The organism is Mesorhizobium sp. P2_F8 (genome assembly GCF_056403655.1).
In genome coordinates this window covers 337,002-449,057 of the sequence record NZ_JBFUFB010000006.1, presented here as the reverse complement: position 1 = coordinate 449,057, position 112,056 = coordinate 337,002, and the positions used below count along the sequence as shown (strand labels likewise).

Annotated in this window: 109 protein-coding genes, 2 tRNA genes and 2 pseudogenes (2 of these 113 running past the window's edge); 48 read left to right on the top strand and 65 right to left on the bottom strand. The window is 61.8% G+C overall.

All coding sequences use genetic code 11. The features are described from left to right. The 3 genes in view from lpxA to lpxB are tightly spaced (each overlapping or abutting the next) and all read left to right on the top strand, a layout consistent with a single transcriptional unit that may run on beyond the window. Positions 1–498: the 3' portion of an acyl-ACP--UDP-N-acetylglucosamine O-acyltransferase gene (gene lpxA / locus AC1DZP_RS17785; protein ID WP_457152564.1), read on the top strand. The gene continues 336 nt to the left of window position 1, outside the view; the window shows 498 of its 834 coding nt (coding positions 337–834); its start codon lies beyond the left edge, outside the window; it ends in the stop codon at positions 496–498. Further along, on the top strand, positions 485–1,387 hold the full coding sequence (locus AC1DZP_RS17780) for an LpxI family protein (RefSeq protein WP_477304143.1): 903 nt from the start codon (positions 485–487) through the stop codon (positions 1,385–1,387). The genes lpxA and AC1DZP_RS17780 overlap by 14 nt, the downstream gene beginning before the upstream one ends. Beyond that, complete coding sequence (gene lpxB / locus AC1DZP_RS17775) at positions 1,380–2,555, top strand: lipid-A-disaccharide synthase (protein WP_457152566.1); 1,176 nt, start codon at positions 1,380–1,382, stop codon at positions 2,553–2,555. Before AC1DZP_RS17780 ends, lpxB begins: the two co-directional genes overlap by 8 nt. A gap of 31 nt (positions 2,556–2,586) precedes the next feature. Here the strand turns inward: lpxB and gltA are convergent, their stop codons facing one another. Then, complete coding sequence (gltA, locus tag AC1DZP_RS17770) at positions 2,587–3,915, bottom strand: citrate synthase (RefSeq protein ID WP_095081430.1); 1,329 nt, start codon at positions 3,913–3,915, stop codon at positions 2,587–2,589. Between the two features lie 184 nt (positions 3,916–4,099). After that, entirely contained in the window at positions 4,100–5,524 is a 1,425-nt protein-coding gene (gltX, locus tag AC1DZP_RS17765; protein ID WP_477304141.1) for a glutamate--tRNA ligase, read from the bottom strand. A gap of 102 nt (positions 5,525–5,626) precedes the next feature. Here gltX and AC1DZP_RS17760 point away from each other — a divergent pair, with 102 nt between their 5' ends. After that, the gene (locus tag AC1DZP_RS17760; RefSeq protein WP_477304139.1) at positions 5,627–8,089 is read left to right on the top strand and encodes a ComEC/Rec2 family competence protein; all 2,463 of its coding nucleotides are present in this window, start codon (positions 5,627–5,629) and stop codon (positions 8,087–8,089) included. Here AC1DZP_RS17760 and lexA read toward each other — a convergent pair. Together lexA and AC1DZP_RS17750 are read right to left on the bottom strand one after the other, a co-directional pair. Next, a complete protein-coding gene (gene lexA / locus AC1DZP_RS17755; protein ID WP_095081425.1) occupies positions 8,083–8,820 on the bottom strand; it encodes a transcriptional repressor LexA in 738 nt (245 codons plus the stop codon). The genes AC1DZP_RS17760 and lexA overlap by 7 nt on opposite strands. Positions 8,821–9,179: 359 nt before the next feature. After that, a complete protein-coding gene (locus AC1DZP_RS17750; RefSeq protein ID WP_477304137.1) occupies positions 9,180–9,917 on the bottom strand; it encodes a GntR family transcriptional regulator in 738 nt (245 codons plus the stop codon). Positions 9,918–10,075: 158 nt separating this feature from the next. On the opposite strand from AC1DZP_RS17750, the gene kynU reads away from it, so the two are divergent. Continuing rightward, complete coding sequence (kynU, locus tag AC1DZP_RS17745) at positions 10,076–11,323, top strand: kynureninase (protein WP_477304135.1); 1,248 nt, start codon at positions 10,076–10,078, stop codon at positions 11,321–11,323. A gap of 64 nt (positions 11,324–11,387) precedes the next feature. Here the strand turns inward: kynU and kynA are convergent, their stop codons facing one another. Both kynA and AC1DZP_RS17735 read right to left on the bottom strand, forming a co-directional pair. Continuing rightward, positions 11,388–12,224, bottom strand: a complete 837-nt coding sequence (gene kynA / locus AC1DZP_RS17740) for a tryptophan 2,3-dioxygenase (protein ID WP_477304133.1) — start codon at positions 12,222–12,224, stop codon at positions 11,388–11,390. Beyond that, positions 12,221–13,846, bottom strand: a complete 1,626-nt coding sequence (locus tag AC1DZP_RS17735; protein ID WP_477304131.1) for an AMP-binding protein — start codon at positions 13,844–13,846, stop codon at positions 12,221–12,223. Before AC1DZP_RS17735 ends, kynA begins: the two co-directional genes overlap by 4 nt. 311 nt (positions 13,847–14,157) lie before the next feature. Here AC1DZP_RS17735 and AC1DZP_RS17730 point away from each other — a divergent pair, with 311 nt between their 5' ends. Then, positions 14,158–14,988, top strand: coding sequence for an alpha/beta hydrolase (locus AC1DZP_RS17730; protein WP_477304129.1), 831 nt, complete (start codon positions 14,158–14,160; stop codon positions 14,986–14,988). A gap of 48 nt (positions 14,989–15,036) precedes the next feature. On the opposite strand, the gene AC1DZP_RS17725 is transcribed toward AC1DZP_RS17730, so the two are convergent. Genes AC1DZP_RS17725 through AC1DZP_RS17705 form a run of 5 tightly spaced genes read right to left on the bottom strand, consistent with a single transcriptional unit; the run spans position 15,037 to position 20,442 of the window. Continuing rightward, complete coding sequence (locus AC1DZP_RS17725; RefSeq protein WP_477304127.1) at positions 15,037–16,242, bottom strand: molybdopterin molybdotransferase MoeA; 1,206 nt, start codon at positions 16,240–16,242, stop codon at positions 15,037–15,039. After that, complete coding sequence (gene moaC / locus AC1DZP_RS17720) at positions 16,242–16,724, bottom strand: cyclic pyranopterin monophosphate synthase MoaC (protein ID WP_477227255.1); 483 nt, start codon at positions 16,722–16,724, stop codon at positions 16,242–16,244. The genes AC1DZP_RS17725 and moaC overlap by 1 nt, the downstream gene beginning before the upstream one ends. 2 nt (positions 16,725–16,726) lie before the next feature. Continuing rightward, positions 16,727–17,539, bottom strand: coding sequence for an indole-3-glycerol phosphate synthase TrpC (gene trpC, locus AC1DZP_RS17715; RefSeq protein WP_477304125.1), 813 nt, complete (start codon positions 17,537–17,539; stop codon positions 16,727–16,729). Positions 17,540–17,542: 3 nt separating this feature from the next. Then, positions 17,543–18,553 carry an anthranilate phosphoribosyltransferase gene (gene trpD, locus AC1DZP_RS17710; protein WP_477304123.1) on the bottom strand — a complete coding sequence of 337 codons (1,011 nt, stop codon included), beginning with the start codon at positions 18,551–18,553 and terminating at the stop codon, positions 17,543–17,545. After that, positions 18,550–20,442 carry a SurA N-terminal domain-containing protein gene (locus AC1DZP_RS17705; protein WP_477304121.1) on the bottom strand — a complete coding sequence of 631 codons (1,893 nt, stop codon included), beginning with the start codon at positions 20,440–20,442 and terminating at the stop codon, positions 18,550–18,552. Before AC1DZP_RS17705 ends, trpD begins: the two co-directional genes overlap by 4 nt. Before the next feature lie 143 nt (positions 20,443–20,585). Here AC1DZP_RS17705 and tpiA point away from each other — a divergent pair, with 143 nt between their 5' ends. The 5 genes from tpiA (at position 20,586) to AC1DZP_RS17680 (ending at position 25,862) form a co-directional block, all read left to right on the top strand. Next, positions 20,586–21,353, top strand: a complete 768-nt coding sequence (gene tpiA / locus AC1DZP_RS17700; RefSeq protein ID WP_477304119.1) for a triose-phosphate isomerase — start codon at positions 20,586–20,588, stop codon at positions 21,351–21,353. Positions 21,354–21,501: 148 nt separating this feature from the next. Beyond that, positions 21,502–21,978, top strand: coding sequence for a preprotein translocase subunit SecG (gene secG / locus AC1DZP_RS17695; RefSeq protein ID WP_477304117.1), 477 nt, complete (start codon positions 21,502–21,504; stop codon positions 21,976–21,978). A gap of 211 nt (positions 21,979–22,189) precedes the next feature. Further along, positions 22,190–23,308, top strand: coding sequence for a L,D-transpeptidase (locus AC1DZP_RS17690; RefSeq protein WP_477304115.1), 1,119 nt, complete (start codon positions 22,190–22,192; stop codon positions 23,306–23,308). A gap of 242 nt (positions 23,309–23,550) precedes the next feature. Then, positions 23,551–25,188, top strand: coding sequence for a CTP synthase (locus AC1DZP_RS17685; protein WP_477304113.1), 1,638 nt, complete (start codon positions 23,551–23,553; stop codon positions 25,186–25,188). 134 nt (positions 25,189–25,322) lie between these two features. Beyond that, on the top strand, positions 25,323–25,862 hold the full coding sequence (locus tag AC1DZP_RS17680) for a DUF1697 domain-containing protein (protein ID WP_477304112.1): 540 nt from the start codon (positions 25,323–25,325) through the stop codon (positions 25,860–25,862). 38 nt (positions 25,863–25,900) lie between these two features. Here the strand turns inward: AC1DZP_RS17680 and AC1DZP_RS17675 are convergent, their stop codons facing one another. Continuing rightward, complete coding sequence (locus AC1DZP_RS17675) at positions 25,901–27,358, bottom strand: NCS1 family nucleobase:cation symporter-1 (RefSeq protein ID WP_477304110.1); 1,458 nt, start codon at positions 27,356–27,358, stop codon at positions 25,901–25,903. 297 nt (positions 27,359–27,655) lie between these two features. On the opposite strand from AC1DZP_RS17675, the pseudogene AC1DZP_RS17670 reads away from it, so the two are divergent. Next, positions 27,656–27,820: pseudogene (locus tag AC1DZP_RS17670) on the top strand (DUF982 domain-containing protein); the annotation flags it as partial. 8 nt (positions 27,821–27,828) lie between these two features. Here the strand turns inward: AC1DZP_RS17670 and AC1DZP_RS17665 are convergent. Then, complete coding sequence (locus tag AC1DZP_RS17665; RefSeq protein WP_477304197.1) at positions 27,829–27,981, bottom strand: hypothetical protein; 153 nt, start codon at positions 27,979–27,981, stop codon at positions 27,829–27,831. A 100-nt stretch (positions 27,982–28,081) separates the two neighbouring features. Then, positions 28,082–28,441, bottom strand: a complete 360-nt coding sequence (locus AC1DZP_RS17660; RefSeq protein WP_477304108.1) for a YybH family protein — start codon at positions 28,439–28,441, stop codon at positions 28,082–28,084. 82 nt (positions 28,442–28,523) lie between these two features. Between AC1DZP_RS17660 and AC1DZP_RS17655 the strand changes: the two genes are divergently transcribed. Next, positions 28,524–28,600 (top strand) — tRNA-Ala (locus tag AC1DZP_RS17655). A gap of 91 nt (positions 28,601–28,691) precedes the next feature. On the opposite strand, the gene AC1DZP_RS17650 is transcribed toward AC1DZP_RS17655, so the two are convergent. Both AC1DZP_RS17650 and AC1DZP_RS17645 read right to left on the bottom strand, forming a co-directional pair. Then, positions 28,692–29,471, bottom strand: a complete 780-nt coding sequence (locus AC1DZP_RS17650) for an MBL fold metallo-hydrolase (protein WP_477304193.1) — start codon at positions 29,469–29,471, stop codon at positions 28,692–28,694. An 85-nt stretch (positions 29,472–29,556) separates the two neighbouring features. Next, complete coding sequence (locus tag AC1DZP_RS17645) at positions 29,557–29,925, bottom strand: nuclear transport factor 2 family protein (protein WP_477304106.1); 369 nt, start codon at positions 29,923–29,925, stop codon at positions 29,557–29,559. Positions 29,926–30,088: 163 nt separating this feature from the next. Here AC1DZP_RS17645 and AC1DZP_RS17640 point away from each other — a divergent pair, with 163 nt between their 5' ends. After that, a complete protein-coding gene (locus AC1DZP_RS17640) occupies positions 30,089–30,973 on the top strand; it encodes a LysR substrate-binding domain-containing protein (RefSeq protein WP_477304104.1) in 885 nt (294 codons plus the stop codon). A gap of 202 nt (positions 30,974–31,175) precedes the next feature. After that, positions 31,176–32,174, top strand: a complete 999-nt coding sequence (dusA, locus tag AC1DZP_RS17635; protein WP_477304102.1) for a tRNA dihydrouridine(20/20a) synthase DusA — start codon at positions 31,176–31,178, stop codon at positions 32,172–32,174. A 15-nt stretch (positions 32,175–32,189) separates the two neighbouring features. Here dusA and AC1DZP_RS17630 read toward each other — a convergent pair whose 3' ends face one another. Both AC1DZP_RS17630 and AC1DZP_RS17625 read right to left on the bottom strand, forming a co-directional pair. After that, positions 32,190–32,894, bottom strand: coding sequence for a TIGR02281 family clan AA aspartic protease (locus tag AC1DZP_RS17630; protein WP_477304100.1), 705 nt, complete (start codon positions 32,892–32,894; stop codon positions 32,190–32,192). Between the two features lie 13 nt (positions 32,895–32,907). After that, a complete protein-coding gene (locus AC1DZP_RS17625; RefSeq protein WP_095091520.1) occupies positions 32,908–33,141 on the bottom strand; it encodes a DUF1289 domain-containing protein in 234 nt (77 codons plus the stop codon). 198 nt (positions 33,142–33,339) lie between these two features. On the opposite strand from AC1DZP_RS17625, the gene AC1DZP_RS17620 reads away from it, so the two are divergent. After that, the gene (locus AC1DZP_RS17620; RefSeq protein WP_477304191.1) at positions 33,340–34,338 is read left to right on the top strand and encodes a nicotinate-nucleotide--dimethylbenzimidazole phosphoribosyltransferase; all 999 of its coding nucleotides are present in this window, start codon (positions 33,340–33,342) and stop codon (positions 34,336–34,338) included. Between the two features lie 25 nt (positions 34,339–34,363). Here AC1DZP_RS17620 and AC1DZP_RS17615 read toward each other — a convergent pair whose 3' ends face one another. Beyond that, positions 34,364–35,884 (bottom strand): sensor histidine kinase, encoded by a 1,521-nt coding sequence (locus AC1DZP_RS17615; protein WP_477304098.1) that lies wholly within the window; start codon positions 35,882–35,884, stop codon positions 34,364–34,366. A gap of 74 nt (positions 35,885–35,958) precedes the next feature. On the opposite strand from AC1DZP_RS17615, the gene AC1DZP_RS17610 reads away from it, so the two are divergent. The 4 genes from AC1DZP_RS17610 (at position 35,959) to AC1DZP_RS17595 (ending at position 38,508) form a co-directional block, all read left to right on the top strand. Next, entirely contained in the window at positions 35,959–36,579 is a 621-nt protein-coding gene (locus tag AC1DZP_RS17610; RefSeq protein ID WP_095091522.1) for a thermonuclease family protein, read from the top strand. A gap of 51 nt (positions 36,580–36,630) precedes the next feature. Then, positions 36,631–37,242: a glutathione S-transferase gene (locus AC1DZP_RS17605; protein WP_477304096.1), complete on the top strand. Its 612-nt coding sequence runs from the start codon at positions 36,631–36,633 to the stop codon at positions 37,240–37,242. Beyond that, entirely contained in the window at positions 37,182–37,907 is a 726-nt protein-coding gene (locus tag AC1DZP_RS17600) for a uracil-DNA glycosylase family protein (RefSeq protein WP_477304094.1), read from the top strand. The genes AC1DZP_RS17605 and AC1DZP_RS17600 overlap by 61 nt, the downstream gene beginning before the upstream one ends. A 109-nt stretch (positions 37,908–38,016) precedes the next feature. Continuing rightward, a complete protein-coding gene (locus tag AC1DZP_RS17595) occupies positions 38,017–38,508 on the top strand; it encodes an Lrp/AsnC family transcriptional regulator (protein ID WP_006205209.1) in 492 nt (163 codons plus the stop codon). A 14-nt stretch (positions 38,509–38,522) separates the two neighbouring features. On the opposite strand, the gene AC1DZP_RS17590 is transcribed toward AC1DZP_RS17595, so the two are convergent. From AC1DZP_RS17590 to moaA, 13 genes are all read right to left on the bottom strand, one after another. Further along, positions 38,523–39,092, bottom strand: coding sequence for a DUF3299 domain-containing protein (locus AC1DZP_RS17590; protein ID WP_477304092.1), 570 nt, complete (start codon positions 39,090–39,092; stop codon positions 38,523–38,525). Between the two features lie 63 nt (positions 39,093–39,155). Beyond that, on the bottom strand, positions 39,156–39,719 hold the full coding sequence (locus AC1DZP_RS17585; RefSeq protein ID WP_477304090.1) for a GNAT family N-acetyltransferase: 564 nt from the start codon (positions 39,717–39,719) through the stop codon (positions 39,156–39,158). Further along, the gene (locus AC1DZP_RS17580) at positions 39,679–40,383 is read right to left on the bottom strand and encodes a DNA alkylation repair protein (RefSeq protein ID WP_477304088.1); all 705 of its coding nucleotides are present in this window, start codon (positions 40,381–40,383) and stop codon (positions 39,679–39,681) included. The genes AC1DZP_RS17585 and AC1DZP_RS17580 overlap by 41 nt, the downstream gene beginning before the upstream one ends. Positions 40,384–40,391: 8 nt before the next feature. Beyond that, positions 40,392–41,261 (bottom strand): NAD(P)-dependent oxidoreductase, encoded by an 870-nt coding sequence (locus AC1DZP_RS17575; protein WP_477304087.1) that lies wholly within the window; start codon positions 41,259–41,261, stop codon positions 40,392–40,394. A gap of 104 nt (positions 41,262–41,365) precedes the next feature. Continuing rightward, a complete protein-coding gene (locus tag AC1DZP_RS17570) occupies positions 41,366–42,235 on the bottom strand; it encodes an ABC transporter permease (RefSeq protein ID WP_477304085.1) in 870 nt (289 codons plus the stop codon). Then, positions 42,232–42,951 (bottom strand): ABC transporter permease, encoded by a 720-nt coding sequence (locus AC1DZP_RS17565; protein ID WP_095091530.1) that lies wholly within the window; start codon positions 42,949–42,951, stop codon positions 42,232–42,234. Before AC1DZP_RS17565 ends, AC1DZP_RS17570 begins: the two co-directional genes overlap by 4 nt. Before the next feature lie 75 nt (positions 42,952–43,026). Beyond that, entirely contained in the window at positions 43,027–43,812 is a 786-nt protein-coding gene (locus AC1DZP_RS17560) for an ABC transporter substrate-binding protein (protein ID WP_095091531.1), read from the bottom strand. A gap of 157 nt (positions 43,813–43,969) precedes the next feature. Next, complete coding sequence (gene mobB, locus AC1DZP_RS17555) at positions 43,970–44,479, bottom strand: molybdopterin-guanine dinucleotide biosynthesis protein B (protein WP_477304083.1); 510 nt, start codon at positions 44,477–44,479, stop codon at positions 43,970–43,972. Continuing rightward, positions 44,476–45,108 carry a molybdenum cofactor guanylyltransferase MobA gene (gene mobA, locus AC1DZP_RS17550; protein ID WP_477304081.1) on the bottom strand — a complete coding sequence of 211 codons (633 nt, stop codon included), beginning with the start codon at positions 45,106–45,108 and terminating at the stop codon, positions 44,476–44,478. Before mobA ends, mobB begins: the two co-directional genes overlap by 4 nt. Before the next feature lie 44 nt (positions 45,109–45,152). Continuing rightward, a complete protein-coding gene (locus AC1DZP_RS17545) occupies positions 45,153–46,073 on the bottom strand; it encodes a DMT family transporter (protein WP_477304079.1) in 921 nt (306 codons plus the stop codon). Between the two features lie 121 nt (positions 46,074–46,194). After that, positions 46,195–46,554, bottom strand: a complete 360-nt coding sequence (locus AC1DZP_RS17540) for a hypothetical protein (protein WP_477304077.1) — start codon at positions 46,552–46,554, stop codon at positions 46,195–46,197. Positions 46,555–46,672: 118 nt separating this feature from the next. After that, complete coding sequence (locus AC1DZP_RS17535; RefSeq protein ID WP_477304075.1) at positions 46,673–47,146, bottom strand: hypothetical protein; 474 nt, start codon at positions 47,144–47,146, stop codon at positions 46,673–46,675. A 56-nt stretch (positions 47,147–47,202) separates the two neighbouring features. After that, on the bottom strand, positions 47,203–48,198 hold the full coding sequence (moaA, locus tag AC1DZP_RS17530; RefSeq protein WP_477304073.1) for a GTP 3',8-cyclase MoaA: 996 nt from the start codon (positions 48,196–48,198) through the stop codon (positions 47,203–47,205). A 199-nt stretch (positions 48,199–48,397) separates the two neighbouring features. On the opposite strand from moaA, the gene AC1DZP_RS17525 reads away from it, so the two are divergent. Further along, the gene (locus AC1DZP_RS17525; protein WP_095091538.1) at positions 48,398–48,751 is read left to right on the top strand and encodes a gamma-butyrobetaine hydroxylase family protein; all 354 of its coding nucleotides are present in this window, start codon (positions 48,398–48,400) and stop codon (positions 48,749–48,751) included. A gap of 66 nt (positions 48,752–48,817) precedes the next feature. Beyond that, the gene (locus AC1DZP_RS17520; RefSeq protein ID WP_477304071.1) at positions 48,818–49,429 is read left to right on the top strand and encodes a pyridoxamine 5'-phosphate oxidase family protein; all 612 of its coding nucleotides are present in this window, start codon (positions 48,818–48,820) and stop codon (positions 49,427–49,429) included. Positions 49,430–49,561: 132 nt separating this feature from the next. On the opposite strand, the gene AC1DZP_RS17515 is transcribed toward AC1DZP_RS17520, so the two are convergent. After that, entirely contained in the window at positions 49,562–50,014 is a 453-nt protein-coding gene (locus tag AC1DZP_RS17515; RefSeq protein ID WP_378916515.1) for a MarR family winged helix-turn-helix transcriptional regulator, read from the bottom strand. A 47-nt stretch (positions 50,015–50,061) separates the two neighbouring features. On the opposite strand from AC1DZP_RS17515, the gene AC1DZP_RS17510 reads away from it, so the two are divergent. Beyond that, the gene (locus AC1DZP_RS17510; RefSeq protein WP_477304069.1) at positions 50,062–50,973 is read left to right on the top strand and encodes an alpha/beta hydrolase; all 912 of its coding nucleotides are present in this window, start codon (positions 50,062–50,064) and stop codon (positions 50,971–50,973) included. Between the two features lie 13 nt (positions 50,974–50,986). On the opposite strand, the gene AC1DZP_RS17505 is transcribed toward AC1DZP_RS17510, so the two are convergent. Both AC1DZP_RS17505 and AC1DZP_RS17500 read right to left on the bottom strand, forming a co-directional pair. Beyond that, on the bottom strand, positions 50,987–51,382 hold the full coding sequence (locus tag AC1DZP_RS17505) for a rhodanese-like domain-containing protein (protein WP_477304067.1): 396 nt from the start codon (positions 51,380–51,382) through the stop codon (positions 50,987–50,989). Positions 51,383–51,440: 58 nt separating this feature from the next. Further along, positions 51,441–52,055, bottom strand: a complete 615-nt coding sequence (locus AC1DZP_RS17500) for a TetR/AcrR family transcriptional regulator (RefSeq protein WP_477304065.1) — start codon at positions 52,053–52,055, stop codon at positions 51,441–51,443. A 99-nt stretch (positions 52,056–52,154) separates the two neighbouring features. Between AC1DZP_RS17500 and AC1DZP_RS17495 the strand changes: the two genes are divergently transcribed. Further along, complete coding sequence (locus AC1DZP_RS17495; RefSeq protein ID WP_477304063.1) at positions 52,155–52,901, top strand: 3-oxoacyl-ACP reductase family protein; 747 nt, start codon at positions 52,155–52,157, stop codon at positions 52,899–52,901. Between the two features lie 212 nt (positions 52,902–53,113). Continuing rightward, positions 53,114–54,991 carry a L,D-transpeptidase family protein gene (locus AC1DZP_RS17490; RefSeq protein WP_477304061.1) on the top strand — a complete coding sequence of 626 codons (1,878 nt, stop codon included), beginning with the start codon at positions 53,114–53,116 and terminating at the stop codon, positions 54,989–54,991. A gap of 45 nt (positions 54,992–55,036) precedes the next feature. On the opposite strand, the gene AC1DZP_RS17485 is transcribed toward AC1DZP_RS17490, so the two are convergent. The 4 genes from AC1DZP_RS17485 to AC1DZP_RS17470 form a co-directional block, all read right to left on the bottom strand. Continuing rightward, positions 55,037–55,522 (bottom strand): hypothetical protein, encoded by a 486-nt coding sequence (locus tag AC1DZP_RS17485; RefSeq protein ID WP_167392387.1) that lies wholly within the window; start codon positions 55,520–55,522, stop codon positions 55,037–55,039. A gap of 367 nt (positions 55,523–55,889) precedes the next feature. Continuing rightward, the gene (locus tag AC1DZP_RS17480) at positions 55,890–56,630 is read right to left on the bottom strand and encodes a lysozyme inhibitor LprI family protein (protein ID WP_477304058.1); all 741 of its coding nucleotides are present in this window, start codon (positions 56,628–56,630) and stop codon (positions 55,890–55,892) included. Between the two features lie 437 nt (positions 56,631–57,067). Next, positions 57,068–57,325: a PepSY domain-containing protein gene (locus AC1DZP_RS17475; RefSeq protein ID WP_477304056.1), complete on the bottom strand. Its 258-nt coding sequence runs from the start codon at positions 57,323–57,325 to the stop codon at positions 57,068–57,070. 497 nt (positions 57,326–57,822) lie between these two features. Further along, positions 57,823–59,343, bottom strand: coding sequence for a winged helix-turn-helix domain-containing tetratricopeptide repeat protein (locus AC1DZP_RS17470; protein ID WP_477304054.1), 1,521 nt, complete (start codon positions 59,341–59,343; stop codon positions 57,823–57,825). Between AC1DZP_RS17470 and AC1DZP_RS17465 the strand changes: the two genes are divergently transcribed. After that, positions 59,343–59,624: a hypothetical protein gene (locus tag AC1DZP_RS17465; protein WP_095091550.1), complete on the top strand. Its 282-nt coding sequence runs from the start codon at positions 59,343–59,345 to the stop codon at positions 59,622–59,624. The genes AC1DZP_RS17470 and AC1DZP_RS17465 overlap by 1 nt on opposite strands. Before the next feature lie 102 nt (positions 59,625–59,726). On the opposite strand, the pseudogene AC1DZP_RS17460 reads toward AC1DZP_RS17465, so the two are convergent. Further along, positions 59,727–59,978: pseudogene (locus AC1DZP_RS17460) on the bottom strand (GcrA family cell cycle regulator); the annotation flags it as partial. 433 nt (positions 59,979–60,411) lie between these two features. Here AC1DZP_RS17460 and AC1DZP_RS17455 point away from each other — a divergent pair. After that, the gene (locus tag AC1DZP_RS17455) at positions 60,412–60,765 is read left to right on the top strand and encodes a hypothetical protein (RefSeq protein ID WP_095091552.1); all 354 of its coding nucleotides are present in this window, start codon (positions 60,412–60,414) and stop codon (positions 60,763–60,765) included. A 176-nt stretch (positions 60,766–60,941) separates the two neighbouring features. Here the strand turns inward: AC1DZP_RS17455 and AC1DZP_RS17450 are convergent, their stop codons facing one another. From AC1DZP_RS17450 to AC1DZP_RS17440, 3 genes are all read right to left on the bottom strand, one after another. Next, positions 60,942–61,619, bottom strand: coding sequence for a peroxiredoxin-like family protein (locus AC1DZP_RS17450; RefSeq protein ID WP_477304052.1), 678 nt, complete (start codon positions 61,617–61,619; stop codon positions 60,942–60,944). A 414-nt stretch (positions 61,620–62,033) separates the two neighbouring features. Then, positions 62,034–62,108: transfer RNA gene (locus AC1DZP_RS17445), tRNA-Val, on the bottom strand. Positions 62,109–62,246: 138 nt separating this feature from the next. Next, positions 62,247–62,930: a phosphoglycolate phosphatase gene (locus AC1DZP_RS17440; protein WP_095091554.1), complete on the bottom strand. Its 684-nt coding sequence runs from the start codon at positions 62,928–62,930 to the stop codon at positions 62,247–62,249. 389 nt (positions 62,931–63,319) lie between these two features. On the opposite strand from AC1DZP_RS17440, the gene rpiA reads away from it, so the two are divergent. From rpiA to gor, 3 genes are all read left to right on the top strand, one after another. Then, positions 63,320–64,051 carry a ribose-5-phosphate isomerase RpiA gene (rpiA, locus tag AC1DZP_RS17435; protein WP_477304049.1) on the top strand — a complete coding sequence of 244 codons (732 nt, stop codon included), beginning with the start codon at positions 63,320–63,322 and terminating at the stop codon, positions 64,049–64,051. Further along, on the top strand, positions 64,038–64,646 hold the full coding sequence (locus tag AC1DZP_RS17430) for a DUF2059 domain-containing protein (RefSeq protein ID WP_457154959.1): 609 nt from the start codon (positions 64,038–64,040) through the stop codon (positions 64,644–64,646). The genes rpiA and AC1DZP_RS17430 overlap by 14 nt, the downstream gene beginning before the upstream one ends. 116 nt (positions 64,647–64,762) lie before the next feature. Further along, positions 64,763–66,154, top strand: coding sequence for a glutathione-disulfide reductase (gor, locus tag AC1DZP_RS17425; RefSeq protein WP_477304047.1), 1,392 nt, complete (start codon positions 64,763–64,765; stop codon positions 66,152–66,154). 69 nt (positions 66,155–66,223) lie between these two features. Here gor and mgtE read toward each other — a convergent pair whose 3' ends face one another. Together mgtE and AC1DZP_RS17415 are read right to left on the bottom strand one after the other, a co-directional pair. Further along, positions 66,224–67,588, bottom strand: a complete 1,365-nt coding sequence (gene mgtE / locus AC1DZP_RS17420) for a magnesium transporter (RefSeq protein ID WP_477304046.1) — start codon at positions 67,586–67,588, stop codon at positions 66,224–66,226. Positions 67,589–67,859: 271 nt separating this feature from the next. Next, positions 67,860–69,752 carry an ABC transporter ATP-binding protein/permease gene (locus AC1DZP_RS17415; protein ID WP_477304044.1) on the bottom strand — a complete coding sequence of 631 codons (1,893 nt, stop codon included), beginning with the start codon at positions 69,750–69,752 and terminating at the stop codon, positions 67,860–67,862. Positions 69,753–70,349: 597 nt separating this feature from the next. Between AC1DZP_RS17415 and AC1DZP_RS17410 the strand changes: the two genes are divergently transcribed. Then, positions 70,350–70,778 (top strand): hypothetical protein, encoded by a 429-nt coding sequence (locus AC1DZP_RS17410; protein WP_477304042.1) that lies wholly within the window; start codon positions 70,350–70,352, stop codon positions 70,776–70,778. 38 nt (positions 70,779–70,816) lie between these two features. Here AC1DZP_RS17410 and AC1DZP_RS17405 read toward each other — a convergent pair whose 3' ends face one another. Both AC1DZP_RS17405 and AC1DZP_RS17400 read right to left on the bottom strand, forming a co-directional pair. Continuing rightward, entirely contained in the window at positions 70,817–71,497 is a 681-nt protein-coding gene (locus AC1DZP_RS17405; protein WP_477304040.1) for a DsbA family oxidoreductase, read from the bottom strand. Between the two features lie 18 nt (positions 71,498–71,515). Beyond that, on the bottom strand, positions 71,516–73,336 hold the full coding sequence (locus AC1DZP_RS17400) for an extracellular solute-binding protein (protein WP_477304038.1): 1,821 nt from the start codon (positions 73,334–73,336) through the stop codon (positions 71,516–71,518). Positions 73,337–73,568: 232 nt separating this feature from the next. Between AC1DZP_RS17400 and AC1DZP_RS17395 the strand changes: the two genes are divergently transcribed. Then, a complete protein-coding gene (locus AC1DZP_RS17395; protein ID WP_095091562.1) occupies positions 73,569–74,198 on the top strand; it encodes an invasion associated locus B family protein in 630 nt (209 codons plus the stop codon). 73 nt (positions 74,199–74,271) lie between these two features. Here the strand turns inward: AC1DZP_RS17395 and hspQ are convergent, their stop codons facing one another. Then, positions 74,272–74,595: a heat shock protein HspQ gene (gene hspQ / locus AC1DZP_RS17390; protein WP_167392389.1), complete on the bottom strand. Its 324-nt coding sequence runs from the start codon at positions 74,593–74,595 to the stop codon at positions 74,272–74,274. Between the two features lie 178 nt (positions 74,596–74,773). Further along, entirely contained in the window at positions 74,774–75,982 is a 1,209-nt protein-coding gene (locus tag AC1DZP_RS17385) for a UbiH/UbiF family hydroxylase (protein WP_477304036.1), read from the bottom strand. 71 nt (positions 75,983–76,053) lie between these two features. Between AC1DZP_RS17385 and AC1DZP_RS17380 the strand changes: the two genes are divergently transcribed. The 8 genes from AC1DZP_RS17380 (at position 76,054) to AC1DZP_RS17345 (ending at position 84,303) form a co-directional block, all read left to right on the top strand. Then, positions 76,054–76,992, top strand: a complete 939-nt coding sequence (locus AC1DZP_RS17380; protein ID WP_477304034.1) for a DUF2182 domain-containing protein — start codon at positions 76,054–76,056, stop codon at positions 76,990–76,992. A 14-nt stretch (positions 76,993–77,006) separates the two neighbouring features. Next, entirely contained in the window at positions 77,007–77,621 is a 615-nt protein-coding gene (locus AC1DZP_RS17375; RefSeq protein WP_095091806.1) for a DUF1326 domain-containing protein, read from the top strand. Then, entirely contained in the window at positions 77,618–78,424 is an 807-nt protein-coding gene (pcsA, locus tag AC1DZP_RS17370) for a phosphatidylcholine synthase (protein WP_477304032.1), read from the top strand. The genes AC1DZP_RS17375 and pcsA overlap by 4 nt, the downstream gene beginning before the upstream one ends. Before the next feature lie 22 nt (positions 78,425–78,446). Beyond that, positions 78,447–79,427 carry a quinone oxidoreductase family protein gene (locus AC1DZP_RS17365; RefSeq protein WP_477304030.1) on the top strand — a complete coding sequence of 327 codons (981 nt, stop codon included), beginning with the start codon at positions 78,447–78,449 and terminating at the stop codon, positions 79,425–79,427. A gap of 133 nt (positions 79,428–79,560) precedes the next feature. Next, positions 79,561–81,138 carry an ABC transporter ATP-binding protein gene (locus AC1DZP_RS17360; RefSeq protein ID WP_477304028.1) on the top strand — a complete coding sequence of 526 codons (1,578 nt, stop codon included), beginning with the start codon at positions 79,561–79,563 and terminating at the stop codon, positions 81,136–81,138. Further along, entirely contained in the window at positions 81,135–82,265 is a 1,131-nt protein-coding gene (locus AC1DZP_RS17355; RefSeq protein WP_477304026.1) for an ABC transporter permease, read from the top strand. The genes AC1DZP_RS17360 and AC1DZP_RS17355 overlap by 4 nt, the downstream gene beginning before the upstream one ends. Continuing rightward, positions 82,265–83,185 carry an ABC transporter permease gene (locus tag AC1DZP_RS17350; RefSeq protein WP_095091569.1) on the top strand — a complete coding sequence of 307 codons (921 nt, stop codon included), beginning with the start codon at positions 82,265–82,267 and terminating at the stop codon, positions 83,183–83,185. The genes AC1DZP_RS17355 and AC1DZP_RS17350 overlap by 1 nt, the downstream gene beginning before the upstream one ends. A 50-nt stretch (positions 83,186–83,235) precedes the next feature. Further along, positions 83,236–84,303: a BMP family ABC transporter substrate-binding protein gene (locus tag AC1DZP_RS17345; protein ID WP_457153392.1), complete on the top strand. Its 1,068-nt coding sequence runs from the start codon at positions 83,236–83,238 to the stop codon at positions 84,301–84,303. Between the two features lie 48 nt (positions 84,304–84,351). Here the strand turns inward: AC1DZP_RS17345 and AC1DZP_RS17340 are convergent, their stop codons facing one another. The 8 genes from AC1DZP_RS17340 to AC1DZP_RS17305 all read right to left on the bottom strand — a co-directional run bounded on the left by AC1DZP_RS17340 (position 84,352) and on the right by AC1DZP_RS17305 (position 91,198). Further along, positions 84,352–84,636, bottom strand: a complete 285-nt coding sequence (locus tag AC1DZP_RS17340; RefSeq protein ID WP_477304024.1) for a hypothetical protein — start codon at positions 84,634–84,636, stop codon at positions 84,352–84,354. Continuing rightward, entirely contained in the window at positions 84,597–85,457 is an 861-nt protein-coding gene (locus AC1DZP_RS17335; protein ID WP_477304022.1) for an acyltransferase family protein, read from the bottom strand. The genes AC1DZP_RS17340 and AC1DZP_RS17335 overlap by 40 nt, the downstream gene beginning before the upstream one ends. A gap of 99 nt (positions 85,458–85,556) precedes the next feature. Next, positions 85,557–86,870: a 30S ribosomal protein S12 methylthiotransferase RimO gene (gene rimO / locus AC1DZP_RS17330; RefSeq protein ID WP_477227203.1), complete on the bottom strand. Its 1,314-nt coding sequence runs from the start codon at positions 86,868–86,870 to the stop codon at positions 85,557–85,559. Positions 86,871–87,017: 147 nt separating this feature from the next. Then, positions 87,018–87,677, bottom strand: coding sequence for a TerC family protein (locus AC1DZP_RS17325; protein ID WP_095091573.1), 660 nt, complete (start codon positions 87,675–87,677; stop codon positions 87,018–87,020). A 189-nt stretch (positions 87,678–87,866) separates the two neighbouring features. After that, positions 87,867–88,295 (bottom strand): DUF930 domain-containing protein, encoded by a 429-nt coding sequence (locus AC1DZP_RS17320; protein WP_477304020.1) that lies wholly within the window; start codon positions 88,293–88,295, stop codon positions 87,867–87,869. Between the two features lie 56 nt (positions 88,296–88,351). Next, positions 88,352–89,050: a DUF2161 domain-containing phosphodiesterase gene (locus AC1DZP_RS17315; RefSeq protein WP_477304189.1), complete on the bottom strand. Its 699-nt coding sequence runs from the start codon at positions 89,048–89,050 to the stop codon at positions 88,352–88,354. A 361-nt stretch (positions 89,051–89,411) separates the two neighbouring features. Further along, positions 89,412–90,215, bottom strand: a complete 804-nt coding sequence (locus AC1DZP_RS17310; protein WP_477304018.1) for a sterol desaturase family protein — start codon at positions 90,213–90,215, stop codon at positions 89,412–89,414. A 59-nt stretch (positions 90,216–90,274) separates the two neighbouring features. Then, on the bottom strand, positions 90,275–91,198 hold the full coding sequence (locus AC1DZP_RS17305; protein ID WP_477304016.1) for a class I SAM-dependent methyltransferase: 924 nt from the start codon (positions 91,196–91,198) through the stop codon (positions 90,275–90,277). Positions 91,199–91,341: 143 nt separating this feature from the next. Between AC1DZP_RS17305 and AC1DZP_RS17300 the strand changes: the two genes are divergently transcribed. Genes AC1DZP_RS17300 through AC1DZP_RS17290 form a run of 3 tightly spaced genes read left to right on the top strand, consistent with a single transcriptional unit; the run spans position 91,342 to position 94,792 of the window. Continuing rightward, positions 91,342–92,100, top strand: coding sequence for a TylF/MycF/NovP-related O-methyltransferase (locus AC1DZP_RS17300; RefSeq protein WP_457154689.1), 759 nt, complete (start codon positions 91,342–91,344; stop codon positions 92,098–92,100). 14 nt (positions 92,101–92,114) lie between these two features. Further along, positions 92,115–94,142, top strand: coding sequence for a glycosyltransferase (locus AC1DZP_RS17295; protein ID WP_477304014.1), 2,028 nt, complete (start codon positions 92,115–92,117; stop codon positions 94,140–94,142). Then, a complete protein-coding gene (locus AC1DZP_RS17290; RefSeq protein WP_206073843.1) occupies positions 94,142–94,792 on the top strand; it encodes a class I SAM-dependent methyltransferase in 651 nt (216 codons plus the stop codon). The genes AC1DZP_RS17295 and AC1DZP_RS17290 overlap by 1 nt, the downstream gene beginning before the upstream one ends. 96 nt (positions 94,793–94,888) lie before the next feature. On the opposite strand, the gene AC1DZP_RS17285 is transcribed toward AC1DZP_RS17290, so the two are convergent. From AC1DZP_RS17285 to AC1DZP_RS17250, 8 genes are all read right to left on the bottom strand, one after another. Beyond that, positions 94,889–96,223, bottom strand: a complete 1,335-nt coding sequence (locus AC1DZP_RS17285) for an HlyD family type I secretion periplasmic adaptor subunit (protein WP_477304012.1) — start codon at positions 96,221–96,223, stop codon at positions 94,889–94,891. Positions 96,224–96,252: 29 nt separating this feature from the next. Further along, the gene (locus AC1DZP_RS17280) at positions 96,253–97,995 is read right to left on the bottom strand and encodes a type I secretion system permease/ATPase (RefSeq protein WP_477304187.1); all 1,743 of its coding nucleotides are present in this window, start codon (positions 97,993–97,995) and stop codon (positions 96,253–96,255) included. 68 nt (positions 97,996–98,063) lie between these two features. After that, positions 98,064–99,554, bottom strand: a complete 1,491-nt coding sequence (locus AC1DZP_RS17275) for a beta strand repeat-containing protein (RefSeq protein WP_477304010.1) — start codon at positions 99,552–99,554, stop codon at positions 98,064–98,066. Positions 99,555–99,727: 173 nt separating this feature from the next. Further along, complete coding sequence (locus tag AC1DZP_RS17270) at positions 99,728–101,821, bottom strand: CAP domain-containing protein (RefSeq protein ID WP_477304008.1); 2,094 nt, start codon at positions 101,819–101,821, stop codon at positions 99,728–99,730. A 197-nt stretch (positions 101,822–102,018) separates the two neighbouring features. Beyond that, positions 102,019–104,652, bottom strand: coding sequence for a hypothetical protein (locus tag AC1DZP_RS17265; protein ID WP_477304006.1), 2,634 nt, complete (start codon positions 104,650–104,652; stop codon positions 102,019–102,021). 181 nt (positions 104,653–104,833) lie between these two features. Then, positions 104,834–107,527 (bottom strand): M10 family metallopeptidase C-terminal domain-containing protein, encoded by a 2,694-nt coding sequence (locus tag AC1DZP_RS17260; RefSeq protein WP_477227192.1) that lies wholly within the window; start codon positions 107,525–107,527, stop codon positions 104,834–104,836. Between the two features lie 85 nt (positions 107,528–107,612). Further along, the gene (locus AC1DZP_RS17255; RefSeq protein ID WP_167392394.1) at positions 107,613–107,771 is read right to left on the bottom strand and encodes a hypothetical protein; all 159 of its coding nucleotides are present in this window, start codon (positions 107,769–107,771) and stop codon (positions 107,613–107,615) included. A 589-nt stretch (positions 107,772–108,360) separates the two neighbouring features. Then, positions 108,361–108,930 carry a hypothetical protein gene (locus tag AC1DZP_RS17250; protein WP_477304004.1) on the bottom strand — a complete coding sequence of 190 codons (570 nt, stop codon included), beginning with the start codon at positions 108,928–108,930 and terminating at the stop codon, positions 108,361–108,363. Between the two features lie 434 nt (positions 108,931–109,364). Between AC1DZP_RS17250 and AC1DZP_RS17245 the strand changes: the two genes are divergently transcribed. The 5 genes from AC1DZP_RS17245 to AC1DZP_RS17225 all read left to right on the top strand — a co-directional run. Further along, positions 109,365–110,555, top strand: coding sequence for a tyrosine-type recombinase/integrase (locus tag AC1DZP_RS17245; RefSeq protein WP_477304002.1), 1,191 nt, complete (start codon positions 109,365–109,367; stop codon positions 110,553–110,555). Beyond that, positions 110,552–111,004: a hypothetical protein gene (locus AC1DZP_RS17240; protein WP_477304000.1), complete on the top strand. Its 453-nt coding sequence runs from the start codon at positions 110,552–110,554 to the stop codon at positions 111,002–111,004. The genes AC1DZP_RS17245 and AC1DZP_RS17240 overlap by 4 nt, the downstream gene beginning before the upstream one ends. Before the next feature lie 146 nt (positions 111,005–111,150). Further along, complete coding sequence (locus AC1DZP_RS17235) at positions 111,151–111,348, top strand: helix-turn-helix transcriptional regulator (RefSeq protein WP_477303998.1); 198 nt, start codon at positions 111,151–111,153, stop codon at positions 111,346–111,348. Then, on the top strand, positions 111,345–111,536 hold the full coding sequence (locus AC1DZP_RS17230) for a hypothetical protein (protein ID WP_477303996.1): 192 nt from the start codon (positions 111,345–111,347) through the stop codon (positions 111,534–111,536). The genes AC1DZP_RS17235 and AC1DZP_RS17230 overlap by 4 nt, the downstream gene beginning before the upstream one ends. Positions 111,537–111,713: 177 nt before the next feature. Continuing rightward, a protein-coding gene (locus AC1DZP_RS17225; protein WP_477303994.1) for a hypothetical protein crosses the window boundary here: on the top strand, positions 111,714–112,056 show its 5' portion. Its footprint extends 242 nt past the window's final position; the window shows 343 of its 585 coding nt (coding positions 1–343); its start codon is at positions 111,714–111,716; the stop codon falls past the right edge of the window.

Below are 112,056 nucleotides of genomic sequence, written 5' to 3'. Positions count from 1 at the left end.
AATGGAAATTTCCTTGCCTACGCCCACATCGCCCATGATTGCGTCGTCGGCGACAATGCGACGTTCGCCAACGGAGCGACGCTGGGCGGCCACTGCGAGGTCGGCAACAACGTCTATATTGGCGGACTGACGGCGGTTCATCAGTTTGTCCGTGTCGGCGACAATGCCTTTCTGGGCGGCTGCTCAGCGATCGTGGGCGATGTCATTCCCTATGCCATCGCGGTTGGCAATCGCGCCAGTCTGCGCGGCCTCAACATCATTGGCCTGAAGCGTTCTGGCCTGCCGAGGTCCGAAATCCATGTGCTGCGCAAGGCTTACAAGATGATCTTCGATCGCTCTCGCACTGTTGGCGAGAACATCGAATTCGCCAAGGCCGAATTCGCGTCGTCGCCGACCGCCATGAAGATCGTCGATTTCATCACCAGTCGCGGCAAGCGGCATTATGCGGTGCCGTCGCTCAAGGGCGGCGATGGCGACGATGTCGATGACGAAGGCTGAGACCGCGGCAGCCGGTCGTGATCTCCCATCGGGCGCCAGGGTCGGCATCATCGCCGGCGGCGGCAGCCTGCCGGTCGAAGTCGCGGCCGGTGCGGCGCTACGAGGCCATCCTCCCTTTGTCATCCTGATGGAAGGCGAGGTGGACCGCATGGCGGAGCTCTCCCGGTATGAGCATGAAAGCCTCGCTCTGGAAGGTATCGGCTCGCTGATACCCTTGTTGAGGCGGCACCGGATTACCCACCTGGTGCTTGCGGGCGAGATCAAGCGCAGGCCACGATTGCTTGCGCTGCGGCCCAGTCTCAGCCTGCTCGCGGTGATTCCCCTGGTGGTCATGGCACTGGCGCGTGGCGACGATGGCTTGCTGAAGGTGGTGGCACGAGGTCTCGAAGCACGAGGCATAAAGATCGTCGGCGCCCACGAGATCGTGCCAGACCTCGTCGCCGCCGAGGGTGTCCTGACCAAGGCCTCGCCACGCAAATCGGACTGGCTCGACATCGAGGCAGGCCTTGCAGCGGCAAAGGCGATTGGGGCGCTGGATATTGGCCAGGCGGCGATCGCAGTCGGTGGCCGCACCATTGCGCTCGAAGGCATCGAGGGAACAGCCGGACTGCTTGATCGCGCGAAGCTGTTGCGTGGCCACGGCCGTATCGCGGGCAAGACCCGCGGCGTGCTGGTCAAATGCGCCAAGCCTGGCCAGGAACTGCGTGCGGATCTTCCTTCCATCGGTCCGCAGACGATCGAGGCGGTACATGCGGCCGGGCTTGCCGGCATTGCCGTCGAGGCGGGACGTTCGCTGGTTCTCGAAGGCCCTGAAACCGTCGCGCGCGCCAACGCCCTCGGCCTGTTCGTCATCGGTCTGCCTGCCGCTACGGAGCCGCATCATGCCTGACAGGGCATTGAAGATTGCGATTGTTGCCGGCGAAGAGTCGGGCGATCTGCTTGGCGCCGACATCGTGCGTTCGCTCAAGCAGGCTACCAGGCGCGAGGTGGAGCTCGTCGGCCTCGGCGGCCGCCATTTGCAGGCGCTGGGACTGACGTCGCCATTCGATGCCGGCGAGATCGCCCTGATGGGTTTCAGCGCCATCCTACGCGACCTGCCACGCCTGATGCGGCGGATCAACCAGCTGGCCAAAACCGTTGCGGACGAGAAGCCCGATTGCCTCGTCACCATCGACAGTCCTGACTTCTCGTTGCGCGTCGCCAGGAAGGTGCGTGGGGCCAATCCGTCGATCCCGATCATCCACTATGTCTGCCCAAGCGTGTGGGCATGGCGGCCGGGCAGGGCGGTGGCCATGAAGCCCTATGTCGACCATGTACTCTGCATCCTGCCGTTCGAGGTGAAGGAACTCGAACGACTGGGCGGCCCGCCCGGAACCTATGTCGGGCATCGCCTCACCCATGATGCAGGCGTGCTCGGTGCTGCCAAGGCGCAGGATCTGCCGCGCGATCTTGCGTCTCCGGATCGCGTCAAGACACTGCTCGTCCTGCCTGGTTCGAGGCGCGGCGAGGTGCGACGGCTGCTCGAGCCGTTCGGCGAGACGGTGTCGATGCTGCATGCGCGCGGGCATCGCCTGCGGCTGCTGCTGCCGACCGTCCCGCATGTCGCCGACCTCGTCAGGGCCTCGGTCACACGGTGGGATGAGAAACCCGAGATTATCCTTGATACCCAACGCAAATGGCAGGCCTTCGGCAAGGCCGATGCGGCGCTGATCGCGTCGGGGACGGTATCGCTGGAGCTGGCGCTGGCCGGTGTGCCGATGGTCTCCTGCTACAGACTCGATCCCGTCGCGCGCGTCGTGGCGCCTTACCTGTTGTCCGTCTGGTCGGCGCTGTTGCCCAACCTGATCGCGGATCGGGCGCTGGTCCCGGAATTCTATAATGAGTACGTCAAGCCGAACAATCTGACCCGGCAACTGGAAGCGCTGTTCGCCGACAGCGGGATGCGCGCCTGGCAGAAGCAAGGTTTTGCCGAGATTACCCGGCGCATGGCGACCGACAAGCCGTCCGGCGAGATCGCGGCGGGCGTCGTGCTTCGTCACATAAAAAAAGCGCCCTGACGGGCGCCTTTCTCAATCCGGAAAGCCTCGATCACCGCTTGGCGATCGGCACGTAGTCACGCTCCGGCGCACCGGTATAGAGCTGGCGCGGGCGGCCGATCTTCTGGCGCGGGTCCTCGATCATCTCCTTCCACTGCGCGATCCAGCCGACGGTGCGGGCGACCGCGAACAAGACGGTGAACATCGTGGTGGGGAAGCCCAGCGCCTTAAGCGTGATGCCGGAATAGAAGTCGACATTCGGGTAGAGTTTCTTCTCAATGAAATAGGGATCGGTCAGCGCGATCTTTTCCAGCTCCATGGCGATATCGAGCAGCGGATCGTCCTTGATGCCGAGCTCGCCCAGCACCTCATGCGCCGTCTTCTGCATGATCTTGGCGCGCGGATCGTAGTTCTTGTAGACGCGGTGGCCAAAGCCCATCAGCCGGAACGGGTCGTTCTTGTCCTTGGCGCGAGCGATGAATTCCGGGATGTGGTCGACATGGCCGATTTCGCCCAGCATGTTGAGCGCCGCTTCATTGGCGCCGCCATGGGCCGGGCCCCACAGGCAAGCGATGCCGGCGGCGATGCAGGCGAACGGGTTGGCACCCGATGAGCCGGCAAGACGCACGGTCGAGGTCGAGGCGTTCTGCTCGTGATCGGCATGCAGGATGAAGATGCGCTCCATGGCGCGCGCCAGCACCGGATTGATCTTGTACTCCTCGCACGGCACGGCGAAGCACATATGCAGGAAGTTGGCGGCGAAGTTCAGCTCGTTCTTCGGGTAAATGAAGGGCTGGCCGATATGGTATTTGTAGGCCATCGCCGCGATCGTCGGCATCTTGGCGATCAGCCGCATGGAGGCAACCATGCGTTGGTAGGGGTCGGAGATGTCGGTGGAGTCGTGGTAGAAGGCCGACAGCGCGCCAACCACGCCACACATCACCGCCATCGGGTGCGCGTCGCGGCGGAAGCCGGTGAAGAAGCGCGACATCTGCTCATGCACCATGGTGTGGCGCGTCACGCGGTAATCGAAATCGTCCTTCTGTGCCTTGGTCGGCAATTCGCCATAGAGCAGGAGATAGCAGACCTCGAGGAAGTCGCCGTGTTCGGCCAACTGGTCGATCGGATAGCCGCGGTGCAAGAGGATGCCGGCGTCGCCATCGATGAAGGTGATCTCCGACTCGCAGCTTGCCGTCGAAGTGAAGCCGGGATCGTAGGTGAAGGCGCCGGTGGTGCTGTAGAGCGAGGCGATGTCGATGACATCAGGCCCGACCGAGCCGCTTCGCACCTTGAACTCGTGCGTCTTGCCGGCGAATTCAAGCGTTGCCGTGGCCTCGTGGGTGTTGCCGCCCAAATCCAGTTTTTTCGCAGCTTCGGTCATTGCAAACTCCTTCTTGTTTCCTCATGCCGGCAAAGGCAAAATTCCGCAGAGCGACACGTCGAAATCACCGCAATGCGCGTATTCGCCACCGCATTCTAGGAGGTGCGTGCCAGATTGGGCCAGGGCCTAATGTTGCACTGCGAAACGCGCCTTTCAATGCCAATCTTCTTGGGCCAGTTCGCTCCTAATCGATTTGATCCGCTATGCGCGCCAGGCTTTCCTCGCGGCCGAGCACGGCAAGCACGTCGAACACACCCGGCGAGGTGCTTTTGCCAGTCAGGGCGGCGCGCAAAGGCTGGGCCACGGCGCCAAGCTTGTGGCCGCCGGCCTGAGCATAGGCGCGCACCGCGGCTTCAGCCGCAGTGGCCGTCCAGTCACCTGACAGGGTCGTCAAAGCTTCGTGAGCGCCGCGCAGGATCTTGCGCGCGTCTTCATTGAGCAGCAGTGCCGCCTTGTCGTCGACCGGGAGCGGCCGGGTGGCAAACAGGAAGGCGGCGCCGTCGACAAGTTCGACCAGTGTCTTGGCGCGCTCCTTCAGGCCGGGCAGCGCGGCCAGCAGCTGCGCCTTGTTCCTGTCGTCGAGGCGCGCGGCCATCGCCGGCCCCCCCTCGAGATAGGGCAGGGTGGCGATGAAGATGTCGAACAACTCAGCATCGCTCATGCGGCGCATATGGACGCCGTTCAGCGCCTCCAGCTTGGCGAAGTCGAAGCGGGCGGCGCCCTTGTTGACATCGCCGATGTCGAACCAGGAGATCATGTCCTTGATCGACATGATCTCGTCGTCACCGTGGCTCCAGCCGAGGCGCGCCAGGTAGTTCAGCAACGCCACCGGCAGGTAGCCCATGGCGCGATAGGCCTCGACGCCGAGCGCGCCGTGCCGCTTCGACAGCTTGGCGCCATCGGCGCCGTGGATCAGCGGGATATGCGACATGGACGGCACGTCCCAGCCCATTGCGTCGTAGATCACCGTCTGGCGGGCGGCATTGGTCAAATGGTCGTCGCCACGGATGATGTGGGTGACGCCCATGTCGTGGTCGTCGACGACGACGGCATGCATATAGGTCGGGTTGCCGTCCGAACGCAGGATAATGAAGTCGTCGAGATCCTTGTTGGGGAAGCGCACCTCGCCCTGGACACGGTCGTGCACCACCGTCTCGCCCGCGGTCGGCGCCTTGATGCGGATGGCGCCCTTGGCGCCTGCGGGCGCCTCGGAGGGGTCCCGGTCACGCCAGTGGCCGTCATAGCGGGGCGGCAGGCCCTTGGCGCGTGCTGCCTCGCGCATCGCCTCGAGCTCAGCAGGCGTCTCGTAGCTGTAATAGGCCTTGCCCATGCGCACGAGCTCCTCGGCCACCTCGCGATGACGCGGCGCGCGCTCGAACTGCGAGACGGCCTCGCCATCCCAGGAGAGGCCGAGCCAGGAAAGCCCGTCGAGAATGGCTGCGGTCGCGGCATCGTTGGAGCGCTCGCGATCGGTGTCTTCGATGCGCAGCAGCATCGTGCCGTCAGTGTGCTTTGCGTACAGCCAGTTGAACAGCGCCGTGCGCGCGCCGCCTATGTGCAGGTAACCGGTGGGCGAGGGGGCAAAACGGGTGACGACCTTGTCGGACATGAAACTCTCGGAAACCATCTGAAGCGGGGTGTGGTTGCGCGGACTTTCGCGCGTTGCGCGTTCATGTAGCATAGGGTGTCGAGGGCGCAAGGGGCAGACCCGATGGCTGGACGGGGCCGGGGCTCGGATCAGGGCGAGGACGCCGCTATTGGCGTCAGCGAACGGTCCCTGTTTGCGACGCCGCTGCCGGCTGCGTTACCGCTGCCATCACCTCTCGTGCCGGCCCCCGGCAACCCGCCGTTGCAAGCGGATGTCTCCGCCCCCGCTCCTGTTGCCGAAGTTGGCAGGATCGTGCGCGTGCGCCGGCAAATCGGCCGGATATCGCTGCCTCGGCTGCGCCACAGCGTGGCCACGGCAGCGGGCCTGGAGCTTGATCGAGGCGTAGCCTTCCTGCTGGTGCCGGTCTGTCTGGCGATCGGAGCGATCGGCTATTTTTCGCTGACGGTGGAACCTGATTTTGCGAAGCCTGTCGCGGTCGTCGTTCTGACGGGGCTCTGCGCGTTCGTCTCGCGTTCCAGGCCGAAAGCCCATCTTTGTTTCATGGCTGCGGTGCTGTGCACGCTCGGCCTGCTCGCCGGCAAGGTCGAGACATGGCGGGCGGGAACGCAGTTGCTCGGTTCGGAAATCTCGACTCAAGTGACCGGCCGCGTCGTCTCGCTTGACCGAATGGAGTCCGGCCGCATCCGGCTGACCATCGACGTGACGTCGACAGCCAGGCCGAAATTGCGCTATGCGCCGGAGCGGGTTCGGCTTTCGGCACGAAAGATCCCGGCAGAGATAACCCCAGGCTCGCTGGTCACCGGCTACGCCAAGCTGTTGCCGCCCACCGGCCCGGTGCGGCCGGACAGCTACGACTTCTCCTTCGACAGCTATTTCGCCGGCATTGGCGGCAGCGGGTTTTTCCTCGGCAATCCAAAGCTTGTCGCCGGCAATGACGACGACATTCCGCTGTCAGCCCGCCTTGCCTCGGGGATAGAAAATGCCCGTGAAGCCATCGCCGACCATATCAGGGGCAGTATCGGTGGCGCCGAAGGCGAGATCGCCGCGGCGCTGATCGTCGGCGTGCGCGCCGKCATTCCCGATGAGATCAACGAAGCGATGCGGCGCACCGGCATCTACCACGTCATCTCCATTTCAGGGCTGCACATGGCGCTGGTGGCCGGCACAATCATGATGCTGATGCGCAGCGCCTTCGCCCTGTTTCCGGACTTTTCCGCGCGCCGGCCAGTCAAGAAATAYGCCGCGGCCGCCGCGCTTTTCTCGATCGCCGCCTATCTTGTCATCTCAGGCGTCGTCGTTGCCGCAGAGCGCAGCTTCATCATGCTGGCGGTGATGCTGATTGCCGTGCTGTTCGATCGGGCGGCGCTGACCATGCGCAACCTGGCGATCTCGGCGATCGCGGTCATTGCGGTGTCGCCGCATGAAGTGGTCGGCCCAAGTTTCCAGATGTCGTTCGCGGCGACCGCGGCGCTGGTCGGTGCCTATGCCGGCTGGTCTGATCATCGTTCGGCGAAAACGAAACCGCCGCCGCCACGGCGATCTCTGCCTGGCTTTCTCACGCGAAAATTCTTGTTGGCGATGGGGGGCCTTGCCATGACCTCCATCATCGCCGGCAGCGCTACGGCGCTGTTTGCCATCTGGCATTTTCAGCGGGTGTCGCCGCTCAGCCTGTTCGCCAATCTCGCCATCATGCCAATCGTCTCGCTGGTTGTGATGCCTTTCGCCGTCCTCAGTGCGCTGGCGATGCCCTTTGGCGCCGATGGCCCCTTTCTTTACGTGATGGGCAAAGGCCTGACGGTGATGATCGCCATGTCCGGATGGATTTCCGAGCGCTCGCCGGTCGACGCGGTCGGGTTGATTTCGCAGCAGTCCGTCCTGCTGGTGGCGATTGCCTTGGTCATTGCGACGGTGGCGACGACATGGCTGCGGCTCGCAGCCCTTCCGTTCGCGCTTGCGGGCCTGTTGACCGTCTCGGACACGCCCGCACCGGACGTGCTGATCTCTGAGGACGCCAGGCTGGTTGCGCTGCCGATCGGGGCTGGCGAACTCGCCGTCAGCCGGGCACGCCCGAACGAATTCACGGTCGACAACTGGAAACGCGCGCTGACATCCGAGACCATCGTCATGCCGGAGGTGTTCAGCAAAGAAGACGGGCAATTCGAGATAGCCGATGCCGCCGAGCTGCCGTCGGGCGCGCCTTTCTATTGCACATCGGGCGTTTGCCTCGCCAAGCATCCGTCCGGTGCGATCATCGCGCATGTCGAAGACCGAAAGGACGCCTGGATGGCCTGCGGCTTCGCCGACCTGATCGTCATCAATGACGCCACGGCCTATGACCCCTGTCACAATCCACTTGTGCTCGTCATCACCAAGCGACAACTGGCCCGCAAGGGTAGTGCGGCCGTCTTCTTCGATCGCCAATCGGCGACCACGCCTGCGACGATCAGCTTCGCGGTGGACGGGTCATACCGGCCCTGGCACACGCAGCGCAAGTTTTCGCGCGAGGCGAGGGGCCTGCCACCCTACCGCAAACCCGAAAAGCCGGTCGCAAGCCCTGCTCAGTAGCGCCTGATCAGCCCGACGAGCTTGCCTTGCACCTTGACCCTGTCCGGTCCGAAAATGCGGGTTTCATAGGCCGGGTTGGCGGCTTCGAGAGCAATCGAGGCACCCTTGCGGCGGAACCGCTTCAGCGTCGCTTCCTCTTCATCCACCAGCGCCACGATGATCTCACCCGGGCTGGCTGTATCGGCATTGCGGATGATGACAGTATCGCCGTCGAAGATGCCGGCCTCGATCATCGAGTCGCCCTTGACCTCCAGGGCATAGTGTTCGCCGCCCATGATCATGTCCGGCGGCACCGAGATCGAATGCGTCTGGTGCTGGATGGCGTCGATCGGCACACCGGCCGCGATGCGTCCCATGACCGGGATCGACACGGCGGAGACCACGTCGTCGTCATTGCCGGCCGAAGGCATCCGCGAAGACGCAGGCTTGAGTTGCCGGCCAAGGCCGCCTTGACCGAGGCTGCCCTGGATGACGCTTGGCGAGAACTTCTTTGCCGCGTTGAGGCCTGGCGCGATCGAATCCGGCAGCCGCAGCACTTCCAACGCGCGCGCCCGATTGGGCAGGCGGCGAATGAAGCCGCGCTCCTCCAGCGCCGTGATCAGCCGGTGTATGCCGGATTTGGAGGCAAGGTCGAGCGCTTCCTTCATCTCGTCGAAGGATGGCGGAATGCCGCTTTCCTTGAGCCGTTCATGGATGAACATCAGCAGTTCATGTTGTTTGCGCGTCAGCATGGCAGCCCCCAGGTTACCCAAAACCAGAATCGGAAAAACAAACCCAGAACAAACACTATCTGTTCCAGTTGTGTTCCGCAACCGTTTAAAGTTTAATGAACTTGTTAAGGCGGCTGAAATTATTTGGCGCCCCGGCAGTCGTCGCGATCGACGCATGCCTGCCACCGCCGAGCGCTTGGTTGGATTGAAATTGCTATGGTTAATGGCCTGCGGCCCACCCTGTGTCGGGCTTGGCCTCGGCTAACGCTGGAGCTCGACAAGGGGGCTCGGTTCACTTCACCGGTCGTGGCTCCCGTGAACGAAAGGGAGCCAAAATGCCAACTTTGGCGGAGGAATTGCCCATATCGTTCCTCGTCGCATTACCGCTTTTTTGTGTTGCCGTCGCCCGCATGGACATAGACATGCAGCGTGTAGCCGATGTGGGCAACCATCAGGGTTTTCGCGCGCTCGATGTCACGATCCAGCGCCGCTTCCATGAGCGCGGTGTGATGTTCGATCGCGATGGCCTGGCGCAACGCCTCCATGGCCTCTTCGTAGCCATGCTGGAGACCGGCGGCCGCCCGCAAGGTTGGCGCCAGGCCAAGAAAGCGGTGATGGCGACGCAACTGATCCGCGATCGTGGAGTGGAAGGTCAGCAGCCAGGGGGATGTTGCCGCGCTGAGCAATGCCGCGTGGAAAGCCTCGTGCTTTTCATCCCATTCGTCGACCACTTCGTCGGACGGGTCGTCGACCGCGGTCCTGCTACGCGACAGCCTGTAATGGGCGGCAACGACGGCGTCCTCCCATTCACGGCCGCCTTTCTCGATCGATTCCTGGAGCAGAGGCAGTTCAACCACCAATCTGGCGCGTGACAGATCTTCCAACTCGTTGCGCGAGACCGCGGCGACGGCAAAGCCGCGATTGCTGATGGCGGTCACCAGGCGTTCTGCCTCCAACCGCGAGAGCGCCTCGCGCAGCGGTGTCCAGCCGATGCCGTAGCTGTTGCGCAACGCGCTGAGCTTGAGCGGCGCGCCGGGCTTCAGACGGGTGGTGAGGATATCGCGGCGCAGCAGCCTGTAGGCTGCTTCTGTCTTCGAGAATTGCTCGTCGTCCAGCATTGCCGACCATCCGTACCAATTGGTCGAGTGATTATATATGAAATCCTTCCATTGCGTAAATTATATATAATGTTTGACAACACCCAAGGGACTGCCCATGATCGCCAACGGTTTCACCTGATATGTTCATCTGAGCCCATGCGCGGGGATAGTCGACCATGAATGCAACTCTCGATCTCGCTGCAATCGAGGCGATGGACGCCGCGGATCCGCTGCGTTCCATGCGCGATCGTTTCGTCTTGCCGCAAGGGGTGATCTACCTCGACGGCAATTCGCTTGGCGCGGCTTCTCCCGCCGTCTTCGACGAACTGAACAAGGCCGCCACACAGGAATGGGCGCAGGATCTCATCCGTGCCTGGAACACCGCCGGCTGGTTCGACATGCCGGTCGAACTCGGCGACCAGCTCGGACGCCTGATCGGCGCCGCGGCCGGCCAGACTGTGGTCTGCGATACGACGTCGATCAATATCTACAAGGTGCTGCATGCGGCGCTCGCGATGCGTCCGGACCGGTCGGTCATCGTCGCAGAGGGTGACAGCTTCCCGACCGATCTCTATATGGCCGAGGGCGTTGCTTCGACCCGGCCGGGTACGGTCCTGCGGCTCGAGGGCGTCGACGCGCCTGATATCGAGGACCTGATCGACGAGCGCGTCGCCGTTATCCTGGTCAACCACGTCAACTATAAATCCGGCCAGTTGCGCGACATGGCGGCGCTGACGCGCAGGGCCCATCAGGCCGGTGCGCTGATCGTCTGGGATCTCTGTCACACCGCCGGAGCGCTGCCGGTCGAACTCGACGGCGCCAATGCCGATTTCGCCATCGGCTGCACCTACAAGTACCTTAATGGCGGCCCGGGTTCGCCAGCCTTCATCTATGCCGCACAGCGGCACCATGGTGATGTCTATCAGCCGCTCAGCGGCTGGTGGGGGCATGCGCGACCGTTCGCCTTCGAACAGGGCTATGCCGCCGGAATCGGCATCCGCCGGTTCTTGTGCGGCACGCAGCCGGTGTTGTCGATGCGGGCGCTCAAGGGCGCGCTTGACCTGTGGAACGACGTCGATATGACCGCGGTGCGCCAAAAGAGCATCGCGCTGACCGATCTGTTCATCCAGCTGGTCGAAGCAAGGTGCGGCGCCTACGGGCTCGAGCTTGAAAGTCCGCGCAACGGCAAGGAGCGCGGCAGTCAGGTGTCATTCATCCACCCCAGCGGCTACCAGGTGATGCGGGCCTTGATTGAGCGCGGCGTGATCGGCGATTTCCGCGCGCCTTCGACCATCCGCTTCGGCTTCACGCCGCTCTATGTCGGCTACAAGGATGTCTGGCAGGCGGTCGAGGTGCTGGAGGACATTCTGCGCACGGGTGCCTGGCAGGATGCGCGCTTTGCGGTCAAGACTGCGGTCACGTGAGAGTACGTCGCCCAAAAAGTATGCAGCGGTTCTGGGACAACGACATACGCAAAGCAGAGACAGATCAGAGCCRGGTGCGAACTGTCCAGAGTTCCGGAAACAGGACGACCTCGAGCATCTTCTTCAGGTAGGACGCACCCGACGTGCCACCGGTGCCTCGCTTCAGGCCGATGATGCGTTCGACCGTGGTCACGTGGTTGAAGCGCCAGCGGCGGAAATAATCCTCGAAGTCGACCAGTTTTTCAGCCAGCTCGTAGAACATCCAGTAGCGCTGCGGGTCGCGGTAGACCGTCTGCCAGGCGACCAGGACCGCTTCATTCTCGGTGCGCGTCTCACGCCAGTCGGTACGGTTGGCGTCAGCACCGATATCGAATCCGTTGCGGGCGAGCAGCAGCAGCGCTTCGTCGTAGAGCGACGGTTCAGCCAGGATCGCCTCAAGCTTCCCGCTGAGGTCCGGCCGGTGCTTGTGCGGGCCGAGCATGGCGAGGTTGCGGTTGCCGGCCATGAACTCGATGGCGCGATACTGCCAGGACTGGAAACCCGAGGACTGGCCGAGCGCGTCGCGGAACTCGGTGTATTCGCTGGGTGTCATCGTCCGCAGCACGTCCCAGGCGTTGTTCAACTGCTCGAAGATGCGGGCGACGCGCGACAGCATCTTGAAGCTCGGCTCGAGGCGGTCGGCGCGGATCGAGCGGATCGCGGCACCGATCTCGTGCAGGGCAAGCTTCATCCAGAGCTCGGAGGTCTGATGCTGGATGATGAACAGCATCTCGTCATGCGCCGACGACAGCGGCGTCTGCGCCTCAAGGACTTTCTCCAGGTGCAGATAGTCGCTGTAGGACATGCGCTCCTTGAACGACATCTGTGCGCCTTCGGAGGCCGGATCGTATGGCTCGCTCAACTGATTTTCTCCGTGCGCAGCCGGAAGCGCTGGATTTTGCCGGTCTGCGTCTTGGGCAACGCAGCAATGAACTTCACAGATCGCGGATATTTGTAGGGCGCGATCGTCGCTTTGACATGGTCCTGCAGGCGCTTGGTGGTTAACGCGTCAGGTGCCACTCCCTGCACCAACACAACATGCGCCTCGACGATCTGGCCGCGTTCGGCATCCTCAGCGCCGATGACAGCGCATTCGGCGACGTCCGGGTGCGCCAGCAGCGCTGCCTCGACCTCGGGGCCGGCGATATTATAGCCGGCGCTGACGATCATGTCGTCGGAGCGCGCGGCGAAATGGAAGAAACCGTTTTCGTCCTGGGTGAAGGTGTCACCGGTGAGGTTCCAGCCGTCGCGGACGTATTCCTTCTGCCTGTCGTCAGCCATGTAGCGGCAGCCGGTCGGGCCGCGCACCGCCAGCCTGCCGGTTGCGCCGCGCGGCACCTCGTGCATCTCGTCATCGACAATGCGAGCCTCGTAGCCTCCCACCGGCTTGCCGGTAGACGCAGGCTTCATATCGTCGAAGCGGTTGGAGATGAAGATGTGCAGCATTTCGGTGGCGCCGATGCCGTCGAGGATCGGCTTGCCGGTCTTTTGCGTCCACTCCTCGAAGACCGGAGCGGGCAAGGTCTCGCCGGCCGAAACGGCGACGCGCAGCGATGACAGGTCGGCACCCTCATCCATGGCCTTCAGCATGGCACGATAGGCGGTCGGCGCGGTGAAGGAGATGGTCGCTTTGTAGGTCTCGATGATGTGGATCATGTTGGGTGGCGTCGCCTGTTCGAGCAGCGTCGCCGCCGCACCGAAGCGCAGGGGAAAGATGGCGAGGCCGCCAAGGCCAAAGGTGAAAGCCAATGGCGGCGAGCCGACAAAAATATCGTCCGGCGTCACCTGGAGGATTTCGCGGGCATAGGCGTCGGCGATGATCAGGAGGTCGCGGTGGAAATGCATCGTTGCCTTCGGCACGCCTGTCGTGCCCGAGGTGAAGCCAAGCAGCGCGACGTCGTCGCGGCCAGTGTTGACGGCGCTGAAAACGACCGACTTGTCGAGGGCGGCGCGATCAAGTTCGGCATCATGGTTGGCGGTGCCGTCGAAGCCGATGACCTGCTTGAGGAACGCGCTGTCCTTGGCGCAAGCGGTCATCTCGTCCATCAGCCTGGTGTCGCAAAGCGCAATCGTGATTTCTGCCTTTTCGACGATCTTGGCGAGCTCGCCGGCGCGCAGCATCGGCATGGTGTTGACGACCACGGCGCCGACCTTGGTGGCGGCCAGCCAGCAGGCAACCATGGCGGGGTTGTTGGCCGAGCGGATCAGCACCCGGTTGCCCGGCTTGACGCCGTAGTTTTCGACCAGCGCGTGGGCCAGCCTGTTCGTCCAGTCGGATAGTTCCTTGTAGGTGCGGCGGCGGCCATTGCCGATCAGTGCGGTGTGATCACCCAGGCCCTTCTCGACCAGCCTGTCGGTGAGTTCGACGCCGGCGTTGAGATGTTCGGGATAATCGAAACCGTCGAGCAGGAAGTCCGGCCATTGCTCCGGCGGCGGCAGGTGATCGCGCGTGAACGTGTCGATATGCGCTGAAGGCCCAAGCATGTCGCCGCTATCCTGTCTGCTGCCTGGCCAGCGCGCGAGGCGCCTGGCCTGATGGGGTGGATCTGAAGGTCCTGCTTTTGAGGAGGTTTTCGTGCTGACAGTCGCACCTTGCTCGACACGACCCGAAAGGGCGGGCATTGCAGGTTTGGGCAGCACAGCGGACCTCCCATTGTCGGCTGTTCTTGATGGCAGGATCGCACCAGTCGAAATTTGTTTCAAGCCTAAAATGTTTTTACCCTGGAGCATTGACGCATGGCGTGGCGGTGGCCATTGCTAGCGCAGAAACGATGCCGTTTTGGGGGAGGATGCCGATGCCTAGACATCGCATTGCCGATTGGGACAATGCTTATGCCAACAGCGCGAACATCGCCGGCAGCGACCGCTGGCCGACCGCGTGGGTGGAGCCGGCGCAAGCGTTTCGTGACGCGCTTTCGTCAGAGGGCCGGGCACGGCTCGACATCACCTATGGCGGCGGACGGCGCAATCGGCTTGATCTTTTCCTACCCAGTGCCACGCCCAAGGGATTGGTGGTGTTCATCCATGGCGGTTACTGGATGGCGTTCGACAAGAGTTTCTGGTCGCATCTCGCCAACGGTGCCGTCAGCAGCGGCTTTGCCGTGGCGATGCCCTCCTACACGCTCTGCCCCGAAATCCGCATCGCCGGCATCGTCCAGGAGATCGGCGAGGCGATCGGCAAGGCGGCAGGACTGGTCGACGGGCCGCTGATGTTGACCGGCCATTCGGCCGGCGGACATCTCGCCAGCCGCATGGTCACGGCGACAACGCCGCTGGCGGCCGATGTGGCGCGGCGCATACGCCATGTCGTTTCGATTTCAGGCCTCCACGACCTGCGCCCGATCATGCGCACCGGGATGAACGCGACACTGGCAATCGACGAGCAGGAGGCGCTGGCCGAAAGCCCGGCGCTGTTGCGTCCCATGGATGGTGCCCGCATCACCTGTTGGGCCGGCGGTGGTGAACGCGCGGAGTTCCTGCGCCAGAACGCCTTGCTTGCCAATATCTGGACCGGCCTTGATGCCACGACCTCTACCGTGGTCGAGCCCGACCGGCACCATTACAGTATCGTCGACGGCCTCGCCGATCCGGCGCATCCACTGACCCGGACCTTGATCTCGGAATAGAGACGAGTCCATTTTCGGCCTGTCGTCAATGGCTTGTTTGGCGAATCTTCAGCGCAACATCAGCACGCTGCAGGCTTCGCCAGCGTCCGCTGCGGGGGCAAACGGTGCCCGCACGATCAGCCCGTTGGCATCAGCCAGCATTCTTAGCATCGAAGAATCCTGTATGCCGAACGGCGTCGCCACCGGCCCGCCGTCATCGTCCCGGACCACCGCCCGCACATAGTCCTGACGCAAATCATTGGCCGGCATTGCAGCGCCCAGTCGCGCCGGACGAATGTCCTGGCGGTGTTCGCGGCCGCCAAGTCGCGCCAGCAGTGGCTTCAGGAACAGCTGCGAGCAGACCAGGCTTGCCACCGGATTGCCGGGCAGGCCGATGCATCTGATGTCGCCGAGGCGGCCGAACATCAGCGGCTTGCCGGGGCGCATGGCGATCTTCCAGAAGCCGAGCGTCATGCCTTCGCCGGTCAGCACGTCGTGGATCAGATCATGGTCGCCGACCGAGGCGCCACCCAGCGTGACGATGACGTCCGCGCCGGCCGCGACCGCTTTCCGCACCAGCGCGGCGATGGCCTCCTTACGGTCGGCGGCAATGCCGAGATCGAGCGCACGAGCGCCGACCGACTGCGCCGCCGCGGCGACACCATAGGCATTGGACGAGATGATCTGGTCCTGCCCGAGTTCGCTGCCGGGCGGCAACAATTCGTCGCCGGTGGCGATGATGGCGACCAGCGGCCGTTTCACCACGTTGACCCGTGGATGGTTGGCCGACGCCGCCAGCGACAATGCCGCCGGATCGAGCACGCGGCCTTTTTCCAGCAGGACGTCGCCTTTCGAGAAGTCGAGGCCGACGCGGCGGATGTTGCGCCACTCCGCCGTCCGTTCGATGACTTCGACGTCACCACCACCGAGGTCGCGGACATTCTCCTGGATAACGATGGTGTCGGCGCCTTCGGGCAGCGGCGCACCGGTGAAGATACGCACAGCCTGTGCCTTGCCGACCGTGCCGTCAAATCCGCGCCCGGCAGGTGCCATGCCGATCACGGAAAGTCTCGACGGCACCGATGCCACGTCGACGGCACGCGCCGCGTAGCCGTCCATGGCGGAAGCGTTGAATGGCGGCTGGGTGCGCAGCGCTGCGACCGGTTCGGCCAGCACGCGATCAACAGCCTCGAACAACGGAACGCTTTCGCCCGCCAAAGGTGCTGCACCCTGAAGCAGGCGTTCGAGCGCCTCGTCGACCGGAACCAGCGCCATCAGGCGTCCACTTTGTAGTCGCCCGACTTGCCGCCGGTCTTTTCGACCAATCGGATGCCGGAGATGACCATGGCGCGATCCACCGCCTTGGCCATGTCGTAGATTGTGAGGCAGGCTACCGAAGCGGCGGTCAACGCTTCCATCTCGACGCCCGTCTTGCCGGTGACACGCGCGAGTGCGGTGACCTTCAGGCCGGGCAAAGCATGGTCGGGCTCGATGTCGACGGAAACCTTCGTCAGGAGCAGCGGATGGCAGAGCGGGATCAGCTCATGCGCTTTCTTCGCCGCCATGATGCCGGCGATGCGCGCAGTGCCAAGCACATCGCCCTTCTTGGCGTTGCCTTCGAGAATCATGGTCAGCGTCTCGGGCTGCATCGCGACAAAACCCTCGGCGATTGCGGTGCGCGTCGTCTCTGCCTTGTCGCCGACATCGACCATGTTGGCCTCGCCCTGCGCGCCGAGATGGGTGAGGGCGGCCGCCATCGTCAGACGGCCTCGGCCGGCGCCTTGCCCGTCAGAAGCAGGCGCGTCGCCGTGGTGACGTCCTGTTGCCGCATCAGGCTTTCGCCGACAAGGAAGGTGCCGATGCCGCTCTTTTGCATTCTGAGGCAATCGTCATGCGAGAAAATGCCGCTTTCGCTGACCAGCAGGCGGTCGGCCGGTACCATCGACGCCAGCCGCTCGGAGGTTTCGAGACTGGTCTCGAATGTCCTGAGATTGCGGTTGTTGATGCCGATCAGCCGCGACGACAGTTTTAGCGCGCGCTGCGTCTCGGCTTCGTCGTGCACTTCGATCAGCGCATCCATGCCGAGTTCTAACGCCGTCGATTCGAGGTCGCGGGCCAAAGCATCGTCGACGCTGGCCATGATGATCAGGATGGCGTCCGCGCCCCAGGCGCGGGCTTCGTAGACCTGGTATGGGTCGAACAGAAAATCCTTGCGCAAAGCGGGCAGGGCGACGGCGGCTCGCGCCCTGGTGAGAAATTCAGGCGCGCCCTGGAATGACGGCGCGTCGGTCAGCACCGAAAGACAGGCGGCGTCGCCTTTCGCATAGGCCTGCGCCAATGCCGGCGGGTCAAAATCGGCGCGGATCAGGCCCTTGGAGGGGCTTGCCTTCTTGATCTCGGCGATCAGCGCGAAGGCGCCGGATTTGCGCTTGGTCTCGAGCGCGGCAAGAAAGCCGCGCGGCGCCTCGGCATCTTTAGCCCGCGCCTTGATCTCGGCCAGCGGTATGCGTGCCTTTGCCGCCGCGATCTCGTCGCGCTTGTAGGCCTCGATCTTGCGAAGAATGTCAGACACGCTCTACCCGTTCGAAATCTCGATCAGCCGGTCAAGCACTTGCAGCGCGCGGCCACTGTCGATGGCTTGCGCGGCGAGCGCGATGCCGTCGCCAAGTGTCGTCGCCTTGCCGGCAACCACAAGCCCGGCGCCGGCATTCATCAGCACGGTGTCGCGATAGGCGCCGGCAGCGCCGCTCAGCATATCGCGCAGTGCGTCGGCGTTGTAGGCTGCGTCGCCGCCACGCAATTCGTCCTTGCTGTGGCGCGCCAGTCCAACCGCTTCCGGGGTCAGCGTAAAGCTGCGGATCTCGCCGCCGATCAGCTCGGCAACATGGGTCTCGCCGGTGGTGGTGATCTCGTCATAGCCATCGCCATGGGCAACCCAGGCATGCTCGGCACCCAGCGCTTTCAGCGTCTCGGCCACCGGCAGGATCCATTCCGGCAGGAACACACCGACCATCTGCCGCTTGACGCCAGCCGGGTTGGAGAGGGGCCCAAGCAGGTTGAAGATGGTGCGGGTGCCGAGTTCGACGCGGGTCGGGCCGACATGCTTCATCGCCGGATGGTGTGCGGGCGCAAACATGAAGCCGACGCCCGCCTCGTGGATGCAGCGGCCGATGAATTCGGGCGAGATATCGATCTTGACCCCGAGCGCGACCAGCACGTCGGCGGCCCCTGTCAGCGACGACAGCCCGCGATTGCCGTGCTTGGCAACCGGCACGCCGCTGCCGGCGATAACAAACGCCGATCCCGTCGAGATGTTCACGCTGTGGGAATTGTCACCGCCGGTGCCGACGATATCGATGGCGCCGGCGGGCGCCTCGACGCGCAGCATCTTGGCGCGCATGGTGGCGACGGCGCCGGAAATCTCGCTCACTGTCTCGCCGCGCACGCGCAGCGCCATCAGGAAGCCACCGATCTGGCCGGGCGTTGCGTCGCCCGACATGATGATCTCGAAGGCCTCGCGCGCTTCCTCGAAGGAAAGCGCGCTTCCGGTCGCGACCTTGGCGATATGGGTTTTCAGCGCGCTCATCTTGTCGAGGCTTGGGCGACGGCGGCCTGGTCGATGCGAACGTCGAATTGCGTCTGCAACTGCGCCACCAACTGGTCGAGCAGATCGTCAGACATGCCGGAGGTGAAGGATTTCTGTGCGTCTTCCGGCACGGAGCTGGCGTCAGCTCCGGCGGGCTCGAACACTTCGGCGACCTTGTACAGGATCTGTCCGTCGCCGGTGGGCGAGGGGATCAGCCCGGTGCCGCCTTCGCCAACGCCGAACATCGCTGCCGCGCCCTCCTTGCCGAAGTCGACATCATCGGCTTCCCGCTTGACACCGCGTTTGGTCTGCTTTTCCAGCTTCAGTTCGCCGGCGATGACGTCGAGCGTGGCGCCGGCTTTGAGCCGTTTTTCGAGCTCGTCTGCCTTGGCGGTGAGCCGCTTGGTTGTTTCGGCGGCGGTCCAGTCGGCGACGACTTTCTGGCGAGCCTCGTCCAGTGTGCGGTCGCGAGCCGGTGTGATGGAAGCCACTTCGTAGAAAACGAAACCGTTGTCCGCCGTGGTCAAGGCGTCGTTTTCCGTGTTGGGTTCAGCGTCGAAGACAGCCTTGATCAATTCCGGCGACTGCGGCAGGTCCTTGACGATGCTTGCGTCAGGTCTCAGGCCACTGCGATCGATGGCGTCGATGGTGACGATCTTCAGCTTCAACTTGGTGGCGGCGTCGGCCAGCGAGCCGCCAGCGGCGCGGGTGTCTTCGTAATTGTCACGCACGTCCAGAAGGATGCGACTTGCCTCGCCCAGCGCCAGATCCTTGCGGATCTGGTCGGACACTTCGGCCAGCGGCTTCACCACCTGGGGCTTGATTTCGGTGACGCGCAGCAGCACCGGACCGAAGGTGCCCTGCACGACCGGACTGACTTCATTCGCATTGAGTGCGAAGGCCGCGTCGGCGACCGCCTTGTCGGCGATCTTGTCCTTGGCCAGCGTGCCGAGCAACGTATCGGCCGGGGTCTTGCCTTCCGCCGTGACGAGCTTGTCGAAGGTGGCGCCGGCCTTGAGCGAATCGAGCGCGGCCTTGGCCGCGTCAGGCGTCTTGAACACGAGCTGCTCGATGGTGCGCAGCTCCGGCGTCGTGTAGCGCGCCTTGTTCTTGTTGTAGTCGTCGCTGACCTGTTGGTCGGTGACGGCGGTCGTATCCATGATGTCGACCGGCTCGAGGCGGACATAGGAGAATTTGCGGTATTCGGGTGCCGCGTATGTCTTCTTGTTGGCGTCGAAATAGGCCGAGAGCACGCTGTCGGACGGCGCCCCGATCGGCTCGACCAGTGCCTTGGGCAGCGTCAAATAATCGATAGTGCGGTCTTCGCCGCGATAGAGCGCGACCGCCTTGAAGAAAGTATCCGGCGCCTTGAGGCCATCCGAGACCGCCTCGACGATCTGCTGGCGCACCGCCACCTGGGCACGGTTCTTCAGATAATCGGCAGGCCGCATGCCAATCTGCTGCAACATGTATTCGAAGGTTCGCCTGTCGAACTGGCCGCCAGGACCCTTGAAGGCCGGATCTTCGCGCGTCAGCTCGGCCAGCCGGTCCTTGGAGAGGCCGAGGCCCAGCTTGCGGGCCTGTTCGTCGAGAACGGCTCCCGAGACGAGCTGCGCCAGCACCTGGTTGTCGATGCCGAGCGCCTTTGCCTGTTCGTGGGTGAGGCGCTGGCCGAATTGCTGCGACATGACGGCGAGCTGGCGGTCATAGGCGAGACGGTATTCGTTGATCGACACCTTGGTGCCGCCGGCGAAAATAACCGAATCGTGGCCGGCGAAACCGCCCATCAGCCGTCCGGAAATGCCCCAGACTAAAAAGCTGAGCACCAGCAACACTAGTAGACCCTTCGCGACCCAGGTACCCGCCGCGCTTCTCAATACACCAAGCATCGTTACTTCCGATTTATGCGCATTTTCGCATGCGCCGAGTCTGAAACAAGCGCAATAGCGCCCTTCCGGTCCACTGTCGATTGCTTTGTGGCCTGATTTTGGTAGTGAGGGCCAGAGCCTGATATCGCCCGGAGAAGCAACCCATGACGCCAGGAATTCGCCCGCTCGTCGCCGGCAACTGGAAAATGAACGGCACCAGTGCCTCGCTCAACGAGCTCAGGATGATCGGCAACGGTTTCATGAGTGGGCTCGATGCGGAGACCGAAGCGCTGGTTTGCGTTCCCGCAACCCTGCTTGCCCATGCAGCCGAGATTCTGTCACGCACGCCGGTCCACGCCGGCGGCGAGGATTGCCACACCAAGGAAAGCGGCGCCTACACCGGCTGCATCTCGGCGGAAATGCTGAAGGATGCCGGCGCGAGCCATGTCATCGTCGGCCATTCCGAGTGCCGCGAGCAACGCGGTGAGGATGACGCGACGGTCCAGGCCAAGGCTTCAGCCGCCTGGCGCGCCGGGCTCGTGGCCATCATTTGCATTGGCGAGACGCAGCAGCAGCGTGAAGCGGGCGCCACGCTCGACGTGCTGTCGCGGCAGGTCGCCGGCTCGGTGCCGCCAAGCGCCACCCCGTCCAACACGATCATTGCCTATGAGCCGGTGTGGGCGATCGGCACCGGCCTGACGCCGACCGCGACCGATGTGGCCGAAGCACATGCACATATCCGCGAAAAGCTGTCGGAAAAACTCGACGGCGTTGCAGCCAAGATGCGCATTCTCTATGGCGGCTCGGTCAAGCCCTCCAACGCGGTCGAACTGCTCGGCGTCAGGAATGTCGACGGCGCGCTGGTCGGTGGCGCCAGCCTGAAAGCGGCGGACTTCCTTGCCATCGCCGAGGCTTATCGCAGCATCGCCTAGGGGTGGACGGCGCCGGAAATCGTTGCAAAGGGAGCGTTGCTTCCCATATTCCGGCCACGGGCTTGGAAATGCCATCAAAGCATTGTATTGAGCCGCCTCCAATTCACCGGTCGGTCCGCGACCGGGCAAGGCCTTGCCRGGATAAACTATGGAAACCGTACTGATCGTCATCCATCTCATGGTCGTGCTCGCCCTTGTCGGCGTGGTGCTGCTGCAGCGCTCCGAAGGCGGCGGCCTCGGCATTGGCGGCGGATCCGGCTTCATGACCGCGCGCGGTGCGGCCAACGCGCTGACGCGTGCGACGGCGATCCTGGCGGCCGCCTTCTTCGCCACGTCGCTGACACTGTCGATCGTCGCCCGCTACGGCGAGAAGCCGATCGACATCCTCGACCGCGTGCCCGCGACATCTGACGGCGCCGGCAAGGGTGTGCTCAACCAATTGCCCGGCACGACCACTCCGGCGCCCGCCGGCAACACCGCGCCGAAGCCGCCGTCCGGCAACGATGCCGCGGTAACGCCTCCTGCAACTGCCCCGGCCACGGCGCCTGCCGCCGGCTCGACTCAGCCGGCGACCAACGGCACCACGCCCGCTGCACCGGCGACCCCGCAGGTCCCGAACCAGTAGTCTCCAGCGCCTGAAGCCGCGATCTGTTGTCGTTTGAACACAGTCGCGGCAAATGCAGCACGATCACGAAGAATCGAGTGCCTGCAATGTGGCGTTACCCTTGAGGCGTCCGCGCTTATTCGACTATAGATTGCGCGCGGCATTTCCGGCGCCCTTGGGGGGCGCTGAGCGACGCCGTGGGCAACAAGCATAGAACGATCGGATCTTCGCCATGCAGCTTCGCAGCTTCATTTTCATGGGACTCTGCGCCGTACTCGGCATGAGTTCACCGGCTTTCGCCGGCATGCCGGCCAATATGGCCGCAAATCAATCGGCTGACACAACCAGTGCCATCAACGTCGCCGTCAAGAGTGATGCGGCGCAATTGAAGCTTCTCAAGAAGAAGAAAAGCCCGACACCGGACGATCTCGCCCAGATCAAGAAGATCGAGGCCAAGATCGTTGCCGACAAGGAAGCAGCCAAGGCCAAAGCACTCGAAGCCAGGAAGCTGGCGATGCGCGAAGCGGCAAAGGCCAAGGCCGAGGCGGAACGGCAGGCGTTCCTCGCCAAAAGGGGCAAGACCGCTTCGACAACCGAAGTGGCCGACGCCAAGCCTGCCAAGAAGACCGTCAACATCATCGAGGCGATTGCGCCGATCGAACCGATCCAGTCGGCTGAGCCACTCCCCGCCGAAGCGATGAATGTCGCTTTGACCGGAAACAATGGCGAGCTGCGCAGCGAAGTCATCGGCAAGAAGCAGTCGAGCGGTGGCCTGTTCGCCGGCCTCTTCGGCGGCAGCTCCTCGTCTTCGATCTCATATCTCCCCGAGACACGTGCGCTGGACCAGGCTCTCGCCAAGAAGGACGCCAAGAAGCAGTTCAAGGTGAAGCCGGAGTTCGTGCCGCAGGACGTGGAATTCACCGGCTACGATGCAGGCACCATCGTCATCGACACCAGCGCCCGCCGCCTTTACCTCGTCGAATCGTCTTCCACCGCTCGCCGCTACGCCATTGCGGTCGGCCGCGAAGGCTTGCAGTTCAAGGGCACGGTCGCGGTCGGCGACAAGCAGGAATGGCCGCGTTGGATCCCGACGCTGGACATGCAGAAGCGCGAGCCGAAGCACTACGGTCAGTACAAGGACGGCATGCCCGGCGGCGGCCAAAACCCGCTCGGCGCCCGCGCCATCTATCTGTATGACGGCAAGAAGGACACGCATCTGCGCATCCATGGCACCATCGCGCCGCAGTCGATCGGAACCAGCGCCTCCAACGGCTGCTTCCGCATGATCAACGAGCACGTCATGGACCTTTACAGCCGCGTCAGGGTAGGCACCAAGGTCGTCATCATCTGACGCCCGCATCCATCATGCCGAAGGGCCGGCATTTGCCGGCCCTTTTGTTTTGACTTGCCCCTAAGCGCGTTGCGTTGAAACGGATTCAATCGACGCGCTTTAGTTCTTTGTTTTGTGCATGTCGTTGTCCCAAAAACTGCTTCGCGCTTTGGGCGACCATGCATAGGGGTATCGCGCCTTCTTGGGAAAAAACCTTTGCGGCGGTTTTTTCTCTGGCGGAATCAATCCGGCCGCGTTAAGCGATGACTCCCATGGCGCGATATGTATTCATCACAGGCGGCGTGGTTTCCTCACTTGGAAAAGGCATTGCCGCAGCGGCCCTTGGGGCTCTCTTGCAGGCGCGAGGCTATCGCGCACGCATCAAAAAACTCGACCCCTACCTCAATGTCGATCCAGGCACGATGTCGCCGTACCAGCATGGCGAGGTTTTCGTCACCGATGACGGTGCGGAGACCGATCTCGATCTTGGCCACTATGAGCGCTTCACCGGCCGCTCGGCCAACCAGCAGGACAACATAACAACCGGCCGCATCTACAAGAACATCATCGAGCGCGAACGGCGCGGCGACTATCTCGGTGCCACCGTGCAGGTCATTCCGCACGTTACCGACGAGATCAAGAATTTCGTCCTCAACGGCAATGACGACTATGATTTCGTGCTGTGCGAGATCGGTGGCACGGTCGGCGACATCGAGGCGATGCCGTTCCTCGAGGCGATCCGTCAGCTTGGCAACGACCTGCCGCGCAACAACGCCGTCTACGTGCATCTGACGCTGATGCCCTACATCCCGACGGCGGGTGAGCTGAAAACCAAACCGACCCAGCATTCGGTCAAGGAACTGCGCGGCATCGGTATCGCGCCCGACATTCTGCTGGTTCGCGCCGACCGCGCCATTCCGAAGGAAGAGCGCAGAAAACTGTCGCTGTTCTGCAATGTGCGCGAAAGTGCTGTTATCCAGGCGCTCGACGTGCCGCATATCTACGACGTGCCGATGGCCTATCACAAGGAAGGGCTTGATTCGGAAGTGCTGGCCGCGTTCGGCATCGATCCGGCACCGAAGCCGCGCATGGAACCCTGGCAGGCGGTGTCCAACCGCATCCACAATCCGGAAGGCGAGGTCACCATCGCCGTGGTCGGCAAATACACTGGCCTCAAGGATGCCTACAAATCGTTGATCGAGGCGCTTTCGCATGGCGGCCTGGCCAACCACGTCAAGGTCAAGCTCGACTGGATCGAATCGGAGATCTTCGAAAAGGAAGATCCGACGCCCTGGCTGGAAAAGGTGCATGGCATCCTGGTTCCCGGCGGCTTTGGCGAGCGCGGCTCCGAAGGCAAGATCCTGGCGGCGAAGTTCGCGCGTGAACGCAAGGTGCCGTATTTCGGCATCTGCTTCGGCATGCAGATGGCCTGCATCGAGGCCGCGCGGTCGCTGGCCGGCGTCGAGCATGCCTCATCGACCGAATTCGGCCCAACCGAGGAACCGGTGGTCGGCCTGATGACCGAATGGCTGAAAGGCAACATGCTGGAGAAGCGCCGGGAAACCGGTGATCTCGGCGGCACGATGCGGCTCGGCGCCTATCAGGCCGATCTCGCCAAGGGTTCCAAGATCGCCGAGATCTATGGCGATACGCAGATTTCCGAGCGCCATCGCCACCGCTACGAGGTCAATATCGATTACAAGGAGCGGCTCGAGGATTGCGGCCTGGTGTTTGCCGGCATGTCGCCCGATGGCGTGTTGCCAGAGACGGTCGAATACCCCGACCATCCCTGGTTCATCGGCGTTCAGTATCATCCGGAACTGAAAAGCCGGCCGCTCGACCCGCATCCGCTGTTCGCCAGCTTCATCGAGGCGGCAGTGGAACAGAGCCGGCTGGTGTAACGACTTCTGGCTGGCTAGAGCATGATGCCGAAAAGTGTGAAGCGGTTTTCGGACGAAATCATGCCCGATCTCTTTGATTTGGATGCGGATTCAAATTTCAGGTCGATTCGACCTGAAATCATCCGGGTCTAGCGATGCAGACCTATGTCGCGCTCCTCTACAGCATCATCCTGGGCGAGGGACGGCGGCTCGTCATGACCGACCTGAAGGCGATGGCGGAAGAGCTCGGCCTGAAGAAAGTTCGCACCTTGGTTGCGACCGGCAACCTGGTCTTCGAGACGTCGGCAACGGCCGTCGCTGATCTGGAGCAACGGCTGGAAGCAGCCTTCGAAAAAACCTTCGGCCGGCATGTCGATATCATCGTGCGCGGTGCCGAGGACTGGCGGACGCTTGCCGCCGGCAATCCGTTCCCGGGCGAGTCGGCCGAAGCCGGCGACCAGGTGGCGGTGCGCGTGATGCGCAAACCCGCGCCCGTGGATGCTGTAGCGGCGCTCCAGGCCTATGCCGCCGCGGACGAGAAGGTGATGTCGGTCGGTGGCGACATCTGGGTTGTTTTTTCGCGTGAGAGGCCCAGTTCGCGGCTTCTGGCGGCAACGAGCCACAAACGTCTGGGCGTCGGCACGTCGCGCAATTGGAACACGGTGCGCAAACTGGCCGAAATGGTCGGCGCATAGGATCCGGGGCGGCTTTGCGCCGCCCCGGACGATGCCTGTCAGGCCTTCGCGGTCTTGGCGCCAGCGCCCAAAGCCGCAGTGCGCAGTACGTAGTAGATGGTGCCGGCGATGCCAACGCCGAAGAACCAGCCATAGACACCCCACCAGGACGGCAGCCAGTTGGTGAAGTTGGGCAGGATCGACGAGAAGATGGCGCCTATGCCGGCGGCAATGAAGGCATTGACGTGCCAGCCGCCCTGGAAGCGGAACTCGCCGTCCTCGCGGTAAAGTGCTTCGACGTCGACCTCACTTTTGCGGATCAGATAGTAGTCGACCATCATCACCCCGAAGATCGGTCCCATCGTCGCGCCGATGATGTTGACGAAGGAGGCGGCACTGCCTTCCCACGGCGCGAAGGGGTAGAGCACCAGCGCGATCAGCGCCGCGATATAGCCGCCCTTCTTGAAGTCGATTTGCCTGGGAAAGACGTTCGAGAAGTCGAAGGCCGGCGACACGAAGTTGGCGACGACGTTGATGCCAAGCGTCGCCACGGCGAAGGTCAGAGCCGCAAGGGCTGCCAGGAACCAGCTGTCGAATTTCGCCGAAATCTGGTCGGGGTGCAGCAGCACCTCGTGATAGACGTCGTAGGCGGCAATGGTGGTGACGCCGGCGACCAGTGAGAACAGGATGAGGTTGACCGGCAGGCCCCAGATGTTGCCCTTGCGTAGCGACGCCTGATCAGGCGCATAGCGGGCGAAATCGCAGAAGTTGAGATAGAGCGCCGAAAAATAGGTCACCCAGATCGCGGCCACCGCAAACAGCGCGGTCCACGAGCCCGGCGTGCCCGGCACGCCCGCATCCTTGGTCTTCTCCAACAGCACGTCCATCGGGATGTCGCTGGTGAAGGCGAAGGTTCCGGATTTGAGGCACAGGTAAATCGCCAGCATCAGCATCATCACCCAGACCGCCGGACCCGCCCAATCCTGGAAGCGGCGAACCGTCTCCATGCCGCGCTGGATGATCAGAAGCTGCAGCGCCCAGATGACGACGAAGCAGATCACTTCGAGGCCGGAATGACCGAGGAAATGCGAGTTGGCGTTGAGATCGGCGAACCATTGCGAGCGGATCAAGAGTGCCACGATGGCGCCGGAGGCTGCCGACGTCTGCGCGCCGTACCAGAAGCAGGCGACGATGGCGCGCACCAGCGCCGGTATGTTGGCGCCCCAGATGCCGAATGAGGCGCGGGCGAGCACGGGATAGGGCACGCCAGTCTTCACGCCGGCATAACCGACCATGTTCATCAGCGCGTAGATGATCAGCGAGCCGATGCCGATGGCGATTATGAAGTTGACGAAGCCGCCACAGAACAGGAACAGGCTGGCAGCCAGGTAGTAGCCCCAGAGGCTGTGAACGTCCGACGTCCAGACGTTGAAGATCGAGAATGGTCCCCAGTTTCGAATTTTGGCCGGAGCCAGATCCTCGTTGTACAGATCAGGTGAAGCACCCTGTATTGTCATTGCAATGTTCCCCTTTTGCAGCACGCGCCCTCACGCGTTGGCCGCACGCAGGGTAAGCCTGACGTCGGGGAACGGACAAGCAACCTATTTGCCGGCTTTGGCCTTAAAGATATTCAATGAGAACTGCGATTATCGACGGGGCGCAATGGTGGGCCGTTTTGCGTTTGCCGGTCGAATGATTCGAAATTCGGCATATGGCGAGTTTTTATGATTCCGCTTCTTTACACGGAACCAAACCGTGGATGGTACGTTTCGTAAGGTTCGATCGCGTGCATCGCGGTCAACCGGGAGGAAATAATGGATTATCTGCACTTCTTTTCGCCTGTGCGGATTTCGCGCGGGCAGGGGTATCCTGCTGAAGAAATCGATAGTGTTGCCGAGGCCATGGTGTTCTTGAGGAAATGGCCGACAGGACGGCGCGGTCCAGTCTATCAGTGCGCGCTCAATTGCTGCTCGGCCGCAATGTCGGGTCAGATGTCGCCAGAGGAAGCAAGGAAAGCGTTCACAGGCTTTGCCCGCATCACGCGCCTTCTCGACGATGACATGGCGTTGCCGGCAGCCAGCGAAAGCATGGCAAAGGTGTACGCGCTGCGGCGGTAAGGGCCTGTTGTCTTGACGGTCATGCGAGGGTCTCGCGCCGTGACGGCGCGGGTCCTGGTTTGAGGTGTGCTCCGTCAATCACTGTCGAAAGCTCCTCCGGATCAGATGCTTGCCTCTGGTGGCTCAGGTGACGGAATAACGGTCGATCACCCATAACCAGGTGCCGTCGCGTTGCCGACGGGCAACCTCGCTGGTCACGTCGCCATCGGGAAGTCGGGTCGATGTGAGGGCAAGGTCGCCGCAAACGAGCGCCGGCCGCTGCTCGCCCACGGCAAACTTCCGTCCGGACGCGACGATCTCCGCATAGTAGCTGCGAATGGCCTCCTTGCCGCGCAGCAAATTTCCGCCGCCGCAGTCGATCACCGCATCGGGTTCGAATAAGGCCGTCATGCCGTCGACATCGCCCGCATGCTGCCGCGAAACCAACAGGGGCTCCAGTTGCTGGGGATCGTAGACAGGTTTTCTGTCGGCTGTGTCGTCCACGCTGGCCTCCGCACGTCATCCAGTCGGAACCTTATCGCAAAAGCTCTAGGCGTGTCGGACCAGGGACTAGAGTAAGCAGGATGCACCCGTAGCTCAGTTGGACAAAGCGCTGCCCTTGCAAGGTGGAGGCCAAACGTTCGAATCGTGTCGGGTGCGCCACTTCGGTATAAAACTGGGAACCTCGACGCGTTGCGCGAGCGCATGCAAATGGTCTCGCCAGTACTTTCCATCTTCGTTCTGCAACTGGCGGCTACACGGCCGAAACAAATGCATATCCGTGCCCCTCTTTGACTATTCTGCCGATGCCTGGTCGTCCTAGGTGGGCGCCGGCTAGCCAAGTATTTGCCCCCGCTGCGTCTTGGAGCAGCTCGATCCGGCTAGCCCTCGCCATGGACTCGTCAGCGTCATAGGCCCAAGTAAGCTCGGGACGAGCAAACTGTGCAGCAGGAACGTGGATCAGGTCGCCGCAGAATAAAATATCGTCCTCGCCAGTGCTGAGGAGATAGCCCATATGGCCCGGAGCATGCCCGGGTATCGCCACCGCCAGCAAATGTTCGTCCAGCCGGTCTCCTCCACTGATTGGGGCCAGGAGTGGCCGAAAATCCGCTAGTCGTGGCTCGGCGAGGAAATCCTCAACGGCGTCCTCCCCAATCACGATCTTGCTCAAGTTTCTGAATGCTCGCCGCCCGTCAGGCGCAAGAAGACCGTTGATGTGGTCGCCATGGGCATGGGTGAGGGCGACCATCGTGATGGATGATGTGTCGATGCCTGCCTCGAACATGGCCTCCTCGAGGTGGCCCATGGACGGCTCCCAACTTCCCCCCGCCCCACAATCTATCAAGATGCGGTCGATGCCGGAGCGATCGAGCAAGAAGCAGTTGACCGAAAGTCGAACGAGCCCCTCTTCCCGTTGAGGCGATGCTGTCTGCGTATATATCTTGTCGTTCGGATCTCTGAGCAATTGGGCCGGCAGGTCGACATATCCGTCGGAGAGCGACCAAACCTTCGATGATCCCGAAGCACAGGCCATGGTGTTGGCGCTTTGAGACAGCAATTTCGCGGGGCAACCTGTCATGCGGGGGGAATTTAATCTTCTAGTACGGGACTTGAAGCCGTTACGTTTTCGAGGTCACCACCTTCTGAACGATCTTCCAGGTTCCGTTGACCTTCAAGCATGACAGGAGGTCCGTGAAGTGGTGTGGCGGTACCCGCAATCTTACCTTCAGAAGCGCGAGGTCTCTCTCGACGTCAATTGATAGGATCTCGTCGTCACGCTCCACGCCTTGTTGTTTTGGAGCTTTTGTGTTGCGGACAACTGCAAGCCATATCGCAACCGGCGTCACGCCCACGTCGCCGTCGTCGGCGACCTTCGTCACGGAGCTCGAGGGATGAAATACGGATGCAAATTTCCCAGCATCCATTTCATAGGCGGCGTCAAAATAGGTCTGTGCCAGGGTGCGCAAAGCGCGAACATCGGTATCCATGGGTCACCTCGTTGTTACGTCCAACCATTCCATACACGCGGCAATCGCGTGACGAGCACCAGGCAAGCCGGAGTCGACTTTCTGTCGGTCAAACCTAGGACAAGGGCACTTATGAGACTAGATATGCTGCACAGGATGGTGTCATGAGTGAGATTCATAAATCATGGGAAATGAACTGAATGAACTCGCCGCGTTTGCAATCGTCGCCAGCGAGCGAAGCTTTACACATGCTGCCGCGAAGCTGGGCGTCTCCCAGTCCGCCCTGAGCCACACCATCCGGAGACTTGAGCAGCGGCTGGAGCTCCAGCTTCTTGCTCGGACCACCAAGAGTGTAGCGCCAACCGCTGCGGGCGCAGCTCTTTTGAAGGAGCTGTCTCCGGCGCTTGAGCAAATTACTCGTGCGCTAGACAAAGCCCGAAGCGTTCGCCACCGACCTGCGGGACGTCTTAGAATTGTGATGTCACGGTCGGCTGCGACGATGGTGTTGTTGCCGAGGCTCACAGCATTCGCCGAGGCTTACCCTGACGTCGTTCTTGACGTTGTCACTGTCACTGGTCCCGTCGACATCGTCGCGGGCGAGTTCGATGCCGGTATTCAACTCGGCGAGTATATTCAAAAGGACATGATCGCGGTGCGCGTCTCGCAGGAGTTGCGTTTGGCGGTAGTGGGATCGCCCGGCTATTTTGCGTCACGAAGCATTCCTCGGAAGCCCAAGGATCTAAATGATCATCGATGTCTAAACCTGCGTCTTCCGAACGGTCCGTATCGGTGGCAGTTCGAGCAGGGACGCAAGGCGATCACAATCGGTGTGAACGGCCCGCTCGTAATCGACGATACCAACCTGGTGATTCAGGCGGCGCTCACCGGAGCCGGCCTTGGGCTCGCTTATGAAGAGCAGGTTGCGGGGCATGTTGCTGAGCACCGCCTCATTCGAGTGCTTGAGAACTGGACGCCCCCCATTCCTGGCTTCTTCATGTACTACCCCAGTCGCCAGCATCAGCCTGCTGCACTAACTGCGCTGGTAAACACGCTGCGATGCACTAAATAGCCGTCGCGCGGAGGCATCAAGCAGTCAGGATCCGGCCGGGGAGGTTCTAAATATGGCATCGATGATTACCTGGAGCTGAAATCCTCGTGTATTGGTGGCCCCCCTCGACGGAAGGCGGTGCCGACTGCCTATGATTGAATGGGAAAATTCGATAATTTCGTGTGCACTTGGCAGGGTCTAGCGATTTAATGTTAAAGGAAAAATGCTGAAAAATCAGGAATTTAGAATAGCCATTGCGCCCATGATGGATTGGACGGATCGGCATTGCCGGTTCTTCCATCGCCAGCTGACCAGCCGTGCGCTGCTTTACACCGAGATGGTGGTGGCCGACGCGGTTATCCATGGCGCGCGCGAGCGGCTGCTTGGCTTCGATGCGGCGGAGCATCCCGTCGCCTTGCAGGTCGGTGGCTCAGATCCCGGAAAACTCGCCGAGGCGGCGCGCATCGGCGAAGCCTTTGGCTATGACGAGATAAACCTCAATGTCGGCTGCCCGTCCGACCGCGTCCAGTCGGGCGCTTTCGGCGCCTGCCTGATGAAAGTGCCTGACCTCGTCGCCGACTGCGTCGCCGCGATGAAAGCGGCGGTGGCGATTCCCGTCACCGTCAAATGCCGCATCGGCGTCGACGAGCAGGACCCCGAGCCGGCGCTCGATACGCTGGCGGACGGTGTTTTCGAAGCCGGCGCCGACGCGCTGTGGGTGCATGCCCGCAAGGCGTGGCTGGAAGGGCTTAGCCCCAAGGAAAACCGCGACATCCCGCCGCTGGACTATGGCCGCGTCTATCGGCTGAAGGCCAGAAAACGAAACGAATTCATTGGCATCAACGGAGGCATCCAGTCGATCGAAGAGGCGCGGGCGCATCTCGACCATGTCGACGGCGCCATGCTTGGCCGCGCCGCCTACCATACGCCCGGCATCCTGGCCGACGTCGACGCCGCCTTCTACGGCGTCAAGTCCGATGCGTTCGATTTCGCCGCGCTGATCGATGCCATGGCAGAGTACGCGGCCCACCATATCGAACAGGGCGGGCGGCTTGGCCATGTCACCCGCCATATGGTCGGACTGTTCCATGGCTTGCCCGGCGCGCGCCGCTACCGCCAGATCCTGTCCACCGATGCGACCCGGCCCGGTGCCGGACCGGACGTGCTGAAAACGGCCTTCGCAGCCGTCGAGTTCGGTGGAGCGGCGGCCGAAGCGGCCTGACGCGTTAGGTTGGGGTCAATCCCTGAGGATCATGCGGTCGCCGCGCACATCGAACCCCGACAACGAACCGATGAAGTTCATGCCAAGCAGGCTCTGGCTGAGCATGCCGGGTGCTGCAATCATCACCGGCATGTCCTTGCGCACGATGCCGCCGATCGCCAGTTGATCGGTCTTGACGGCCGCGGCGCGCGCCATGCCGTTGGCGGTTGAGACCGGTATGGTGTAGTTGAGCGCCGCTGGATTGAATCCGGATGCCTGGGCGTCCTCGGACGTCAACACGGTGCTGGTCGCGCCGGTATCGACCACGGCCCGCACTGGATTGCCGTTGACCAGGATGCGGGCTTCGAAATGGCCGTTGTCCGCCTTGTCGAGTGTCACCGTGGCGTGGCCGTCCTCGACGCCCAGAGCCAGCGGGCTGCCGGGAACAAGGCCTGCGGTGACGCGGCTGGCAACGTCCTGCAGTTCGTATCGATACTGGTAGCCGGCGATCAGCGCGAGCGCGATGGCCGCCCAGGCGCCGAGGTTGCGGGCCATGGCGCCCAGGGGCCTGCCTGAGCGAAGCAGGCCGGCGCCGACCAGCGCGCCAAAGGCGCCAAGCCAGATCAGCCGACCAAAATCGTAATTCTCGACGCCGAGCGTGCTGCCGGCGGAATCGTTGAGCATGAGCAGGACTGCTCCCACCCCGATTGCGGCAATCAGTATCCAGAACAGGCGGTTCATCTGTGTGGTCGCCTCACGAAAGCGCGTCGCGTTCGCGCGTCATGCGAGCGCGGCGCGTTTCCCGTCGCGGCCGACGCTCGACCGTTTCCAGACGGGCAGGCAATTCAGCCATGACGGAGCGACGCGTTTCGGGCGTCATGCCGATCCAGGCGCCGATTTCCTCGCGCGTGCGTCCGCAACCGAAACAGAAGCCGGTTTTCATGTCGATCGAACAGACGAGGATGCACGGGGATTCGATGACCGTCATGTCTTTCTCTTGAGGGTTCCGTCCGGAATCCCTTGTTCCATCTCCACATGGTGCAACCGCAAAGCCAATGCAAGCCCTCGCAATTGCGCCCTTCGCGGCGACCTTTGCGGCAAATGCATGAGCATGATCCAGGAAGGTTGTGCCAACCACGCAAGGCGGCTATGCCGCTCACCAACTCAGGGAATGAATGCCGACGACATGACCAGCGCGCTGCCTTTCGATGATTTTCGCAACCTGCTGGCCAATTTGCCGGCGGCCGACACGACAGCCGAGGTCCGTGTTCGAACGCTGTTTGCCAAGGCCGACAAGCCCGTCAATTCGCTTGGTCGCATCGAGGACATTGCCGCCTGGCTCGCGGCCTGGAGCGGGCGGGCTCCACCCGCCGTGACAAGGCCTTTGATGGCGGTCTTCGCCGGCAACCATGGCGCCACCCGGCATGGCATTTCGCCACGGCCGGTGGCGGCGACCGCCAACGCAGTCGAGCTTTGTGCCGCCGGAGGGGCTGCCATCAACCAGATCTGCATTGCCAATGATCTCGGGCTGAAGGTTTTCGATCTCGCCCTGCACATCCCGACCGCCGACTTCACCGAGGATGCCGCATTGGACGAGCGCGGTTGCGCCGCCACCATGGCCTTCGGCATGGAAGCGATCGCCGGCGGCACCGACCTGCTTTGCCTCGGCGACCTCGGCGTCGGCAACTCCACTGTTGCTGCGGCCCTGTTTGCGGCGCTGTTCGGAGGCAAGGGCGCCGACTGGGTCGGCCCGGGATCCGGAGCCGGTGCGGCGATGCAGGTGCGCAAGGCTGAAGTGGTCGATGCGGCACTTGCCTTTCACGGCGGCCATCTCGGCGACCCGTTGGAGGCGCTGCGCCGGGTCGGTGGTCGGGAGTTCGCGGCGATCGCCGGCGCCATCCTCGCCGCACGGATGCAGAAGATACCGGTTCTGCTCGACGGATTTGCGGCAACGGCGGCTGCAGCAGTGCTGCATGCCGCCAACCCCACGGCACTCGACCACTGCCTTCTTGCCAGCGTGTCGCCGGAGCCCGCGCATGCTCGGGCCGCCGAACGCCTCGGTCTTCGCCCGTTGCTCGACCTGGGCATCGGCCATGGTGAGGGGGCAGGGGCCGCTCTTGCCGCAGGCCTGGTCAAGGCAGCGGCGCTGACCAGTTCAGGCATGGCGGCGGCCGTTCGGGGTTAGACGCCAGACACACGAGTGAAGTCTGCTATCGCCGCCGCGCCGCCACCGCCGCGGTCGGCAGCGCCGGCAGTTCTTCCATCACCCGGCTCAGCGGGAAGATGGCGATCGCTTCGGTGCCTTCGCGCAGCTTGGAATGAAGTTCGAACTCGCCGCCATGCATGGCGAGCAGGCCTTGCACGATCGGCAGGCCGAGCCCGGTGCCTTGCTCGGCGCTCTTGATGGCAATCGACCCCTGACCGAAGGCCGAGAGCACCACCGGGATTTCGTCCTCGGGGATGCCGGGACCATTGTCCTTGACTGAAATGTACTGTCCGCCACCCGCTGTCCAGCCGACGCGAACGCGGATTTCGCCGCCGCTGGCGGTGAACTTGATGGCATTCGACAGTAGGTTGAGCGTGATCTGCCGCACCGCCCGTTCGTCGGCGAACAGGCGCAGCAACTCATGCTCGAAATCCTGGATGACGCGGATATCCTTGTTGCGCGCCCTCAATTCCATCATGTGACAGCAATCCTCGACGATGTTGAGCAGCATCACCGGCTCCTCGTTGAGCTGGTAGCGGCCGGCCTCGATGCGCGACAGGTCGAGGATTTCGTTGATCAGGTCGAGCAGGTGCTGTCCGGACTCGTGCACGTCATGGGCGTAGTCGCGATAGGTCGGGTTGCTCATCGGTCCGAGCACCTCGTTCGACATCACCTCGGAAAAGCCAAGAATGGCATTGAGCGGCGTGCGCAGTTCGTGGCTCATCGAAGCGAGAAACCGCGACTTCGCAAGGTTCGCGTCTTCCGCCCGCCGCCGCGCTTCGTCCGACATCGATTTCGCCGTCTCCAGTTCGGCGACCAGCGCATCCTTTTCGGAGCGGAACGACAACAGCATCAGGGACGAGCGGTTGAGGTGGCGGGCCACAAAGGCGAAGAAGGGCAGCGACACGACCAGCAGCCCCGCCATGATCGCCCCGACCGGCATCCACAGCTTGGCGCCCGCATAGGCGTAGAGCGCCACCGGAACGGCAAAGGTCGCCAACAGGGCGCCACCCAGGGAGGAGGTCATGACAGCGGTCGCCGCCATGGCGACCAGCAGCACCACTGCTTTGACAACCTGGAACTGGTCGGGCAGGCAAGTGCTGCAGCCAAGCCAGACGAACCACCCCCAGCCGAGACCGCAAAGAAAGTGGCCGATCAGCAATTCTCTTTGTGTTTGCAGGGGGTTGAGCTCGGAAGCTTCAGTGCGCTCAATGCGCCGCGCCAGGAAGGTGACGATGATGTAGCAGGCGAGCGTGAACAGGGCCCAAAGGCCGATCTCATTGCCGACGCCGGTAAACCGGCCGGCTGCCGCGATCGCCAGGACGAGCAGCGGGATGGCGATGGCGCCGCTTGTCATCGCGCGGGCGTGGAGCTTCAGGAGTTCGCGATCAAAGTCGGGATTGCCGGCCTGCTGCGAAAGACGGTCGCGCGTCTTGCGCACCGCGCGCGCGACATCGCTGTTGCGATGAGGTTTCCTGCGGTCCACAATGAACTTGTCCGCTGTGTTCGAGCGTTGCAAGGGCATGAAACTTCAATTTATGCGAGCAGCGGTTTCCAAGTGTTAAGCTACGTTCGAATGATTAACCAACCGTTTGCCATATGAGCCGTTCATGGGGCACGAGGCCGCGCCGCAGATACGCTGCGCCACCCCGAAGCTTGGGGCGCCGGCTGATGGATTACGGGCTTACCGTCATCATTCTCGGATTGCTGATCCTGTTGGCGGCTCGTCTCGACCGGGTGGAAACACGCAAGACGGAGGGTGTGGCAATCGTCAACGATGGCGATTCCATCACGCTTGGCGCCGAGCGTGTCCGTATGCGCGGTATAGACGCTCCAGAATATACGCAGACCTGCCGCAGGAATGGCGCCGACTATCCCTGCGGCACGCTTGCGCGCCAGGCGCTGGTGCGACTGATCGCCGGCAAGCCCGTCTCCTGTACCGGCTGGCAGCGGGACCGCTACGGCCGGTTGCTTGGCAACTGCACCGCCGGCGGCAAGGATCTCAACCGCGCGCAGGTGGAGGCGGGCTGGGCGGTTGCGTTTGGCGGCTTCGAGAGCGAGGAGGCCACGGCCCGTGCGGCAAGGGTCGGCATGTGGGCGGGTACATTCGACCGGCCGCAGGACTGGCGCGACAGCCATCACGGCGAAGTCGTCGAGAGAAAGCATGGCACGCTGGCGTCGATCGGCGATGCCGTGCGTGAGATTTTTCGGTTCTGGTAAAGCCCGTAAGGGGCTGAACTCTATGGTTGTCGGGAAACCGGGAGGATGGGAATGAAGTTGTTCGACGGTGGCCGCGCACCCAATCCGAGGCGGGTCCGCGTTTTCCTGGCCGAGAAGGGCATTACTGTTCCGCTGGTGCCCATCGACATGGGCGCGCTGGAGCACAGGAAGCCGTCGGTCAGTTCGCGTAACCCTTTGCAGCGTCTGCCGGTGCTTGAACTCGACGACGGCACCATCCTCACCGAATCCGTCGCCATCTGCCGTTATTTCGAGGAGTTGCAGCCCGAACCGGCCCTGTTCGGGCACGGCGCGCTCGGCAAGGCGCAAGTCGAGATGTGGCAGAGACGGATGGAATTCAACCTGCTCAGTTGCGTCGCCCAGGCCTTCCGTCACATCCATCCGGCGATGAAGGAATGGGAAATTCCGCAGATTGCCGAATGGGGGGAGGCCAACAAGCCCAAGGCCGTGGAATTCCTGAGGCTGCTGGACGATGAGTTGGGCAGGCGGGAGTTCATCGCCGGCGACAGCTATTCGATTGCCGACATCACCGGCCTGATCGCCGTCGACTTCATGAAACCGGCACGCATCAGGGTGCCGGACGAATGCGCCAATGTGTTGCGCTGGCACCAAGCCGTTTCCAGCCGGCCGAGCGCCGCCGCCTGACCATGATCTTGAAAAGTGGAAGCCAGTTTTCGGACGAGATCATGAACGACGAGGATGCGCTCGAAAGCTTCGCCGAGACGGTTCGCGCTTGCCGCATCTGCGTCGAAAATCCGATCGGCAAGCCACTGCCGCACGAACCGCGACCGGTGTTGCGACCATCGTCCAGCGCCCGCATCCTGATCGCCAGCCAGGCGCCGGGAACCAAGGTGCATATCACAGGCATGCCGTTCACCGACGCCTCCGGCGACCGCCTGCGCAACTGGCTCGGGGTGACGAGCGAGGAATTTTACGACATCGAAAAGTTCGCCATCGTGCCGATGGGCTTTTGCTTTCCCGGCCAGGATGCCAAGGGTGGCGACTTGCCGCCGAGGCGCGAATGCGCGCCGGCATGGCGCGCGCCGTTGATGGCGTTGATGCCGCGGATCGATCTGGTGCTGACGATCGGCATCTATGCGCAGGCCTGGCACATGGGTGCCGTGCGCCGACCCTCGCTGACCGAAACGGTGATGGACTGGCGTGCCATCTGGGATCAGCCCGGCAGCCGGAAAGTGCTGCCGCTGCCGCATCCGTCGTGGCGCAACACCGGTTGGCTGAAGAAGAATCCATGGTTTGAAATGGATTTGCTGCCATTCCTGAGATCGGAAATCCGCTATCGTCTCGATTGAACTTTCAGCAAGAAATCACTCGCTTTTTGGCCGATCGGCAGAATTTCTTTCTTGTGAAAGGCTCCAATAAGGCGGAATATAGCCAATCTATTCCCCCGGAGAGAAAAAGATGGACCGCCTCGATAGAAAAATTCTCCGCCTCTTGCAGGAGGACGCGACACTCGCGGTCGCCGACGTTGCCAAGAAAGTCGGGCTGTCGACGACACCTTGCTGGCGGCGCATCCAGAAGCTTGAGGAAGAGGGCGTCATCAAGCGGCGCGTCGCCATCCTCGACCATGAAAAGGTCAATGTGCGGGTCACCGTCTTCGTGTCGATCCGCACCAATTCGCACAGCCATGAATGGCTGCGGCGGTTTTCCGAGGTCATCCAAGAATTTCCCGAAGTGGTCGAGTTCTACCGCATGAGCGGCGATGTCGACTATCTCTTGCGCGTCGTGGTGCCCGACATCGCCGCCTACGATGCCTTCTACAAACGGCTGATCGCCAAGATCGAGATCCGCGACGTGTCGTCGTCCTTCGCCATGGAGCAGATCAAATACACGACCGAGATCCCACTGGATTACATGGTGCTGGACAAGGAATCGGGCGCCAACGCCGCTTGAGCTGACCGGACTTCTCAGTTCTTTTTCTTATTGAGGAAGCTCCAGGGTGAGTTCACCGGCAGAGTGATCGTGTCCGGCACGCTGTCGACGCTCACCACATCGGCTTTGCGCACGGTGTAACCGGACTGGATGACGCTGACACCATCGAGAATGAACAGCTGGCTTTTCTCCATATCCGGCTTCAGCGCGCCGGTGACGGCAACCGGCTGATAGGCCTCCGACATCTTATAGGGGTGGGATGGCGTGACCAGCACGATCTGGTTGGGCGGCGGCGTCGGCATGTGGCTGCAGGCGCCCGTCCAAGGCACCAGCAGGAACTGATAGACAAGGTCGCCGTCGCGATCGACGGGCAATGCATAGCCTGCCAACTGGATAGTCTTGTCCTGCAGATTAAGCGACAGCGTCTCGCCATGGTCAGGCAATTTTGCCGCGATCATCGGCAGCCCGACGTTTTCGGCTGCGGTCTGCGTCGCCGGGCGCAGATCCTTCCAGAGTATGTGTGCGGTCTCGGCCGAGGCATCGGCGGTAAGGGCCACAAACAGCGCGGCTGCGAGCGCTATGGATGATCTGATATCGTTGCTCATTGGCCGCTTCCTTTGGACCCGAGTAGAGACGCCGTTGCCAATGGCGTCAACGCTCGAGCCGCATCACATGTCTGCGAGAACCGGCCATGCCGATCTCGTGGAACCCGCGCGCCGCAAACATGTCGCGAAAGCCCATGAAGCTGTAGCTCGGCGATGCCTGATCGACCGGATAAGCCTCGATCGTTCCGGCCCCCTTGGCGAGGCGTGATCGATGGCGCCGTCGAGCAGCGCGGATGCCAGGCCACTTCCGCGCAAAGCCCTTGGCACGTAGAAACAAACGATCGACCAAATATCGGTCTCGCTGTCGTCCTGTTCGCGTGAAAGCTTGCGATAGGTCTGGCGTGGTGCGACCGAGCACCAACCAACGGTCTTGCCATCAAGATGGGCGAGGATTCCGACCGGCGTGCCGGCATCGACAAGCGCCATCATGGCCCGCCTTTTCTCGTCGCTCTCGACATGCTCGCGGCTGGGCAGATGGCGCCACGCCATGCACCAGCAATATTTCGGTGCGCCCGGCTGTTCGAACAGGGTTTCGAAATCCGCGCGTGTCGAGCGCGTCACTTCCGTAAAGCGGATTTCAGGTCCGTCAGCCTTTCCTGGCGGCGAGGCGCTCGATCGTCCTGGCATCCGATAGTTCCTTCACAGCATCCTTGCCGATCCAGCGCGCCGTCTTGTCGGTCGATTGCGCGAGCCTTTCGGCGACAGCGAGTGCAGCACCGTGCATATCCATCGATCGCTTGCCTATCGAACGAAGGGCCCAGTTGATGCCCTTCTTCACGAAGTTGCGGCCGTCGGTGGCATGCGCTTCGATGATGGGCAGGAAGGCGAGAAAGGTCGCTTCGGGCTCTTTCTTCCGGTGGGCGACGGACCAGGCCATCATGGCAAAAGCCGTGCGTCGAACGAACTCCCGTTCGTCGGCCGCGAACTCGCCGATCAGTTCTTTCCAGGCGTCAGTGTCGACGAAAAGGTCCGAGACGCCATCGACGATATCCCAGGAGTCGAAACTCGACGCCCATTGCCTTGCATCGTCGGCCGAAAACCGCTTCGGGTCGGCCGTGACGGACGCAATGAACTGCGCCTCCATGATCCCTGTCTGCCACAGCGCGAAAGCGCGCTCATGGTTGCGTTTGATTTTCCTGGCAATCTGCCGCTGCACGCCGTGCGAGATGCCGAGCGCACGTTCGATCTTGATGCCGTAGCGCAGCATGCCAAGGCGATTTTCCTCCGAGCCGATCGAGCGCAGATGCGCGACGATTTCGTCGGCACTGGATTGGGGCGAAAGCTCGGTCATCGCGAACCTTATTTTTCCAGGCGCGCCAGCAGCGAGGACGTATCCCAACGCTTGCCGCCCATCGCCTGCACATCCTTGTAGAACTGGTCGACAAGTGCTGTCACCGGCAGTTTGGCTCCGTTGCGGTCGGCCTCGGTCAGGCAGATGCCAAGATCCTTGCGCATCCAATCGACGGCGAAGCCGAAATCATATTTGCCGGCATTCATCGTCTTGTGCCGGTTCTCCATCTGCCAGGAACCGGCCGCACCCTTGGAAATCACCTCGATCACCTTCTCGATGTCGAGCCCGGCTTTCTTGCCGAAATGGATGCCTTCTGCCAGGCCCTGCACGAGGCCGGCGATGGTGATCTGGTTGATCATCTTGGTGAGCTGGCCAGCACCGGCCGATCCCATCAAGCCGATCATGCGCGCATAGGCATCGATGACGGGCCTGGCCCTGTCGAAAGCGTCCTGTTCGCCGCCGACCATGACCGTCAGTACGCCATTCTCGGCGCCTGCCTGGCCGCCGGAGACCGGCGCATCGAGAAACGAAAAACCACCGGCCTGCGCGGCCGCCGCCAGTTCGCGCGCGACCTCGGCCGAGGCCGTTGTGTTGTCGATGAAGACCGAGCCTTTCTTCATCGATTTGAAGGCACCTTCGGGACCTGTCGTCACCGAACGCAGATCGTCATCATTGCCGACGCAGGAGAAGACGAAATCCTTGCCCTCGGCCGCCTCCGCCGGCGTCGGCGCGAGGCTGCCGCCATGCTGGCCAACCCATTGCTCGGCCTTGGCCTTGGTGCGGTTGTAGACGGTGACGTCATGGCCACCCTTGTTCCTGAGGTGCCCGGCCATCGGATAGCCCATCACGCCAAGACCGAGAAATGCCACAGATGCCATGATTTTACCCTTCAGACGGAAACGAAATTTGCTGCGAAAGCTCTAGGCTCTGCGCTCAATTCGTCAAGACGCCTGTGGGCTGATTGACTGGTGCAGGGAATTGGTCAACGCTTCAGGTGGATGGTGATCCGGCGTTCGATCCATTCAATGCCATGACGCAATATCTCGACCATGACGAGGTAGACGACGGCGACCCAGATATAGGCCTGAATGTCGAAGGAGTTGGCGAAGGCGAGCTTTGCGTTGCCCATCAGGTCGTAGACGGTGATGATGGCAACGATGGCCGAAGCCTTGATCATCAGGATCAGCTCATTGCCATAAGGCCGCAAGGCAACGATCAACGCCTGCGGCAGGATGATCTTGCGCAAGGTCTGCAGTTTGTGCAGGCCCAGGGAAGCAGCGCCTTCCCACTGGCCCCTGGGCACGCTCTCGATGGCGCCACGCAGGATTTCGGCCTGGTACGCGGCGGTGTTGAGCGCAAAGGCAAAGACGCCGCAGTTGAATGCATCCTTGAAAAAATCCCAAAGCGTGAATCGGGCGACGGACAGCCCATCGCTAAAGACGGGAAGGTAGATGCCGAATTCGCTGAGTTGCGGCCGGAAAGAGCCGACGCCGTAATAGACCAGAAACGTCTGGACCAGCAGCGGCGTGCCACGGAAAAAGTAGACATAGCAATAGGCGAGGCCGGATAGGATTCGGTTCTTAGACATGCGGCCGTAGGCGACAGGGAGCGACAGTATGGCGCCAAGCACCATCGCTATGGCGACCAGCGACAGGGTGACCCCAAGCCCGCTCAGATAGGCCGGCGCATACTTGGCAAAGAAGGCCGGATTCCAGGCAAGGACGAGATAGGCAACAATGCCCAGGCCGAAGGCCATCCACAGGCCGACGAGCGCATAGCCGGCGATGCGGGGACGCGGCCAGCCCCGCGCCCGTGGCGGTGGCCGTTCGACCATCGTGGCTGTAGCGCTCATCGTTGTGCCTCCCGCCGGCCGAGCGAGCGCAGGATGGCGCTGGTGGCGAAGGACGACACAATGGCCAGGCCGAGAAAGACCAGGGCCGCCACGCTGTAAAACAGGAACGAGTGCTTGGTGACGCGAGCCGCCACACCGGCATTGCGCAGCGTCTCGGCGAGACCGACGACCGACACCAGCGATGTATCCTTGAGCAGACTAAGCCAGCAGTTTTCCAGGCCGGGAAACGCGATACGAAGCAGCTGCGGCAAGATAACCTTGCGCATGGTCAACCAGTTGGAAAGGCCAATGGCATAGCCGCCCTCATACTGGCCCTTCGGTATGGCGCGGAATGCCGACAGGAAAACTTCGCTGGCATAGGACGAGAAGATCAGGGAAAGCACGATCATGCCGGCGACGAAGCCGTTGACGTCGATGGTCGCGTCGGGCCGGAAATACCGGATGAGATGCTGCAGCAGAATTGGCACGCCGAAGAAAAACAGGAAAAGCGTTACCAGTTCCGGCAGGCCGCGGAAGACCGTGGTGTAGATGTTGGCGGCGAGGCGCAGCGAGGGTTCTTCGGACTGTTTGGCGTATGCAATGAAAAAGCCGATTGTCAGCCCGATCGGCAACGTGGCGAGTGCGAGCGCGACGGTAACCAGGGCGCCATAAGCGATATCATCAAGCCAGCCATCGGGTCCCCAACTGAGAAGTGTCCATAAGCTCTGGGCTGGCATTGACTGGTCTTGTCTCCACGGCGATCACAGAAGACCTAAAGGCGGCGGGAGACCCCCGCCGCCTTTGTCATATTATCAGGATTCGGCGCCGAAGACGTCGAACTTGAAGTACTTGTCGTTGATTTCCTTGTACTTTCCGTTGGCGCGAATCGCTTCGATGGCCGCATTGAACTTGTTGACGAGATCGGTCTCGCCCTTGCGTACGGCAATGCCGGCGCCCGGTCCGAAGATGTCGACCGGTTGCGGCGACGGCTGGCCGAGAATCTTGCAGCATGCGCCATCAGGCGAATCCAGCCACTGCTGAAGCACAACAATATCGTCCTCGATGGCGTCGAGGCGACCATTGGCAAGATCTGCCTGCTCCTCGGGGCTGCTCGGATAGCCCTTGACGGTGCTGTCAGTGTAAGTCTTCGAAGCATAGTTGAAATGCGTGGTCGTGGTGGCGACACCAATGGTCTTGCCAGCGAGATCTGCCTTGGTCACGCCTTTCAGCGTGCTGTCTTTAGGCACGGCCAGGGCCGACGGCGTGTTGTAATATTTGTTGGTGAAGTCGACCTTCTCCTTGCGCTCCGGCGTGATCGACATCGAGGCGACGATGGCGTCGAACTTGCCGGCCTGGAGAGCGGGGATGATGCCGTCCCAATCCTGGGCGACGAAGGTGCACTTGACCTTCATCTGGTCACAAAGCGCCTTGGCGATATCGATGTCGAAACCGACGAGCTGGCCATCGGCGGTGAGGTTGTTGAAGGGTGGGTAGGCGCCTTCGGTGCCGATCCTCAGGGTCTTTTCCTGGGCCTGGGCTACGCCGAGCGTCAGCAGCGCAGCCGATGCGGCAAGCGCGATACGCAGTGCAATACGCATGATAGTCCTCTCTTTATGGTCCCGGCCGTCGTTCCAAACGGCTCTGTGGGGCGGTGCTTTTGACCGCCCGCTGGCGCGATACTCCCACTCTTTCCAAGAAAAAAGCAACTGCAAAACCGCAAAAATGGGCAAGGCTATTCTGCCGCTGCGTTAGCTCTCAAGCAACGAGCCCAATGTCCCGCTCGATGAAGTCGGCTATTGATTTCACATCGTCGAGATCGAACACCGGCAAGAGCTCGCCTTCGGTCGCAAAATCGGCGGCGACAGCGACGATGTTGGGATCCGTTGCCGATAGCGGTGTGCGGTCCTTCGCTTCCAGCCGTCGGGTTTCGATCTTGCGGTGGGCTTCGCGCTTGTAGCCTTCGACCAGCACCAGATCGCACGGCGCGAGCCGAGACAGGATCGCCTCCAGCGTCGGCTCATTCTCACCGCGCAGTTCGTGCATCAGCGCCCAACGGTTTCCTGACACGATCGCGACTTCGGTGGCGCCAGCCTGCCGGTGGCGGAAGCTGTCGGCGCCCGGCTTGTCGATGTCGAAGTCATGATGGGCGTGTTTCACCGTCGACACCTTCCAGCCGCGCCGGACAAGTTCGGTGACCAGCCTTTCGGTCAATGTCGTCTTACCGGAATTCTTCCAGCCGGTGATGCCGAAGACGCGTCTGTTCATGATTTCATGCTCCGCAACAAACGTTCGGCCTGAACAAGATCATCGGGCACATTGATGTTGAAGAAAGGGTCGACCGGTTGGCCTGCGGATTGCGGAACCAGGAATTCCACCTCGACAACTCCATGCCGGTCGATGAAGGCCGAAACACGCCTGATATCCTCAACGACCAGAAAGTGCCGCAAGGCGTCGCGGCAGTCCGTCGGCCACAGCGCGAAGGTCGGATGCCGCTTGCCGGCCGAGCAAGCAACGGCAATCGAACCGGCACGTCGATCGGTTGCTGTCGCCAGTCGTTCGACAAGATCCAGGGGCAGGAAGGGCGTGTCGCCAGCAGCGGTGACGACAGTCTTGCAAGCCGTGTTGGCGGCGGCCCATTCGAGGCCGGTCAGGATTCCGGCAAGCGGTCCGGCAAAACCAGTCACAGTGTCGGCAAGCACTGGCAGCTCGTAGCGTGAGAAGCGTGTGGCGTCGCCGTTGGCGCTGAGCGCCAGGGGGGCGACCTGCGGGCCAAGGCGCGACACGACCTGGTCAAGCACGCGACCGCTACCAAGCGGCAACAGGCTCTTGTCGCCACCGCCCATTCGTCTTGATTGGCCGCCGGCCAGAATGATCCCTGCAACATCTCGCTTCATGCCACCGAGCCTGTACGCCAGCCGTCGGAAATCACAAGAGCCGGCTAGATTCCATCCGGGACCATGCTTGGCCCGGTGCTTTCGGCGACGATCTTGCGCCGGCCGACGACCCGCTCGCGGTAGAGCGCATAGAGGCCGGAGCCGATGATGATCGTGGCGCCGACGATCATCGGCAGGTCAGGAATGTCGGCGAAGACGAACAGGCCAAGCAGGATCGACCAGATCAGGGCCGTGTAGCGGAACGGCGCGATGAAGGAGATGTCGCCCGCCCGCATCGCCATGATGATGAACTGGTAGCCGATGAGCACCAGCACCGCGGCGAGCGCCAACAAGGCTGTGCTGTTTCCCGTCATCGGCGTCCACCCCCCCATCGGTGAAAGCAACGCGGCTCCCAGGATTGTCATGGCAAACGCGGTGGCGGTCGACACCAGCAGCGTCGGAATGGCCTTGGGAATCCGCTTGGTGGCAAGATCGCGTACCGCACAACAGGCAACACAGGCCAGCGCCACCAGCGAGTAGACGCTGAACCCCTCGAAACCTGGCCGCACGATGACCAGCACGCCGGCAAATCCGATGGCGATGGCCAGCCAGCGCCGCCAACCGACGCCCTCGTTGAAGACCAGTGCCGCGCCCATCGTCACCGCCAGCGGCAACGCCTGGAGGACCGCCGAGACACTGGCGATAGGCAAATGGGCGAGCGCGATCAGGAACGTCACCGTGCCGCCGGCTTCGCCGAGGACGCGCAGCGCCACCATTGGGTCGAGCATCGAGCGTAGCCGAACGAGGGCACCGCGCTGCCAGGCAAGCGAGCCGACGAACAGGGTGGCAAACGCTCCCCTGATCAGCATGACTTGCGCCATGTTCATCGATTGCGACGAATATTTGGTGATGGCGTCGTTGAGGGTGAAGCCGGCCATCGCCACCACCATGAACAACGCGCCGCGAAGGTTTGGAGAAAGGGGCAAGATGACTACCGGCTCTGCTTTGCTTAAAGCCTGTAGCAGTCGGGCATGAAACAGCAACAGCAAAGGGCTGGGCCACAGGATTGTCCGGTGCCCAGAATATCGCCTGCCATGGCGGCGGACCTTATTTCTTCGGCGTCAGAATTTCGGTGCCGTTGCCTTCCTTGCCGGCGATCGTCCACAGGCCGTGCAGCGACCCGTCATCCTCGACCTTGTAGACGACAAGGCCGATGTCCTTACCCATCACATAGCCGGCCGAGAAGGCGTCGTCGTTGCGCATGCAGATACCGTCCGAGGACGAGCCGCCCGTCTCCCAATGGATCGCGCAGGTTGTCCCACTGGTCAGCGTGATGGTGGCTTCACCACCATAGGCAGAGCCGTCGAAATTGGTGCCGGCGACCGTATACGTGCCGCCGATCGACTGGGCCGCAGCGGGCAAGGTGGCGAAGCCAAGCAATGCGAACGAAAGAAGAAGTTTGCGCATGGTGTATTCCCCCGGAGCGAAAGACCGCTACAAGACGGAGGCTAAGCGGGAAAACGCCACCGGTAAATCAGGCGAACATTCGCGTACGGAGATTTGTCCGCGGTGTGGCCGAAAATGCTCAAGGTCCCTTGAGACTGCCGGCGATAGCGCCGACCAGCGGATCGTACTTCGACTTCAGGGCCGGCGGGTAATCGACCCAGATCGTGCGGATGACGCCATCCCGGCCGAACAGACGTCGCTCGTAAAAGATCTTTCCATCCTTCAAGCCCGACAGCACCGCCCAGTCCTTGCCGGCATTGCTGTAGGTGACCTTGTAGCCGGGTTCATCGCTGGCTTTCTCAGCCGCGACGAACCCTTTGGGCGTGTCGTCGTCGATGTTGAGGATCCCCGAGCAGATCAGGCTGGCGCCGTCGGCACTCAGCCATGCCTGTCCGTCGCCATTGTCCGGCTCGGGCTGGCGGTCGGTGAAGATGTCGTCGGGAAAGGTGCAGACGGTGCCGAAGCGCTCATTGGTGTAAGTGAATGGCGCGGCAATGGCGTTTGTCGCTGCAATTGTTGCGATAACCGCCAAAAATGAGGAACGACTCAGCATTTCCCGCCTCGAAGCCAATGACCCGGAGGCGATCCTGCCTGAATTTCGCGCAAAGATCAGCCGCCGGTGACGCTCATGTGCCGCGAAACGGAGGGGCGGCTGGTCCGGCGGTCGATGATGAAGTCATGGCCCTTCGGCTTGCGGCCGATCGCCTCGTCGATGGCCTCGGCAACCATCTCATTGCCTTCGGACGCACGCAAAGGCGCGCGCAGGTCGGCGGCATCCTCCTGGCCGAGGCACATATAGAGCGTGCCGGTGCAGGTCAGCCGGACGCGGTTGCAGCTTTCGCAGAAGTTATGCGTCATCGGCGTGATGAAGCCGAGCCGTCCGCCGGTCTCGGCGACATGCACGTAGCGGGCCGGGCCGCCGGTCTTGAAGGGAATGTCGGCCAGCGTGAACTGGCGTTCCAGCGACGCGCGCAGCAGCGACAGCGGCAGGTACTGGTCGGTGCGGTCGGCGTCGATCTCGCCCATCGGCATGGTTTCGATGACCGTCAGGTCCATGCCGCGGCCATGCGCCCAACGCATCATGTCGGGCAGTTCGGCGTCGTTGAAATCGCGCAGCGCCACCGCGTTGAGCTTGACAGTCAGCCCGGCCGCAAGTGCTGCATCGATGCCTTGCATGACCTTGTCGAGATGGCCCCAGCGGGTGATCTTGTGGAACTTGTCGGCATCGAGCGTGTCGAGCGAGACGTTGATGCGCTTGACGCCGCAATCGGCGAGTTCGGCGGCGAAGCGAGACAGCTGCGAGCCGTTGGTGGTCAGCGTCAATTCTTCCAGCGCGCCGCTTTCGAGATGCCGCGACAGCTGGCGCACGAGGTGCATGATGTTCTTGCGAACCAGCGGCTCGCCGCCGGTGAGGCGCAATTTCCTGACGCCTTTTTCGATGAACACCGTGCACAGCCGGTCGAGTTCTTCCAGCGACAGCAGGTCCTTCTTCGGCAGGAAGGCCATGTCCTCGGCCATGCAATAGGTGCAGCGGAAGTCGCAGCGGTCGGTGACCGATACCCTGAGATAGCTGATGGTGCGCCCAAAAGGATCGATCATGTCCATGCTTCAAGCAATTCCCGTGGCCGTGAGCGGCATCGTTATATACCGCTATGTGATACGATCCGGCCTGCCATTCAAGATACCGCTTCTCGATCTTTGGTAACATTCCCTGGCCGACATCGCATGTCGGCTCACCTCAACGGCCTTTTCCCTTCCGGCGAAGCAGCGTAGGGAAGGGTGGATTGCCACGGGATCGAACATCATGACCGCACCCAGGGAACTCCGGGTCTCGAAAGACCGCAAACTGCTGTCGGTCACCTTTCCCGATCATCGGCCGTTCGAACTGCCGGCGGAGCTGTTGCGTGTCGCTTCGCCATCGGCCGAAGTGCAGGGCCATTCGCCGGACCAACGGGTGACGGTCCCCGGCAAGCGCAATGTGGCGATCCTGAAGATCGAGCCGGTCGGCAATTATGCGGTGCGCATCACCTTCGATGATTTCCACGACACCGGCATCTTCACCTGGAATTACCTGCACACGCTCGGCCACGAAAAGGACGAGCGCTGGAATGCCTATCTCGCCGAGCTTGCGGAAAAGGGTTTGAGCCGGGACCGCTAGGCCGTCGCTGTCGTCAAAACGTCATCGATGTGGGGTAGCGCCGGCAAAGGTTTGGAGACGAGGAAGATGTCGGTCATCACCACGGTCGAGCAGCTCGAGGCGCTCTATGGCGTTCCAGGCGAGGCTTCGTTGGTCAAGGAACTCGATCACGTCATTCCGGAATACGCAGCCTTCATCGAGGCCTCGCCGTTCGTCGCGCTGGCAACCAGCGGACCAGAGGGCCTGGACTGTTCGCCGCGCGGCGATCTCGCCGGTTTCGTGCGCATCGTTGATCCGAAAACGCTGATGATGCCGGACCGTCGTGGCAACAACCGCGCCGATTCGCTGAAAAACATCATCCGCGACCCGCGCGTCGGTCTTTTGTTTCTCGTGCCGGGCTCTGGCACGACGCTGCGCATCAACGGTCGGGCCCATATCACGACGGATACAGCGCTGTGCGCGTCGTTCACCGTGGACGGCAAGGCGGCGCGCTCGGTCACTGTCGTCGATATCGATACGGTCTACTTCCAATGCGCCCGCGCCATTGTCCGCTCCGAGCTGTGGAACCCGGCGAGGCACGTCGACCCGAAGTCGCTGCCGACGCCCGGACGGATCCTGGAAATCACCAGCCGCAGGAACATCGACGGCGAGACCTACGACAAGGAATGGCCGGAGCGGGCGAAGAAGACGATGTGGTAGGTTTCGGGGCTGAAAGGGCTAGAGCATGATGCCGAAAAGTGTGAAGCGGTTTTCGGACGACATCATGCTCTATCTCTTTGATTTAGAGGCGGATTCAGATTTCAGGTCGATCCGACCTGAAATCATCCGGCTCTAGGCGTCTTTCAGCACATCATAGATCTTGCGCATCTGCTCGCCGATCATGTCGCATTGTTCCGGTGTCGACTGGCTCATTGCCTTCTCGATCAGCGCCATGTGCACTTTCAGCGCCTGCATCAGCAGCGCCTCGCCGGCTTCGGTCAGTGCAAGCCGCAGGATGCGCTTGTCCTTCTCGTCGCCTTCGCGGCGCAGCAGGCCACGCGCCTCCAGCTGCGGCAGGAGCATTGTGATGTTGGAGCGGCCGACGAGCAGCTTGCGGGCAAGGTCGTGCTGCGACATGCCGGGGTGGCGATAGAGGTTCATCAGCACGTCGAGCTGCGCCGGCTTCAGGTCGAGCGGCGCCAGTTTCGTCGCCAGCGTGCGTTCAAGCACATGGCAGGCGCGCGCCACCGCGACCCAGTTGCGAAAACGCGGGTTGTCCCAAGGTAACTCTTGTTTATTGTTCATCTTTGAACTATTATGTTCATGCTTGAACGTATGGATGGATTCTCACTATGGCATCAATCGGGCTGAAGGTCATCCGGCGGGTGTTTGGTGCGGCTGAGCGTATTGCGCCGCGCCTGACCGGACGCGCGGCTTTCGAACTGTTCTGCCGCACGCCGAATGTGAAGGCGCTCAGCGATGGCGAGCGCCGCGCCGTCGACCGAGCGGCTGCGTTCATGACCGAGGCACGCCATCATCGGCTGAAGACCGCGACCGGATGCATCATGGTGCACGAATTCCGGCCGGAGCCGGGCAGGGCGGCCGCCGGCACGGTGCTCGTCGTGCATGGCTGGCGTTCTCGCACCGAATATATGCGTGCGCTGATCGAAGGCTATCGCGCGGCCGGCTACAGGGTGGTTTCGCTTGACCTGCCTGGCCACGGCCAGTCGCAGGGCCGACGGCTGAACATGGTCAATGCCGTGGATGCGGTTCGGGTCGCCGGCCAATGGTTCGGCCCATTCGTGGCTGTTGTCGGCCATTCCTTCGGTGGCGCCGTCGCCGCCAATGCCCTCGCCGGTTCGGTCAAGAACATCCCGCCGCTGGTGGCCGGACGCCTGGTGCTGATCGCGGCGCCCAGTTCCTTGCCGGCGATCTTCGCCGACTTCAGCCGCATGCTTAATGTCGGACCTCGCTCGCAGGCCGCCATGGCGGACCGTGTCGAACATCTTTCCGGCCGGCCGCTGCACGAATTCACCGGCGACCGCCAGCTCGCCGATGCGCCGGTGCCGACCCTGGTCATCCACGCACCGGACGACCGTGAAGTTCCGGCCGACCATGCAACACGTTATGCCGGCGCCGGCGGCCATGTGCGGCTCTACTGGGCCGACGGCCTCGGCCACCGCCGCATCCTTGTCGACAAGGGCGTGGTCGGACGCGCGGTCGGCTTCGTCGGCGAGCATCGCGAGCCGTCGCTGCTGCACTGAACGGCCATCGAGGTTATTTCTTCTTCCCGCCGGGCTCGACCGGCAGTCCGGCCGCCTTCCAGGCGGTGTAGCCGCCAAGGATGTGCTTGACCGGCGATAGTCCCATGTCCTGCGCCGTCTTGGTGGCCAGCGCCGAGCGCCAGCCGCCGGCGCAGAAGAAGACGAAGCTCTTCCCCGAAGCGAAGAACGGCTTGTGATAGGGGCTATCGGGGTCGATCCAGAATTCCAGCATGCCGCGGGTGACATGCTTGGCGCCGGGAATCCTGCCGTCGCGTTCGACCTCGCGCGGATCGCGCAGGTCGACGAAGATGGTGTCTTCATCGTCAAGCAGCCCGGCCGCTTCCTCCGGCGACACCACCTCGATCTCGGCATTCGCCTCATCCAGCAGTTCGCGATACCCTTTTTTCACAGGCTTGTCCTCCCGACCGGCTGGCTGTCTGGATTTGCAGCACAATGGCCGGCGTTTGTCACGCTCTGTCCGTGCCGGCCATCGTCTGCCACGCCGCCATCGCGCCGGCCACGGTTGCCAGAAGCGCCGAATGCGAGGCGCCGTCGCGAGCCTGGATCGACATGCCGTGCTGGACTGTAGCGTAGAAGGTGGCGGCAGCGCTGCAGTCGAATCCGACCGGCAGTTCGCCTTCGGCAACGCCGCGTTCGAGACGCGTGCGCAGGGCGGCATGATTCTCGGCGCGCCGACGGCGCAGATCGTCGCAGATGGCGCCCCGGCTGGAGTCCTGGTGCAAAGCGCCGAGCGTTATCAGGCAGCCCTGCGGGCGATCGGTCTGCGCGTAGGCTTTCGCCGTCAGGCATAGAAATTGTTCGATCGCCTGCCGCGCGGTCGGTGCTTCCTCGAGCGTCAGCCAGATGTCGGCACCCTCGGTGCGCGAATAGAAATCGGTCGCCTCGAGGAACAGCGCCTCCTTGCTGCCGAAGGCGGCGTAGAGGCTGGGCGAGTTGATGCCCATGGCGGCAGTCAGCTCACTCATCGATGCGCCTTCGTAACCGCGAGCCCAAAAAACCTCCATCGCGCGGTGCAGGGCTGCGGTTCGATCGAAGGTGCGGGGGCGGCCTCGTTCCGACATGACGCTCTTTTCTGTGTTGATCGATACATAATTCAGTTGACGCGACCGGGCAAGGCTGACAGATATTTGTGTATCGATCATTACAAAACGGAGAAGTCGATGTCATCCAACAGCTTGAACGGCAAGGCCGCGCTCGTCACCGGCGGCAGTCGCGGCATCGGTGCGGCGATCGCACGACGGCTTGCCGCCGAGGGCGCCAGCGTCGCGCTGACCTATGTGCATGGCGAGGAGCAGGCCCGCTCGGTCGTTGCCGAGATAGAGGCCAAGGGTGGTCGCGCCATCGCCATCAAGGCCGACAACCGCGATGCGGTGGCCATAGACAAGGCCATCGATGACACCGCGACTGCATTTGGCCGGCTCGACATCCTGGTCAACAGCGCCGGCATCTGGCGTGCCGCACCCATCGATACCCTGTCCCTCGCCGATTTCGACGAGACCATGTCGGTCAATCTCAGGGCGCCGTTCATCGCCTCGAAGGCGGCGGCAGTGCATATGGGCGAGGGCGGCAGGATCATCTCTATCGGCAGCAATCTTGCCGAGCGGGTGACCGACACCAGTCTTGGCGCCTATTCGGCCAGCAAGGCGGCGCTGGTCGGCCTGACCAAGGCCTTGGCGCGCGACCTCGGCCCGCGCGGTATCACCGCCAACGTCGTCCACCCCGGTTCGACCGACACCGACATGAATCCGGCCGATGGCCCGCACGCCGAACACCAGCGCCAGAAGATGGCAACGCCGCGCTTTGGCAAAGCCGAAGACATTGCCGGCATGGTCGCCTGGCTCGCGGGACCGGAAGGCCGATTCGTCACCGGCGCGGCGCTGACCATCGACGGTGGCGCCAACGCCTGATCCCCGGAGGATTTCCCCGGGCCGGAGCGAAGACACCTCGCTCCGGCCGTCACGATGTTGTGAAACCGTTCTGCAACAAGCGTTCCAAAATTTATGGAAGCTTAACGAAATCAGTATGAATCAGTATAGTCGCGCCTTACATCCGCCATGCGGTGAGCGAGATCGTCTTAACGGTGCGGAACGGGAACCGGGTACAACCGGGCGGGTGATTCATGAAATTCCTCCGAAACAAAGCAACCGTGATGCCGCTGGTGGCGATCTCGGCAACGCTGGCCTTCGGTGTGCCACAGGCAGGCGCGCAAGGGCTCTTCGACATGCTTTTCGGAGGTGGCGTCAGGCACGAGCCGCAAGGTGAGTTTCCACCCGCGCCGCCCAAGCACAAGCCGAAAGTGCCGGGTGGCGGCGGCGTAAAAATCAGCAGCCCGTCCTACTACACCTACAAGGCCGATCGGCTGGTGCGCATCGACTTTTCGGCGTTGGCAGCGGCGCCAATGCCGGCGGCCCCGCAGGATGCCGCTTTCGTGCCATCGGCCACGGGGGCTGCGTTCCACGACGCGATTGCTGGCTTGAGCGACTACGAACTCTATGCCGAGCCCGATATCGCCAAGGCGCTGATCGCCTACTACTCGGCCAATCCGGATTTCATCTGGGTGACGGGCACGGGCCTCAACAGCCGCGCGCAGGATGCGGTGCGGGTGCTGGGCGAGGCATCGAGCTACGGCCTCGAGCCGGCAGACTACATGGTCAACGTGCCTGCCGCCAGCGCCTCGCCGGCCGACGCCAATGCACAGCTGAAAGAGCTCGTCCGCTTCGAGATGGCGCTCTCGGCCCGCGTGCTGCGCTATGCCCATGATGCCCAGAGCGGCCGCGTCGAGCCCAACCGCATGACCGGCTACTATGATTTCCCGGCCAAGCCGCTCGACTTGCAAGGCGTGCTGAAAACACTGGCGCATACCCAGGAAGTGCGCACCTATCTCGAATCGCGGCATCCTCAGAATGCGGAATACCAGGCGTTGCGCGTCGAACTGGAAGCCCTGCAGGCCAGCGCCGAGAACGAGATCGTCGTCGACCCCAAGCTGTTGCTGAAGCCGGGCGAAACCAGTCCCGAACTGCCGAAGCTGCTGACCCTGATCGCCCGCAATCTCGATGACGAGATGGGTGGCGCCTATGGCGAGACCCTGGCGAGGCTGGCCACCAGCGAAGTCTATGTCCCGGAACTGGTTCCGGTGATCGAAGCCGTGCAGAAGAAAGCCGGCATGAAGGGCGACGGCGTCATCGGACCGCGCACCGTCGCGACGCTGGCCGGAACGTCCAAGGCCGACAGGTTGCTGAAGGTTGAGGTGGCGCTGGAGGAACTGCGCTGGCTGCCTTCCGATCTCGGCAGCCCGCGTGTCTTCATCAACCAGCCGGCCTTCACCGCGAGCTACATCGACAATGGCGAGGAAAAGCTGAAGACGCGTGTCGTTGTCGGCCGGACCACCAACCAGACCGCCTTCTTCTACAACCAGATCAAGCAGGTCGACTTCCATCCCTATTGGGGCGTGCCGCAGTCGATCATCGTCAACGAGATGCTGCCCAGGCTCCGCAGCGATCCCGGCTATCTCGACCGGGCCGGCTACGAGGTCACCGATTCGCGCGGCAAGCGCATCCCTTCGTCGGCGGTCGACTGGGGCGCGTATGGCGCCAACATTCCCTACAGCGTGCGCCAGCAGCCGAGCGAGGCCAATGCGTTGGGCGAGCTGAAGATACTGTTCCCCAACAAGCACGCGATCTACATGCACGACACGCCGCAGAAATCGTTCTTCAACCAGGATATGCGCGCGCTCAGCCATGGCTGCGTGCGCCTGCAGGATCCGCGCGGCATGGCGGCCGCAGTGCTCGGCACCTCGGTCGACGATATCGCCGAGAAGCTGAAGCACGGACATGCAACAGAGGACGTGACGCGCAAGATCCCGGTCTACGTCGCCTATTTCACCGCCTGGCCGGATATGTCCGGCAAGGTCGAATATTTCGGCGACGTCTACGATCGCGACACGCGGCTGAAGCAGGCGTTGGACGCCACCGAGGCGGTGCGCTCGCCGTCGAGTTGAGCAACGGCCGTTTTCGACTTCTAGAGCGTGTCGGCTGAAACAGTTTCAGCCGAGCTCAAACAGGGGGCGCCGGAAACCCGCGTCGCGTCCGGCGATCAGCCAATAGACCAATCCGGCGACAAGGCCGGCGGCGGCGATGATGCCGATGTCGGCCCAGCGCTCGGGGTCCATGTCCTCCGCTGAACTTGGCCAGATCAGGAAGAACCCGCCGGCGGCGGCCGCGGCGCCGAAAAACATGTGCAGCAGGAAATTGCGCAACGAGAAGAGTTCGGCAATCAGCGCGAAGATGAGCGTCTGCAGTGCGGTCACGACAATCGTCAGGAAATAGACGAACATGCCGAGCGGCGGAACCACAAGGACGGCGATCGGCGAGACGCCCATGACGTCGAAATAGGCGGGCGCGTTGGGTAGGGAACTGAGCGCGGCGTAGATCGCCACGACAGCGATCAAGCCGACCAGCACCGATACGAGGTAGCCGGCCAACATCATCAGTATGCGCTTCAGCACGTGCTTCGCCGTCGCCATGCCCATCCCCCATGCGGCGCCTATGGGCCGCAGTCAGCCATCAAAGCGAGACTGACGCAAGGGGAGGGGAAGGATGGTGCAGGTGGTCGCTCCAGACCAATGACAAGCTCGACTTGCGGTGGAGACCACCAATTGCTGAGGTCGGCGCCGCCCCTCATCGCCCTGCCGCGCGTTCGTCGTTCGAAAAGCCAAGCAATTGGCTTTTTCGTCCGCTACGCGGACCACTCCTCAACTCCCCGTATAGTGATGGGGAGAAGGGGCTGACCGCAACGACGGCGCTCGTCTTGCAACGTCGGTGATTGGCGAAACCGGCGATGAGAGCGCCCCTCTGGCTGGTGAGGGGCAGCGCCACGCGGAACAACGAAGCTGCGGTTCAGGCGCCGCCGCACATATGCTCCGAGTCCGGCAGTGCCCATGATGCTTTGATGGCGAGATCGATGCCGTAGTAGACGCGGCCGCGCTCATCGTGCTTGGGGCAGTCCCTGGGAATGGAGATCAGGCACATGACGGCCGCGTCGCCGACCTTCGAGGCGGCCAGGCCAGGGTCGCGATCATAGGAGACGGCGCCGCCGTCATTGGTGAATGTCGCGGCACTGCCGCCATCCGGGCTGGCCGTTTCCAGCGGATCGTCGCCAAGCCGCGTGGTCAGCGTCTTGATATGGGTGGACGCGCATTGGCCGATTGCCGAGGGCAATGGCTGGTCGGTCTCATTCGGGTTTCGCGCCGCGGCTTCCAGCGCCTTCTTGCCGACCAGCGCGATGTTGTAGTCCTGCACCCATTGCGGCGCGGCGCCATAGGTTTGCAGCGCGTTGTTCAGCGCGCTGACGATGCAGGCGGTGTCGCTCTTGCAGGCATTGCGGTCGGCATTCAACCCGCGGGCGATCCTGCGTTTGTCGCCGCCGAACGCCGGCTCGAAATCCTTGAACGCCTTGGCGACCAACAGGTCGATGGCCGACAGCTGCGGTTCGGCGCAGATCGCCTTTTCCGCCGGCAGGCTTGCCTTGGCGCAGTCGAAGGATGGCCCATCGGCCCGCGCCGGAGCGGTCCCGAAGACGCCGCCGGCCAGGATGATGGCCAGCACGGCCAAAAGACGGGTTCGAACGGAAGATCGCATGATTGCCCCCAAGCCACGATTGCCCAAGGCGCGGCCCACGCCCTGGCATGCATGTCATACCTCAAGAATGGACATTTTTGGGCGGGGCTAGGGCAATCGCTTCAGGCCAATGACAGTTCGACTTATGGCGAAGACCATCGCCGAAGTCGCCGCCGCCCCTCATCGCCCTGCCGGGCACTTCTCCCCGTATAGTGACGGGGAGAAGGGGCTGGCCGCAACCTCAGCGCCATTCTGGCGACGCTGGTGATTGGCGAAATCGGCGATGAGAGCGCCCCTCTCCCCGTCACTATACGGGGAGTTGAGGAATGGTCCGCGCTAGCGGACGAAAAGCCAACTGCTTGGCTTTTCGAGTGACGAACGCCGGCAGGCAGGTGAGGGGCGGCGCCAGCGCCAGGAAAGACCAATAGAACTAAATTCAAGGCGCGTGCCGACGAACCCTATTCTGGCTCGGCGGTCACAGGATCGTAGGTGATTTCGACCTTGGCCTTGTCGGACGTGTAGTAGGTGACGACGTAGGCGCCGCTGTCCCAGTCGACTTCCTTGACATAGCGAAAGCCGTCGCGCTTCTCGACCTTGGCGAGGATCTCCGACAGTTTCTTGGCGTTGGGCGGGGGCAGCAGGGGCTCATCCGCGGCAAAGGCCGGCCCGCAGGCGAGAAGAACGGCGACGCTTGTCGCCAGCAGAAATCTGGACATGGCTTTCCCTCAAGTTCTCGTCGGACAGAAACTCGCTGCCATGCCGGTTTGTTCCGCAGCTGAAGTGCGTGGCGATTGAGTTCACCGATTGCAGCTTTCGGAGGAAAAACCCATGCGCCATCAGATTCCACTGCAATTTGAAAGCCGCCAATAGGCAACGACCCCATTGCGGACGATGGCTGCAGCGATATAACTCCATGTATGCAAAGATCCTTCAGCGTCGGAACACTTGTTCGTTTGGTTGGAACGCCGCCAAATCTTGTCGATGCAGACGATCTTCAAACCGCAACTCTCTTCCGCTTATGCCTCGGAAAGACGTTCCCAATCAGGGAAATGTTAGACGGCATGGCTGCCTTGGATGTCGGAGAGATATTGGGTGAACTGCCGTATATGCACACGATCTACTTAGAACCTGAATTCCTTGAATTCGCTACGGGTTGACGAGCACCGTCCAAATTCCACCCCTCTCGGTCACTCCGCATTTGTGAGTTCACAGCCTAGCCTTGGTCCTCATAGGCTGCGAGTGCCTTGGCGACGCCGGCAATGAGGTGTTCAGCATCACTTGCGTGTTCAAAGGCGATTCCGGTTTGCGCAAACTCAAGTGGCGAGTAATCAGGCGCTATCCGCTTGACCTCTGCCATAATGCGCTGAGCTTCCTTCAGTTCGCCGAGTTGAGCGTGACACCCCGCCAGCCTTGCCAGTCGCCAGGGGGTCCTCGGGGGGATCTTGGACATGCTGACAAGCGCGGCCTTGTAGTCTCCTGCCGAGTATTGGGCGATGGCGCGATCATAGTGGTACCAATCAGGATGGATCGGGTTGATCCGTATCGCACTGTCAATCGCCGCGAGTGCTTCAAGCGGCCTGCCTCTCATCGTGAGCAAGTAGCCCATTTGCGCAATCGTATCGGCGTCATATGGATTGAGGTCGAACGCGCGTTGAAGGTGATGTTCGGCCGCTTCGAACCGACGGGCAGAGATCAAGGCCTGGGCAAGCACGCGATGGCAACGTGGCTCTTCCGGCGCAAGCGTCACCGCACACTCCGCACGGTCGATCAATGAACCAAGCAACGCCGGGGATGCCTCGGCATAGCCACCGATAATGAGATCGGCGAGCGCGGTGTAGGAATGCGCCAAAGCATAGGTCGGGTCCTTGTCGACCGCAGCCTGAAAGAGATCGCGCGCGGCCTGATTGTCGTCATCGCCATAACCGCGCAGCCGGGCCAGTCCACGCAGGACAAGCTCATATGCGGCCAGGCTACCGGGAGGCTTCGGGGTTGCCTGCTTGATACCCGCGTCGTCAAGCCGAGCGACCAGCCGGTTCACCACACGGCTGGCGATTTCTTCCTGCATGTCGAAGATCTGGCCGCCAGAAGCAGAAAACGTATCGCTCCAGAGGACTTCACCCGTCGAAGCAGTCATGAGACTGACGGTGACCCGCATGCCGTCAGCGCGGGTCGTCGCCCTGCCGCGGACCAGATAGGTTGCGCCGAGGCTGTCGCCAACGGCACGCCAATCGGAAGCGGAATCCGAGACAAATGCAAATCCGGAATTGCGCGCCAGTACAACGACCGTTCCGAAGCGAGCCAACGCATTGACAATGTCCTCGGCGAAACCGTCGACCAAAGGGGAGTCGTCCGGCGCACCTTCGTTGCTGAAGCGCAGTACCGCAACGCTCGGCTGTCCAGAGCGCTCTTGTCTTGGCGTATCGGGAAGAGAGAGGACGTAGCCGCGTTTGGCAACCGTGCGGATAATGGTTTGGCTTTCGTCCTGCAGCGCCTTTCGCAACTCCCTGACCGCCTGCGTCAGTGAGTCCTCGGTCACGAAGACATCGGGCCATACCGCTGACATCAGTTCGGACTTGGTCGCGACACGCCCGACATTCCGGCTGAGATAAGTTAACAGATCAAACGCCTTGCAGCGCAGAGCAACAGGTTTTCCATCGCGCACAAGCAGCCCGCGGGCAATATCAAGCTCGCAACTGCCAAGTGCCAGTATGGGCCCACCGTTTCCTTGCGACATTGAATGCCGATCTGACCAGCTCGACCAAACGCAGCCTGATTGGGGTCCCAATCGGCTCGGACGTCAAGGGATCAGAGGAATTTGACCTGTCTTCACCTTGGCTGGAAGTCATCCGCCTCTCCACGGCGATGATCTCCAGCATTTCGAACATTGTTCCAGGCATGGGCGCACAAGGGGACCCAACCATGACGCTGGACGCAAATTCCAGCAGTTCCTGCCGGGCGGCTTGGCGCATGTTCTCATTCAGCGACATGTTCGACCTCATCCGGTTCGTTCTTTAGAACAATGACGCCAAGGAACGGTCGCGTACCGGAAGATTTCTGAAATTCTGCTGAAACTCTCCCCTCGTCGCGCTCGCGGTCGGGGGAGGCCGCCCGCTTAACTTACGCGGCGCGTCGTTGGGCGGGTTGGAGACCAGAACGGGTTCGACGAGGGTCGACGGCGGTCACGATGCTATGGTGGTGATCGCAATAGACGCGATCCGGCGAAGTTGGCCCAGCACAAAAACGGTAACCGCCGGGTACTGACGCGTCTTCGCTCACCGGGAAGCGGCACTGATAGACGCCTAGCTGGATGAGGGGGACGTCTCTCGAAGTTGGTCTGGTATTTTCAGGCATGATTTTCAGGTTCCTAGTTGATAGCCATTGCCGGCTGACGGCCGCAGTGCGACCGCGTCAGGGCGAGCTTCTCTCGTTTTGGAGGGCTGTGGATCACCATATGGTGTTGGTCACAGCATCAATGAAGCCCAAGGCCCTGCTTTCGGAAGCCAGTTATTGCGACTTAAGGCCACACGTGCCGCTAGGGTGCGGTTGACAGCGCGAAGGCACCCGGCGGGCGATGTTGTCGCCCCCGGGTTAATCGGCAGGCGGGGTGAGGGGTGGCTTGTGGGCTCAACGCGCTGCGCTTTCGGTTTTTCAGGGCCCTCAACCGGCCAGCCCCGGGAGGGCGATCTGCGGGAGCGAAAACATTTTGTCAGCAGACAGTATGGTCGCGTCCCAGAGCATCTCTCCGAACCGTTGCGCCGGTGCTATAGTGTGCCCGCATGATCAGACAGCAGGGATATGAGGCATGCCCGAAGTCACCCGCCGTACACTTCTCGCGTTCGCCGCCGTGGCCTCGGTCGTTGAACCGACACTTGCTGAAGGGGAAGGCGCCTCACCCGAATTGCGGGCGCTGATCGGAGCCCATGAAGCCACCTATGCCGGGCTTTACAAGGTTGTTCATCAAGCGGGCAGTAGCAGCCACGAACGCAAGAGAGCAGACCGGATTGAACAGGACGCATTGCTGGCCATCTGCTCCTATCCTGCGATCAGCCGAGGCGACCGCCGGGCTAAGGCCGAGTACCTGTTGACCGCTGAGGCTCGGGGCGAACTCGACCTGGAAGAGCACATGCAGGCCATCCTGCACTCGATGAAGCGCTGATCGCGGCTCGACGCCATTGTCTTTCCGCGCTGGCGCGTGGTTGGTCGCTCATACTGGAATTCCCACCGCACTCAGCCCGTCGTCGAAGCGACTGCCCCAAGCGTGGCGACGCCGGCTCGAACTAACGGTTTGCATAACACCTGCTGTACGTGCAGCCGATGTCCGCAACCGCGCCACTACTGACCAATATGCGACGCGACCGACATCATCGCCTCAGAGTTCGGGTGGGCGCCCAAGCCGCCATCGAAAACTTCGGAGAACGTCCAGCGAACGACGCCGTTGCGGTCGAGCAGGAACTGGCCGGTGAGCTGGCCCACGCCGGTCGCCATCATTTGCTGGTCCGCTTCAGTGATATCGTAATCGTCTTTTTTGTTCAGATATTCGAGCGTGGCAAACGGATCCATCGGCTCAGGCATTTCGCCCGGCACGTTGAGCCGCATCGCCGTCACGTCGTTCATCGAGACCTTGTGCGGCAATGCGCTCTCGCCCTCAGTTACTATTTGCATATTGGGCAATCCAAAGGCGCGGTGTGAAACGCGCTCCGGATCGGATGCAGCAAGCAAACCAACCATCGGATGGTACCGGAGATAAAGGCGCGCCCGCTCGATGGGCGTGTTCACCACCGTGAGGCTTTCGATGCCCTTTGCGTTAAGGGCTGGTGTGAGCAGCGAAACCGTCGCGAYATGACGCCTGCAAAACGGACAATGCAGACCTCGATACAGCCCAACCAGGACTGGCTTCTCGCCGCGGAAATCGTCGATAGCTATCTTGCCCTCGCGAGTAATTGCGTCGAGTACGAAATTGGGCGCACGTTCGCCCAGTTGCAGAGGGCCTACGGCGGCGCGGTCAGACATGCTTGATCCTCCTCGCGGCTCAATCCAGTGACGAAAGTGCGGCGGTAGTTCCGGCTCCAGCCCGTGTTCGGCACACACTTCCTGAGCGTGCTGAATTGCAATGTAGCACAGAGATGGGCGGACGTTGAGGCGCTACCTAAGACTACGCCTTGCGGAGCCTCGCTCCTGGCGCACAGAAGCAAACGGCTGGCAATCAAGGAATCGATTACAGGTTGGAGCCTACCAACGAGCAGAGCATTTCGGGCCTTCGGGACGGATTACCGCCGCGAAAGAGGCGTAGCCAGCTGCTCAGTTCCCGACGCCGGTGTCGAAAACAATCGTCGAATTGGTGGCGACATAGCGGCGAAACGAAAAAGGCTTACATCGACGATTTTGGCCAACAAATTAGTAAGCTGCTGGCTTTTTTAGGGATTTTGGTGGGCGATGCAGGGATTGAACCTGCGACCCCACCCGTGTGAAGGGTGTGCTCTCCCGCTGAGCTAATCGCCCGCTCGTTGCCCGAAGGCCAAGCGAGCCGCGATATAAGGGAGGCAGGTGCGGGAAGTCAAGGCGGTGTCAGGCGTTCCGGCAAGGATCGGATTGTTGTCCTGTGGACCCGTCTCCGATGTGACACCGGCTCCTTTCCGGTTAGTTCCCCGCGGCGACAATCAGCCTTTGCGCCAGATCGAGCGTCAGGGCGTCGAAATGCGAGATCACCGCCGAGGGCTCGAATTCGCGCACATGGCGATCGGTGTAGCCGAAATCGACCGCCACCACTGGAATGCCGGCGGCCTTGGCGGTGTCGATGTCGGTTTGCGAATCGCCGACCATCAGCGCGCGATCCGGGTCGCCGCCAGCCAGTTTGATGGTTTCGATGAGATGGCGCGGGTCGGGCTTGCGGAACGCGAACGTGTCCTGTCCGGCGATTGCGGCGAAATGCTTCGTCAGGCCAAGCGCCTCGATCAGCGCCAGCGAGTTGGCTTCGTATTTGTTGGTGCAGATGGCCAGGAGATAGCCGGCGTTCTCGAAGCGCGCGATCGCCTCGACGACGCCGGGGTAGGGGCGCGATTTGCCGGGGATGTTGAGGGTGTAGTGGTCGAGGAAGAGTTTCAGCAGCCGGTCGTGCTCCTCGACATCAAGCGACCGCTGCTGGGCGGCATGGGCCCGCTCGATCATCACGCGGCCGCCGTGACCGACAAAGCGCCTGAAGCCGGCCTCATCGACCGCCGCGATGTGGCTGGCAGCAAGGCTGTGGTTCAGGCTGTCGAGCAGGTCCGGCGCTGTATCGACCAGCGTACCGTCGAGGTCGAACACGATGATCGGGCGAGTCATGGTCAGTCCTGGGCCAAGTTCATGCAAGTGGCAGGCGATAGCGGCTGCGGCGCGTCAAGGCAAGCGGGATGGGGTAAGCCGGCTGGGTCGTTCGGGCAAGCAAGCCCCGCCGGACCGGGTATTTCCCGGCCTGCCGCCAGACATGAAAAACCCGCCATGGCGGCGGGTCGTTGGCGCAAATCAGCACCATGGATAGATATGTAGCATAGCTGCCTTCACCAAGTCCAGAAAAAATTCCTATCAGAGATGCCAGGCGCATTGCCCCTGACCGTGCGTTGCCAGAACATCCATGCTGCTCGTCACCAGAGCGTACGCCGCTGCCAAAGGCTTTGACCCGACCGGCAAAAATGCTAGGAGCCCAGCAGCGAATTTCCGGGGCAGCAAGCGGCATGGATGCAAGACAGTTGAAGGTCGAAGCCGCGCGGGCAGCGCTCGCTTATGTGAGCGACGGCATGCGGCTCGGCATCGGCACCGGCACCACCGCCGAAGAGTTCGTTCGGCTGCTTGCCGAGAAGGTCGCCACGGGCATGACGATCATCGGCGTGCCGACGTCGGAGCGCACAGCGTCGCTCTGCCGCGAGCTTGGCGTGCCGCTGTCGACGCTTGAGGAAACGCCGCAGCTTGACCTCACCATCGATGGCGCCGACGAGGTCGATCCGGCGCTGACCCTGATCAAGGGCGGCGGCGGCGCGCTGCTGCGCGAGAAGATCGTTGCCGCGGCTTCCCAGCGCATGATCGTCATTGCCGACCAGTCGAAGATGGTCGAGACGCTCGGCCGTTTTCCACTGCCTATCGAAGTCAATCAGTTCGGCCTGCGCGCAACCGAAATCGCCATCGGCGCCGCAGCTGAAAAGCTCGGCCTTTCCGGTCCGGTTATATTGAGGATGACGGGGGGCCAGGCTTTTGTTACAGACGGCGGCCATTTTATCCTCGATGCATCTTTTGGCCGCATTCCGGATACAAGAGCGCTTTCGAATGCTCTCCATGCCATTCCGGGCGTGGTCGAGCATGGTCTTTTCATCGGGCTGGCGTCAGCGGCCATCATCGCCGGCGGCGACGGTATCCAAACTGTCCATGCCGCCCGAAAACCAGGGAGTTCTACCGATCATGATGTTGCATAACCGGGTTCGCAGCCTTTGCGCCGTTCTGGCGGCTACGGCCGTTTTCGCCTTCTCTTCGCCGGCGTTTTCGCAAGAAGTCACGGACTCGCACCTGAAGGCCGCCCGTGCGGCTGTCGCGGCGATCCACGCGACCGACCCATTCGACAACATCCTGCCGCAGGCGGCAGCCGCGCTCGAATCGCAGCTCATCCAGAAGAACCCGGACATGCAGGAGTTGATCGGCAAGACGATCAACGAGAAGGCGCTGGCGCTGGCCTCGCGGCGCGCCGACCTCGAGAAGGAAGCCGCACTCGCCTACGCAAAAGTGTTCTCCGAAAAGGAACTGACGGATATCGCCGCCTTCTACAGTTCCGATTCGGGCAAGAAGCTGCTGGATAGCGGCCCGACCGTGACCCGCGAACTGGTCAAGGCAGCCGACATCTGGCAGAACGGCCTCGCGCGCGATCTCGCCCAGCAGGTCGGCGAGACGCTGGCCGCGGCCGCCAAGGCCAAGGCGCCGGCAGCCCCTGCCGCAGCACCCGCGGACGCAGCCGCGCCTGCGGATGGCGCCGCACCCGCCGACGGTTCGGCTCCCGCAGACGACACGCAGAACTGATCTTGCGTTTCCAAATGGCCTTGCGGCCATCGATGAAGCCCGGCTTGTCCGGGCTTTTCTTTTGCTGCCTGGCGGCCTACCTGTCACTGGATTTCTGAAGCTTGAGGAGCCGCCAGATGGCCGGTTACGACTACGATCTTTTCGTCATCGGCGGCGGCTCGGGCGGGGTGAGGGCGGCGCGCGTCGCCGCCGCACTCGGCAAGCGCGTCGGCATCGCCGAGGAATACCGCTATGGCGGCACCTGCGTCATCAGGGGCTGCGTGCCGAAAAAGCTCTATGTCTATGCATCGCAATTTCCCGAGCATTTCGCCGACGCCGCCGGCTATGGCTGGACGGTGCCGGAGGCGAGTTTCGAATGGCAGACGCTGGTCGCCAACAAGGATCGCGAAATCAGCCGGCTTGAGGCGATCTACCAGAGGAATGTCGAGGGCGCCGGCGGCGAGGCCTTTCACTCGCGCGCCATGATCGTCGATCCGCATGTCGTGCATCTCCTGGGCGAGGATCGCACGGTCACCGCCGACCAGATCCTGATCGCCACCGGCGGCCGCCCGGCGCCGCATCCGGCGCTGCCCGGGCATGAGCATTGCATCTTCTCCAACGAGGCTTTCGATCTCAAGCAGCTGCCCAAGGCGATCATGATCGAGGGCGGCGGCTATATCGCGGTCGAGTTCGCCAACATCTTCCACGGCCTCGGCGTCGACACCACGCTGGTCTATCGCGGCAAGGAGATCCTCAGCCGCTTCGACATGGACCTGCGGCGGATGCTGCACGAGACAATGGAAAAGAAGGGGATAGAGATCCTCTGCCATTCCGTGTCGGAATGGATCCGCAAGCGTCCGGACGGCCGGCTCGACGCAATCGTCACCGGCGGCAAGGTGCTGACGGTCGACCAGGTGATGCTGGCCATCGGCCGCATCCCCAACACCGAGAATATGGGCCTGGAAGGCATCGGCCTGGAGATGACCAAGACCGGTGCGATCGCCGTCGACAAATACTCGCGCACCAACATCGACAACATCTGGGCGATCGGCGACGTCACCAACCGCGTGCAGCTGACGCCGGTGGCGATCCACGAGGCGATGTGTTTCATCGAGACCGCCTTCAAGGGAAATCCGACGGCGCCCGACCACGACACGATTGCGACCGCCGTCTTTTCACAACCCGAAATCGGCACGGTCGGCCTGTCGGAGGATGATGCCGTCAAACGCTTCCCCGACATCGAGATCTACCGCGCCACATTCCGGCCGATGCGGCATACGCTGTCCGGCCGCGACGAGAAGATGCTGATCAAGCTGGTGGTCGACGGCGCATCGAAGCGGGTGCTCGGGGCGCACATCCTGGGACCGGATGCGGGCGAAATGGCGCAGCTTCTCGGCATTCCGCTGAAGGCCGGGCTGACCAAGAATGATTTCGACCGCACGATGGCGGTGCATCCGACAGCGGCGGAAGAACTCGTCACCATGTACAAGCCGACCTATCGCGTGAAGGACGGCAAGCGGGTGGATTGACCTGGCAAATGCCGGGGTTCAGATCTCCACCGCGGCAAGGGTCTTGCCACGGCGGAGATCTGGGAATTGCTACAGGAGGGTGCCGCGCAGGATCACCAGCGCCACCGAGAAATAGATCACCAGCCCGGTGACATCGACCAGCGTGGCGACGAACGGGGCCGATGCGCTGGCCGGATCGAAGCCGATGCGTTTCAGGGCGAACGGCAGCATCGACCCCGACAGCGAGCCGAAGGTGACGATGCCGACCAGTGCCACGCCGACCGTCGTGGCGATCAGCGGCCAATGCGGCCCATAGTCGTAGAAGCCCATATATTGCCAGAGCGCGATGCGGCCGATGCCGACCACGCCGAGCATGGCGCCGAGCACGAGGCCGGTGGGCAGCTCGCGCAGCGCCACCCGCCACCAGTCGCGAAGACCGATCTCGCGCAGCGCCAGCGCCCGGATGACCAGCGAGGTCGCCTGCGAGCCGGAATTGCCACCCGAGCTCATGATCAGCGGGATGAACAGCGTCAGCACGATCGCCTTGTCCAGCTCGCCCTCATAGCTCTGCATGGCGTTGGCCGTCAGCATCTCTGAGATGAACAGGGCGCACAGCCAGCCGCCCCGCTTCTTGATCATGGCGAGGAAGCTCATCTTCATGTACGGCTCGTCGAGCGCCTCCATGCCGCCGAAACGGTGCACGTCCTCGGTCGTCTCCTCGATCATCGCGTCGATGATGTCGTCGATGGTGACGATGCCGAGGATCTTGCCGTGGTCGACGACCGGGACGGCGAGCAGGTCGTATTTCGAGATCGTCTGCGCCAGGGTTTCGCGATCGGTCAGCGGGGTGACCGTCACCGGCGCGCGATCCGGCGCCACCGTCATGATCGAATCCTCCGGCTCCCCGGTGATCAGCCGGCGCAGGCCGGTCGACCGCATCAGGAGGTGCGTTTGCGGATCGACGATATAGATCGCGTAGACGGTTTCGCGCGTCCGCTCGACCTTGCGGATGTAGTCGAGCGTGCGGCCCACGGTCCAGTCCGAAGGCACGCTGACGAACTCCGTCGTCATGATCGATGCGGCGCTGCCTTCGGGGTAGCCCAGGATGGCAAGCAGCGTCGCGCGCAGCGGCGGCGCAAGCCCGCCGAGCAACTCGGAACGAGCCGGCTCGTCCAGCTCGCGCAGGATGTCGGCGGCGCGGTCTTCCGACATGGYGGTGAGCAGCTTGCCCGCCTTGGCGCGCGGCAGCGCCTCCATGAGTTCGGGCGCGCGGTCGAGTTCAGGCTGGTCGAAGATCTCGACCAGCCGCTCGAACGTGACTTCGCAAAGCAGTTCCGTCGCGCTCTCTCGCGGCTCCCTGTTCAGGGCCTCGACAATGTCGGCGACGTGATCGTTGGCTAGGATACGGGCGATCGCGACGGCCTCGTCGCTCGCTACGGGGGTAAATTCGTTCATGGCTCACTCCTTGCCGTCCGGCAGGACATGAACCATTCAGGTCACGTCTAGGCGGACGGCTGTTGCGTTCGACTGTGACTGTCGCCAGGCATGGCGCTGTGACCTTTCCGCTTGCGGGTTCGCGTTTGACTGTCTGCAAGCCGGCGCAACATAGGTGCGCGCCTTGCCGAGTCAATCGTGGTGAGGATGAAAAACGGTGCCGAATGGCACCACTCGCGAGACTGTGATCAGCGGCCGCCGCATGGCGCGGCCGGCCGAGATCCAACTGCCGCTATTTCTGCTTCAGCCGGCGCGAGAAGCGCAGCCACTTGTCCTCGACCGGCCTTGGCTGGACAAGAATCGTGGTGAGTTCGACAGGCAGGGTCGGAACCAGGGGCTTCTTGGTGGCGACGCCGTCGGCGATCGCGACGATGCTGTGGTAGAATTCTGCGCCGGTCAGCGATCTCGGCGCCACCGCCTCGTGCATGACGCTGATGACCGTGACATCGGGGCAGTTGTCCTTGATGGCCTGGTGGAAGGCAATCTTGCCCTCCGGATCAAGCGCGCCGGTCGCCTCGTCGAGGAACAGCAGCCCCGGCTGCTGCAGCACGATGCGCGCCACCACCAGCTTCTGCTTCTGGCCACCCGACAGAACCTGGTCCCAGCTTTTGCCTTCGCGGCTTGCGTCGCCTATATGCGAGATGAAGTCGCCAAGGCCGGCCTTGTACAGCGCCGCCGCGACATCCGCGTCGCTATGATTGTGCTCGGAGCCCGGCAGGCAGACCAGCTGTTTCAGCGTCACCTGCTGCAGCTTGACCTCCTGGGCGGCATAGAAACTCTTCACGCCCTCCGGGAAGACGATGGTGCCATGGCCATAGGGCCACAGGCCGTTGATCGCCTTGATCAGCGAGGTCTTGCCGCAACCGGATTCGCCTTTCAGGAACGTCCATTCGCCGCGCCTGAAGCGCAAATTGGCGGCGCTGAGGAACGGCGTGGCGTCCTCGCCCTGATGCGCCAGTTCGAGCTTCTGGATCGTCAGGCCGAAAACCGGGTTCTGGCTGGCGTAGTGGAAGTCGGAACGGCCGGTCTGGCTGTAGAACTCCTGCGGATGCTGGACGTTCTCGATCGCATTGGCCAGTTCGGTCACGCGCTGGCTGTTGGCGCGCAGCGTGGCGATGGCCGGCATGACGTGGATGAACCACGAACATTGGCCGATCAGCGAATTGACCAGCTCGGAGCCGGTTATGTAGCCCTTGAGATCGAGACCGTTGTGAATGAACGGCACCAGGCCAGGTCCGTAGGCGACGATGCGGGCGCCGATGAAATTGTAGATCAGTTCGAACGACATGTAGACGGTGTTGACGATGTTCAGCCGCGTCCATGTGCCGTCGATATCGACATAGAGCCGGCCATGCATCGTCCTCTGCACGCCTTCGCCCTGGGACGCGGCGACATGGAAGCTGCGGCGCAGGAACGTCGTCAGTTCGCCGCGATAGCTGCCTTCGGCCTGCTGCATCCTGACGTTGAGGCGCTCGAGCAGGCCGCCGAGCTTAACCGCGATCCAGGTGTTCAGCGGCACATAGGTGGCGACGGCGAGGAAAGCGAGGACGGCGCTGCCATAGCTGCCGAGGAACTCCAGCCCCTTCACCTCGACGGAGTTTTCGAGCAGCTTCTGGCCGACGAAATAGAGCGAGGTGGCGACGCCCAGCACGCCCATGGCGAGCCCGATGGCGCCGCCGGTCATGTCCTTGATGGATTCCTGGACGCGCTGGTCGATGTTGTCAGGTGCCGTTGCGCCGCTGCCGGTCGACGCATGCTGGGCATGAAAATGCGTATGATTGTTGTCCAGCAGTGCTTCGTTGAAGCGGCTGTCCAGCCAACCACGCCATTTGCGGTGCAAGGTCGCCGAGACAAGATTGCGGATGCCGGTAAAGCCGGCGTCCTTGAGCAGGACCAGCAGCACGAGGATGCCGGCATTGACCAGCAGCGTGCGAAGCGGCGTGGTGTTGGCTGCGTCATGGAAGAAGGCGATCGAGTTGACCAGCTCGCCGGAGGCTTCGGCGAACCAGACACCGGCCTTGCTGGAGAGCGCCGTGAGCAGCGCGATCACCAGCGTCAGCGTCCAGGCTTCCTTCCACCGATCCGAGACCCAGTAGGCCCGCATCAGGCCCCAGAAGGTACGCATCGACGATACCGGCGTCAGAAGCGATGGCCGTGCGGCATCGCGAGGTGTTTTTTCCGGTACTGACTCTTGCGTTGGTCTATCGACCCGAATCACGATCCCGCCCAAACCATTTTTGTTTTGTTACGGATGGTAACACCAATTGATCATTTTCTATTAATTTTTAAAGCTGGCCAAAGGGATTACCCCGGACGACCGTTGCCATGAGGCAACAGATTGCCGGGTCGAAGCGCCGTCAAACGGATCGGCAAAAGCGGAATATTGCTATTGATTTCAATTTGTTGAGGGACGCGGGAGGGCCATCGGTGAAGTTTCCTTTAGGGAAGGTTTTCACACGGGTTTGTGAACTCGAAAATCTAATTGACTGGTAAATTTCTTGACTGCGGACTGACCGAATCTTCGAAAATCTTCCGTTCGTGACCTCGCCAGAGGCAGAAAAGTGACCCGAAACGGTCGTTGCGGCAGGCGCGCCGGGCGGCACATCCGGGCCCGTTGGGTGAGGTCAGGAACCGCGTTTGACAATTGCTTCGTTCGGGATTGAACCTTGCCGGGCACTGTCGGCACCCATGCATGTCCGGTTCTCCAATGAGGAAGCTTCCAATGCTTGTACGCGCAGCCGCAACCCTGTTCCTCCTTGCCTGGCACCCCCTGGCACAGGCCGCCGAGCAGAGCATTCCGGCGGGCGCCGAGGGCCAGATCGAGTTCAACACGCCGTCCGGCAACATTGGCGGCATCTACACCCCGAAGGGCGGCACCAGCACCTATGAGCCGCAGGACGGTGGCCCGGAACTCAGCTGCTCACGCGTCGCGCCGAGCTATGTCACCATCATCCTGGGACCCAAGGGGCCGGCGACTTTGATCAAGAACCCCGGCGAGCAGCCATGCTGCAGTGATGTCACCAAGCTCGCTTACGGCAAAAGCTGGAGCGCAGGGCCATTCTCGTGCGAATCCACAACCAAGGGACTGACCTGCACGGCCACGAATGGCCACGGATTTTTCATCAGCAAGGCCAAGGTGACCGTGAAGTGACGCCGGCTCCCGCCTCATAAGGGCAGGGGCAGCCGGTCTCAGCCGGCCTTTTCCAATTCGCCGCGCGCCTTGGCGGCGGCCACCTGACGGATGGCATCGGCCAGGGTATCGGCATCCTGTGCGCCCATGACCGCGTATTTGCCCTCGATCAGGAAGCACGGCACGCCTGTTATGCCCATGCGCGAGGCGGTGGCGATCTCGGTGCGAACCGCCTCGACGTCGGCCTCGGTCGGCAAAAGCGTGGCAACCACGGATGCGTCCATGCCGGCCTCGCGCGCCGCTTCGACCAGCACGGCATGGTCGCCGATGTCAGCGCCTTCTTCGAAATTCAGCTGGAACAGGCGGCGCACCAGTCGGTTCTGCACGGCTTCGCCGGCGGCGCCGGCCCAGCGGATCAGGCGGTGCGCATCGAGCGTGTTCGGTGCCACCTTGATGGCGTCGAACGCGAACGAAATGCCTTCGGCTTCGCCCAGCGGCTCGATGCGGGCATGAATTTCGCGGATGCGATCGTCGCTGCCGAACTTGGCCAGCATATAGTCGCGGCGATCCTTGCCTTGCGGCGGAATGGTCGGATCGAGCTGGAACGGCCGCCAGCGGACATGCACCTCGGTGTCGCCGACAGCTGATATCGCCCTGTCGAGCCGCTTCTGGCCGATGAAGCACCATGGGCAGACGACGTCGGACACCACGTCGACGGTGATGGCGTTCAGCTCACTCATCTCGATCTCCCGAAATCCTCAGTTCGGCTTGCGCCACCAGCTTGGCAGTTGATACCCAAATATGGGCGTCTTTTGCGGATGTTCCAGGTAGTTCCAGTACGCAATCCATTGCTGCGTGTTGTACTGCGTCGGCACCATGTAGTTGCCGGAGATCAGCAGCCGGTCGAGCACCCTGACGGCCGCGACATAGTCTTCCTTTGAACGCGCGCGCAGCATCGTGTCGATCGCCGCATCAACCGCCGGATCGGCGACACCGGCCAGGTTGAACGAGCCTTCGGCCTTGGCCGCTTCGGATCCCCATCGGCCAAGCTGTTCGATGCCGGGCGACAATGAATTGTTGAAGCCGCTCGATCCGATCAGCGCCTCGAAATCGAAGCGCTGCTTGCGCGACTGGATCTGATCGCCGTCGAGGCTGCGGATGGTGACGTCGATGCCGATCTTCTCCAGCGTGCGCTGATAGATGCCGGCAAGGCGCTCCTCGTCCTGCGAAGCAACCAGAATCTCGAAGCCAAAGGGTTTGCCGTCGGGATCGAGCATCGTCCCGTCCTGCACGTGATAACCGATGCTTTTCAAGAGAGCGAAGGCCGCTTTCAGCACCTTGCGATCCTGCCCTGAACCATCGGTGACCGGTGGCCGGTACGTGCCATCCATGACATCGGCCGGTACGCGGCCGGGGTAGGGCGCCAGCAGCGCCTTTTCCCTGTCGTCAGCCGGATGACCGAGCGCGGAAAGCTCGGAATTCTGCCAGTAACTCATCGCGCGCGCGTATTTGCCGCCGAACAGGTTCTTGTTGGCCCATTCGAAGTCGTAGAGCATGCCGAGTGCACGTCGCACCACCGGGTTGGCGAACTTCTGCAGCCGCATGTTGAACAGGAAACCGGTCACCACGGGCGGAATGCCGGTGTCAAAGGTTTCGGCGACCACATCGCCCTTGTGGAAGGCCGGAAAATCGAGGTCGCGCTCGCGCTTGACCGGATCGCCGTCGTCGTCGATGGCGCAAAGGCCCTTTTTGAACGCTTCGAGCTTGGCGTTGGCGTTGAGGAAATACTCGATGGTGATCTGGTCGTAATTGTCGAAACCGCGCTTGGCCGAGACGTCCTTGCCCCAATAGTCCGGGTTGCGCTTGAAAACGATGCGTTGGCCAGGCTGTACCTGCGCAACGGTGTAGGGGCCACTGCCGATCAATGGCTTCAGCGTCGTCTTGTCGAACGTCTCCTTGTCGAAGGCATGCTTGGGGATGATCGGCGTCAGCGCGATGATCAGGGGCGTCTCGCGATTGGCCTTGTCGTTGAAGGTGAAGCGCACGCTGTGATCACCGGACTTTTCGAGCTTGGCGATCAGGCTCATGCGGGCGCTGTATGGTGGACGGCCCTTGTCAGTATAGACATCGTAGGTGAACAGCACATCCTCCGGCGTCACGGGCTGGCCGTCGGACCATTTGGCCTTCGGGTTGAGATGGAACTCGATGCTTTTGCGCTCCGGATCCATGTCGGCGGTGTCGGCGAGCAAGCCGTACAGGCTGAAGGGCTCGTCGTAGTTGCGCTGCATCAGCGGCTCAAAGACGAGATTGCCGTAGGTCTGATCCATCATGCCGCGCGCCGTCGTGCGCAGGCTCTTGAGGATGAAGGGATTGAGATTGTCGAAGCTGCCGACGACGCAATAGGTGATCGAGCCACCCTTCGGCGCGTCCGGATTGACGTAGTCGAAATGCGTGTAGTCGGACGGCAAAGCCGGTTCGCCCTGCATGGCGATGGCGTGCTTCGGCTCCGATGCGGCCGGCTGATGCGAAAGGGCGAGAAACGATATCGCGGTGATCAGCCAAACAAGAACGCGGCCCATGACCGTCTCCTTACTGGGTCGGCTTGATGATTCGGTGCGCACCCTAGCATGAGGCAACTGCGTGCCGGCCAATGGCGTCATCAAGAATTACAAGTGGCGGGCTGGATTCGACATCGCTTGCAGTGTAACACGCCCCCCGAAGTCATTCTGTTGCCTCATTTTGGCAACAGGTAGCTGGACCACACGGCACGAAGAAGCCGGTCCCGGGATCATTTGAGAGGAAGTGCACGACATGACGAGCCTGAACAGCAACGCGTACCGCCTGTCGGTCATGGCCGCTGGCGTGGTCGGCTTTCTGGGCGCAGGGCTTCCCGCTGCTTCCGCACAGCAGCAACAGCAAATTCCGCAAGGCTGGTTCAAGGCTTGCACCAAGCAAGAAGACGTCGACATCTGCAACGTCCAGAACATCACCACCGCCGGTAACGGCCAGCTGATCACCGGCGTCAGCCTGATCGAGCTGAAGGGTAAGGTGAACCGCAAGGTGTTCCAGGTGACGGTCCCGACCGGCCGTCTGGTGCCTCCCGGCATTGGCCTGCAGATCGATACCGGCAAGGCCGTGAAGCTTGATTACGTCATTTGCTTCCCGGATCGTTGCGTGGCCGAAGTTCCGCTCACCGACCAGCTCGTCGGTGCCTTCAAGAAGGGCCAGGCGATCACGCTGACCTCGGTCAATTTCCAGAACCAGCAGAACCCGATCAAGATCGCCCTGCAGGGTTTCAGCGGCGCCTATGACGGCCCGCCGCTGCAGCAGTCCGATATCGAAGACCGGCAGAAGAAGCTCCAGGACTTCGTCGCCAAGAACAACCAGGATTTCGCCAAGAAGCTCAAGGAAGAGCAGGACAAGGCGAAGACCGCCAACTGATCAGCCGGTTTTTGCCGGCCTAACAAAAAAGCGGGGTCATGCCCCGCTTTTTTTGCGCCTGTCGTTTGGTCGGTTAATGCCTCGACTGCCGTTTCGGCTCGTAGCGCCCGTCCGGCCTCTTGTCGAACATCTCCTTGATCTGCGGATGCCGGACCGGCTCGCCCGACTGATCCTCGAGCAGGTTCTGCTCGGAGACATAGGCGATGTATTCAGTTTCCGAATTTTCGGCGAGCAGGTGATAGAAGGGTTGATCCTTGCGCGGCCGCACGTCGGCCGGGATGGCTTCGTACCATTCGTCGGTGTTGGCGAACTGTGGATCAACGTCGAAAATGATGCCCCTGAAGGGAAACAGCCGGTGGCGAACCACCTGTCCGATCGCGAATTTGGCTGTTTTCATCGTACTCACCACTGAATTCCTTGAACTTATTTGGCGCAGACTGGGCATCAATTCAATCCCGACGCGTTTTGGTCGCGCCTTGAAGCTACGCAGGACGCGGCGAAAAGGTTTTGCCGCAGGCCGCCGATGTCGACATTCGCCGAGGACGCGGATTGGCGGAATGTTGGGAAGATCGCTATCAGCGCGCCGGCTTTCGCAGGCCGCCGGCCAGCGCCGCAAAGCCGCTGCCGGGACGAAGCCCCTCGCGCATGAAGAAGGCGCGAAGCGGCGCGAAGCCACCGAGCACGCCGAGCCCGGCAACACGGGCCATCTGCGCCGGCAGCATGTCGGAAAGCAGCGACATGTTGAGCAGATTGACCGCACTGCTGCGCGCCAGAATATCGGGGCGGCGTTTGAAATCGTAGGCTGCAAGGGCCTTCGCAGCGCCGGGGTCGGTGCGATTTTCTCCAGCGATACCAACGAGATCGTCGATATCCCTGATACCGAGATTGAGGCCTTGCGCGCCGATCGGCGGAAATACGTGGGCGGCTTCGCCGACAAGCGCCACACGGTCCCGCGCGAAACGCAGCGGCGTCACCGCCGAAAGCGGATAAATCTGCCGGCCCGGCTCGACCGTCACCCGGCCCAGCATTGACTGCATCTGCTGTTCGACCCGCACGGAAAGCGTCGCATCGTCCAACGCGGCGAGTTCCGTTGCTGTCTCGGGCTTCACCACCCAGACTAGGCTCGAGCGATTGCCGGGCAGCGGAACCTGCGTGAACGGACCGGTCTCGGTGTGGAATTCGGTCGAGGTGAAGGCATGATCGCCGCTGTGACGGAAATTGAGGACAAAAGCGGCCTGCGGGTAGGAGCGGGCCGAGGTCGAGATGCCGGCCGCCTGGCGTGCCGGCGAAAGCCGTCCGTCGGCGGCGACCGCCAGGGAAGCATCCACCGTGCTGCCGTCGATCAGCACGGCACGGGCATGTTCGGCGTCGAGATGCCAACTCGCCACCATCGACCTTCGCCAGTCGATGCCGGTATGCGTAGCAACCGTGCGGGCGAGTGCGGGATTGAGAACGCTGTTGGGCAGGTTCAACCCGAACTGGTCCTCGCCGATCTCGCTGGCGCGGAAGGTGACGACGGGGCTACGGATCAGCCGGCGGGTCGCGTCGACGATGCGCATCACCTTCAAGGGCGCCGCTTTGGGCTTGATGTCTTCGAGCACACCCAGCCGCGCAAGCACCTGTAGAGCGGGGTTCATCAGGGCCGTCGTGCGGCCATCGGGGGCAGAAGCTTCGGGCCCGACAAGCGTCACCGGGAAACCGGCCTCGGCGAAAGCGAGCGCCGCGATCAACCCTGCCGGCCCCGTGCCAGCAACCAGTATCCGCGCAGTGTCTCGATGCTCCAAGATCGGCTTCCGGCTTGCAATGCGAGGCAGCCCACCCGACCTGCCAGTCGATCCAGCATATAGGTCAATTCATGCCGCTTGATCAACGCGGCGATTCGGCTCATTCGGATGTCATGACCGGCCAGCAAGACGACTTCAGCCATCTCGACCGCGCCGGCCGCGCCATGGCGAACATCGCGCGCAGTCCCCGCGTGACGGCAAACGTCGTTGTCGGCGCCTGCATCCTGCTTGCCTGGCTGTTGCTTGCCGCGATGGCAATCCGCAGCGCCGAAGGGCGGATTGCGGGCGTCAGCGCCCCTGGCGACGCGCTTCTGCGCAACCTGCCACGAATGCCTCTACCGGATTTCCTGGAACGGTTCTTTGCGCTCTGCCTGTCGCCGACGCCGCTCGACGGAAGCCTCGGCCTCAAGGCCGGCGCGCTCGTCTTGATGTGGTTCCTGATGGCGATCGCCACCATGCTGCCTTCGGCCGCACCGATGATCCGCACCTATTGCGAGATTGCCGACACGGCTCGCATCAAGGGCGAGCCGGTCGTCCATCCGCTGGTGCTGGTTGCCGGTTACCTCGGTGTCTGGCTCGCTGCCTCGACGATGTTCGCGGCGCTGACCTTGGCCATTCATGCATCCGCCTCGCCCAGCGGGTTGCTCGACCCCGTCGTCGGTATTGCCGGCGCGCTCGCTCTGCTGATTGCTGGCCTCTACCAATTCAGCGGCCTTAAGGAAGCCTGCCTGAAGAAATGCAGGAACCCGTTCTCGATCCTGTTCGCGAACTGGAGCGCGAGGCCCGTCCGCGTCTTCCGGCTTGGCGTCGCGCAAGGCCTGTGGTGCCTCGGCTGCTGCTGGGCTTTGATGCTGGTGATGTTCGCTGTCGGGGTGATGAACGTCTTCTGGATGGCGTTGATCGGGCTGTTCACCCTGATCGAAAAACAGACGACGAGCAGGGTTCCAACCCGGCTGGCCGGTGCGATACTGCTTGTCTGGGCAGCAGCGCTGCTAGTAGTCTCGCGATGAGTGGGGGAAAGTCGATGTCAGACCAGAGCTGGGCGATGAAGGGAGAGCTCGTACTCTCCTGCAATTGCACGGTTTTTTGCCCCTGCGTGCTGTCGCTAGGCAGTCATCCGCCGACCGAAGGCTATTGCCAGACCTGGGCGGGTTTCCGCATCGACGCCGGCCATTTCGGCGAGGTCGACCTGTCGGGGCTCAATCTCGGATTGATCATGGAAATCCCCGGCTATATGAGCCGCGGCAACTGGACCGCCGGGCTGTTCATCGACAAGCGCGCCTCGGTCTATGCGGTCAAGGCGCTGACCAAGATTTTCACCGGCAAGGCGGGCGGGACCACATCGTTGCTCTCCATCCTTGTCGGCAAATTCCTCGGTGTCGAACAAGTGCCGATCACCTATGAGACGCGTGACAGGACACGCATCTTCCAGATACCGAAGATCATCGACGGGGCGGTCACGCCGATCCCCGGCAAGGACCGCGACAAGGATACGGTGATCAGCAATTCGGAATACTGGATCGCGCCTGAGATCATCGTTGCCAGGTCCGACAAGAGCAAGATGCGGGCTTTCGGCCGAAACTGGAATTTCGCCGGCCGGTCGGCCGAAATCTGCAAGCTGGATTGGCGGGGCCCGTGAGCAAGAACACAACGGCCAAGAAGATCAGGGACCGGATTCCGCGACCGAAGAAGAAAGTCACCTGGCCGCAGGCGAGGGCGTTCTCCGTCCATCTGCTGACCGCCTCGGGCTCGTTCCTGGCCTTCCTGTCGCTGGTGGCCGCGAGCGAACAGCGCTGGACCGCGATGTTCTGGTGGCTGGGGCTGGCCTTGTTTGTCGACGGCATCGACGGGCCGATCGCCAGAAAGCTCGAGGTCAAGGAGATCCTGCCGACCTGGTCGGGCGAAATGCTCGACAACATCATCGACTACGTGACCTATGTCCTGATCCCGGCCTTCGCGCTTTACCAGCGCGGCTTCATGGGCGAGGGACTGTCGTTCCTGTCGGCGGCGATCATCGTCGTCTCCAGCGCCATCTACTATGCCGACACCGGCATGAAGACGAAGGAGAATTTCTTCAAGGGATTCCCCGTGGTCTGGAACATGGTGGTGTTCACGCTGTTCGTCATCGAGCCAGGACAATGGGTTTCGTTCGCGGTGGTGGTGGTGGCCGGCATTCTGACTTTCGTGCCGATCAATTTCATCCACCCGGTGCGGGTGGTGCGGCTGCGGCGCATCAACCTCGCGATGACGCTTTTGTGGTGCGCTTTCGGTGCACTGGCGCTGGCGCAGGCGGCACTCGCTGCCTTCTACGATCAGATCGGCGTGCTGGGCGAGCAGGTCAGCACCTTCACCAAGATCGGCATCTCAATTACCGGACTCTACCTTGCCTGCATCGGCGGCGTCATGCAGTTCTTTCCAAATCTCGGTGCCAAAAAAGCCTGATCAGCCCAAGGAAGTTCAGCCCATGTCCAAAGCGATCCGCATCCACGCCAATGGTGGCCCGGAAGTCCTGACCTATGAGGACACCGATCCTGGCCGCCCGGGATCGGGGCAGATCCTGATCCGGCATACAGCGATCGGCCTCAATTTCATCGATGTCTATCATCGCACCGGCCTTTATCCGCCGCCTGGCGGATTTCCACTGGTTCCGGGCAGCGAGGCTGCCGGCGTGGTGCTGGAAGTCGGCCAGGACGTCGACTGGCTGAAGCAGGGCGACCGCATTGCCTATGCGACGAATGTCGGCGGCGCCTACGCCGAGCAACGCGTCATCGCGGCCGGCCAAGTGGTCAAGGTGCCGGACGGCATCAGCGACGAACAGGCGGCGGCGATGATGCTCAAAGGCATGACCGCCGAGTATCTGCTGCGGCGCACCTTCAAGGTGAAGGCAGGCGACACGATCCTGTTTCATGCCGCGGCCGGCGGCGTTGGGCTGATCCTTGGGCAATGGGCTAGATATCTCGGCGCGACCGTCATCGGCACCGCCAGTTCAGCCGACAAGATTGAGCTCGCCAAGGCGCACGGCTTCGATCACGTCATCAACTACAGGGAGCAGGATTTCGTTGCCGGCGTCGCCGCCATAACCGGTGGCGGGAAATGCGACGTCGTCTACGATTCGGTCGGCAACGACACGTTTCCGGCGTCGCTCGATTGCCTCAAGCCGCTCGGCATGTTCGTCAGCTTCGGCCAGTCCTCGGGATCGATCCCGCCGTTCAGCATGTCATTGCTGGCCCAGAAGGGTTCGCTGTTCGCCACAAGGCCGACCTTGTTCGTCTACAATGCGAAACGCGAGGACCTCGAGGCCTCCGCCGCCGCCCTGTTCGAGGTCGTGCTCAGCGGCGCCGTCGAAATCAAGATCAACCAGCGCTACGCGCTCAAGGACGCCGGCAAGGCGCATTCCGACCTCGAGGGCCGCAGGACAACAGGGACCACCATTCTCATCCCTTAGTCCCTTCTGCCTTGCTATCCCTTGAATTTCCGCTGAAATTCTTGAAGCTCTTTCAAGACGCGTGCCGCTTTCCGATGAGAGCCGGCCGCGCCTACCATGCTTGCGGGAACACAGAACATATCTGGCTAACCAGATGGGAGGCACTGTGAGTGCAAATCAGGACGGCACGAACCTGCTCGAGGTCCGTGGTCTTACCAAGATATTCGGCACCCTGACGGCGTGCGATCATATCGATCTCGACATCGCCAAGGGTGAAATCCACGCCTTGCTCGGCGAAAACGGCGCCGGAAAGTCGACGCTGGTCAAGATGCTTTTCGGTTCGCTGGAGCCCAATTCCGGCGAGATTTTCTGGAACGGCCAGGCGGTCAGGATTTCGAGCCCGGGCGCGGCAAAAAAGCTCGGCATCGGCATGGTGTTCCAGCACTTCTCGCTGTTCGAGGCGCTGACCGCGGCCGAGAACATCGCGCTGTCGCTCGATGACGGTTCGCCGATCAGCAGCATCGCGGCGAAGGCGAGGGCGCTTTCCTACAGCTACGGCCTGCCGCTCGATCCGGAATCGCTGGTCGGCGACCTGTCGGTCGGCGAACGCCAGCGCATCGAAATCATCCGCTGCCTTCTGCAGACGCCGCAGCTCATCATCCTGGACGAGCCGACCTCGGTGTTGACGCCGCAGGAGGCCGACAAGCTGTTCGAGACGCTGGAGCGTCTGCGCTCGGAAGGCAAATCCATCCTCTACATCTCGCACCGGCTTGAAGAGGTCAAACGCATCTGCGACCGCGCCACCGTGTTGCGGCATGGCAAGGTGGTCGGCCACTGCAATCCGCGTGAGGAAACAGCCTCGTCGCTGGCCCGCATGATGGTCGGCAACGAAGTGCAGGCCGTGGTGCGTGCGCCGGTCGAGGGGATCGACAAGGCGCAGCCGTTGCTCGAGATCCGCAACCTCACCCGCAAGCCGGCAACGCCGTTCTCCATACCGCTCAAGGGCATCAGCCTGAATGTCCGCGCCGGCGAGGTGATCGGCATTGCCGGTGTCGCCGGCAACGGCCAGGGCGAATTCTTCGAATCCGTCTCCGGCGAGGTGTTGCAGCAGGATGCCGCTTCCGTGCGCATCCGTGGCAAGGACGCGGGCGGCCTCACCATCACCGGACGTCGGTTGCTGGGCGCTGCCTTCGTGCCGGAAGAGCGCCTCGGCCACGGTGYCGCGCCGCGCATGAAGCTTTCCGAGAACCTGCTGCTGTCGCGCCACGCCACCGACGGCAAGGCGTTTGTCGGCGCCGGCGGAATGGTCAAGAGCGCTGCCATCTACACCGCCGCCCAACGCATCATCGTGGCGATGGACGTGCGCAAGAGCGCGCCGGATCCGGAAGCCGCGGCACTTTCGGGCGGCAATTTGCAGAAATTCATCGTCGGCCGTGAACTCGACCGCCGGCCGAGCGTCATGGTGGTCAACCAGCCGACCTGGGGTGTCGACGCGGGTGCCGCCGCTCACATCCGCCAGGCGTTGATCGAACTGTCGCGCAGCGGGTCGGCGGTGCTGGTGATCAGCCAGGATCTCGATGAGCTGTTCGAGATATCGGATGCGATCGCGGTCATGCACAATGGCGAACTGTCCAAACCGTTGCCGATCGCCGAGGCGACCTTCGAAAAGGTTGGCCTGCTGATGGGCGGTGCCGAGCCCGGCCACGCCGAACATACGCTGGAGACGGCATGATGCGCCTCGAACTCGTCAAACGCCCACAGCGCTCCGCGCTGTTCTCGGCCCTGTCGCCATTCATCGCCTTTGCGCTGACGATCGTCGCCGGCGCCATCATGTTCGCGCTGCTTGGCGTCAACCCGTTGACCGCTTTCCGGATCTATTTCATCGAGCCGGTCAGCCAGGTCTGGCAGCTGCATGAACTGGCGATCAAGGCGGCGCCGCTCATCCTGATCGCTGTCGGCCTGTCGGTCTGCTACAAGGCCAACATCTGGAACATCGGCGCCGAAGGCCAGTTCATCCTGGGCGGTATTGTCGGCTCGATCATTCCGGTGCTGTTTCCGCAGTTCGAAAGCCCGCTTGTGTTGCCGCTGATGCTCCTGCTCGGCATGGTCGGCGGTGCCGCCTATGCGGCCATCCCGGCTCTGCTCAAGACGCGCTTCGGCACCAACGAGATCCTGACCAGCCTGATGCTGGTCTATGTCGCGCAGCTCTTCCTTGACTGGCTGGTGCGCGGACCATGGCGCGACCCGCAAGGCCATGGGTTCCCGCAGACCATTCAGTTCAACGACTCGGCCGTACTGCCGGAGCTGATGCCGGATGCCGGACGGGCAAACTGGGGATTTGTCTTCGCCCTGGTCGCCGCGGTGCTGGTCTGGATCCTGATGAGCCGCATGCTGAAGGGTTTTGAAGTCCGCGTGCTGGGCTCAAGCCCGCGGGCAGGGCGCTTCGCCGGCTTCGGCCTCAACCGCATGGTGTTCTTCGCCTTCCTGCTGTCGGGTGCCCTGGCGGGCCTTGCCGGCATCTCGGAAGTCTCGGGCGCCATCGGCCAGCTGCAGCCTGTCATTTCGCCCGGCTACGGCTTCACCGCCATCATCGTGGCGTTCCTTGGCCGCCTCAATCCACTCGGCATCGTCGCCGCCGGCCTGGTGCTGGCGCTGACCTATCTCGGCGGTGAAGCGGTGCAAAGCGCGCTCGGCATCTCCGACAAGGTGGCGAGGGTGTTCCAGGGCATGCTGCTGTTCTTCGTGCTCGGCTGCGACACGCTCATTCACTACCGCATTCGCCTGATCGGCCTGGCGCTGACCAAACCGGAAAGCGATGCGAAACTCGAAGCCGCGCCAAAGTTGAAGGAAGCCCGTTGATGGACATCACCATAAACATCCTTCTGACCATCGCCACGGCGGCAACGCCGCTGCTGATCGCCGCGATCGGCGAACTGGTGGTCGAGCGCTCCGGCGTGCTCAATCTCGGCGTCGAAGGCATGATGATCATGGGCGCCGTCGGCGGCTTCGGCGCCAGCTATCTCACCGGATCACCCTGGATCGGCCTCCTGGCGGCGATCGCCATGGGCGCGGTATTCTCGCTGCTGTTTGCCGTCATGACGCTGTCGCTGGCCACCAACCAGGTGGCGACGGGCCTGTCGCTGACGCTGCTCGGCCTCGGCCTGTCCGGCATGATGGGGACGAGCTTTGTCGGCCAGCCCGGCGAACGGTTGCCCAACCTCGACATCCCCGGGCTGACCTCGATCCCCGTCGTCGGCAGATTGCTGTTCGGGCAGGATCCGATCTTCTACATCTCGATCGCGCTGACCGCGGCCGTCATGTGGTTCCTGTTCAAGACCCGTACCGGACTGACGCTGCGCTCGATCGGCGACAGCCACACGTCAGCCCATGCCCTGGGGATCCAGGTCATCCGCTATCGTTATCTCGCGGTGATCTTCGGCGGCGCCTGTGCCGGTCTGGCCGGCGGCCATCTGTCGTTGGTCTATACGCCGCAATGGGTCGAGAACATGACAGCCGGCCGCGGCTGGATCGCGCTGGCGCTGGTGGTGTTCGCCTCTTGGCGGCCATGGCGGGTGCTGGCCGGCGCCTACATCTTCGGCGCGGTGTGGATCGGCCAGCTTCATGCACAGGCTTTTGGCATTCCAGTGCCGTCACAGTTTCTTTCTTCGCTACCCTATCTGGCAACCGTCGTGGTTCTCGTTCTAATCTCGCGCAACAAGCGTCTGACGATGATGAACACGCCGGCTTCCTTGGGGCAGCCATTCGTTCCGGATCGTTGACAATAATAACAAACGGGAAGCTCCAAGGCTTAACACAGAGAGGTAACACAATGAAAAAACTGCTTATTGCCCTGATGACCACGACAGCGGCAGTTTCGCTGGCGGCGTCCGCAGAGGCAGCCGACAAATTGAAGGCTTGCTGGGTCTACACCGGCCCGATCGGTGATTTCGGCTACTCCTACCAGCACGACCAGGGCCGTCTCGAGGTGGAGAAGGCGCTCGGCGACAAGGTCGAAACCGCTTATCTCGAAAACGTCTCCGAAGGCCCTGATGCCGACCGTGCGTTCGAGCGCCTGGCGCGCGAAGGCTGCAAGATCATCTTCGGCACCTCCTTCGGCTTCATGGACCCGGAAGTGAAGGTCGCCAAGAAATTCCCCAAGGTGATGTTCGAGCACGCAACCGGCTACAAGACCGGTGACAATCTCGGCATCTACAATGCCCGTTTCTATGAAGGCCGCTATGTGCTCGGCCAGATCGCCGCCAAGGAATCGAAGGCCGGCGTTGCCGGCTACATCGTTTCCTTCCCAATCCCCGAAGTGGTGATGGGCATCAATTCCTTCATGCTCGGCGCACAGTCGATCAACCCGAACTTCAAGGCCAAGATCGTCTGGGTGAACTCGTGGTTCGATCCGGGCAAGGAAGCCGACGCCGCCAAGGCGCTGTTCGACCAGGGCGCCGACATCGTCGTCCAGCATACCGATTCGACCGCTGCCCTGCAGGTGGCCGAGGAGCGCAAGCTGCACGGCTTCGGCCAGTCCTCCGACATGATCAAGTTCGCGCCGAACGCGCAGCTGACCTCGCTCACCGACGAATGGGGTCCGTACTACATCAGCCGGGTCCAGGCGGCTCTCGACGGCACCTGGAAGCCTGACAATGTCTGGCTCGGCATCAAGGACGGCGCGGTCAAGCTCGCCCCCTTCACCAACATGCCCGACGACGTGAAGGCGATGGCCGAAGCCACCGAGAAGAAGATCGCCGGCGGCTGGAACCCCTTCACCGGACCTATCGCCAAGCAGGACGGCACGCCGTGGCTGAAGGATGGCGAGGTCGCCGACGACGGCACGCTGCTGGGCATGAACTTCTATGTGAAGGGCGTTGACGACAAGCTGCCGCAGTAAGCGGCGCGAGATTCCAAAAAGGAAAGGGGCGCCGCAGGGCGCCCTTTTTCATTCGGCGGGTTGCGTCGCGGCCTGGGTGCGACGAAACCTTGCCAAGCCGACATCGACCGCGCGGCCCAGCCAAATCCTGAGCAGCCGTTGCGCTGGTCGTTCGCAGGCGCTCCAGATCGCCCACGAAACAAAGAGCATCAGTGCGGTGCAGCCAAAGGCAGCAAACCATTTGCCGACCAGGGGAGCCGCGGCGTTGATGACGAGATAACCGATGTTCTGGTGCAGGAGATAGAGCGGATAGGTCAGCCCACCCAGCGCCAGGGTGAGCGCCGATGACCGCACGCGATGACGCAACAGGACCGCGCCGTCAAGGCCGCGTGCATGACGACATTGGCGACGACGAGATTGGCCGACGAAACGGCGATGCCATAGTGATCCTGCATCCAGTGCTGGGTCACGGACAGTGTGACGCATGAGATCAGGAACGATGCCGCGAGCAGCAGCAAGGCCGGCAGGGAACGGCCATGTGCGTGGAGGTGGTGGACCAGCACGCCGGCGGCGAAGAACGGCGCGAACTCGGTGATGAACAGCACCCTTGCCGCGCCGCTGCCGAGGAAGAATTCGTTCAAGGCCGAGATCGCCAGCCAGATGAAGATCAATTCCAGCTTGTGTCTCTGGAACAGCCCGGTGAACAAGGCCAGCGTCACCCAACCGTAGAAAACCAGTTCAAGAACGATCGACCAGTAGACGCCATCCACGAAGGGCTGGCCGAAGGCTGGCGCGAACATCGTCAGATTGGCGCCATACTGGGCGAACGAGGCCGGAAGCAGCGGTGTGCCGGCAAGCACGACAATCGCGAAAGTGATCGTCATGCAGAGCAGGAAACCCGGATAGAGGCGAACGAAACGTGCGATCGCGAACTGGTCCCAGCGCCGGTTTTCCGCCGACCAGGCAATGACGAAACCGCTGATCAGAAAGAAAAGATTGACGCCGAGATAGCCATGGATGGCGAACGGTGCTGCACGTGGATACGCCTCGCCAAGGAAGCCTTCAGCGGCCGCGCCGCGAAAGAAATAGTGAAACAGCACAACGGTCAGCGCCGCCGCCAGCCTGAGCAGGTCCAGCGTCGCGATGTGATCCCGCCTGGCAGGTCTGACGTCCATCCGAATTTCCGCATTTACGGTCTGGAAACCATACTGCGGATCGCGGCTTAACGGGTTAAGCGGGCTGAACTATCGCCAGGTGTAGTAAATACGGCAGCGTCAGACCGCCGAACCGTAGAGGTCATAGGCGTCGGCGCGGTCGATCTTGACAGTGACGATGTCGCCGGCGCGCAGCGGACGGCGCGACTGGATATGCACCGAGCCATCGATCTCGGGCGCGTCGTATTTGGTGCGGCCCTTTGCCGATGTGCCGTGTGCTTCGTCGATCAGCACCGGCAGGCGCTTGCCGACCTTCCTGGCCAGCTGCGTCGCCGAGATCTTCTGCTGGCGCTGCATGAAGCGATGCCAGCGCGCTTCCTTGATCTCTTGCGGGACCTGTTCGAGACCGAGGTCGTTGGAGCGGGCGCCCCGGACTGGCTCGTATTTGAAGCAGCCGGCGCGGTCGATCTTGGCCTCGTCGAGCCAGTCGAGCAGCATTTCGAAATCGTCGTCCGTTTCGCCGGGAAAGCCGACGATGAAGGTCGAGCGGATGGCGAGATCCGGGCAGACCTCGCGCCAGCCGCGGATGCGCTCGAGCGTCTTTTCGCCATGGGCGGGCCGGCGCATGTTCTTCAGCACCTGCGGCGAAGCATGCTGGAACGGGATGTCGAGATAGGGAAGGATCTTGCCGTCGGCCATCAGCGGGATGACATCGGCGACATGCGGGTAGGGGTAGACGTAGTGCATGCGCACCCAGATGCCGAGCTTGCCCAGCTCCTCGGAAAGATCGAGGAATTTCGCCCGCACTTCGCGGTCGCCGAACATGCTGGTCTGGTACTTGATGTCGATGCCGTAGGCGCTTGTGTCCTGCGAGATGACGAGGATCTCCTTGACGCCGGCCTTGGCCAGTTTCTCGGCCTCGCGCAGCACGTCGGCCGCGGGCCGCGAGACGAGGTCGCCACGCAGCGCCGGGATGATGCAGAAGGTGCAGCGGTTGTTGCAGCCTTCGGAAATCTTGAGATAGGCGTAGTGGCGCGGGGTCAGCTTGACGCCTTGCGGCGGCAGCAGGTCGATATAGGGATCGTGCGAAGGTGGCGCCGCTTCGTGAACGGCGGCCATCACGCTCTCATAGGCCTGCGGCCCGGTGATCGCCAGCACATTGGGGTGCCTCTCGCGAATGACGTCCGGCTCCGCACCAAGGCAGCCGGTGACGATGACCCGGCCGTTTTCCGAAAGCGCGGAGCCGATGGCGTTCAGCGACTCGTCGCGGGCGGAATCAAGAAAGCCGCAGGTGTTGACCACGACAAGGTCGGCGCCGTCATGCTTGCGTGCGATCTCGTAGCCCTCGGCGCGCAGGCGCGTGATGATGCGTTCCGAATCCACAAGGGCTTTCGGGCATCCAAGACTGACAAAACTCACGCGAGGAGCGGACATAGAGGGTTTCCGGGCTTTTCAGGATTGCCGGCGCAGTACCACACTTATTGCGGCATTGGTATGGGCACGCCTTCGATGCGGCAAAACGCACGGCGACTGCGCTTGCGACCATGCTCTTCCGGATCGAAGACGCAGCCGGCAGCCGCCTCAGCTGACCACGTTGTTTACATGCGGCCAGACTTCCACCGCACCGCGGTAGACCATGTCCACGGCCACATAGAGAATGATCAGCAGGCCGATATAGGCGATCCAGCGGTGGCGATGCAGCAACTTGGCAATGAAAGTCGCGGCGAGCCCCATCAGCGCGATCGACAGCACGAGGCCGATCACCAACACCGGAAAATGATCGCGCGCGGCGCCCGCGACCGCCAGCACGTTGTCGAGCGACATCGACACGTCAGCGACGACGATCTGCAACGCTGCCTGGCCGAGCGTCTTGCGCTTGGTTTTGCCGGCCACCATCTTGTCGCTGTTGAGATCGGAGTTCGACAGCGCCTCGGTCGCTTCCAGCTCATCGGCATGCGATGTGCGCAGCTCGCGGTACATCTTCCAGCAGACCCACAGCAGCAGGATGCCGCCGGCCAGCAGCAGGCCGACGATCGCCAGCAGCTTGATGGTAACCGCGGCAAAGCCGATGCGCAGCACCGTTGCCGCCAGCACGCCGATGAGGATCGCCTTCTTGCGTTGTTCGGCCGGCAGGCCGGCAGCGGCAAGGCCGATGACGATCGCATTGTCGCCAGCAAGCACGAGGTCGATGGCGATGACCTGGAGCAAGGCGGTCAGGCTGGCAGCGCTGAAAATGTCCATCGACCGGAAGCCCTTGCTGATTTGCCGAGTGTTCGTCGATTATTCAGGACCGGCCCTAACTTGGTGGTCCCTTGGCGTCAAGGGATCACTCACGGCGACGTGATCAAACCCATCTTTGCACTGAAGCCGCGTTGAGGGAGCGGCCGCGCGCGCCCGTAGCCGGGCAGAACCACCGCGGCCAACTGCCAATCAATCGTAGAGATTATACTTTGCCCACTCGGCTTCCGGAATCTCGTCGCCGATCCGATAGCGGAGCTGCAATACTTCCATATGGTCGGGCGCCGTCTGGCATTTGAATTTCAACCGGTACCATTGCCCCTTGCTACGAAATGCAGCACCCGGACTTCTGATTGCATCGGCGCCCATCTCGGGCGTCGCGAAGGCGTAGGCAACGACGCGATCCGCCTTGAACTTGCGATCGTCATGGGTGATCCGGTCGAGCACTTCGGCGTCACAACGCTGTTCAAGACGGGTTTGGGGATCGAGTTTCAACAGGCCGGCGCGCAAGGCATTGTCCATTGCGTTGGCCGGGAAACCCAGTTTCACGGACGCAAAACCCAGTGTCACGGACGCCAGGGCCATCATGCAGAGCTTCTTCATGGGTGGGACAAGCATCATATTTTACCGGAAAAATCAACCAAGGGGAGGGCCCCGAAGCCTGCAGGACCCTTCAATCAAATGGCCGGTTCGTTCAAAATTGCGTGTCGAGATTCATCATGCGATGGTTGCGGCCAACGGACCAACGAGGCACGGCCGGCATCCGTGAGATCGTAGAGGCCGCGGTCGACGCGCGCGAACCAACCATAGACATTGTGCCGCAGAATCTTCGGCGCGATCGGCGTCAGCGCCGTCAGATCGCGCGGGCGCTTGGGTCCGTCCGCCATGGCGGCGGCGCAGGCAAGCGCGCTTTGGCGATAGGCGGTCATGATCGGATTGCGCGATCCTCCTCCCGCAACGGGATCGCCGCGGCGGCGCTGGTGCTCGTCGACCAGGCGAGAGCGCCGCCGCGCATTCTTGCGCGGCGCCACGGCGATCGGGCTGAGAAGCACCTCGACCCGGTCGGTCGCGGTCACGCCAAGCAGGCCGAAGCCAAGCCGGCGGCAGAGATTGCGAAACCGCGCATCGCCTTCGCGTCCCTTGCCCCGGACCGACATGCGCGCGGCCAGCCACACCTCGTCGCAGGCCGTCGCGCGGTCCACGCCCTGCAGTACCAGTTCAAGATTGAACTGCAGTTTCAGCTCGCAGATGACGACGATAGGCGGCTCTCCGTCGCGCAGCGCAACGATGTCGCAGCCACCGATCTCACCCTTCACGAGGAAGTCGAGGCCTTCGAGGAACTGCTTCACCGGCGCATAAAGTGAGGTCTCGTTCATACACAGGAGACTTAGCCGATTCGGCGCAAAAAGCCTTCCTGCCAGCTCACAGCAGGAGACAGTCTCCTTTGCCGAACAGCTCTCCGTTGAGGACATGGAAGCCAGCGAGCCCGGCATCGCGATGCCTATGATCATGAAAAAGTGGCGCCGCCGTCCGGAAAATTAGAAACGACTAATGCACTTGTGTCGCATCAGTGTCGCAATCGCGCGATAATTAACCAATGCGCGATTGACGAACGCAGCGTGACGCGCGTCCTCCCAAGATGACCCCTCTGGTCCCTGCCGGTGGGGTTTTCTTTTTTCAATGAACCGTACTGGCGCTCGCGAAGGGGAAGCAAACCTGTCGCGACGCCGCCTTACGTCAGCCTTCCGCTTTGGTGCTCGGTGCTGCTGGATTCGATCGCCGCCTGCGGGGCTGGATTGGATAGCCGATCTGGCCAAAGTAGGTCGAAGGGACCGGATCATCGACGCCGTACTTCTCCGGCACCTTGTTGCCGGTGGCATTATAGGTACCGAACATCACGTCGAGGAAGGGCAACTGCCCGGCGAAGTTCTTGTCATAGGCTTCCCGCTGATTGGCGTGATGCCAGCGATGGAACTGCGGGCTGGCGATCAGCCACTTCAAAGGGCCTAACGAAATCCGCATGTTCGAATGGACCAACATCGTGTGCCATAAGTAGATGACCGAAAAGATGGCGATCGAGACTTCCGAGAACCCGAGGAAAAAGACCGGCGTCAGCGATATTGCCTTCGTGACTATGATGTCGACCGGGTGAGAGTGGAAAGCACCGAGCCAGTCCAACTCCTTGATGCCGTGATGAATGGCATGGAACTTCCAAAGCGCAGGGATTTTATGAAAGGCGCGATGTGCCCAGTAGACGCCGAGATCGGTGATCAGGATGATTTCCGCAACCTGTAGCCAGACGGGCTGACTGCCAATGGCTTGCGTTATCGATTGCGGGACAAGCATGGCAGCGAGCCCGAGGACACCGGCGGCCATCAAAACGACGGCCGCCTTTACTATGAAGCTGTTGAACAGCAGGTAGATCACATCGACGGCAAAGCCCTCGCGGAGGATCTTTTGCGGCCGCTCGGCAAAAAGATGTTCGAACGGAATGAAGATCAGCGCGCAGATCAACAGCGCCTTGATACCAAAGATATCCATTCACCCGCCTCTATCGCCCTGGCTTCGTGTCACCCGCGGAAAGCCGGTGATTCGCTAGTCTAGCGCGCAAAGCCACGTTTGATGCAATCGACCACCGCCCTTACCGGGGCGGATGCACGCCAGGTCGTGCTGGAGGTTATGGCGTCCTGGCGAGCCTGTGCGTCCCGGCTTGCCTTTCGCGCATGTTCAATCTCCTCGACCAGCCGCGAATTGTCCGAGCGCAGGTGCTCCAGTTCGGCATCGTTTTGCCGCGAGTGCACGCTGGCTATGTGAGACCATAGCTGCCGTTGCCAGCGGTCCAGGGAAGTCTCCCGGTCCAAGGCATGAGGCTGGAGCTGATCCCGGACCGCGGATGCGAGCCTGCCGAGGCCCATGACGGCGACGGTGTCGGGAAGGAACGCCGTCTCATGCTCGATGCCGAGATGATCGAGAAAGCGCTCCGCATTGACAATGGCGTCCGCGATCAGGTTGGCGTCGTGGAAGGAAATGATGCAGTCCGGCTTCATAAGGCCGAGAACGCCGACAAAGTCCGAAAAGCAGGCCGTGTTGGTGTGCTCCGCGTCGATCAGCGCGAGCGTCGCCTTGGTCTCGATCGACTGGGGCGGCACATTGGAGACGTCGCTATCGATGGTGATCAGCTTGGCCATTGCGTCGGGCGGAAGCTTGTCCGACAGCAAGGCAACCATCCGGGCCGCCGTGTTGTCTGGGTAGTGAAAAACCTCGGCACGCTCGTCGGGCTGGGTCGCCGGCCGCAGATCGACCGATATCACCGCCTCGCAGGCCGGATCGATCAAATGCGGCAACAGGCTGCCGCCGATGTCTGAGCCAACCTCGAGATAGACGTATCGGCCGAGTGTCGATCGCGCGAAGTTCTGCACGCGCAGGAAACTTGTGCGGTCACTGAGCGTGCTTCCGGTATCGACCTGGAAAACAGCAATGTCGAGCGTCTCGATCATGCCCATCGCTTGATTGGCGGTTAGCATTCAGGGGCTCCCATTGGACAATTATTCGCCGCTTGCTTGCATGGCGCGACAGGTTGAATCGCGCAAATCCTGTTGCACTTCGGCTGGATATCCGCAACAGCGTATTTCGCCATGGAACTGTTGAGCGCCTTGAAAGGTCGACGATGAACCGCCTCTATACTGATCTCCTGATCAAGATCATCGCCAACACGATCTACGGCTCTGGTTCGCAGGTGATCGATCCCTCGAAAATCGGAGAGTCGACCCCCTTCAATCGCGAGGATCGCCTCGTGGGTCGCGATTGGCCGACGGTTGCTCACTCCATGGCAGGCGTCAAGCGCCTGACGAATGTCCGCGACCTCGTCCAGCGCGTCATCGACGAGAACGTGCCCGGGGATTTGATCGAGACCGGCGTCTGGCGCGGTGGTTGCTGTATCCTGATGAAAGGCGTTCTGGCCGCCAACGGGATCACGGACAGGAAGGTGTATGTCGCGGACTCGTTCGACGGTTTGCCACCGCCGGACCCCGAGAATTTTCCGGCCGACCTGGGTGACAGGCTGCACGAATACCGGCAGCTGGCGATCGATCAGGCACAGGTCGAATCCAACTTTGCCGCCTATGACCTGCTGGACGACCAGGTGGTCTTCGTCAAAGGCCTGTTCGGGGACACCTTGCCTAGCCTGAAAGCCGGTCCATTCGCCCTGATTCGACTGGACGGCGATATGTACGAGTCGACGATGGACAGCCTTGAAGCGATTTATCCAAGGCTGTCCCCCGGCGGGTTCGCGATCATCGACGACATGGCGTTTGGGCCATGCCGGCAAGCGGTCGACGACTACCGCGCGCGCAACGGCATCAAAGCCGAGATCCACGAGATAGACTGGACGGGCGGTTGGTGGCAGAAGCCATTGGCTGACAACTGAGCCACGGAATCGCGATGAAAACGAACACCCTGTCCGTCGTTGTTGTCGCCTACAACATTCCCCGAGAGCTGCCGCGAACCTTGCTTTCGCTCGCAACGCCCTACCAGCAAGACGTGAYGACGGATGATTACGAGGTCATCGTTGTCGACAACGGATCGTCACCGGCCGTTGGTGAGGGCCTGGTTGCGGACTATGGGCCGAACTTTCGCCTGCTGCGCATCGATGATGCACTGCCTTCGCCCGCGGCTGCCGTCAATCGCGGGATAAGGGAGGCGAGGGGGGACAACATCGGCGTGATGATCGACGGCGCACGGATCGTGACGCCAGGGTTGGTGCATTTCGCTCGCATCGGCCTGGGCATGGCGCCGACGGCAGTCGTGGCCGCACCCGGCTGGTATCTTGGCAGCGACACCCAGGTGAATGCCCGTAGCAATGGCTATACGAAGGCCATCGAGGATTCGCTTTTGCAATCGATCCGATGGCCGGAAGATGGGTACCGTCTGTTCGAGATCGGGACGATGGATGAGTCCTCGGTCGATCCGTGGTTCACGCCGATATCCGAAGCCAATGCCCTGTTCATGAGCCGGGAGAGCTGGCAAGTGATCGGTGGCATGGATGAGCGCTTCACCTATCCCGGAGGCGGCCTCGTCAACATCGATACGCTCGAACGTGCGATGGAGATGCCGCGGGCAAAGCTCATCCTCACCCTGGGAGAGGCTACATTTCACCAGTTGCACGGAGGTGTCGCCACCAACGCAAGCGTCGAGCAGCCCAAACATTGGCTCCTCTGGAAGGCCGAAAGGGATGCGTTGAGGGGGCGCGCGAACTTTACCTTTCACGCCCCCTCGGCTTTCGTGGGATCGCTGCCTCCAGCGCTTGCGCCGCACCTTGCCCGCGCCCTGATTGTGTCTCCACACGGCGCCGGGCCAGCCACGGCCGCGGGCTTCAGGGCGCAATTGAAGCCGTCGGAAGAACCCGCGCTGACCAACCAGGCAGCCGCGGCGCTTGTCGAGTTGGCCAAGGTCGAGTTGGAGCGCGGGAATTACAAGGCGGCGGCAGACGTCGCTCGCATGGCAAGCAGCCATGCACCCGCCGAGCTTGCAACGTCTCGCGTGCTTTTGTCAGCCGGCCTTCTTTCGCGGTACAATGAGCATCGGGATGCCGCCTATTTCACGGCGATAGGCGATGCGCACCGTGTCATCGGCGAGAACGAAACCGCCGACAGTCAATACCGCAACGCGCTGGCGCTTGCCGCCGACAGCGTGGGTGCCCATGCCGGTCTGGCCAGCACGCGGATGTCGGGGCCTTCCTATTACGACTGGCTGGAGCGTTTTTACGCAGAGCTGAAGCCCGCCGTGGTGGTGGAGATAGGCGTCTTTGACGGCGTGTCGCTTTCCAAGGTGAAGGCACCAACCCTTGCAATAGGCATCGATCCCAATCCGCGCGCCACGGTGGCGCTCGGCGCGCAAACGCACATTTTTCCGGAGACGAGTGACGTCTTCTTCGATCGCGGTGGAGCGGACGCCCTGCTTGCCGGTCGCCCGGTCGGTGTCGGGTTCATCGACGGTCTGCACACTTTCGACCAGGTTCTGCGCGATTTTGCGAACCTTGAACGCTACTGCGACGCCGGCTCGGTTCTGCTCGTGCACGACACCGCCGCCCTGGACGAGGCGACGCAAAGGGTTCCGCCGACGACGCAATTCCACACCGGCGACGTCTGGAAACTGGTTCCGGCGCTCAGGACGCTGCGCCCCGATCTCGACGTGTTCACCATTGCAACGCCCTGGACCGGGCTCACCGTCATATCCGGCTTCGGCAAGGGCAGATATGATCGTTCATGGATCGCCGACGCCGGCAAACGCTTTGCAAACATGGAGTTTGCCGAGATCGAGGCAAACCTTGGCGAAGCGCTTGGCCTTGTCGCAAACGAATGGGAACCTGTGCTTGCTCGGATCAGGGCCAACCTCGTCGGCAAAGCTGTGGCAATTCACAATCAAGGCGGCTGGCGGCGGCAAATTGCCAGGCTGATGAAGAGGCTATGATGGGCGGGTTCCTGCATCAGTACTTTTTGAACAACAGCGGCAAAGAGATTTACAAGTGGCTGCACTATTTCGACGTGTACGAGCGCCACTTCGAACGGTTCAGAAACCGGAGGCCGGTCGTCGTTGAAATCGGCGTCTACAAGGGCGGATCGCTCGACATGTGGCGTGCTTATTTCGGCGAGGGCGCGCGAATCGTCGGAGTAGACATCGATCCTGCATGCAAGGCGCACGAGTCCGAAGGGGTCGAGGTCTTCATTGGAAGTCAGGACGACCCTCGACTGCTCGATCGGATCGTCGAGAAATATGGCCCCATCGACATCGTCATCGATGATGGCAGCCACATGATGGATCATGTCATCGCGACCTTCGAGCATCTTTACCATCATGTGCAGCCGAACGGCGTCTACTTCGTCGAGGACACGCACACGAGCTATTGGGATGACTATGGCGGAGGGCTGCGCAAGCCGGGATCGTTCATGGAATTCGCCAAGGGAAAGCTCGACGAGATCAACGCGCATCACGCGCGGGGCGCCTTGCCGCCGAACGCCTTCACCCATGCAACAGACTCGATCTGTGTCTATGACAGCATTGTCGTCTTTGAAAAACGGCCGCAGGGCAGACGTCAGTCGCTCTTGACCGGGCAGGGGTAGACTCCGTCACGGGCCAGTCTGAAACCGTTGGCTCGGTGCTTCGCGCTGACGGTCGGCCCGAACTGCAGGTATCCGGGCCTGCGATCTTGAGGGCAATTATTCCCTGAAGGCCCGGGAAAGCTGATCGGTGATGGGTTTCATCAGATAAGACCAGACAGTGCGGTCGCCGGTCTGGATGTGCAATTCGGCAGGCATGCCCGGAATGAGCCGGGTTGCCGTTTTCAGGCAGACTGCCTCGTCGGTAATGTTGATGCGGGCCTCATAGTAGGCCGTCCGGTTGGCTGTGTCCTTGACCMGATCGGGGGAGATCCGATCGACCGTCCCGTGACACTCCGGCGTGGTGTTGCGGTCGAAGGCAGAGAAGCGGATGACGACCGCCTGGCCAAGGCTGACATCGTCGATGCGCAAGGGCGGAACCTGGGCATCGATCACCAGATCGTCCGTCTGCGGCACGATCAGCATCATGGTCTCGCCAGATGCGACAACGCCGCCAACCGTGTGGATCGCAAGTTCCTGCACGACCCCTGATTGCGGAGCCTTTATCGTCATATGGTCCAGCTGGTCCAGGGCCACCTGCTTGCGCTCGACCAGTTCGGCCTCCTTGCCTTCGGCCTCGCGCAGGTCGGCGTTGGCGCTTTTGCGGAAGTCGTTGTCGAGCTGGATACTGGCCAGCGCATTCTCGCTGATGCGCCCTTCCACTTCGGCGATCGCGGCCAGGAGCCTTCCAGCCTCGCCCTTTTGCTGGATGGTCTGCGTTTTCAAAGCAGTCAGGCGATCCAGCGATGCGAACCTCTTGGCGTAGAGATCCTGGATGATGACGAGGTCGTTGGTCGCCAGGTCGAGAGCTTCCAGGGCAGCGGCACGCTGGGCCTTGAGGCCTTCGATCTGTTCCCGATATTGATCGTTGCGGGTTCCAAGCTGCGCCTTCTGGCTTTCCAGAAGCGTCATGTTGCTTCGATGCAGCGCGCTTTCACCCGCGATGAGGATCGCCATTGCGGGATCGCTGGCCCGGGCGGACAGATCGTCCGGGATGATCATCTCGTCGCGGCCAATGGTCTCTGCCTCCAGGCGGGTCATTTGCAGCCGCGCACGGTCGAGCTGTTGGCCAATGATGCCGAGGTTTGCGCGTGCCACCGTTTCGTCGAAGCGAACCAGGACCTGGCCGGCCGTAACCTTGTCACCATTTCGCACGAGGATTTCGTGGACGGTTCCGCCAGTCTGCTCCTGCACCTTCTTCACACTCGATTCCACCACCACCGTTCCGCTGGCGATGACCGCGCCGGCAAGGGAAGTGGTCCCGGCCCAGATGCCGATGCCGCCAACAAGTGCGGCGACAACGACGAGGCCGGATCCAATGGTCGATCGAACGCCATCGCCGCGCATCGACGGGCGTTGCAATGCCGGCGGGGTTGCTGCGCGCGATAGCCTCATGTCACTCGTTTGCATTGGCGCCAAGCTCATCATGGCCGCCTGTCATGCAAGGTGACGACAGTTGGTGCGCGCTCGCCGCCCGGGGCCTGTTCCGGCCGAACATTGGCTGGGCGCGTCATCTTCGCCAGCACTTCGTCCCGCGGTCCGATCGCCTGCACCGTTCCGCCGGCCATTACCAGCACGGTATCGATATTCGCCAGTGCCGCGGGCCGATGTGCGATGACGACGACGATGCCACCTCGATCGCGTACGCCCTTTATGGCGGCGCCCAGGGCGATGTCGCCTTCGCCGTCCAGATTGGAATTCGGTTCGTCGAGAACGACGAGGAACGGATCGCCATACAATGCCCTCGCCAGACCGACCATCTGACGCTGGCCTCCGGAAAGTGCTGAGCCGCCTTCGCCGATACGCGTCTGGAAACCGTCGCTCAGCCGGAGGATCATCTGTTTGACACCGGCGGCTTCGGCCGCCGCCACGACTCCGTCCGCGCTCGCATTGGCGTTGAAGCGGTTGATATTCTCGGCGACGGTACCCTCAAACAACTCGATGTCCTGCGGCAGGTAGCCGATGTCGCGTCCAAGCGCTTCTTCATCGAATTGATCGAGTGCGGCCGCATCAAGACGCACAGTGCCGCGAAGCGGGGTCCATGCACCGACGAGCGCACGCGCCAGCGTGGACTTGCCTGACGCGCTTGCTCCGATGATGCCCAGCCCGGCTCCCGCCTGCAAGGAGAACGCCACGTTCTGGATGATTGGTTTTTGCTGGCCGGGAGCACCGACCGAGATCGCCTCGACCGACAGCGTCTCCCGAGGCCGTGGCAGCGTAAGAGGCGCTTCTTGTGCATCGGCGTTGCGCAGCATCTGCTTGAGCCGGCCATAGCTCTGTCTGGTCGAAACCCAAGGGCGCCAGTTGGCGATGACGAGATCGACGGGCGACAGTGCCCTGGCGAGCATGATCGACGTCGCAATCATGATGCCGGGCGATGCCTCGCCTTCGATCACCAGGTAAGCGCCAAGTCCGAGCATCAGCGATTGCAAGATCATTCGCCACGTCCGCGAGACGGTCCCGGTCGCGCCGACGACATCGGAAATGCGCAACTGATTGGCAAGATACGCTTCGCTCCGATCCTGCCAGAGACCGCTGATGCGACGTCCCATGCCAAGCGCGCGCACCACCTCGGCATTGCGACGCCCGGCATCGGAAAGCTGCTTGCGGGAAATGGACGATTCCATCGCTCGTTTGGCGGGACCGCGGCTTAAGCCTTCGGCAACCAGTGTCAGCAAGACGCTCACGATCGCGCCGGCCGTCGCGAGCGCTCCAAGCAGCGGGTGGAGGAAAAAGATGCCGACCAGATAGAAGGGCAGCCAGGGCAGATCGAAGAATGCTGTCGGGCCCGATCCCGAGATGAAACTGCGTATCTGGTCGAGATCGCCGATCGGCTGAAGGCGTGTGCCTTCCTGACCGGACCTGAGAGGGAGCGAGACCGAAAGAGCAAAGACAGCGGGTTGCAGGCTGGTGTCGAAACGCCTGCCGATCCGTGCAAGCAGCCTGAGCCGCAGGAGATCAAGCAGACCATAGGCGATGTAAAGTCCCGCCATGGCGATCGAGAGCACTGTCAGGGTCGGAATGCTGTGCGAAGGCAGGACGCGGTCATAGACCTGAAGCATGTAGAGCGAGCCGGTCAGACCAAGCAGGTTGATCATTCCCGAGAAAACGGCAACGCAAACCAGTGCCGCGGCGCACGACCTTAGCGCACGGCTGGGCTCGGACAATCCCGCTGGGGCAGGCCGGGTGCCGCCGCGGTTCTGTATCTGAATTGCCACATGCCCCCGCTTAACGTTCAGGCTACGACGAAATCGGCGTTGGTCAGCGCCAGGTTTGCGGCAAGCGTGGCGAAATGGGTGGAACCACCCGCCGCACTGCCGTTGCTGTCATAGATGAGCCAGCCGGTATCCGTCTCATAGATGATATGATCGTTGCCGTCACCCGCAAGGCCGGTGGTGTTCTTAACGAACTGTTCCGCCGTCAGCGTGCCGTTGCCGCCAAGCGCTGCAAAGATCGCATTGTCGACCTGGATTGTGTCGTCGACCACCGAGAAGTCGGTGATGCGGTCGACATTGGCAGTGGCGTTCAGCGCCGTGGTGAAGACGAAGGTGTCATGCCCGGTGCTGCCGGACAGCGTGTCGTTGCCGAGCAGGCCGTTGATGATGTTGTTGCCGGAATTGCCGGTGATGATATTGGCAGTCGAGTTGCCTGTGCCATTGATGGAAGCCGCGCTGCGCAACGCCAGGTTCTCCAGCTCCTGGCCGGAAAGATTGAACGAGACATAGGCCTGCACATTGTCGGTGCCCTGGCCGTTGAGCTCGACGACATGGTCTCCGGCATTGTCGACATAGTAGGTGTCGTTGCCTTGAGCACCACTCATGGTGTCGGCGCCGGCAAGGCCGTTGATGACGTTGTTGCCGCTGTTGCCGGTGATGATGTTGGCAGCGGAATTGCCGGTGCCGTTGATCGAGGCCGCGCCGCGCAGCGCCAGGTTCTCCAGTGCCTGTCCCGATAGGTTGAAGCTGACATAGGCCTGGACATTGTCGGTGCCCCCGCCATTGGCCTCGATGACATGGTCGCCGGCATTGTCGACATAATAGGTGTCGTTGCCTTGCGCGCCGCTCATGGTATCGGCACCGGCAAGGCCGTTAATGATGTTGCTGCCTGAATTGCCGGTGATGATGTTGGCAATGGAATTGCCGATGCCGTTGATGGAGGCTGCGCCGCGCAGCGTCAGGTTCTCCAGCTCCTGACCGGAGAGATTGAAGGAAATCGTGCTGTTGACTGTATCGGTGCCCTGGCCATTGGCCTCGAGGACAACGTCGCCGGCATTGTCGACCCAGTAGGTGTCGTTGCCGGTGCCACCGCTCATCGTGTCGGCGCTGGCGCCGCCATTGATGGTGTCGGCGCCGCCGAACCCATAGAGCACGTCGTGCAGCGGCGTTCCGTTCAGCGTGTCATTGCCACTCAGCGCGAGATTGAGCAGACCCATCGTGTCATTGCTGAAGACGAAGCTCGCAACGTCGGTGGCCGCTACGTTCAGGCCCGTGATCTGCAGCACCGTGCTGCCAGCCACCACATACTGGACGGATGTCACGGTCCCACCGGTAGGGACGCCGGCGTTATAAGTGAATCCAGAGCCCTGAAAGAGTGTGTAATTCGACGCGTCGTCAAAAAACCTTGCATAGAGAGGCTGCGGGTCTTCGAAGTCGTAGTCGACCAGTGCTCCCACCTGCAGCGTATCGAAATTCAGTCCAAAAACCGTACCACCGCTGACAACAGCCATGACGTTCTCCCACCCAAGATTAACAACCCCAACCTATATTTACGAGGTTTCCTGAAACAGCACAACTGACCGTTCTTACTTGTAGTTAGCCAGCGAGGGTTCGGGATGGAATTGTTGCGATGGACTTTGGCGGTGGCGGCAAGGTCCGCTTCGGGCCGACCGGCATGACTTTCTTACACCACAACGAAATCGGCGTTGGTGAGTGCCAGGTTGGCGGCGAGGGTGGCGAAATGGGTGGAGCCGCCAGCGGCACTGCCGTTGCTGTCATAGTAGAGCCAGCCGGTGTCGGTCTCGTAGATGATATGGTCGTTGCCGTCGGCGGCAAGGCCAGTTGTGTTCTTGACGAACTGGTCGGCCGTCAGCGTGCCGTTGCCGCCAAGCGCTGTGAAAATGGCGTTGTCGACCTGGATGGTGTCGTCAGCGACCGAAAAGTCGGTAATGTGGTCGACATTGGTGGAAGCGTTGAGCGCCGTGGTAAAGACGAAACTGTCGTTGCCGGTACTGCCAGACAGCGTGTCGTTGCCGAGGAGGCCGTCGATGACATTGGCGCCCGAATTGCCGGTGATGATGTTGGCGGTCGAGTTGCCGGTGCCGTTGATGTTGCCGGTGCTTCTCAGCGCCAGATTCTCCAGTTCCTGCCCAGAGAGGTTGAACGAGACATAGGCCTGGACATTGTCGATACCCTGGCCGTTGAGCTCGATCACGTGGTCGCCAGCATTGTCGACATAATAAGTGTCGTTGCCGGTGCTGCCACTCATGGTATCGGCGCCGCCGAGGCCGTCGATGACGTTGTTGCCCGAATTGCCGGTGATGGTGTTGGCGATCGAATTGCCGGTGCCGTTGATCGAAGCCGAGCTGCGCAATGCCAGGTTCTCCAACTCCTGTCCGGAAAGACTGAAGCTGACATAGGCCTGCACATTGTCGGTGCCCTGGCCGTTGAGCTCGACGACATGGTCACCGGCATTGTCGACATAGTAGGTGTCGTTGCCGATGCCGCCCTGCATGGTGTCGGCGCCTTCCTTGCCGTCCAACGTATCATTGCCGCCAAGGCCGCTCAGCGTGTTGACACCTGAATTGCCGTTCATCGCGTTGGCTAGGCTGTTGCCGGTGGCGTTGATCGAAGCTGCGCTGCGCAGTGCCACGTTCTCGATGTTGCCCGTGAAGTGGTTGCCGTCACTGAGGTTGATCGAAATATAGCCATTGACGATATCCGAGCCGTTGGCGCCGGCGGTGTTTTCACTGACGATATCGCCAGCGTTGTCGACATAGTAAGTGTCGTTGCCGGCCCCGCCATACATGGTGTCGGCACCCGCCTTGCCATCCAGCGTGTCATTGCCGGCCTTGCCGTCCAAATGGTCGCCGCCCGAGGAACCATATATGGCTTGGGTGCCGTCGGTGCCGGTTAGCGTCAAGGCATTCGTGCCAAGCCCGACGATAGATGAAATGCCGTTCACCGCTGTCACGGATACCGACGTGCGGATGGTCGACTGGCCCATCAGATCGATCTTGGCGTTGAAGCCGGCAGCGATCGTCGCGGTGAGAACCACCGGCGTCACCTGGTCGCCGCCGGCAAACGTGATGGTCTTGAGACCGGCTGTCAGCTCCTCGGAATAGCCGCCGGCGCTGCCGCTGGCCGTGTTCGGTCCGCCGCTGACGGAAACCGTTATGTTGCCGCGCCCTTCGCCGATCGAATAGAACTGGTCGGCGGTCACGGTATCGTTGAAGGCGACACCGGTGAGAAACTGGTGATTGCCGCCTGGCCGGCCGAAATCTTCGGTCAGCATCGTCGCGTTGAGGCCCTGATAGATGCCCTGGGCCTGGCCGACACCGACCTCCTGATAGTCCGGATCCATCAAATTGACCCGGTGGCCGCGGCCAGGGTAGTTCGAATCGACAAACAGAAGTTGATGTAGCTGCAGAGACATCGCCGGTGTGAGCGTGCCGGAAGTAGCGCTGTAGGCGATGTTTTCGCCCGCCGTGTTCCAGTCATAGCCAGCGGCCGTTATTCGGGCGAATGGATCGTGGCCGCTCAGATCAGTATGCGAAAAGTAGTCGTGGTCGATCATGTCCTGGCTATGAGCCCGCGCCACGCTGAGCAACGTGTCGTTCATCGCCAGCGGCTGCTTCATCGCTGCGGAGATGGTCTCGTTGGCCGGGACCCCCTCATTGAGGCTTATGCCATATCGTGCGGCTTCAGCGGCCGGATCAAGCCGCGCGCGATTGATCAGTTCCAGGATTGCCTGCTCGACAGCACTCTGATTGGCCATGACTTTCCCCATCCAGTATTGTGCGAGTATTATTTTTAGGCAACATACCGCCAAAATGCCAGCCGGCTGGAAGAAACCGGCTCAAAAGCCGTGCCATTCAACGCTTTGAACGGGCTCCACAGGAGATATGCCCACGCAATCGCAGACGCCGTAATCGGGCGCCTGCGATTGCGTGGGGAGCTCTATCTTCGAGCGGATCAGACCACGGCGAAATCGGAGTTGGTGAGCGCCAGATTGGCGGTCAGCGTGGCGAAATGCGTGGAGCCGCCAGCGGCGCTGCCGTCGCTGTCATAGTAAAGCCAGCCGGTGTCGGTCTCGTAGATGATGTGGTCGTTGACGTCGCCGGCAAGGCCGGTGGTGTTCTTGATGAACTGGTCGGCCGTCAGTGTGCCGTTGCCGCCGAGCGCTGCGAAGATCGCATTGTCGAGCTGGATTGTGTCGTCGACCACCGAGAAATCGGTGATGCGGTCGACATTGGTCGAGGCGTTCAGCGCTGTGGTAAAGACAAACGTATCCTGGCCAGTGCTGCCGGACAGCGTGTCGTTGCCGAGGAGGCCGTTGATCGCGTTGGCGCCACTGTTCCCGGTGATCACATTGGCAATGGAGTTGCCGGTGCCGTTGATGTTGCCGGCGCTTCTCAGCGCCAGATTCTCCAGCTCCTGCCCGGAGAGGTTGAAGCTGACGTAGGCCTGGACATTGTCGATGCCCTGACCGTTGAGCTCGACAACGTGGTCGCCGGCATTGTCGACATAATAGGTGTCGTTGCCTTGTGCGCCGCTCATTGTGTCGGCGCCGGCAAGGCCGTCGATGATGTTGTCACCGGTGTTGCCGGTGATGATGTTGGCAGCGGAATTGCCGGTGCCGTTGATGGAAGCCGAGCTGCGCAGCGCCAGGTTCTCCAGTTCCTGCCCGGAGAGGTTGAAGGAGACGTAGGCCTGCACATTGTCGATGCCCTGGCCGTTGAGCTCGATAACGTGGTCGCCGGCATTTTCGACATAGTAGGTATCGTTGCCTTGCGCGCCGCTCATCGTGTCGGCGCCGGCAAGGCCGTCGATGATGTTGTTGCCGGTGTTGCCGGTGATGATGTTGGCAGCGGAATTGCCGGTGCCGTTGATCGAAGCCGAGCTGCGCAACGCCAGGTTCTCCAGCTCCTGCCCCGACAGGTTGAAGGAGACGTAGGCCTGGACATTGTCGGTGCCGCCGCCATTGGCCTCGATGACATGGTCGCCGGCATTGTCGACATAATAGGTGTCGTTGCCGGTGCTGCCGCTCATCGTGTCGGCACCGCCGAGCCCATTGATGACGTTGTTGCCGGAATTGCCGGTGATGATGTTGGCAATGGAATTGCCGATGCCGTTGATCGAGGCCCCACTGCGCAGCGCCAGGTTCTCCAGCTCCTGGCCGGAGAGGCTGAAGGAGACGTAGGCCTGGACGTTGTCGGTGCCGCCGCCATTCGCCTCGATGACATGGTCGCCGGCGTTGTCGACATAGTAGGTATCGTTGCCGGTGCTGCCGCTCATCGTGTCGGCGCCGGCGAGCCCATCGATGACGTTGTTGCCGGAATTGCCTGTGATGATGTTGGCAGCGGAATTGCCGGTGCCATTGATCGAAGCCGCGCTGCGCAGCGCCAGGTTCTCCAGCGCCTGTCCCGACAGATTGAAGCTGACATAGGCCTGTACATTGTCGGTGCCTTGGCCATTGGCCTCGATGACAAGGTCGCCGGCATTGTCGACATAGTAGGTGTCGTTGCCGATGCCGCCTTGCATGATGTCGGCGCCACCGCGGCCGTCGATGACATTGCCAACATTATTCCCGATGACGGTATCGGCATGTGCGCTGCCGATGACGTTCTCGATCGTTGTCGAGAACGCAAGGCCCAGATTTCGCTCCCATTCATAGGCCGGGGTGGTCGGATCAGTCAGGGTGTTTCGAATAAAGTCCCCAAAGCCACCAAATTGCGCGGTGAGGTCATCGATCTGATTCTCGACATTGTAGTAGTCGAGATCCGAATAGGCGCCGGGGCGCAAATCGACGGTCGAACCCCGGGAAAGCGCGGACAGGTCTAGAGTGTCCGTGCCGCCGGCATCGTAGATCGCCTGCCTGCCATTCAAGCCATTGTCGGTAAAGGCATAGACCGTATTGCCGGTGGCAGTGGTCGAATCTGCGCCGTAGTGGGACTGAATCGCCATGATATCGAGCACCATTGGCGTAAAGGACGACGTTCCCTCGACACTGTAAGCGATGCCCCCGCCGCCGCCGTCTGACCAAGTGAAGAAATAGTCTTCCGAGGTGTAGCTCATCACCGTGTAGGTTCTGCTGTCGTATCCCGCCGGCACAGTCGGCGCCTCGAAGGGGTGTTTCAATCCCAGGGCATGCCCGGATTCGTGGATGAGAATCTGGAAATCAGAGGTATCCTGGGCGAAACTGGATGACTTAAAGGTCTCGTCGACCCAGATGTCGCCGTTGACGGCAATTGCCGTGTTGCCGGGCAGGGGCGGGCCATAGGCATAGGCGGCTATGCCTGAGCCCTCGCGCGCTGTGACGTCGGTGAATGCGACGCGGATTTTCCCGGGGATTGCGTCCGATACCTCGTTTATCGAAGGCGCGATCAACGCGTCCCAAAGGGACAAGGCGATCCGAAAGCTCGCCGCCTGGGTGCTGTTGAAAGGTCCGGATTGAGCGTCGAAAGGCTCTTCCGATCCATAATCTTTCTCCCAGAGTGAACCGGCGCCCGGAATTGAGTAAGTGATCGTCGAGCCGGACCACTTCGCACCGTCCACGTCAACAAGCCCATTCCGAGCCTGTGTCACGGTCACATTTGTCAAAGTCATCGCGCACCCCCCGCGGTTGTTGGACGATAATATTCGGCGACACTATGGATCATAGATAACGGTGTCCGCTACGCTCGGAGAAATTCCAGGAAAAGTGTGAAACAGTTTCCTGTCCGGAATTGTGTCAAACAAAGAGAAAGAGCGGTTTTGCGTTCAGTGAAACGATGAACCGCTCCTACCTTCACACCACGACGAAATCGGCGTTTGTCAGCGCGAGGTTGGCGGCCAGCGTGGCGAAATGGGTTGAGCCGCCAGCCGCACTGCCGTCGCTGTCATAGTAGAGCCAGCCGGTGTCCGTCTCGTAGATGATGTGCTGGTTGGCATTGGTGGCGGCGCCCGACGCGTTGGCGGCAAACTGGTCAGCCGTCAGCGTACCGTTGCCGCCAAGCGCTGCGAAGATGGCGTTGTCGACCTGGATGGTGTCGTCGGCGACCGAGAAGTCAGTGATGTGGTCGACATTGGTTGAAGCATTCAGCGCTGTGGTGAAGACGAAACTGTCGTTGCCGGTGCTGCCGCTCAGCGTGTCGTTGCCGAGGAGGCCGTTGATGACATTGGCTCCCGAATTGCCGGTAATGATGTTGTCGGTCGAGTTGCCGGTGCCGTTGATGTTGCCGGTGCTTCTCAGCGCCAGGTTCTCCAGCTCCTGCCCGGAGAGGTTGAACGAGACATAGGCCTGGACATTGTCGATGCCCTGGCCGTTGAGCTCGATCACGTGGTCGCCGGCATTGTCGACATAATAGGTGTCGTTGCCTTGCGCACCGCTCATCGTGTCGGCACCGGCAAGGCCGTCGATGATGTTGTTGCCGCTGTTGCCGGTGATGATGTTGGCGATCGAATTGCCGGTGCCGTTGATATTGCCTGATCCGGTCAGCGTCAGCTTCTCCAGTTCCTGTCCCGACAGGTTGAAGGAGACGGAACTGAAGACGCCGTCGGTGCCCTGGCCGTTCAGCTCGACGACATGATCGCCGGCATTGTCGACGTAGTAGGTGTCGTTGCCGGTGCTGCCACTCATGGTGTCGGCGCCGCCGAGCCCATTGATGACGTTGTTGCCCGAATTGCCGGTGATGATGTTGGCAGCGGAATTGCCGGTGCCGTTGATCGAGGCCGCGCCGCGCAGCGCCAGGTTCTCCAGCTCCTGGCCGGAAAGATTGAAGGAGACGTAGGCCTGCACATTGTCGATGCCCTGGCCGTTAAGCTCGATGACATGATCGCCGGCATTATCGACATAGTAGGTGTCGTTGCCGGTGCTGCCGCTCATCGTGTCGGCGCCGGCGAGCCCATCGATGACGTTGTTGCCGGAATTGCCGGTGATGATGTTGGCAGCGGAATTGCCAGTGCCATTGATCGAAGCCGCGCTGCGCAGCGCCAGGTTCTCCAGCGCCTGTCCCGACAGATTGAAGCTGACATAGGCCTGGACATTGTCGGTGCCCTGGCCATTGGCCTCGAGGACATGGTCGCCGGCATTGTCGACATAGTAGGTGTCGTTGCCGACGCCGCCACGCATCGTGTCGGCGCCGCCCTTGCCGTCCAGCAAATTGTTGCCGGAATTGCCGATCAGCGTGTCAATGCCGGAACCGCCAACGGCGTTCTCGATTGTCGCGCCGAAGGCAATTGAAACATTGCGGTGGCCGCCGCCGATGTCGGAGAAACTGCCTGCCGCCAGATTGATGATTTGGGCTTGGCCGAACCCGGACGCATTCAGCGTATCGACACCACCAGCGTCCCAAATGCAGATTGCCGGCGAGGGGTTCAGGGCGAAGTTGTACACGTTGCCGGCATTGGAACCAAAACCGTAGACGGTGTTGCCCGTACGCGTCGTCATATTGGCGCCGTAGAGCTGCTGAACAGCCAGAATGTCATACAACATCAGCGTGTCGGGATAGTCGTTGTAGTCGGATGCGCCGGTGTTGGTCTCGTCGAAATAGCTCATCACGCTGTATTGGTTGCTGTCCTGGATGAACTGGGCATCGTTGCCGTAGGTCGGATTGGTATCGGCATTGTATTCGCCCGGATGTGAAAGGCCGAGCGCGTGGCCTGTTTCGTGCAAAATGGTCTGGTAGTCGTAAGAGCCGATCGGCAGATTTCCCGGGTTAACGGCGTCGGTGTTCAAATGCACGTCTCCGGAAATGTCGCCTGGCGCCGTCGTTCCCGGGTAAATTGCGTAGGCTCCTGCGGGATCCGCCTTCGATGTGTAGTTTCCAAACAGCATCGTCGCGTTGTCGCTGGTGCTCGCGGGGTTGACTTGCGTGAAAGTCAGGCCGCAGACCGACGAATACATGGCAAGCACGGACTTGACGGCAGCGATTTCCGCGGAACTCAACGGGCTGAAGGGGGCAGCAAACCCTTGCGAGTCCGTGCAATTGACGTCCGTCATTCGCACAGCCCATGTCACGTTCACCGGCTGCCCGGGCGCTGTGCTCCAGCTGCTTCCGGGCCTCAGGATCGCGCCGGCCCCCATCAATTCGTCATAGCTGGCCCGGGTTCCGCTGACTACGGAAACACCATATTGGCCCACGTAATCATCGTTATATGCGCCGGCATTGATGAAGTAATCGCCGGTGGTCGAGGCCGTGTAGGTGATCGTCGAATAGCGGTACTGGCCCGGGATGACGTCGTCGTTGGACGCAACCAATGTTCCGGATGCGTTCATGAGAGCCATGAACGTGTCCTCGACATTGTCGCCGACGGTCGGACTGACACGCGCACCTTCACCGACTTCCGCGAATGTGTAAGTCTGGCCCGCCACAAGGTGCACCCGGTACCAATCATGGTCACCGGCCGAAGACAAATGGCCAGTCGCTGTCTGGCCGACTGCCAGGGTGTAGCTCGTGGCGATGGATGACGCCGCATCCGTTGTTTCGGTGACGTTCGGCATTGCTTCCCCCTCTGCGTTTCCTGCGGCCGCGCCGCTTATTATCGATAGTGGAGCACGAGGCTGACAACCCGCATGTCCGGCTGGCCTATTTGCCGTCGTTCACTTTGTCCTTGCCGCATAGCCGTTCTGCCACTTCGAGTGCCCTGCGAAGGACTTCCCGATTTTCCGCTGCCGAAATGATCGGGCTTCCAAGGCGTGCTTCGTGCAGACGCGCCAGCGCCTGCTCGCAGGTTTTGGCATTCATCGGGCGCTGCGGATTTCGAGGATAGGATTGTACTGGCTGAGGTCCGATAGTGGATGCCAGCACGATAGCTCCTACGCATAGGAGGTTCCGAGTCATGAGCCTTTTCCGTGACCGGTCTGTCTTTGACCAGGCGGCCGTCCAATTCTCGGCTTGGTGACAGCCACCCATGCCTGTCGCCATCATGATCGGCCACAACCACCTTCCAAAGATACAATCGCCTTCCGCGGCTTCGCGCCGACAGGTCAATTGCGGAACATTTGTTTCCGAAATCCTATGCCCACGCCCCTAGATTGATACTCTATGTCACGGTCACGACTGTATTCAACGCTGTTCTTGAGGAGCAGCTAAAATTCCTGCTTGAATTCCGTATGTACCGCGTTGCTTTGTTGGCACGGGTGCATCTCTCCTGGCATCGGGCTGGACTGCTATAGGCGCACCCAGGCGACAAGGTACGGATCGCAGGCGCGGAAATATCGGTGTTGCCGCCGGCCAGTGCGAGTTCCGCCGCCCTGGTTTGCATGGTGGTGCTGAGTTCCTTCTGTTTCAGGCGCAGGTCCTCGTCCACGACATTCCTCCGTTAGCTGGAGGTCTAGCGTATCGACGAAGGGGAAGTTGCCCCCACGCGTCTAATAGGCTGTCTTTCGCCGTTTAGGTCCTTAGTTTTCACAAGGACCTTCCTTGGCTTCCCGAAAAGCGCGTGTAGCTTGTCCGCGACCTCCATAATCGCAGGGAAGGCGGCATAGAAAATCGACATAGTGTCGCCTGCAAGGCCGTTACGAGAAGCGTAGTCCTCCAAGGCTTCTCGCGAAACGGTCAAGGTGAACGTGCCGGCATCTTGGTCCCAGACCAGAACCTCTACACCGCCGGCATTTATGTAGGGTTCATTCTTACGCCGATGATCCAGCAGGGTAGCCCCATGTTGCGCCCACAGCTGCTCGCAGTCGTTTGCCCTCAGGCTTGGCGTACCCGGTTTGCCATAGAATACCATCGCTGCCCGCACGTCATATCCAAGCACCTCTGCATTGGCAACGAACTGGATGGCGTCCCCGAGGCGAGTGGTGCCGAGCTTGACCTCCGTCTTGCTCGCGAGGTCGATCACACCAATGATTTCGGCTTCGTTATTCCTGGCAGCCAATACCGCACATACAGTCGCGAGCATGTGAGCCTCCGCTAATAATCTTAACCTCCAGGAGCCGGCTTGTTCCCCGCCGCGACTAGCCGACCTGCAAACCAACACGGACAGCCAGCCCAACCGGCCACTGATGCCGTCGAGGAGCGAGAATGCCCGCATTAGTTAAAAAAATAACAAAAACCTAAAAGGCCCTGGTCCAGGTCGGCCCAAGGGAACGGCGAACAAGACCACGCTGCTCAAGCACGCTATTTTGAAAGCAGCGGCGGAATATGCCTAACTGCGCGGGGCTTCGCAGTTACCAGCCGGGGCGCGATGAGGGGAGCTTCGCCGCCCCGGGGCTTGACTGGCGGAGGAAGTGCCCGCCGCTCCGCCGTTTCTGTTGATAATACTGCTCATAACCCGTTGTAAACACCATTAAAATCAATAATGTCACGTATGCGGTTATGGCAACGGGACACGAAATGGCTAGGCACAAGCTTTCTGAAGCAGGCCTTAAGAAGCTCGACAAGGCCGGCATTTATAGCGACGGCGACGGGCTTTTCCTCCGCGTACGCAAGGGCGGATCGAAGCAATGGTTTTTCATTTATAAGCGCGCCGGCAAGCGCGCCGAACTCGGCCTGGGCGGGTACGGGCAGGGGACAGCGCCGGTTTCGGTCGCCTTGGCGCGCGAGAAGGCCGACATATTTCGCCAGCGGCTTGCCCGAGGCGAGGAATTGCGCGCGAGCATTAAGCCGCCGCGTATCATCACATTCGAACACTGCATGGACGAGTTGCTGAAGGCGAAGGCCGGCGACTGGAAGAACATGAAGCACAAGGCGCAATGGGAGATGACCCTGCGCGAGTATGCCAAACCGCTGCACGACATGGCGGTGTCCGATATCGCTCTTGGCGACGTTAAGGAATGCCTCCTGCCTCATTGGAGCGAGAGGCCGGAGACAGCCGACAGGCTGCGATCACGCATACAGGCGGTCATCGACTACGCCATTGCCCATGAGTGGCGCAAAACGGCGAATCCGGCTCTCTGGCGCGGTCTGCTCGACAAGGTGATGCCAAAGCGCCAGACGCTTTCCCGCGGCCATCATGCGGCGCTTGCGTACGCTGAGACACCCACGATGATAGCCAAGCTTCGTCAGTCCGTGGGTACGGCGGCGCGAGCGGTCGAGTTTCTCGCCCTAACTGCCGCGCGCACCGGCGAGGTTCGCGGCGCCACGTTCCCGGAGATCGACACGAAGGCAAAAACCTGGACCATCCCGGCCGATCGCATGAAAGCCGGGCGCCAACATGTTGTGCCACTCACCGACCAGGCCCTAGCGCTTGTCGAGATCATGCGCCAGCGATCGACGTCGCCGCTGATCTTCGCCGGAGGCATCGAGGATAGGCCGATATCGGACACCGCCATGACCAAGGCGCTTCGGCTGGCATCACCGGACAAGAAGGCGACGCTGCATGGGCTTCGCAGTTCGTTCCGCGACTGGTGCGGCGATTGCACGCCCTTCGAGCGTGACGTTGCTGAGGCCGCTTTGGCTCACACAATCCGCGATAAGACCGAGGCTGCTTACCGGCGTGCGACGGCGCTCGAAAAGCGGCGCGATCTGATGATGGCTTGGGAAGCCTACCTGTCTCCACCGGTCAAGCGGGGGTCTAAGCAATGACCAACAAATATGACGGCCTTGCAATAATGAATCTTCGATACGACGGCGACGATTCGCTGAGGGAGATAGCCAAGATCCTGCGGCGTGGCGATGCCGAACCGGACTTTCTAAGGATGCTTGCCGATCAAATCGACCCCGACAAGAGGCAAACACTGACTGGAACGAAACTCGTCATCTCCAGAACGAAAGATCACCGGCCAAAGGCACGTCCAAAGTATGATCTGCGCAATTTTATATACGTCCATCGCTTTGGGTTTGCCGAAAATCTCGATGCCGTTGTGGCTGCTGCCATGGCAAAATTTGCTTGCAGCCGGTCGACGGTGATGAGGGACGTCGGGGTAATGAACACCTACTGGGGCAAGCGGACAGCTGAAGAGCAAGCCGAACACAAGGAACTTTGCCGTTTGAGCCGCGCCGAAGGCTTGGTCGAATACGCTCCGCTTCACTAAGTGCTGACTTATTGAGACTTCACAAAGCGGCATCTTATTGAAACCGTTATCTTGTGGCGGCGCAGTCGTTCATGTGCAAATTGGGAAGCCGTTCACCGGAGCGGCATTATCGAAAGTGCCGTTCCTAACTGAGAAAGGAACGGCAAATGGACTCCCCAGTCCTCATCAGCATCAAGCAGACCGCCGCCATGACGTCACTGTCACGCGGGGCGATCAACATCATGCGCCGGCAGGGAACTTTTCCAGCAGCGGTTAACCTGACCGGGGCGAAACGGGTCGCGTTCGTCCGAAGCGAAATTGAGGCATGGATCGCGCAGCGCATCGCGTCGCGGGAGGCCGCATGATGCTTCCTCAGACCGATCTCCAGCCCGATGAAGCCGTGCGAGCCGCTGCAGAGTACCTTGCAGGGCCGCGCGAGCGCACAGGCCAGCCCTGCGTTCCTGAACTCAAGACCCGCTATGGTTTGACGACCCTGGAGGCAATCGAGGCGATTAGGATCGCCAACGCCATTCGCAGAGCGAGGGCGCACTGATGATCCCAGAAAAGCGAAAACCCGACCGCTACGCAGCAGCGGCCGGGCCTTCAAAGTGCAGAGCGCAGGGCAGGCTCTTCCCGGTAGATTATTCCGCCTCCGAAACGATTGCAAGCGGTGGCGTCGGTGCCCAAACCTGAGCGCAAGCGGCTGCCGTGGGAGAAAGAACTAGTCGACTTGAACAAGTTCGACTGGTCGATCGCCGTCGGGCTTTCTCATTGGCACAAACACTCCCCTCTACAGCTTCGCATCGCCAACGTGCTCATGCAGCACGCGAACGATGGAAACATTGCATGGCCGTCTCGACAGACGCTTGCACAGTATGCCGGCGTTGCTGACTCCGGCCAGGTTCGAAAGGCGGTTCGAGCTCTCAAGAATTCGGGTTCGATTAGCTACTGCAGGATATCGCAACTCGACGACGCGGAACAGGCGAAGATCACCAGGCAGAAGCGCGGACTCGCCTACAAGCTCGAACTGTTCTGGGCATATGAGCAGCTTGAGGAATCACAAATACCGCTGA

Coding starts and splice junctions, on each gene's coding strand:
- AC1DZP_RS17520 (WP_477304071.1), top strand. CDS start 48,818: ATGTCGGTCATCACCACGGTCGAGCAGCTCGAGGCGCTCTATGGCGTT.
- tpiA (WP_477304119.1), top strand. CDS start 20,586: ATGACGCCAGGAATTCGCCCGCTCGTCGCCGGCAACTGGAAAATGAAC.
- moaA (WP_477304073.1), bottom strand. CDS start 48,198: ATGGACATGATCGATCCTTTTGGGCGCACCATCAGCTATCTCAGGGTA.
- AC1DZP_RS17300 (WP_457154689.1), top strand. CDS start 91,342: ATGAACCGCCTCTATACTGATCTCCTGATCAAGATCATCGCCAACACG.
- AC1DZP_RS17240 (WP_477304000.1), top strand. CDS start 110,552: ATGACCAACAAATATGACGGCCTTGCAATAATGAATCTTCGATACGAC.
- AC1DZP_RS17365 (WP_477304030.1), top strand. CDS start 78,447: ATGTCCAAAGCGATCCGCATCCACGCCAATGGTGGCCCGGAAGTCCTG.
- AC1DZP_RS17440 (WP_095091554.1), bottom strand. CDS start 62,930: ATGACTCGCCCGATCATCGTGTTCGACCTCGACGGTACGCTGGTCGAT.
- AC1DZP_RS17580 (WP_477304088.1), bottom strand. CDS start 40,383: ATGACCGAGCTTTCGCCCCAATCCAGTGCCGACGAAATCGTCGCGCAT.
- AC1DZP_RS17260 (WP_477227192.1), bottom strand. CDS start 107,527: ATGCCGAACGTCACCGAAACAACGGATGCGGCGTCATCCATCGCCACG.
- AC1DZP_RS17725 (WP_477304127.1), bottom strand. CDS start 16,242: ATGGCGCTGGTTCCGGTCGACGAGGCGCTCGAACGCCTGCTTCAGGGT.
- AC1DZP_RS17735 (WP_477304131.1), bottom strand. CDS start 13,846: ATGCTTGGGCCTTCAGCGCATATCGACACGTTCACGCGCGATCACCTG.
- AC1DZP_RS17335 (WP_477304022.1), bottom strand. CDS start 85,457: ATGGACGTCAGACCTGCCAGGCGGGATCACATCGCGACGCTGGACCTG.
- AC1DZP_RS17640 (WP_477304104.1), top strand. CDS start 30,089: ATGGGAAATGAACTGAATGAACTCGCCGCGTTTGCAATCGTCGCCAGC.
- AC1DZP_RS17565 (WP_095091530.1), bottom strand. CDS start 42,951: ATGCCAGCCCAGAGCTTATGGACACTTCTCAGTTGGGGACCCGATGGC.
- moaC (WP_477227255.1), bottom strand. CDS start 16,724: ATGGCGGCCGCCCTCACCCATCTCGGCGCGCAGGGCGAGGCCAACATG.
- AC1DZP_RS17570 (WP_477304085.1), bottom strand. CDS start 42,235: ATGAGCGCTACAGCCACGATGGTCGAACGGCCACCGCCACGGGCGCGG.
- AC1DZP_RS17315 (WP_477304189.1), bottom strand. CDS start 89,050: ATGAACGAGACCTCACTTTATGCGCCGGTGAAGCAGTTCCTCGAAGGC.
- AC1DZP_RS17630 (WP_477304100.1), bottom strand. CDS start 32,894: ATGAACCGCCTGTTCTGGATACTGATTGCCGCAATCGGGGTGGGAGCA.
- AC1DZP_RS17415 (WP_477304044.1), bottom strand. CDS start 69,752: ATGCGTACCTTCTGGGGCCTGATGCGGGCCTACTGGGTCTCGGATCGG.
- mobB (WP_477304083.1), bottom strand. CDS start 44,479: ATGAACAGACGCGTCTTCGGCATCACCGGCTGGAAGAATTCCGGTAAG.
- AC1DZP_RS17645 (WP_477304106.1), bottom strand. CDS start 29,925: ATGGATACCGATGTTCGCGCTTTGCGCACCCTGGCACAGACCTATTTT.
- AC1DZP_RS17405 (WP_477304040.1), bottom strand. CDS start 71,497: ATGAGTGAGCTGAACGCCATCACCGTCGACGTGGTGTCCGACGTCGTC.
- AC1DZP_RS17680 (WP_477304112.1), top strand. CDS start 25,323: ATGCAGACCTATGTCGCGCTCCTCTACAGCATCATCCTGGGCGAGGGA.
- AC1DZP_RS17480 (WP_477304058.1), bottom strand. CDS start 56,630: ATGCGATCTTCCGTTCGAACCCGTCTTTTGGCCGTGCTGGCCATCATC.
- AC1DZP_RS17375 (WP_095091806.1), top strand. CDS start 77,007: ATGTCAGACCAGAGCTGGGCGATGAAGGGAGAGCTCGTACTCTCCTGC.
- AC1DZP_RS17650 (WP_477304193.1), bottom strand. CDS start 29,471: ATGGCCTGTGCTTCGGGATCATCGAAGGTTTGGTCGCTCTCCGACGGA.
- AC1DZP_RS17665 (WP_477304197.1), bottom strand. CDS start 27,981: ATGACCGTCAAGACAACAGGCCCTTACCGCCGCAGCGCGTACACCTTT.
- kynU (WP_477304135.1), top strand. CDS start 10,076: ATGAATGCAACTCTCGATCTCGCTGCAATCGAGGCGATGGACGCCGCG.
- AC1DZP_RS17685 (WP_477304113.1), top strand. CDS start 23,551: ATGACTCCCATGGCGCGATATGTATTCATCACAGGCGGCGTGGTTTCC.
- AC1DZP_RS17490 (WP_477304061.1), top strand. CDS start 53,114: ATGAAATTCCTCCGAAACAAAGCAACCGTGATGCCGCTGGTGGCGATC.
- AC1DZP_RS17475 (WP_477304056.1), bottom strand. CDS start 57,325: ATGTCCAGATTTCTGCTGGCGACAAGCGTCGCCGTTCTTCTCGCCTGC.
- AC1DZP_RS17675 (WP_477304110.1), bottom strand. CDS start 27,358: ATGACAATACAGGGTGCTTCACCTGATCTGTACAACGAGGATCTGGCT.
- AC1DZP_RS17310 (WP_477304018.1), bottom strand. CDS start 90,215: ATGGATATCTTTGGTATCAAGGCGCTGTTGATCTGCGCGCTGATCTTC.
- AC1DZP_RS17350 (WP_095091569.1), top strand. CDS start 82,265: ATGGACATCACCATAAACATCCTTCTGACCATCGCCACGGCGGCAACG.
- AC1DZP_RS17575 (WP_477304087.1), bottom strand. CDS start 41,261: ATGGCATCTGTGGCATTTCTCGGTCTTGGCGTGATGGGCTATCCGATG.
- AC1DZP_RS17230 (WP_477303996.1), top strand. CDS start 111,345: ATGATGCTTCCTCAGACCGATCTCCAGCCCGATGAAGCCGTGCGAGCC.
- AC1DZP_RS17510 (WP_477304069.1), top strand. CDS start 50,062: ATGGCATCAATCGGGCTGAAGGTCATCCGGCGGGTGTTTGGTGCGGCT.
- AC1DZP_RS17355 (WP_477304026.1), top strand. CDS start 81,135: ATGATGCGCCTCGAACTCGTCAAACGCCCACAGCGCTCCGCGCTGTTC.
- AC1DZP_RS17380 (WP_477304034.1), top strand. CDS start 76,054: ATGCCGCTTGATCAACGCGGCGATTCGGCTCATTCGGATGTCATGACC.
- AC1DZP_RS17500 (WP_477304065.1), bottom strand. CDS start 52,055: ATGTCGGAACGAGGCCGCCCCCGCACCTTCGATCGAACCGCAGCCCTG.
- mobA (WP_477304081.1), bottom strand. CDS start 45,108: ATGAAGCGAGATGTTGCAGGGATCATTCTGGCCGGCGGCCAATCAAGA.
- AC1DZP_RS17495 (WP_477304063.1), top strand. CDS start 52,155: ATGTCATCCAACAGCTTGAACGGCAAGGCCGCGCTCGTCACCGGCGGC.
- lexA (WP_095081425.1), bottom strand. CDS start 8,820: ATGCTGACGCGCAAACAACATGAACTGCTGATGTTCATCCATGAACGG.
- AC1DZP_RS17600 (WP_477304094.1), top strand. CDS start 37,182: ATGCGCCAATGTGTTGCGCTGGCACCAAGCCGTTTCCAGCCGGCCGAG.
- AC1DZP_RS17750 (WP_477304137.1), bottom strand. CDS start 9,917: ATGCTGGACGACGAGCAATTCTCGAAGACAGAAGCAGCCTACAGGCTG.
- AC1DZP_RS17590 (WP_477304092.1), bottom strand. CDS start 39,092: ATGAGCAACGATATCAGATCATCCATAGCGCTCGCAGCCGCGCTGTTT.
- AC1DZP_RS17540 (WP_477304077.1), bottom strand. CDS start 46,554: ATGCGCAAACTTCTTCTTTCGTTCGCATTGCTTGGCTTCGCCACCTTG.
- AC1DZP_RS17430 (WP_457154959.1), top strand. CDS start 64,038: ATGATGTTGCATAACCGGGTTCGCAGCCTTTGCGCCGTTCTGGCGGCT.
- AC1DZP_RS17615 (WP_477304098.1), bottom strand. CDS start 35,884: ATGCCCTTGCAACGCTCGAACACAGCGGACAAGTTCATTGTGGACCGC.
- dusA (WP_477304102.1), top strand. CDS start 31,176: ATGCTGAAAAATCAGGAATTTAGAATAGCCATTGCGCCCATGATGGAT.
- AC1DZP_RS17610 (WP_095091522.1), top strand. CDS start 35,959: ATGAGCCGTTCATGGGGCACGAGGCCGCGCCGCAGATACGCTGCGCCA.
- AC1DZP_RS17690 (WP_477304115.1), top strand. CDS start 22,190: ATGCAGCTTCGCAGCTTCATTTTCATGGGACTCTGCGCCGTACTCGGC.
- AC1DZP_RS17320 (WP_477304020.1), bottom strand. CDS start 88,295: ATGATGCTTGTCCCACCCATGAAGAAGCTCTGCATGATGGCCCTGGCG.
- AC1DZP_RS17245 (WP_477304002.1), top strand. CDS start 109,365: ATGGCTAGGCACAAGCTTTCTGAAGCAGGCCTTAAGAAGCTCGACAAG.
- AC1DZP_RS17265 (WP_477304006.1), bottom strand. CDS start 104,652: ATGACTTTGACAAATGTGACCGTGACACAGGCTCGGAATGGGCTTGTT.
- AC1DZP_RS17345 (WP_457153392.1), top strand. CDS start 83,236: ATGAAAAAACTGCTTATTGCCCTGATGACCACGACAGCGGCAGTTTCG.
- AC1DZP_RS17705 (WP_477304121.1), bottom strand. CDS start 20,442: ATGCTTGGTGTATTGAGAAGCGCGGCGGGTACCTGGGTCGCGAAGGGT.
- AC1DZP_RS17235 (WP_477303998.1), top strand. CDS start 111,151: ATGGACTCCCCAGTCCTCATCAGCATCAAGCAGACCGCCGCCATGACG.
- AC1DZP_RS17270 (WP_477304008.1), bottom strand. CDS start 101,821: ATGGCCAATCAGAGTGCTGTCGAGCAGGCAATCCTGGAACTGATCAAT.
- AC1DZP_RS17410 (WP_477304042.1), top strand. CDS start 70,350: ATGCTTGTACGCGCAGCCGCAACCCTGTTCCTCCTTGCCTGGCACCCC.
- AC1DZP_RS17605 (WP_477304096.1), top strand. CDS start 36,631: ATGAAGTTGTTCGACGGTGGCCGCGCACCCAATCCGAGGCGGGTCCGC.
- trpD (WP_477304123.1), bottom strand. CDS start 18,553: ATGAGCGCGCTGAAAACCCATATCGCCAAGGTCGCGACCGGAAGCGCG.
- AC1DZP_RS17620 (WP_477304191.1), top strand. CDS start 33,340: ATGACCAGCGCGCTGCCTTTCGATGATTTTCGCAACCTGCTGGCCAAT.
- gltA (WP_095081430.1), bottom strand. CDS start 3,915: ATGACCGAAGCTGCGAAAAAACTGGATTTGGGCGGCAACACCCACGAG.
- AC1DZP_RS17250 (WP_477304004.1), bottom strand. CDS start 108,930: ATGCTCGCGACTGTATGTGCGGTATTGGCTGCCAGGAATAACGAAGCC.
- AC1DZP_RS17470 (WP_477304054.1), bottom strand. CDS start 59,343: ATGTCGCAAGGAAACGGTGGGCCCATACTGGCACTTGGCAGTTGCGAG.
- rpiA (WP_477304049.1), top strand. CDS start 63,320: ATGGATGCAAGACAGTTGAAGGTCGAAGCCGCGCGGGCAGCGCTCGCT.
- AC1DZP_RS17535 (WP_477304075.1), bottom strand. CDS start 47,146: ATGCTGAGTCGTTCCTCATTTTTGGCGGTTATCGCAACAATTGCAGCG.
- hspQ (WP_167392389.1), bottom strand. CDS start 74,595: ATGAAAACAGCCAAATTCGCGATCGGACAGGTGGTTCGCCACCGGCTG.
- rimO (WP_477227203.1), bottom strand. CDS start 86,870: ATGTCCGCTCCTCGCGTGAGTTTTGTCAGTCTTGGATGCCCGAAAGCC.
- AC1DZP_RS17515 (WP_378916515.1), bottom strand. CDS start 50,014: ATGAACAATAAACAAGAGTTACCTTGGGACAACCCGCGTTTTCGCAAC.
- AC1DZP_RS17595 (WP_006205209.1), top strand. CDS start 38,017: ATGGACCGCCTCGATAGAAAAATTCTCCGCCTCTTGCAGGAGGACGCG.
- AC1DZP_RS17305 (WP_477304016.1), bottom strand. CDS start 91,198: ATGCTAACCGCCAATCAAGCGATGGGCATGATCGAGACGCTCGACATT.
- AC1DZP_RS17525 (WP_095091538.1), top strand. CDS start 48,398: ATGACCGCACCCAGGGAACTCCGGGTCTCGAAAGACCGCAAACTGCTG.
- AC1DZP_RS17455 (WP_095091552.1), top strand. CDS start 60,412: ATGCCCGAAGTCACCCGCCGTACACTTCTCGCGTTCGCCGCCGTGGCC.
- AC1DZP_RS17560 (WP_095091531.1), bottom strand. CDS start 43,812: ATGCGTATTGCACTGCGTATCGCGCTTGCCGCATCGGCTGCGCTGCTG.
- AC1DZP_RS17290 (WP_206073843.1), top strand. CDS start 94,142: ATGGGCGGGTTCCTGCATCAGTACTTTTTGAACAACAGCGGCAAAGAG.
- secG (WP_477304117.1), top strand. CDS start 21,502: ATGGAAACCGTACTGATCGTCATCCATCTCATGGTCGTGCTCGCCCTT.
- AC1DZP_RS17395 (WP_095091562.1), top strand. CDS start 73,569: ATGACGAGCCTGAACAGCAACGCGTACCGCCTGTCGGTCATGGCCGCT.
- AC1DZP_RS17625 (WP_095091520.1), bottom strand. CDS start 33,141: ATGACGGTCATCGAATCCCCGTGCATCCTCGTCTGTTCGATCGACATG.
- gor (WP_477304047.1), top strand. CDS start 64,763: ATGGCCGGTTACGACTACGATCTTTTCGTCATCGGCGGCGGCTCGGGC.
- AC1DZP_RS17255 (WP_167392394.1), bottom strand. CDS start 107,771: ATGAATGCCAAAACCTGCGAGCAGGCGCTGGCGCGTCTGCACGAAGCA.
- AC1DZP_RS17585 (WP_477304090.1), bottom strand. CDS start 39,719: ATGCCAGGACGATCGAGCGCCTCGCCGCCAGGAAAGGCTGACGGACCT.
- AC1DZP_RS17325 (WP_095091573.1), bottom strand. CDS start 87,677: ATGGACATTTTCAGCGCTGCCAGCCTGACCGCCTTGCTCCAGGTCATC.
- AC1DZP_RS17485 (WP_167392387.1), bottom strand. CDS start 55,522: ATGGGCATGGCGACGGCGAAGCACGTGCTGAAGCGCATACTGATGATG.
- AC1DZP_RS17400 (WP_477304038.1), bottom strand. CDS start 73,336: ATGGGCCGCGTTCTTGTTTGGCTGATCACCGCGATATCGTTTCTCGCC.
- gltX (WP_477304141.1), bottom strand. CDS start 5,524: ATGTCCGACAAGGTCGTCACCCGTTTTGCCCCCTCGCCCACCGGTTAC.
- AC1DZP_RS17275 (WP_477304010.1), bottom strand. CDS start 99,554: ATGGCTGTTGTCAGCGGTGGTACGGTTTTTGGACTGAATTTCGATACG.
- AC1DZP_RS17730 (WP_477304129.1), top strand. CDS start 14,158: ATGCCTAGACATCGCATTGCCGATTGGGACAATGCTTATGCCAACAGC.
- lpxB (WP_457152566.1), top strand. CDS start 1,380: ATGCCTGACAGGGCATTGAAGATTGCGATTGTTGCCGGCGAAGAGTCG.
- AC1DZP_RS17780 (WP_477304143.1), top strand. CDS start 485: ATGACGAAGGCTGAGACCGCGGCAGCCGGTCGTGATCTCCCATCGGGC.